The following is a 115,343-nucleotide window of genomic DNA, read 5'->3' as shown; positions in this document are numbered from 1 at the left end:
CTACTTTTCAATATTGAAAATAAAAAAGCCCAATTCTGAGATTGGGCTTTTTTAATGCTTAGGTGAGCATTTACATCTTAAACCGCTTCAGGCTCACCAAATAGATCACGGAAAGCGTGGTCTGGACGTGGCTGTTTCATGAAGCTTTCGCCGACCAAGAAGGCGTGAATATCATGTTCCTGCATCATGGCGACATCGGAAGGAGTTGCAATACCGCTTTCAGTCACCAGCAAGCGTGAAGGATCCAGTAATTTTTTCAAACGAATCGAGGTGTTCAAATCCACATCAAAGGTTTTTAAATTACGGTTATTCACGCCGAGCAAACAACGATCTGAAAGCTTTAAAGCACGGGATAGTTCTTCTTCATCGTGAACTTCAACCAGTACATCCAGATGATGTTCAAATGCAGTTTTAGACATTTCCTCTAACTGCTGATCAGACAGACAGGCCACGATCAGCAAAATACAGTCTGCATGCAAGGTACGTGCTTCAATCACGCCATAAGGATCGATCAGGAAATCTTTACGCAGCGCAGGCAAATCACAGTGTGAACGGGCAATCTGAATATATTCATCAGCACCCTGGAAAAAATCCACATCAGTTAGTACAGATAAGCAGGCAGCGCCGGCATCCTGATATTGCGCTGCAATTTCTGCAGGATTAAAGTTTTCACGAATCACGCCTTTAGATGGAGAAGCCTTTTTAATTTCAGCGATTACACCTGGGCGTTTAGACATTAAAGATTGGGCAAAGCCACGGACTGGTGTCGCAGCTTGTGCCAGTTCTTCGACATCCTTATAGCTTTTCTGCTTAAGACGGAGAGCGAACTCTTCTTTCTTACGATCAACAATTTTACCCAAAATTGTATTTGCAATATCAACCATGATTCAAATTCCTGACCGTATTAAGCTTCGTATTGTTTGATGGTTTTGGTGAATTCAGAGAGCACGCTCATTTTTTCCAGCGCCTGGCCACCATAAATAATGTCGTGTGCCAGTGCCACACCTTGTTTATAGCTTGAAGTCAGGCCTGATACATAAATACCAGCACCGGCATTTAGGGCAATCATATTGGCAGCCTTATGACCGATCTCAGATTTCTTCTTGCCTAAGGCATCTTTAATCAGAGCCAGACTTTCTGCTGAGCTTTCAATAATTAAACCAGTTAAGGTTTGCGATTCAATATCGACCTGTTCAGGGATAATTTCCCATTCAGTGATTTCACCATTTTTCAGCTCAGCCACATGGGTAGAAGAAGCCAGACTGATTTCATCCAGACCATCACGTGAATGTACGACCATGACATGTTCAGCACCGAGCTGTTTCATGACTTCTGCAATTGGACGGCAAAGTTCATTGGAAAATACCCCGATGACCAAACGTTTTACACCGGCCGGATTCGTAAGCGGGCCAAGTAAGTTGAAAATGCTGCGAATCCCTAATTCTTTGCGTGGGCCGATTGCATATTTCATGGCTTGATGATGATTGGGTGCAAACAGGAAACCGACACCAACGTCACGGATACAACGTTCAGTTTGCTGCATGTTCAGGTCAAGATTAATCCCGGCCTGTTCCAGTAAATCTGACGAACCTGATTTGGTCGAAACGCCGCGGTTACCATGTTTGGCAATGGTTGCGCCCGCTGCTGCAATTACAAATGCAGAAGCAGTAGAAACGTTAAACAGGTTTTGACCGTCACCGCCTGTGCCGACAATATCGACCAGATAAGGAATGTCACTGACATCAATTTTAGTGGCAAGTTCACGCATGACACGTGCAGCTGCGGTAATCTCATCAATGCTTTCACCTTTAAGGCGTAAGCCCATCAGCAGGGCACCAATCTGGGCATCGGTCGCTTCACCTGACATGATGGCATGCATCACGTCTTGCATTTGATCCTGAGTCAGGTGAATGTTTTTAGTAATATTGCTTAAAGCTTGTTGAATATTCATAAGGTGTTCTTAGGCATAAATTTCGAGAAAGTTTTTAAAGATTTGATGACCATGCTGGCTCAGAATCGATTCGGGATGGAACTGCACGCCTTCGACCGGCAATGTCTTATGTTTCACACCCATAATTTCTTCCATAGAGCCGTCAGCTTCATTGGTCCAGCAGGTCACTTCCAGACATTCGGGCAAGGTGGCTTGATCAATCACCAGTGAATGATAGCGCGTTGCAGGAAATGGAGAAGGAAGATTGCTGAAAATCCCGGTATCACTGTGGTACATATCAGACAGACGGCCATGCATGACACGTTTGGCACGCACGATATCACCGCCAAATGCCTGACCAATACTTTGATGACCAAGACAAACGCCCAGTAAAGGAATTTTGCCAGCAAAATGCTGAATGGCAGGAATAGAAATTCCTGCCTCACTTGGCGAGCACGGGCCGGGGCCAATCACTAAATACTTAGGTTGCCATCGCTCTATATCTTCCAATGTCACGGCATCATTACGGACTACTTTTACTTCTTGATTCAGTTCGCCAAAATATTGGACGATGTTATAAGTAAAGGAGTCATAGTTGTCGATCATTAAAAGCATGAGCTTAACCTATTGAAATTAATGCACTTAACTGTGCTAATGTTGTCCAGATCGTACTTTATTTATACGTGTTGCAAGCACTTGCTTGACACAACTAAATCATTGATTTCATTGTGTGAAAATAAAGCACGCTTCATCATAGCAAAAAATAGCCCCATTCGGCGCAACAATTTCGCTCAATTTATTGGCTTTAAAAACCTGTAGAAAATTAAATAAAATTTTATAATGATTTAAAGTAATAGGCTTACTCATAGAAAGATTTAAAAGGCTATTTTTTAGAGTAAAACTTAAAAATGAAAAAATTAAGGTCAAAGAGAGGTAAAATGCTTGATGAAAAAAACATCACTTGAATAATTAAGCTTTATATAAACTTTTCTATTGAAAGTAGATTTAAAGAAAATGCCTCATAATAGGCATACAATCCCAAATGAATCGCAAAATTTTCTTTACTGATATCTACTAAAAAAAGCTCAATTTTTAGCCAAAAACAAGTGAAAATATAACAAAAGTAAGAAAAAGCAGCATATTTGCTATAAAAAGCTATGTTTCTTATACATTTTTATAGATACATGCACTATTTAGGTGCGCTAAAAAATAAAGCTGAAATAAAATAAATGAAGAATGCTTGAATATAGTGCATTTAGTTTTGCAGCTAGTATAATAGCCGCAAAGTATTTTTGTCACTTCATGATTTCTTATAAAGATTTCAATATTTTATCTATACTTTTAAAAGTTGGTACGGTAATTGCTTAATAACTATCAACTGCTAACACGCACTTCACGGGTGCAACAAAAACATCGGAGCAAAATGAGCATGGCGAACAAGGTCCTTCAACTCATACAAGAAAGTGGCGCAAAATGGGTCGATTTTCGCTTTACTGATACCAAGGGTAAAGAGCAACACGTCACTTACCCAGCAGACAGTATTGATGAAGATACATTTGAAGACGGCAAAATGTTTGACGGTTCTTCAATTGCAGGTTGGAAAGGCATCGAAGCATCGGACATGATTTTACGTCCGGATGCGGCAACAGGTTTTATCGACCCGTTCTTTGCAGAGCCAACAGTTGTTGTAACTTGTGACGTAATCGAGCCATCAACTGGTCAAGGTTATGATCGTGACCCACGTTCGATTGCGCGCCGTGCAGAAGAATATTTGAAATCTACCGGTATCGGTGATACGGCATTCTTTGGTCCAGAACCAGAATTCTTCGTATTTGACGAAGTAAAATGGGAAATCGACATGTCTGGCGCGCGCCATACATTGATCGCTGAAGAAGCTGCTTGGTCAACCAACAAAGACTACGAAGGCGGTAACTCTGGTCACCGTCCACGTGTAAAAGGCGGTTACTTCCCAGTTCCTCCTGTAGATTCTTCACATGATATGCGTGCAGACATGTGTGCAAGAATTGAAGACATCATGGGTCCAGGTCGTGTAGAAGTACATCACCACGAAGTTGCTTCTTGCCAGTTGGAAATTGGTGTGAGCTTCAACACTATGGTGCGTAAAGCAGACGAAGTTCAACAGTTCAAATATGCGGTTTGGAACGTTGCGCATCAATATGCAAAAACTGCAACCTTTATGCCTAAACCAATGGTTGGTGATAACGGTTCTGGTATGCACGTGCATATGTCGATCTCTAAAGACGGCAAGAACCTGTTTGCTGGTGATGAATATGCCGGCCTTTCAGAAATGGCGTTGTACTTCATCGGTGGTGTAATTAAACATGCTCGTTCTTTGAATGCGATTACTAACCCTTCTACAAACTCGTACAAGCGTTTGGTTCCACATTTCGAAGCACCGATTATGCTTGCTTACTCAGCGCGTAACCGTTCTGCATCTATCCGTATTCCTTACGTGTCTAGCCCGAAAGGCAAGCGTATTGAAGCGCGTTTTCCAGATCCAATGATGAACCCGTACCTAGGTTTCGCGGCATTGTTGATGGCTGGTCTTGACGGTATTCAAAACAAGATCCACCCAGGTGAAGCTGCTGACAAGAACTTGTACGATCTTCCACCGGAAGAAGAAGCAAAAATCCCTACAGTGGCGCATAGCCTGGATATGGCGCTTGAAGCACTTCAAGCGGATCATGATTACCTGTTAAAAGGTGGCGTGTTCACGAAAGAAATGCTTGATGCTTATATCGAGCTTAAAACTGAAGAAGTTCGTCGTCTAAACACGACTACTCACCCAGTTGAATTTGATATGTACTACAGCTTGTAATTCATCACGAATTAAAGCGAAGAAAACCCGCGCATGTCGCGGGTTTTTTTGTATCATCTATTTATAATTTTAAATGATTGATGGGCTTAAATGGCACAACGTAAAAAGCACACCAGCTTTTATCCATGGATTGATCCACAAGATCATAACAAAGGTTTTAAGTTGAACTTCTCTGAAGTGACTTATCTTGAAGTGGGGCGGACTCCCGAGGGTTATAAGCAGGCTCAATTTGTGGCGCTGAAAAATCCTGAAATAGCGCTGGATTATGCTTATCCAGAATCATTTTATTTGAGTGCTGAAGGTTTTATTTTAATTAAAACCCCACAAGGCAAATATGAAATCATTGCAAAAACAGATAACTGTTAACAATGAATAGTCGTTCTAGAAATCAAAATCAGCGTGTGTTGCTGTCAACTCTGCCTGTTGAGTTAAAACCGTGGCTGTATGCATCGGGTTCACTCACGCAACAACTGACCGATTTGGCGCAAGGACAATTCCATGTCGAGCCAATTCAAGAGCATTTTCAGCGTTTAGGCTTTGCCAATGCCAAATGGATGCAGATGTCACATCAGCATACTTCCTGGGTGCGTGAAAGTTATCTCTACGGCTCGGAACAGTCTCCTTGGGTGAAAGCCAGAAGCATCTTTCCGATTTTAAGCCTGCAAAAAAAAGCCCGAATTTTTCAGCATATTGGCACCAAACCGATTGGCTGGTTTCTGTTTCAGCGCACTAATCCACTGTGCCAGCGCCGGGTGGTACTTTTAGATGAGGGCTGGACCCGTCAGAGCTGCTATACTTGGCACGGCTGTAAATTTATCGTACAAGAAACATTTTTACCGGCATTTGAACACTTTATACAAAATTCACGGGCTTGATTTTTATGGCAACCGCACAAGCAATCACCTGGCGTGAGCGTCTTAGCGCCTATTATTATCTTTGTCGTTTTGATAAACCGATTGGGACTGAACTGGTTTTTTGGCCTACCATGTGGGCGCTGTGGATTGCAGCTCAGGGAATGCCACGTATTGAAATTTTAATTCCCATGATTTTGGGTGTGATTTTTATGCGGGCGGCAGGCTGTGCCATTAATGATTTTGCTGACCGTAAAGTCGATGCACATGTGGAGCGTACTAAAAACCGTCCGCTAGCGACTGGGATTATCAGTGCCAAAGAAGCTGTGATGGTATTTCTGGTTTTGGTGTCTGCCAGTGCCTGCCTACTATTTTTTCTGCCAATCGAAACTTTTTACTGGTCATTTGGGGCTTTATTTTTAGCGTTTATTTATCCTTTTATGAAGCGCTATACCCATTTACCTCAAGTCTTTTTGGGTGCAGCATTTTCCTGGTCGATTCCGATGGCTTATACCGCAGTTGGACAAACGCCGGATTTAACCTGCTGGCTTCTATATTTTGGTAATCTGGCCTGGACCGTAGCCTATGATACCCAATATGCAATTGCAGATCGTGAATACGATTTAAAGATTGGGGTGAAATCAACCGCGATCTTATTTGGTCGGCATGATATTCAGATCATTAGCGCTTTGCAGGCTAGTAGTATTTTATTGATAGGTGCTGCATTGTGGCTAGAAAATTTATTGCTTCCATTTGGTCTGGCTGCACTCATTGTTGTGGCTATTGATTTTATTTACCAATGGTACAAAACACGTGATCGAGATCCTCAATGGTGTTTTTGGGCATTTCGTCACAATCGCTGGGTTGGCTTGTTAATTTTTTGCGGTATTTTTATGGCTTTGGTCGTTTAAAGATATTTATCTTAAAAGTTAAGTTGGCATAAAGCATCCTATTCGGGTGCTTTTTTTTATGCCTTAATGGAGCTTGCATGTAGTTTCATGCTTAAAAATAATGATTAAAAAGGATATCTTATGAAATTTACAAAAATAGCAGTTGCATTGGCAGTTTCTGTTTCCATGCTGTCGTTAACAGCTTGTAATGATGATAATGACTCATCTATTTTGACTCAGAAACCAACATTTATCTCAGAAGCTAATTATGCTTTGGATAGTGTCGATAGTAGCTCATCGATCAAGGTGATGACCTATAACATGACCAATGTACAGGGGAAAACAGCAGAAGCAACGGCTTTGGTATTGTTTCCTGATGCGCCGCAGCCTAAAGATGGCTATCGAATTGTAGTTTGGGAACATGGGACTGTGGGTGCTGGGGATGATTGTGCGCCGAGTAAGAATGTTATTCACCCTCGTTTTAAAATATTAGCCAATAGTTTATTAGCAGCAGGTTATGTCATTGTTGCACCTGACTACGAGGGGCTAGGTACAAAAGGTGTACATCCTTATCTAAATTTATCTAGTGCAGCACAATCAGCAATTTTTGCTGTTAAGGCAGCGAAAGCTCATTATGGTACAAAGCTGAATGGTGAATGGATGTCGATTGGTCAATCACAAGGTGGACATGCATCATTAGGCACTGCAGAATTTGCCAATACAGATACCAGTTATAAGGGAGCAGTTGCAGGTGCACCAGCCTCAAGTTTAGGTCAAATTATTCAAATTTATCTTGATCCGAATTTAAATGTTGATACGAATGGTCAGCCTAACGCGCAAGGACTGAATCGATTGGATGAGCAGTTGATGCAAGTGCGTTATGCAGTAAGTATGGGACAGCTAACGGGTGCGCAAGGGCAAATGCTTATCAGTCAAATTGCAGATGGATATGCAGAGCTTTTAGCTTATGCGGCATTAACCAGTTCAGGTATTAAGGCGTATGAACCCAATTATGATTTGAAAAATATCTTTACTGCAGATGCGGGCGTGATTGCAGAGCAAGCCTATGGTCGTACTGGTGATGAAGGGGCGTGTTTAAGTTATTCAGACCCGAACAGTGCGAATGGTCTACAAGAACAGTTTAAAGCTGGGATACTTGAATTCTTAAAAGATTCAAATCATATGATTTCTCAGTATGGAATTAATTTAAATAAAATCCAAACAGATCCAGTGGTTCAGAAATTCTTGCTTGATAATCAGCCTGCAACTAACGCAACTGCGGCTAAAGTGATTAAAACACCAGTTTATATTATTCAGGGTGCAGATGATCAGGCTGTATTGCCACCTGTTACTCAAGCATTGGTTGCTAATATGAAATTACAGGCAACCAAATATTTCCCACAAGCCGACTATTCAAGTAAATATGAGTTGGATGTTGTACCAAATGCGAGTCATACGCAAGCGATAGTGTGTAGAAATGAAAAAGCTGTCGATTTTATTCAAGCACACATGCCTGCAGGAACTGGCATCGTACTAACTAGTGCGCAGAAAGATGCAAGTACTAGTCCGCATTGTACAGGCACTGCAGCAACCAATTAATTTATGTTGATTCAAAAAAAGGAGCTAGTCTCCTTTTTTTATGTAAATTTTGGGCTTAACAAAAGCCTGTGAATACAAGACTTGAGCTATGACTTTATTTTGTTATATTGGGCAGTGTAATTAAATGAAGAAATGAAAGTAGGTTTTATGTCTGAGCAGCCACAGCCCCGCAACATCAAAAAGTTAGTGATCTTTGGTACGCTTGCACTTTGTATTCCGGTATTTTTAATTAGTATGGCATTTCTTGCAGTGAATAGTGATGCTAAAAATCAGGAAAAATACAAGCAGCAGCAGGCAGATATGATTGCACGTATTGAAGCGCGAGAAGCTGCGGAAAAGCTCAAAGCAGAGCAGGATGCTAAGGCAAATTCAACACAAGCTGCGTCTAAAAGTAGTGCAACAGCACCTTAATCTATCTAAAATCCCTTTGCACTTATCTAATACTGCAAATGTCTGTGTAGTAGATAGTTGCATCGTTTGTCGAAAACTATTTCACTTGATTGTAGATATTTGATATTTCGTAACTAAGCAATCCGAACTCTAAAACAGAAAAATATAGCCATCAATCATACGATCGGTGGCTATATTTAAATCATCTTAAAGCAATTCTTTGCGCAATTGCTCAGGAGATTTAATTGAAAGTAGGGCGGGTGCTACATCTAGGGCTGTTTTAGCACCATATTGCTGGGTTTGATTCAGACGGTAGCAGGCACGGGCATAAGCCACTAACACACTTGCGGTAAACTCAGGATTGCTATTCAGCTTTAAAGAAAACTCAATCACCTGTTTTTGTGCATCACTGGTATTACCACTACGGATGACAAAACCGCCATGTGGCATATCCTGATGATCTTTCAGTAAAGTTTCCTCACTGATAAAATTCACGGTCGTATTATAATCCGCAAAATAATCAGGCATGCTGATGATGGTTTGTTCAACTGTTGCCGCATCAGCCCCTTGTTCCAAGACCACATAACAGTCACGATGATGTTTATCTTTGGTGCTTAACTCAGGTCGTACGCCACTGCGAACTTGTTCAATGGCATCAGTGGATGGAATGGTGTATTGCACACCAGCTTTAACCCCTGCTACTCGGCGGATCGCATCCGAATGGCCTTGGCTTAAGCCTTTACCCCAAAAAGTATAAGTTTCGCCATCTGGTAATAACGCTTCACCAAATAAACGGTTAATCGAGAACATGCCAGGATCCCAGCCAATAGAAATCATGGCTGTTTTTTTGTTAGCAAAGGCAGGTGCATCGACTGCAGCATAGTATTCCGGAATACGTGCATGCGTATCAAAGCTATCTACAGTATTGAATTTACTTGCAAAGATAGGCGCCTGTTGTGGCAAGTCATCTTTAGAGCCGCCACAAAGAATCAGTACATCAATTTTGTCGCTAAAATCATTTAATAGTGCATCCATGCTATACACTTTAGTTTCTGCAAAGCAAGGAGAGATGCTGCTTGGTGAGCGGCGAGTAAAAATACCGACAAGCTGCATATCAGGATTTTTTTGGATGGCAGTTTCAACACCGCGGCCAAGATTACCGTAACCTGCGATACCAATACGAATAAAATTTTGCATAAATAAACGATCACTGAATAAAAAAACAACGCCAAAAATAAGCAAGGTGATGATGGCTAGAAATGAAATAAGCCAATCAGGTCATCTGACTTATATTTTATTTTCGAAAGGATTATAGAGCGATAACTTAAACTTTATCACCCTAATCCTGCAGAAAGGCAGGTTTAACTGAGAATGCTTGTGATGAGACGCTAAATTGGACGAGGATAGGTTAGTTTTGAAGCATGAAAAGCTGCCGAGAAATTAAAAGCGGAGCAGGAGGCTTTGATTAATCCAATTCAAGCTGCACTGGAAAGTGCCGAAATTGCACAGTTTAACTTATCTTAAATCCCTTTGCAGTTGTCTGATAGTTGGAATCTGGGTGTATCGAATCACGGTATAGCCTGCTGCAATCAGCATCGCATCACGTTCAGCATCTTCCTGCTCTTTGCCAATATGGCTCGGATCATCCAGTTCGACAATCGCCACTACATTATATTCACGATCAAGTACTACGAAGTCTGTAACTTTACGATTAAATTGATTACGCATTTTCATCTGATCGTGCGTGATCAAAGCGCTAAATGCGACTTGTGCCAGAATATGATGATGGGGAAAGGCATCTTTCAGACGTGTAAACATCCTGCTTTCAAAAGCAGTAATGACGCGCTTTGGATAGAATTTCTTTTGACGGGTGAAGAGATGCGGCAAGAGCAGGCAAACTAATGCAAAAGTTGCCAGGCAGCCAATCACAAAAAATATAAACTGACTCAAATTAAACACAGATCACAAAAGGGGAGAATAAAAAAACCCACTTCGCAATGAGTGGGTTTTTTAGAATCTTGGCTCTCCCACCTGGGCTCGAACCAGGGACCTGCGGATTAACAGTCCGTCGCTCTACCGACTGAGCTATGGGAGAATAGATTGGCTCTCCAACCTGGGCTCGAACCAGGGACCTGCGGATTAACAGTCCGTCGCTCTACCGACTGAGCTATTGGAGAATCTGACAGCGATTATAGAGAGATTTGAAAAGGGGTCAAGGCACTTTTGGAAAAAAGCTGCAGAAATTGAATCAAGTGTTTTAAAAATAGTCGAAAAGGTTTGTAGTTCAAACTGTTATGTTTATGTAAACTGGTCTTAACAGCAAAATCGCGATCAGCCTGAATTTTGATAAGTGATCTGGATCATAAGAAATGAGCGGTTGATCGCGCATATAAATCAATATGATCTCAATTTAAAAAATACAGCTATAAAAAAACCCACTTCGCAATGAGTGGGTTTCTTCAGAATCTTGGCTCTTCCACCTGGGCTCGAACCAGGGACCTGCGGATTAACAGTCCGTCGCTCTACCGACTGAGCTATGGAAGAATATATGGCTCTCCAACCTGGGCTCGAACCAGGGACCTGCGGATTAACAGTCCGTCGCTCTACCGACTGAGCTATTGGAGAATCTGATCGGCATTTTAGGGATGAATAACCAGGTCGTCAATCAATTAATGTAAAGAAATGAATTGTTTGCTTCATAAATATTCATTTAGAGCCTAAAAATAAAAAAATCACCCGAAATGGGTGATTTTTTTAGCAAAGAAATAAAAAATTATTTCTCAACACCTGCAGGTTGACCTGCATATTTCGCATTTGCATAATCCCAGTTTACTAGGCTTTCTAGGAAAGTAGAGATGTACTTAGGACGAGCATTACGGAAATCGATGTAGTAAGCGTGTTCCCAAACGTCAATCGTCAACACTGCAATTTTACCGTGCGCCATTGGCGTATCAGCATTTGAAGTTTTCATGATTGAAAGCTGACCGTTTACTTCGTCAGCCACTAACCAAGCCCAACCTGAACCAAATTGAGTAGTTGCAGCAGCAGCAAATTCTTCAGCAAATTTTTCATAAGAACCGAATGCTTCGTCAATTTTCGCAGCCAAAGTACCAGTTGCTTTACCGCCGCCGTTTTTAGCCATACAGTTCCAGTAGAACGTGTGGTTCCAAACTTGAGCCGCGTTATTGAAAACACCCGCTTTAGAAGCATCACCAGCAGTTGCTGTAATAATTTCTTCTAGAGTTTTGCCTTCAAGCTCAGTACCAGCGATCAGGTTATTCAGGTTAACCACATACGTATTGTGGTGTTTGTCGTGATGGTATTCTAAAGTTTCTTTGCTGATGTGTGGAGCAAGATCTTCGTAGCCATAAGGTAATGCTGGTAAAGTAATGGTTGTCATGTTTTCAATTCCTTGCATTTTGCTGGGTTTTAACAATAAGTGGCTTTATTGTAATAGATAATCGGGCAGAAATGGGCATCGTGTATAAATAACAATACAGAATAAAGCCTGAAAATATATGAATAAAGCCACTGATCATAAACGTCAGTCGAATTAAATCGGATTGTTTAATTCGAAATAATCATACTCAATATTAAACTGTTCTGAAATAGCCTTGGCCAGGCGTTGCACACCGTATTTTTCAGTCGCATGATGGCCACAGGCATAATAATGCACATTCAGTTCCTGAGCTTCATAAAAGGTCCGTTCAGACACTTCGCCCGAAATATAGGCATCACAGTTCTGTAGTGCCGCTTTTTGAATATAATCCTGCGCACCGCCGGTACAGAAACCGACTTTATGGATTTGAGTTTTGTCTGCAGGCAGATGAATCGCATCAAAGCCCAGCTTTTCTGAAACATAATTTTTAAAATCTTCCGGACTCATTGGCTGTTTTAAATAGCCAATATTGCCAATCGGACGTTTTTCACTCGGATCCAGCTGTTCGATATTTTCGAGTTCTAATAAATCCGCAATGGTAGCATTATTTCCCAGAGTTGGATGACTGTCTAAAGGTAGGTGATAGCCAACCAGTGAAATATCATTTTGAATCATGGTTTTAATGCGTTTACCACGCATTCCCGTAATTGGGTAGGCTTCTCCTTTCCAGAAATAGCCATGATGAACCAGCAATAAATCTGCGCCTTGCTCAATTGCAGCTTCAATGGCACTCTGGGAAGCAGTCACAGCACAGAGGATTTTATTCACCTCGGATTTGCCTTCAATCTGCAAGCCATTCGGTGCATAGTCCTTAAATTCATGTGCTGCCAAAGTTTGGTCACACCATTGAATAATATCGTTCAAATTCGCCATAAAATTCCTGTAAGTTTAAAAACTTGCCCATATTTATCTATAGGTCTAATTGTAACTAAAGCTGCACAAATCTCTGTGGAATTTTTTGTGTTTAGTTATGTATTTCGCATTACAATAGGACACAAATTACTTAGTCATCAACGAATTAAAATATTTTAGAGGATAGCAACGTGCGCCGCACCTTTACATGGTTACCCTGGGTGTTACTGATTTTAGTCATTATCGGTTTTTTGGGGTGGCAACAACTACAAAAACCAAAGGCACCAGTTGCGCCAGATGGTGTCAAAATGCCTGCTGAAAAAGTAGAGCCGTTGATTGATACGTCGCGCTCAGGAGGCGTGGTCTCCTATAGTGCTGCTGTAAAAGTGGCAGCACCCGCTGTCGTGAATATTTTTACTACCCAAAAAGTCAAGCAACAGGCGCATCCTTTACTGACCGATCCGGTATTTCGTGAATTCTTTGGCGATCAGTTGCCTGACCAGTATGGACAAAGCCCGAATGAAAACAGTTTAGGTTCGGGTGTAATTGTACGTCCAGACGGTTATATCCTGACCAATAACCACGTGATTGCGCAGGCCGATCAGATTGTAGTGGCTTTGCAGGATGGACGTCGTGCTGAAGCCAAGGTGGTCGGAACTGATCCGGATACCGATCTGGCCGTGATCAAGATTGAACTGACACAATTGCCAGTTCTGCCATTTAAACTCAGTGGCAATGAAGTCGGTGATGTGGTTCTGGCGATTGGTAATCCTTTTGGTGTTGGGCAAACCGTGACGCAGGGGATTATCTCGGCAACGGGCCGTTCAGACTTGGGTATTAATACCTATGAAGACTTTGTGCAGACTGATGCTGCAATTAACCCGGGTAACTCGGGTGGTGCGCTGATTGATGTCGCCGGTAATTTAATTGGTGTGAATACTGCAATCTTCTCGCAGTCTGGTGGTTCACTGGGGATTGGTTTTGCCATTCCGGCCAAAATCTGTCAGCAGGTGATGAATGCCATTTTGAAAGATGGCCGTGTGGTTCGTGGCTGGTTAGGGATCAGCTTATTACCTGCAGAGCGTGATGATGTCCTGCAACCCAAAGAAAAAGGTGTGACGGTCGCAGAAGTGCTACCGGATGGACCTGCTGCCAAGGCTGGAATCCAGCGTGGCGATAAGATTATGAAAGTAAATGAGGAAGAGATTAGTTCTGCCTCACATCTGATTAATTTTGTGGCCTTGCAAAAGCCAAACAGTACCATTCAGATTGAAATTGAGCGGGCAGGAAGAACCATGATCCTAGAGGTTGTGGTGACTGAACGTAAGGCACAAAACAGTGCTTCACAATATATTCCTCTGCCAGGCCAATAAGTTTGATTAAAAAAAATCCCTCATGATGAGGGATTTTTTTTATACTTTCTTTCAGCATGTTCTGATACAAAAGTGAAATATTAAGCGTTTTATAAATCATTTAGCTTAGTGAAATAACATTAAAAGAGAAAATAAAAATGAATTTTATGACGGCAGATCAGGCCAAAATTTTATCTAATGTTGCTAACCTGAATATTGAAATGTATAAGCCACGTCTGGCGCAACTGATTGAAGATAATGCCCGGCAAGGCAATACAGCGGTACTGACAGTTTTTCCCAAACATCTGCCTTTGGAAGATATCCGTGCCTTGTCTGCCGAGTTAACAGATCTGGGTTATAACGTACGTTTTGAAGTACAAGAATTTTATTACAGCTTTAATGTCTACTGGCTGTAATTTTAACAGTTGTTCAAAAAAGGTCCTGTTTAGGCATATATTTTGCTGCGTTCATCTCATATTTAAACTATGAGAAATTTATGTCTTTATTTATTAATCATGCAGCACAGGCAGATGCACCTTATGTGGTGCTTTCGTCCGGACTGGGCGGACATGCCAGTTTCTGGAATCCTCAAATTAGAGTTTTACAGCAGCATTTTCATGTGGTTACTTATGACCAGGAAGGCTGTCATTCAGATTCTGGACTCTTGCCCACGCCTTATTCGATCGACCATATGGCCGGCCAGATTCTGGATTTATTGATCAATGATGGCATTCGAGAGTTTCATTTTATCGGGCATGCGTTGGGCGGACATATCGGCATGCAACTGGCGACCTATCAGGCTGAAAGAAAGTTTAAGCTGCTCAGTTTGACCATGTTAAATGCTTGGGGAGAGCTGGATGCTCATACTCAGAAGTGTTTCGAAGCCCGGACTTCGTTATTGCTCAATAGCGGGGCAGAGGCATATGTGAGAGCACAGGCTTTATTTCTTTATCCGCCGCAGTGGATTTCAACCCATATTGATCAGTTAACCGAAGCAGAAAATAAGCAGCTCCTTGACTTTCCACCGATCAAAAATGTTCTGGCACGCCTACAAGCCGTGCAGACTTTTAAACTAAACACAGAACATCAACAGGCACTCAAAGATATTCCTATACATCTGCTTGCCAATCAGAATGATTTCCTGGTGCCATATCAACGTTCACAACAACTTCAGCAATTATTACCGCAGAGTCAGCTCAGTCTGTTTGCAACAGGAGCGCATGCTTCTACAGTGACTGAAACCGCCCAGATCAACCAAAGCATGCTGCAATTTTTAAAATCAGCCTGATATTCTCAGCAAGTAATTTTATTTGCTCAAGCCAGAACCTGTTTCTGGCTTTTTATTTTTTCTAATGAATCATTTTTATAGTTTTTACTCAAAATATGATTCTTCCTAAAAGCGATGATGATCAATTTTAATGCACCTGAATGAAACACGATGAGCAAAATTGATTCAGGGGTGGAAATCATTATTTTACTAAAAATTCAAAAATATAAATATTAAGTATTTGAAAATAAATAACTAAAAATAATTGGCACGCGGTTTGCAATATTTTAAACATAAATAAAAAACCTGAATTGGCAACAGGATTTTGAATATTGGTTAAAAATAATGAGGTGTGAAAATGAAAATAGGTGTCTTCTGTCCAATTGGAAACAACGGCTGGTTACTCTCTGAAAATGCACCACAGTACATGCCGACTTTTGAGTTAAATAAACAAATCGTACAGCGTGCTGAACACTATGGTTTCGATTTCGCACTCTCCATGATCAAGCTGCGTGGCTTTGGTGGCAAGACTGAATTCTGGGAGCATAACCTGGAAACTTTTACCCTGATGGCGGGTCTCGCAGCGGTGACCAGCAAAATTCAAATTTATGCAACGGCAGCCACTTTGGTCATGCCACCGGCAATTGTGGCACGTATGGCGTCTACCATTGATTCTATTTCTAATGGCCGTTTTGGTCTAAATGTGGTGACTGGCTGGCAGCCTCCTGAATATACCCAGATGGGCATGTGGCCAGGCAATGAATATTTTGGCAAGCGCTATGAATATCTGTCTGAATATGTACAAATTTTGCGTGAGCTTTGGGCAAATGGAAAATCCGACTTTAAAGGTGAGCATTTCCAGATGGAAGACTGTCGTGTCAGCCCTCGCCCGCAAGCAGACATGAAAATCATCTGTGCTGGTCAGTCTGATGCCGGTCTGGAGTTTTCTGCGCAATATGCTGACTACAACTTCGTGTTTGGTAAAGGGCTGAATACACCGACCGCTTATGCAGAAATTAATGATCGCCTAAAAGAAAAAACAGATGTGACGGGTCGTGATGTACAGACTTATGTGCTGTTTATGGTCATCGCGGCAGAAACTGATGAAGAAGCTCAAGTGAAATGGCAACACTATAACGATGGCGCAGATATGGAAGCGATTAACTGGTTGATGAATCAGGGCGGGAAAGACACGACTTCCGGTGCAGATACCAATATCCGTCAAATGGCGTCTAGCGTATCTCCAGTGAATATCAATATGGGAACCTTGGTAGGTTCTTATGAAAATGTGGCACGAATGTTGGATGAAATTGGCGAGATCAAGGGCACTGAAGGTGTGTTGCTGACCTTTGATGATTTCGTTCAGGGTGTAGAAGATTTCGGTCAGAAAATCCAGCCATTGATGAAATGCCGTGACCATATTGTGATTGAGGGTGAAGCACCTGTACTGGAGAAAAGCGCATGAGTGAATCAGTGGTAAGGGCCGGTTTCACAGAAAAAATCGGCACTGGAAAAACGCTTAAAGCTGAACCTGAAGCAATCTGCCTTGCACCAGAACAGACTGCCCTGATTGTGATTGACATGCAGAATGCCTATACCTCGCAGGGCGGCTATCTGGATCTGGCGGGTTTTGATGTCTCAAAGACCAAACCCGTAGTCGAAAACATTAAAAAGGCAGTCGATGCTGCGCATGCGGCCGGTATTCAGGTTATCTATTTTAAAAATGGCTGGGATGCGGAATATAAGGAAGCAGGTGGTACGGATTCTCCAAATTTCCATAAATCCAATGCCTTAAAGACCATGCGCAAACGTCCCGAATTACAGGGGCAATTACTGGCCAAAGGGGGCTGGGACTTTGAACTGATTGATGAGTTACAGCCACTGCCACAAGATCTGGTCATTGAAAAACCTCGCTATAGCGGTTTCTTTAATACCGCACTGGACAGCATGTTGAGTGTTCGTGGCATCCGTAACCTAATTTTTGTCGGAATTGCCACCAATGTCTGCGTGGAATCAACCCTGCGTGATGGTTTCTTTCTGGAATATTTCGGTGTGGCGCTAGCGGATGCTTGCCATCAGGCCGGTCCAGTCGAAGCCCACGAAGCCAGTCTGTACAACATCAAGACCTTCTTTGGCTGGGTGTCAGATACCGCAAATTTTGTCGAAACCTTTCAAAAAGAAAGTGAATCACTTAAAGAAACTAAATTGGCTGAAAGTGCCTAAAGAATTAAAGATCAGGATTAAGGAAAAAACAGTATGCCTAAAGAAGTCATTATTCCAGCAGGAACTTCAAAACCGTTAGCGCCATTTGTACCGGCAACCAAGGCAGACAATATTGTGTATGTATCCGGTACATTGGCCTTTGATGAAAATAATAATGTGGTGCATGTCGGTGATGCCGCAGCACAGACCCGTCATATTCTGGAAACCATCAAGCGTGTGATTGAAGAAGCAGGCGGCAGTATGGATGACGTGACCTTTAACCATGTCTTTGTCAAAGACTGGGCAGATTATGCTGCGATTAATGCAGTTTATGCAGAATATTTCCCGGGAGATAAACCGGCACGTTATTGCGTACAGACAGGTTTGGTCAAACCTGATGCGCTGGTCGAAATTGCTTCGATTGCCCATGTATAAGCCGATCCACCTGATTCAATCTCATCTATATCAGCCCTAAGTCTGTCACTAAAAACTGACTTGGGGCGGGGAGAACAGCATGAATGCCAAATTGTCTAAAATCATCACGGAAGCGGTTGCAGAGAATAATGCATCAAATAAGGTTTTAAAGACTGAAACCGCAGCTGAAGTATTGCCCCAGGTCGATCAGCAGATTTTCCGTCAGGGCATGTCCAATCTGGGGGCTGCAGTCAATGTCATTACCACGCAAGGTGAGGCAGGACAGGCAGGATTTACTGCCTCAGCTGTATGTAGCGTGACGGATACACCACCAACGTTGCTGGTGTGTCTGAACCGTTCTGCTTCAGTTTATGAAACCTTTAAAAAGAATCAGGTGTTGTGTGTGAATACCTTGGTATCACATCAACAACATCTATCCAATCTGTTTGGTGGAAAAACACCAATGGCAGAGCGTTTCAGTCAGGGGAACTGGAAAACTTTGGTGACCCAGTCACCTGTACTTGAGGATGCCTTGGTCAGTTTTGACTGCGAGGTGGTCCAATGTTTATCCGTAGGCAGTCATGACGTGCTGTTCTGTGAAGTGAAAGCCATGTGCCAGCGTCAAGGCAATGCGCTGATGTACTTCAACCGTTCTTACTGTGAGCCACACAAAATGTGCTAAATCAATTCAGTCCTAATCAAGGAGGGGAAGCCCATGCAAGAAAAAGAATCGTGGTTTCCAAAATTTAAGCCTTACCAAGGCAATATCGATACAACACCAGTTCAAACAGATGAATATCTGCCTGCTGGAAAAAGTATTATTCTCGGGTTGCAGCATGTGTTTGCCATGTTTGGCGCAACCGTGCTGGCACCCTTATTAATGGGGTTTGATCCCAATCTCACGATTTTCATTACTGGGATTGGGACCATTTTATTTTTCCTGATCACGGGCGGTCGATTGCCAAGTTATCTGGGATCCAGTTTTGCCTTCATTGGCGCCGTGGTGGCAGTGACCGGCTATTCAGGAGTAGGCGCGAATCCCAATATTGCGCTTGCACTTGGCGGAACCATTGCCTGCGGTATTGTTTATGCCTTGATTGGTTTGCTGGTCATGAAAACCGGTACCGCATGGATTGAAAAGCTGATGCCACCCGTGGTCACGGGCGTCATCGTGATGATTATCGGCCTAAATCTGGCACCTGTCGCGATCAAAAGTGTTTCAGCCAACCAGTTTGACTCTTGGATGGCGCTAGTCACCATTATCTGTATCAGTGTGATTGCTGTCTTTACCCGAGGAATGGTACGCCGTTTACTGCTGTTATTAGGCCTACTGTCTTCCTACCTGATTTATTTCCTCTTCACTAATGTGATGGGCTTCGGACCTGCGATTGATTTCAGCAAAGTCAGTGAAGCAGCATGGTTTGGTCTGCCAAATTTCCAGAGTCCAGTCTTTGAAATGAATGCGATGCTGATGATTGCACCAGTGGCCATTATTCTGGTTGCGGAAAATCTGGGACACTTTAAAGCGGTATCCGCGATGACTGGTAAAAATCTGTCGCCGTATATGGGACGCGGTTTCTTTGCAGATGGGGTTTGTACTTCATTATCCGCTTCTGTCGGCGGTACCGGGATGACGACTTATGCTGAAAATATCGGTGTGATGGCAGTCACCAAAGTGTATGCAACCACCGTGTTTATCTTTGCCGGGATCTTCGCTATTTTGCTGGGCCTTTCACCTAAATTTGGCGCGGTGATCAGTACCATTCCAGTAGCTTTATTGGGTGGCGCATCGATTGTGGTCTTCGGGTTGATTACCGTGGCGGGTGCCAAAATCTGGGTGGATAACCATGTTGATTTTACCAAGAACAGTACCCTGATTATTGGGGCGGTGTGTCTGATTATGGGGACAGGTAATTATAGCTTGCAGATTGGTGGTTTCGATTTGGGTGGTATCGGTACTGCGACTTTGGCTGCGATTTTGTTGAACCTGTTCCTAAATCGTGGTGAAGATAAAGAATTGCCTGAACCTGCATCGACCGCAACAGAAGTTGAGGTTAAGCCAGTCGCTTAATATAAGGAGTATTTTTTGAGTCATACAGTTGCATTTTTAGGACTTGGGGCAATGGGCTGGCATATGGCCTCCCATTTGCCAAAACTCGGACATCCGGTTTGGGTCTGGAACCGGACTGAACAGAAAGCGCTAGATCATGCTCAATCTTTCAGGACTCTGGCAGTGGGTATTGAACAGGCGGTTCAGGCAGATTTTATCTTTTCCTGTTTGCCGACCAGTCAGGATGTGGAAGCATTAATTGAGGCACATCCACCCAAGCAAGGTGCAATCTGGATTGACTGTACCAGCGGTGTGCCGGAATTGGCGCAAAAACTGGCAAACCTACTGGAGCAACAGGGAAGTTATTATCTGGATGCTCCGGTATCTGGTCAGACCATTGGTGCAGAAAAGGGTACTTTAACCGTGATGGTGGGAGGAAATGAATCCGCCTTTGAACAAGCCAAACCGATCATTGCTGCTTTTGCTGGGTTGATTGAGTATGTGGGGGAAAGTGGTTCCGGTTTTGCAGTGAAAGCCGTTAACAATACTTTGATGGCGACTCATTTATGGGCACTGGCTGAAGGCTTAACTGTACTGAAAGGGCAGGGAGTTGATTTAAGCAGTGCGTTGAACTGTATTAATCATTCCAGTGGTAAAAGCAGCATGTCGGAAAATATCATGGCGCAGCGTGTACTGAGCCGTGAGTTTCATAAAACTTTTGCGCTGGATTTATTGCAGAAAGATATTGGTATTGCTTTAGAACTGGTGCAACAGCAGCAACTGGATTTATCAGTGATGTCATTGGTGCAGCAACAGTTCCAGCAGATTGCCAAGCCACAGGCCAGCCAACTGGATTTCTCCGCTGCGGTGCAAGGCTTAGAACAACGTACGCAGATTGAATTAAGGGGATAAAGTTTTTATTAAAACTTGCTATTAAGAGAGATAATTAATTTTCACTTAAGTTCATCTCAGTAGATTTCTTTATCAAAAATATTAAAATCCGGGAATTTAAAAATTCCCGGATTTTTATTTCAATTACTCAAAATAGCCTAAGCTAATTTTAATATGACAAACTCAAACAATTTAAATAAATATCTTAATTTTGTTGATTCGTCTTATATTCCTGAATCACTTCAAGTGCAGCACGAAAGGCTTCCTGAGTCGCTGGTGCGCCGCAGTAAGGCAGGCTATGCAGCAGCACTTCCTGAATTTCCTCAACCGTTGCACCGTTATTTAGGGCACCTCGCACATGGCCTTTCAGTTCAGTGGGACTTTTTTGAGCAGTCAGAAATGCAATGGTAATTAAGGAGCGATATTTACGTGGTAATACACCTTCACGTTGCCAGGTCGAACCCCAGGCATGTTCATTAATCCAGTCCTGTAATGGTTGGCTAAAAGGCACGGTATTTTCCTGAGCACGTTTTACAAAGCTTTCACCCATCACTTCAGTACGGACTTTCAGGCCATTTTCATAATCTTGTTGTGACATTGTTTACCCTCAATTTTTTATAGAGTTAGATTAGTACTTTTAATCTGAAATACCATCGTGCAATAGTCGTAAAAAAAGTGGCTGAAAAGCCACTTTTAAAGCTTCCAGAGTAAAGTAATAAAATGACTTCACTCTGGAATTTTTATGACACCTTAAATTCAAGTTTTATTTAAGGTGATACTGAGTGTGAAGGATCAGTTTGCACTGAAGTATCCGTTCCTTTGGCATCTTCCTTGATGAGATACGGATTCTCAAGCTCTAATACCTCCTGCAAATGCAGATCAAATACATCGGTCAACATGCTGTCATAACGACGCGCATTGTAGTGCAGCAATTTTTCTGCTTCCTCATCATTAATAAAACCATGTAGCTGTGCATCTGCCACATGCTCTGCAAAGCTTAAACCCTTGAACTGGTCTTTATTTTCTGCTTTTTTAAAGCGATCCCACAGCTGTTCAATGTCCAGCAACATGATGAAAGTAGATTCCATACGGCCGGTGACATCATTTTCATGAGTATTGTAATAGACATGCTTTTTCAAGACCTGACGGAATGCATTGTCTTCCATCATGCTATTTGCAACCTGCTGTTTCAGCTGGTCTGATGGTTTCTGTACTGGACGGCCAAATGGGAAACATAACAGTTTGACCATGCTTGCTGCTGTACCTACCGGGAAGTTGGCAAACAGATCAAAAAATGCTTCTTGCGCCGTATACAGAGATTTTTCTACCGCAAGCTGTGCATGCAAACGCTCATCTTCAGTCTTTTTGCTATGCTCAAAATATTTCAGAATTGAGGAAGCAATAAACAGATGTGCATGAATATCGGCCAGACGACCCGAAAGCATTTCCTTACGTTTGATATCCCCTGCGAGTAATCCTAGACACATATCCGCAGTTAAAGCAAAGTTGGCACTCAGCCGGTTAATGATCTTGTAATAAGGACGGGTAAAGTCAACAGCACTTTGCGGCGCAGCATTGGAGCCACCTGTAAAGGCATAGGCAAAGGAGCGAGCAGTCCGGTTAAAGGTGTAACCCAAATGCTTAAACAGCAAGTTATCAAAAGGATTTAGAGCCGCTGCCGGATCTTCTGTTTGTAAGAGCTGTAATTCTTCATAAAGATAAGGATGGCAACGCATTGAACCCTGACCGAAAATCATCAGGGAACGACTAAGAATATTGGCGCCTTCAACCGTAATGGAGACTGGAATTGCCTGATAATAAGGCGCCAGAAAGTTACGCGGACCCATCTGAATGGCGCGGCCACCGACCACATCCATACCGTGATTGACCACTTTACGCATGCCTTCTGTCGCATAATATTTGGCAATCGCTGTCATTACGGCAGGCTTGCCACCCTGATTCAGACCACAGGTGACCAGATAACGCAAGGCTTCCAGCATATAGGTGTCACTGGCGATTTCACTGGTGGCTTCCTGAACACCCTCAAACTTACCAACTGAAATCTTGAATTGCTGACGAATACGAGAGAAAGCACCCACATTTAAATAAGTCATTTCTGAAGTAGAAGTAGACAGCGCTGGTAGGGAGATGCCACGACCGACTGCCAAACATTCCATCAGCATACGCCAGCCTTTGCCGGCATTTTTGACGCCACCAATAATCCAGTCCAGAGGAATAAACACATCTTTACCTTCAACCGTACCATTCATGAATGGTGGTCCGGGGTTATGCCGTGGTCCCACTATTACGCCTTCATGACTGGCAGGGAGCAGGGCACAGGTAATGCCGTATTCAGTCTGTTCACCCAGAAGATGATCAGGGTCATACATTTTAAAGGCCAGACCCACCACTGTCGCAATTGGTGCCAAAGTAATCCAGCGTTTGGAAAAATTCATTCTCAGGCCTAAGACTTCCTGACCTTCAAACTGGCCATAGCAGACCACGCCCGTATCAGGAATCGCACCGGCATCGGAGCCGGCTTCCGGACTGGTCAAACCGAAACAGGGAATTTCTTCGCCTCGCGCCAGACCCGGCAGATAACGGTCTTTCTGTTCTTCGGTACCATAATGCAGTAACAGCTCGCCTGGTCCGAGTGAGTTCGGTACCATACAACTCACGGCTGTGGTCAGAGATCGCGAAGCAATCTTGCTCATCACCCGACTTTGGGCAAAGGAGCTAAAGGCACGACCGCCGTATTCTTTGGGAATAATCAGGCCCAAGAAACCATGTTCCTTAATATATTGCCAGACATGATCAGGCAGCGCTTTTTGCTCATGAATTTCCCATTCATCCAGCATGCTGCACAAGGTTTCAACTTCATTGTCCAGAAAGGCCTGTTCTTCTAGCGACAGCTTTGGATAAGGATAACTGTTAAAGGTTTCCCAATTCGGTGCACCCATAAACAGCTCTTTTTCCCACCAGCTGGTTCCGGAATCCAGTGCTTCGCGTTCTGTCGGACTGATACTCGGCATGGCATTTGCCAGTGCTTTATAGGCCGGTTTGGAAATAAACGACATACGTAAAGGGTCGATCATCACTACAAGGCTAATTAGGATCAGCGGAATTCCTAGAATCAGCGACCATGGACTAATAAAAGCGCAGACAATTGACACGATGATCAGCGCAATTGCACCCGCGCTACGGGAGAGCTGAAAATAGAAAACGGCCCATAAACTGAGTAATAGCAGTAGTACAGCAAATATAAATAGCATTGTTATAGTTCTCCAGATTTATACAACGCTGCCTATACGGGGATCTCATAGAATTTTTGTCACAGTTCATTCATTTTTTTGTCGCTTGAGGATCGGACAGGTTCAGCATTGCACGTGTGAGAATGATCGTTTTCAAGTCTTACAACGATATTTTTAAATCTTTCATCTATTTCTGAGATTGTTTGAAAAATGCTCATTCTTCAAGTGAGAACGCGCAAAGAAATGTGAAGATAAGTAATGACTTAATCTTATCTAAAATAAAAAATAGGGTTTAACACTCAGTAAAGATTTAAATTGAAGAGATAAAAAAGCCCTCTACAAGAGAGGGCTTTTATTTCATTAGTTTAAACAGGATTAAGCTTCAATGGCCTGAACTGCAATTTTCTTGGCAGGATCCACTTTACGGCGCACTGCTGGTACAGGTTCGCCATTGTATTGGCGGTCGGCAAAGTAGCTTGAACGAACCATTGGTGCTGCCCAGATATTACGGAAGCCCAGTTTTTGGCCATGTTCGGTATAATGCTCGAATTCTTCAGGTGTTACGAAGCGGTCAATCGCTGCATGTTCTTTTGAAGGCTGCAAATACTGACCAATCGTCACATAATCCACGCCATGCGCATGTAAATCATCAAGCAGAGCAAGCACTTCTTCTTCAGTTTCACCAATACCGACCATGAGACCACATTTGGTTGGTACGTCCGGGCAGTATTCTTTAAACATTTTTAGCAGGTTTAAAGAGTGCTGATAGTCAGAACCTGGACGCATGGCTTTATATAAACGCGGTACAGTTTCGATATTGTGGTTAAACACATCCGGCGGACATTCAGTCATGATACGCAGCGCGATATCCATACGGCCACGGAAGTCCGGCACCAGAATTTCGAGTAAGGTATTTGGGCTTAGAGCACGTGCTTCTTTAATACAATCGACAAAATGCTGTGCACCGCCATCCAGTAAATCATCACGGTCTACCGAAGTGATTACCGCATATTTCAAACCCAGGTTGGCAATGGTCTCAGCCATATGACGCGGTTCATCTGCATCCAGTGCATTTGGACGGCCATGAGCCACATCACAGAATGGACAGCGACGGGTACAGATATCACCCATAATCATAAAGGTCGCAGTACCGCCACCAAAACATTCAGGCAGGTTTGGACAGGCGGCTTCTTCGCACACCGTATGTAATTTTTGCTGACGTAATGTGGTTTTAATACGTTGAACTTCTTCAGGTGCCGCCATTTTCACCCGGATCCAGTCCGGCTTGCGTGGCGTTTCAACCGTAGGAACAACTTTTACAGGAATGCGGGCAACTTTTTCCGCACCGCGAAGTTTGACGCCCTGTTCAGGTTTACGGTTTTCAGACATATTCAACTTTTCCACTGTTTTTGAAGGGGGAGATACTCAAAGATAGCGCAGTTATTATAACGGACTTCGTTCTAAATAGGGCAAAAAGGGGTATTCATTTAAAAAATGTTCTTATCAAGCAATATATGTGAGTTAAATACACCAAATCAACAGGATTTACGTCATAATAAGAGTGTAGATTAAAGTGAATTTTTTAATTTTGAGGAGCGTTGAATGCCACGTAAAAAAGAGGTCGTTAGTGGGACTTTCGTTAAATATGATGCGGTAGTTCTAGGTTCGGGCCCTGCGGGCGAAGGCGCGGCAATGAAACTTGCCAAATCTGGTAAGCGTGTTGCAATCGTTGAGATGCGTGAACAGCTGGGTGGTAACTGTACCCATGTCGGTACGATTCCAAGTAAAGCATTGCGTCAAACAGTATCCAGTATTATCCGTTATCAACGTGATCCACTGTTTCAAAAAGTTGGGGACTGGAAGCAGTTCACTATGAAGCAAGTGTTGCGTCATGCACATAAAGTTATTCAACAACAAGTAGATACACATTCACGTTTCTACGACCGCAATAAAATTGATATTTATCATGGTCGTGCCTACATTCAGGATCAAAATACCATTTTTGTATTTAACCCAGATGGCATTAAAGAAACGCTGATGTTTAAGCAACTGGTCATTGCCAGCGGCTCGCGTCCATATCGTCCAGACATTCTTGATTTTAATCATCCACGTGTATTTGATTCAGACAAAATTCTGGATCTGGACTATTCCATCCAGAAAATCATCATTTATGGCGCAGGTGTAATCGGTTGTGAATATGCCTCGATCTTTATTGGTTTGGGACATAAAGTTGACCTGATCAACACCCAACACAAACTTTTAAGCTATCTTGATGATGAAATCTCTGATGCGCTGTCTTATCACTTGCGTGAACAGGGTGTGCTGATTCGTCATAATGAACAGATCGACTTTTTAGAAACATTTGACGACCATGTGGTGATGCACACGCAAAGCGGCAAGAAAATTAAAGCCGACGCGATTTTGTGGTGTAATGGCCGTTCAGGCAATACCGATGGTCTAGGCCTTGAAAATGTCGGCCTGAAACCGAACAGCCGTGGTCAATTGACTGTGAATGATCAATATCAGACTGAAGTAGAAAATATCTACGCTGCCGGTGATGTAATCGGTTGGCCTTCACTAGCCTCTGCTGCCTATGACCAAGGTCGTTGCGCGGGTGCCAATATGAGCGGCGAGAAAGACGTTGCGCCGGTGACTGATATTCCAACCGGGATTTATACCATTCCTGAGATTTCTTCGATTGGTAAGACTGAACAGCAGCTGACTGAAGAAAAGATTCCGTATGAAGTCGGTCAGGCATCATTCCGTCATTTGGCACGTGCACAGATTACCGGAGATACTATGGGCGAATTAAAGATTCTGTTCCATCGTGAAACACTGGAAGTTTTGGGTGTACATTGCTTCGGTAATAATGCCTCTGAAATTATCCATATTGGTCAGGCAGTCATGAACAGCCCGAACAATACCATCAAGTACTTCGTAGAAACCACGTTTAACTATCCGACTATGGCTGAAGCGTATCGTGTAGCCACACTGAATGGTATGAACCGTTTATTCTAAGTGAGATATTTGACTTAGACAGAAAAACCGCAAGTCTTCACTTGCGGTTTTTTTATTGGAAGTGATTAAGTCAGTCAAGTTGATCAAATCGAATTTTTAAGCCGCCATTTTTCGGCATTCTTCAGCACAGCGGCGGCATGCTTCGGCACATTGCTGACAATGTTCATCTTCATGATGACCACATTCTTCTACACAGTAGTCACAGGCTTTCGCACAAAGTTCACATATTTCATGCATGAATGGAGATTGCTTTTGTTCCATACGGGCACACAACTGACAGATATCTGCACAGTCCAGACAGCGCTGGATACACTCCCGCATCATCTCCAGATCTTCTTCTTTAAGACAGGCACTGGCACAGTTGGCACAGGCCAGGGAACAGTTCATACAGGTTTGAACACAATCTGAAAATTGAAGCTGATTCATTGTCGTTTCCTCTTTCCATAGGTTTGTTGCTGATTTTCTAATAAGCTAAGCAGAAAAAGGAAAATACACTAGGCAGATTAGGTGAGGAAAAGTAAATAGGCGCTTTGTTTTGTTAAGGAGTTTACTATCTATACTTATATTCAGAGTTAGATAGTTTTATTATTCGAGAAAATAAAAAACCATTGGGCCGGTCAAAGTCTCAATGGTAGAGGATTTACATGTGAGTCATTATTATCGAAGGTTGTAATGACCTTTCTTGTTATTCTGATTTTCTCATTTCTAAAACGGACGGCTACCCGCCAGACTGATGCGTTTTAATAAACGGCGCTGATCAGCCGGGAATGGACGGCGGGAGTGCAAAGTCACCTGATTATCCCAGAACACGATATCGCCAATTTCCCAGTGATGTTCGTAAGCGAACTCAGGTTTTGAAATATGCTCACGTAATGTTGCGATCAGTTGGCTGCCAGCCTGATCATCATAATTGACCAGCTCGACTTCGGTATGCGTGTTTAGCCAAAGCGCTTTACGGCCAGATTCAGGATGGGTACGCACCAGTGGATGTGGATAGGCATGACTTAATATGGGCTGATCTTTAAAGCGGTACAGCGGACTATTACCGTAACCTTGATCAACAGCCTGATCTTTAGTTTTTTGACGGCGCACAAAAGGGTTGTAAGTAATCAGTTGCAGCTGATCGATCTCTACCTTGGTTGCTTCATCGAGTGCATCATAGGCTTTAATGGTGTTGATCCAGCTGGTCTGGCCGCCGTCCTGAGGTAGTTCAATCGCATAGAGTAAGGAACCAAAAGAGGGTAAAGGCGTCCATTGATGATCGGCATGTGGAGTGAGTTCACCATGACCAGTATAATCGCCTTGATCGACGGCATTGGAAACCGGCACGACATCGGGTGGAACACCGCTATCGGACTGCGCAGCCAGTACCGGTGTATCTGCACCTGGACGGAAAATGGAACCGAAATAAGTTGAAAACGCCAGATACTGTAAATCATCCAGACTTTGCTGTTTGAAGATCAAAATCAGATGCTCGGCCAGAGCCTGTTTTAATTTTAGAATGGTTTCGGATGACTGGGCTTTACGGGCATCCAGACCATAGACCACTGCGCCTAAGGCCTGATCAGCTTGCGGTACAATTTTTATTTCATCCGGATGTTGCAATTGATCTGGCTGATGCCAGCGTGGGGCATCATGAATGGCTTGTGAAAGTTGGGTTAAGCTGGTCATTATAAAGTCTCAGAATTTTCTTGTTGATGAGAATCTAAGAAAATTCCGGACTGAAATAAAATCAAAAGAAATGATAAGTTTATGAATAATCTAATATTTTTAATATTTAGTTGATTTTAAAACATTTAACTTATTCTGCGATGGATTGCGCATTTTCTGCTGAGGATATTTCAGCAGATTAGTGTGCGCAGAAAGCCTGATTAAAATATTCAAACAGCTGAGGGGTTTGTAACCACAGTCCAATCGACAAAGCCAGTAAAAGCAGGATTGCCACCACAATCGAGAGTTTGAGTTTCAGTAGAGAATCAGTCATGGACGATTTGCTCCTCATTGACCCAGAAATGCACCAGTACGCCAAAAATGCTGAGGACAATGGATAGCATCCACACCGCATTATAATTGCCGCTTAAATCATGGTTGACTCCACCGAGCCAGCCACCGAAAAACGAGCCAACCTGATGGGTAAAGAACACGATGCCACTGAGCATGGTCAGATATTTCACCCCGAACATATTCGCTACAATGCCATTGGTCAGCGGAACGGTCGATAACCAGAGTAATCCCATAATGACACCAAAGCTATAGACTGTCCATGTGCTGAGAGGCAGCATGAGAAAGGCAATAATCGCAATTCCACGCAGGGCATATAATCCCATTAGCAGATGCGGTTTGGAATATTTTCCACCGAGCCAGCCGGCCGTATAGGTGCCTACCACATTAAACAGACCCACTAAGGCTAAGAAAATCGTACCGGTTGTGGCATTAAAACCATGATCGATCAGATAGCCCGGCAGGTGGATGCCAATAAAAACGACCTGAAAACCACAAACAAAAAAGCCCATGGCCAGAAACCAGAAGGGTTTATGATTTTTCACCACCACCAGAATCTGTTTAAAACTGAGTGAGACTTTATTGGAGGTAGCGGCTGCGTTGGGATGAACATACATCGGTGCTTTCAGCATCCAAGCCAATGGCACAATCAATGCAATTAAAATGGAACTAACCACCAGCGCCGCTGACCAGCCAACATTCTGTAATAGCAACAGGGTCGAAGGCAGCATGATAAACTGACCAAAAGACCCGGCCGCACTGGCAATTCCCATCGCCAAACTGCGCTTTTCTGGTGGGGCAGCACGTCCAACTGCAGACAATAACACCGGAAATGACGTAGCTGACAGGGCGAGACCTAGAATTAACCCTACACTCAGATTAAGCAATAATCCAGTCGAGCTGACTGCCATCAAGAGTAGACCGATTGCGTATAAGGCTCCGCCTACAGCTACCACAATCTTGCTGCCATATTTATCGGCAAATGCCCCGGTAATTGGCTGAACTGCACCCCAGATCAGGTTTTGCATGGCAATGGCCAAGCTAAAAACATTATGACCCCAGCCAAACTCTTCGCTCATCGGTACCAGATACAGGCCAAAGGCATGACGTACACCCAATGACAGTGCTAAAATGATGGCGGAGCCAATCAGCATAAAAATAAGAGCTTTGGAAAATTGACTGTCAGCCATACGTCATTCATGCCTATAAAGTTGATATGTATAGTATTCGATTCAAGCAATAGAGGCGATTAAATAAATATTGATCAAAAGATAATTTTTTTTTATCAATATATTAAGCCTAAAAAAAACGGCCGAAGCCGTTTAATCAAATATCGGGTTTTAAACTTAGAAACGCATCCCGATCCCAGCATAGGCCAGAATCGGATTGACTTCAATATCGGCTTTAGAGCGAATCAGCTCACCTAGATTTGCATCTGTCACTGTAATTGTCGTGTCATTTTTCAGATGTGCATAAGAGACTGAACCGACTGCAAACCAGGTTTCATTAAAGTCATAGCTAAAGCCGACCGTGGCCACAGGCGCGAAAGCATCGGATGCTTCCAGATCAACTTTCGGGTTGGCTGAACTTGGCGTGCCATCCAGAGAAGCACCAGCTTTTCCTTCCTTGATATTGGCAATCATATGTCCGGCAGCAATCAGGTCTTGCTCGGTACGTGAGTTAATTTCCAGTTCATTGAAATAGGCATACATGACACCTAAGCCGACATAAGGCCGGAATTTATTGACCCCGGTTTTACCAAAGTGATACTGGAATTCAAAGGCAGGTGTCCATGCGCGGGCAGAAGCCGCCGGCCCATAAGCTTCCAGATCAGTAATCTCGATGTCTTTCTTCAGTATAATATCGATAGGAAGTTCAATATTGCCCAGAGTAGGGGTTGCTGTTCCCGAGAACGGTGCATAGATTTTACCTTTACCTTGCAGATCAACCTTGGGCGGAATGCCTGCTTTCATTTCAAATGAAATATTATCGGTAAAGTAGTAGTTGGTCATAATGCCTAAAGTCGTGACATCATCCGCTGTCAGACCGGTACCTGGATTATCCCATTCAGACAGACCATTGATTTGAGTGGTTCCACTGATATCCGCTGGTAATGTACCTCCAGTGAAGAAGCCAATCCCTTCTAATAATCCTTTCACTGTTCTCTGATCGACAGAAGGATCAAGATTATTGACGACCGTATCAACACTGATAGCACCGTTTCTATAACTTTTACCGTTTTCGACAGCAGTATTCACTTTAAATGGTTGGGCCTTACCTTGCGGCATCACATGCAATGCACCGACCGATACCGAAAAGCGCTTAAAGCCATCTCCATCTTGCAAGCTAAAATAAGGGGAATCTGCATGCGCGACCATAGGTAAAGTGGCTAGGCCTGCCATACATGCCAGCAATGTTTTCATTGATTTGGAACTCCATGTCCAGTTTGTTTATTCGTTTTTCTAGTTAACTAATTATGTGAATTACATTAAAAAATTCAGTTATAGAACAACAGGTCAAAAGTTAATCGATGGTTGAGATTGGTAACTTATGTATATTTCTTGTTTGTATCTCTTGATTTTTAAGAAGTGCATAGGATGTAAAAATAATTACTTTTGCCCTACTAGCTTAAGTATAAAAGTGAAGAAAATTTGCTCTTGAGAGCGTTAAAATTTCAATTGAATGAATTTTTATCATTGAAGATATAGAGGAGAGTTTAGGGGAATTTTAGGCTGCATTACTTCAAGCATTTACCATCATGGGATTGTTTTTTATTTTTCCAAAACAAGAGCATATGAATTTATCCAAGATCCTGCTACCCAGTCGACTGAGTTTTTTTGTACAATAGCTGCATATATTATTGAGTGAATCACATGAGCACCCAAACTCCTCCCAAAAAAAAGCCCCTGGTTAATTTACCTTTCCCGATCAAGCAAGCAGAGCAAAATGCTGCAGAAGAAGTTCTGGAAGATTTAAGACCAAGACCGCAGCGTTATGCTGATCGTACCTGGATGCCGCCACGTGGTACTCGCCGTTCAATGGGTAAACGCTAATTGATCAGACTCAAAAAGCTATGATAAATCATGGCTTTTTTTGTGGAAGTGTTTAGGGAGTTGGCGATCAATATTTCATTTTTGCAGCTTCCTGAGTAAGAAAAAGTAAAACCCCGAATGATCCAAATCTTTTTCAATTTTATTCTCGATAAAGCAAACGAAATATTTAAGCTTTCTAAATAACAATCAAAATAAAATCCAGACCTGATTGATTTCATATTCGACATTTTAGCCGCCCATAAAAAAAGCCAATTCAAACATTGGCTTTTTTGAAAGATATTTTGATAGCACTAACGAATGCTTTTACGCGCTTTATTTTCCGGTTTCGGTGGCGCAATTTCTCGCTCGCCTTGCCAGACATCGATAAAATCTTTCTCGTTAATATTATAAAGTTCTAGGAGTGCTAAAATCACGCCTCCAAACAACATGGCACCTTCTGAATGGCTCTGAAAATCAACCAGCTTGGTATTCAGGTTGTGCAGGATATCTTCAATTTCAAAGACACGTTCCCGCCCATTGCTGTCGGTCGGATAGATCTGGGTATTTAAAATAATTCTCGCCAAGCTTTTTTCATTTTCGGTCAAAGGCAGTTCTTCAATCAATTCATCGCTGGCTGGAGTTAAAATGACCGAATCGCGGAATATGGTATGTAAAAAATTTGCGCTTAATTTTGGCAGCGGCTTTTCGACAAAAGGACGGAAAGATTGCGGGAAAATCACATTACGTGAGATGCCTTTAAACATCGGTGCAATTTCCTCTACCTTATAACCTGCGATCCCACAACCCAAGGAAGTAATAAAATATTTATTTTTAGGATGGTTTTTGGTGTAAATCTTAAAGTCATCAATATAGTGCTGGATTTGTGAGAGTGGCATTTGTTGCAAATGCTCGTTCATTGTTGGAATAGCATAGCTCTGACCCGCCCAGCCACGACCCACGCCCATGACTGCACCAAAATGCTCAAGTGCCGTTCTGGCTGCTCCACCACCATGCTGTCCAGCCAAGTTGCTGCCAAAAACAAAAACCGTATTTTCCGGAAGGGATTTAACAATACTTTCATCGTGATAGTGGTAAGTCATAATTGTCTATTCTAGGCCATCCTGATCTTCATGTTGCCCGTGAAATGCATAGGGGTCAAGGCATTATTCTGCAGCGATATCCAAACAGAGAGAGTAATATTTCACCCATAAGGCAAAACATGATGCCGAGTATGCACAAATAAAGCTGCTGGCTGAAAATGCTTGGTTTTTTCTGTATTTATTCGCTTTGTAACTGTATATTTTATTGATGATTTTTCAAACTAGAGAATGAGTCAAGCGCTAACAAATAATGAATACTAATATTGTTTTATTTTACCAAACAGAAACCTAAGCAGGGATTGAGTAATTCCAATTTACCCTCATAATAAATCAAATCTATATCCGCAGCGAAGTCAGCGAAAGCTATGAGTGATAAAAAACCCTTTGAATTAGTGACCAGTTATCAACCAGCAGGCGATCAGCCACAGGCCATTGAAAAACTTGTCAAAGGCATTGAACAGGGTTTTCATGATCAGCTTTTACTGGGGGTTACTGGGTCTGGTAAAACCTATACTATGGCCAATGTCATTGCACAGACACAGCGTCCGACCATTGTCATGGCACATAACAAAACTTTGGCTGCGCAGCTCTACGGCGAATTTAAAGCATTTTTCCCCAATAATGCCGTCGAATATTTTGTCAGTTATTATGATTATTATCAGCCGGAAGCCTATGTGCCATCTTCAGATACTTTTATCGAGAAAGATGCTGCAATTAATGACCATATTGACCAGATGCGCCTTTCTGCAACCCGTTCACTCCTAGAGCGTCGTGATGCGATTATTGTCGCATCGGTATCTGCGATTTATGGTTTGGGTGATCCAAATGCCTATATGAGCATGTTGCTGCATGTGGTGGAAGGCGATCGCATTGGCCGTGATGACATTATTCGCCGTCTGGTCGAGATGCAGTATTCACGTAACGAACTGGAATTCCTGCGCGGTACTTATCGTATTCGCGGCGAAATTATTGATATTTTTCCGGCTGAATCCGATCAGGATGCGATCCGGATTGAACTGTTTGATGATGAAGTTGACTCCATTCGCTGGTTTGATCCGCTGACCGGGAAAATGGTTCGTAAAGTGCCTCGCGTCACTATTTATCCTAAAAGCCATTATGTTACGCCGAAAGACAATTTATCCCGTGCGATTGAAACCATCCGAGACGAACTCAAAGAGCGACTGGTGTTCTTCCGTGAAAATGACAAGCTGCTGGAAGCCCAGCGCATCGAGCAGCGCACACGCTATGATCTGGAAATGATGCAGCAGTTGGGTTATACCAACGGCATTGAAAACTATTCTCGACATTTATCTGGCCGTCCTGCGGGTGAAGCGCCGCCGACCTTGTTCGATTATATTCCGGATGATGCCTTGCTGATTATTGATGAATCGCATGTGACGGTGCCGCAGATTGGTGCCATGTATAAGGGCGACCGTTCGCGTAAAGAAAATCTGGTGAATTACGGATTCCGTTTGCCAAGCGCGCTGGATAACCGGCCGATGAAATTTGAGGAATGGGAACGTATTGTGCCGACGACCGTTTATGTCAGCGCAACGCCCGCACGTTACGAGCTGGAAAAGTCCCAGCAGATTGTCGAGCAGGTGGTACGTCCGACTGGTCTGATCGATCCGGAAATTGAAATTCGTCCAGTTCTGACGCAGGTCGATGATGTGCTTTCAGAAATTAATCTACGTAAAGACATTAATGAGCGGGTGCTGGTTACGACCTTGACTAAGCGTATGGCCGAAGATTTAACTTCTTATTTGAAAGAATACGGGATTAAGGTTGCTTATTTACATTCGGATATCGATACCGTCGAGCGGGTCAAAATCATTCATGAACTGCGTACCGGGGTGCATGATGTACTGGTCGGGATTAACCTGCTGCGTGAAGGGCTGGATATGCCGGAAGTGTCACTGGTTGCCATTCTGGATGCAGATAAAGAGGGATTTCTGCGTTCTGAGCGCTCTCTCATTCAGACCATTGGCCGTGCTGCACGTAACCTGAAAGGTAAGGCGATTCTGTATGCAGACCGAATCACTGATTCGATGCAGAAAGCCATTGATGAGACGGACCGTCGTCGTGCCAAGCAGATTCAGTTTAATGAAGAACATGGCATTACCCCGCGGAGTGCAGTGCGTCAGGTGATCAAGGAAATTGATACAGGTGAAGTATTGGATGATGATTCAATTGAATTGAAAGCCTCGGATCAGGCACGTGCGATCAGTGCAGATGAGCGGCATATCATGGCAGATCCAAAAATGTTTGCGAAACACATTAACAAGCTTGAAAAGGAAATGCTGAAAGCTTCCAAAGAGCTTCAGTTTGAGCAGGCTGCGCGTATGCGTGATGAAATTGTGCGTTTAAAAGCCCAGATGTTTGATTGATTGTTGTTGCATTAAATCTTATTTAAATGACGTAAAATCAATCACAAACCAAACATAATGTAACAAATTTAGGAATTGGATAAAGCTATTGTATGAACAGAAATTTTTAAATAAATATTTTGTGAACATGCAATAGGTATTTTTATGACAACTCAAAAATCTTCACGTACTGGATTAAAGCTGGCAAAAATTGCGGTGGGTAGTGCGGTTCTTCTCGGTTTGGGCGCCGCTACTATGGCTTATGCGAAAGACGAGCCATTACCGACCATTGAGAAAGTTGAACTGGACCGTTATCTGGGAACATGGTACGAAGTAGCGCGCAAACCTTTATATTTTCAAAACAAGTGTGACCGTGATGTCACAGCGACTTATACTTTAAATGAAAATGGCAATATCGTGGTGGATAACCGCTGCATTAAAAAAGATGGTGGACAAACCCAGTCATTGGGCGAGGCATTTGTGCAAAATCCACCGCAGAATACCAAGCTAAAAGTCAGTTTCTTACCAGACTTTATTCGCTGGATTCCGGTCGCTCGTGGCGATTATTGGGTCTTAAAACTGGATGAAAATTATCAAACTGTTCTGGTTGGTGAGCCTAAACGCAAATATATGTGGATACTCTCACGTGATCCTCAATTGGATAAAAATGTGGTAAATGAATATTTACAATATGCACAGTCTGTCGGTTATGACCTGAGTGATGTAATTCATACTAAACAAACTCAAAGATAAAAAGATCGTCTTAATGGGAACCATGCTATGGCATGGTTTTTTATTTTATGAGTCGAAAGACAATCTAAAATCGAGAGATAACTACATTTTAAATAGATGAAGCATCAAGCTTTCTATTGTACTAATCGTTATAATGCCGGCGAATGAAATTAGAGTTTAACTATGTATAAAGGCATCGCGTTATCTGTCTTGGCCTCTGTGGTTTTTGGAGTGCTGTATGTATTTACGCCTTTTTTACAGCCTTTAGATAGTGAACAGACCTTTGCATGGCGTATGCTGGCGACCTTGCCATTCCTCACAGCCTTCATGTGGTGGTCGGGTGATCTGAAACATATCAGCGGTATTTTTAAACGGGTGTTGCAACAGCCTTCATTCTTGATCTGGTTGATGATCAGTTCATTGTTGTGTACCACGCAATTGTGGTTATTTTTATGGGGTCCCATCAATGGTCGTGGCCTCGAAGTCTCGCTCGGTTATTTTCTCCTGCCTCTGGTGATGGTGCTGGTCGGTTGTGTGCTCTATAAAGAAAAATTGTCATCATTCCAGATGGTTGCCGTTGCTTTGGCAGTATTGGGGGTAGGGCATGAAATCTGGCGGATCGGTTCAATCGCATGGGAAACGGTTTATGTCGCTTTAGCTTATCCACTTTATTTCTTTATGCGGCGTAAATTTGCGACCGATCATCTTGGTGGATTCTGGTGGGATCTATTTCTGATTTTGCCTGTGGCATTTTATTTGGGCTTTATCTATAGCGATTCCATGCCGCTTATGTTGAATCATTCCCACTTGATCCTGGCAGTTCTTGGATTAGGCTTTTTAAGTGCGCTCGGTTTGGGTAGTTATATTTTGGCTAGCCGATATTTGCCCTTTGTCATCTTTGGACTGTTGAGTTATCTGGAGCCGGTACTGCTGGCTTTTGCCTCGATGGCATTGGGCGAGCGCGTGGAATCAGGTGAATGGTTGACCTATATTCCAATCTGGCTGGCTGTTTTACTGCTGGTTGTGGAAGGAATATTACATTTGCTGAAGCAGCGTAAACAGCAATTAGCCCTTAAGAAAAATCTGGAAAACTATCAGGACCGGCTCAACTCTTAAAATTAAAAAGAGATTGAATGAATAAACAACATTTAACAAATTTGTGCCAGGTACTGAAAAATAGTGGTCTTTAGCATTTTCGAATGCAAAATCATTCAGCTAATTACAACTATTTTTGAAATTTATAGTGAATATACGTTAAAAACTACCCGTCTCAACGAGCTTTTGATTCAAACTTGCGGCCAATTCCATTACAATTGTCGGGTTTAGAAATTTATGCTTAGATTTACAATTAATTAGAGGACGTATCTGTGAGCAAAGACACTATTGTTGCCCTCCATGCAGAACACCAAGGTCGCTGGAAAAACCGTGAAGAACTTGCGGAACGTATGATTGCCCTTGTTGGCCAGTTATATCGTGAAAAAAATATTGTAGCTACAGTTTATGGTCGCTCTTTAATTAACCGTTCTGTGATTCAGATTTTGAAAGCACACCGCCGTACTCGCGTACTGGACGTTGAACTTTCTGTAGTTGATACTTTCCCAATTCTTGAAGCATTGGTGAAAGTAGAAAACATCGGTTCTGCTGAAGTTGATCTGGGTAAACTTGCTGTTGAATTTAAAGCAAAAGGCGGCGACATCGATGCATTTGTTGCAGACGCTGTTAAATCGATCGAAGGCAATGCTGCTGCGGTAGAACATAAAGATGTCGTTCTTTATGGTTTTGGTCGTATTGGTCGTATCCTGGCACGTTTGATGATTGGTCAATCAGGTCTGGGTCGTGGTCTTAGCCTGAAAGCAATCGTTGTTCGTAAATCATCTGATGGTGATTTGGAAAAACGTGCTTCTTTACTGCGTCGTGACTCTATTCACGGTCCATTTGCAGGCACAATTTCTGTAGATGAAGAAAACGAAGCAATCATTGCCAACGGTAACTTCATCAAAGTGATTTATGCTTCTAATCCTTCTGAAGTAGATTACACTGCATACGGTATCAACAATGCACTTGTGATCGACAACACGGGTAAATGGCGTGACGCTGAAGGCCTTGCTCAACACCTTAAATGCCCGGGTGCTGCTCGTGTGATTCTGACTGCACCTGGTAAAGGTGACATGAAGAACGTGGTTTACGGTGTAAACCAAGCGGACATCCTTGATGAAGATACAATCATCTCTGCTGCAAGCTGTACGACTAACGCCATTACACCTACGTTGAAAGTATTGCATGACAAATACACAGTGTTGAATGGTCATGTTGAAACAGTTCACTCGTTCACGAACGACCAGAACTTGATCGATAACTACCATAAAGCAGACCGTCGTGGTCGTGCTGCAACATTGAACATGGTCATTACTGAAACTGGTGCAGCGAAAGCAGTAGCGAAAGCGCTTCCAGCTCTTCAAGGTAAATTGACAGGTAACTCTGTACGTGTACCTACACCAAACGTATCTCTTGCGATTCTTAACCTGACTTTAGGTCAAGACGTTGATCGTGATGAAGTGAATGAATACATTCGTCAGATTTCAATCGGTTCTAGCCTGCAAGGTCAAATCGGTTATACCAACTCGACTGAAGTGGTATCTTCTGACTTTATCGGTTCACGCACTGCAGGTGTATTTGATGCGCAAGCAACAATCACTTCAGGCAACCGTTTAACTGCTTATGTTTGGTACGATAACGAAGTGGGTTATAGCTGCCAGGTATTGCGTATTGCTGAACAAATGGGCGGCGTAAGCTATCCAAAAGTTCCTGCTGAAACTAATGCATAATTAGTATTTAGCAAAAAAAGAGTCTCATTTGAGGCTCTTTTTTTATTTTAAACTTTTTTTCTAATCCAATAAGAATTAAGAAATCTGCTTGCTGGTGAAATATTAATCTGATAACTTACAAAGAGTAAGTATATTAAAATGAGTAAGTAATAAAAATATGGTGAGAATGTTATGACAAATTATGCAATCAGCCCATTATTAGGTCAGGTTTTATCAACTGAATGTCCATCACGTGAAATATTGGAACACCTTGCCAATAAATGGTCGGTCTTGGTTTTGCGTTGCCTAAGTGAAGGGGTGCATCGTTTTAGTGAGCTGAAACAACGCATTGAAGGGGTAAGTGAAAAGATGTTGTCCCAGACTTTAAAAATGCTAGAACAAGATGGTTTTATTTTGAGAACGGTTTATCCGGTGGTGCCGCCAAAAGTGGAATATCAATTGACGATTACTGGCTCACAAGCGGCTGAAAAAATCATGTATTTAATTGGCTGGATTGAAAAAAGTCTGCCAGATATTTTAGAGCATAAACAAAGTATTATTAAATAGTTTTCATTAAGTGGCAGGAATGCAGTGTTTATGAAAATACAAAATTTGAACTTATCTTGGTGTATATAAAATACAGATTTTAAAAGGTATTCGCATCAGAATATTTTCTTGTGAATACGGTTTTTGAAAATTTATTCCTCTATAAATTATTTTAAAAATCATCAAGAAATTCACAAAAAGAATTTCCAGAATAGGGGATGGTACTAAGGTAAAAATACTTCATTTCCTGCCACTTCTTTTCAATCTTTTAAGTATTTTTTTTCTAAATCTATGCCTTGAATAGATCAAATAGGCTCGGTGAGAAAACGACTAACTAAGATTTATGGGATTGCTGCATAATTCTATTCGAGAAATTCTTTAAAATATGGCAGAATATGGGGTTTTAAAGTTTTTAGAGGATTGGCAATATGCGCTTTGTTGATGAAGCAGTCATTACCGTAGAGGCTGGCGACGGTGGCAATGGCGTAGCCAGTTTTCGCCGTGAAAAATTCGTGCCATTTGGTGGTCCAGATGGTGGTGATGGTGGTCGTGGCGGCAGCATTTATATTCAGGCTGACGACGACACCAGTACGCTAGTTGATTATCGTTATACACGTAAATATCGTGCAGAACGAGCAAAAAATGGCCGTGGGGCGAACTGTGCTGGTCGTGGCGGTGAAGATACCGTATTAAAAGTTCCGGTAGGAACAACAATTGTAGATGTAGAGTCTGGTGACATTATTGGCGACTTGATCGAAGACGGTCAACGCGTGAAAGTTGCAGCAGGCGGTGATGGTGGTTTAGGTAATACCCACTTTAAATCATCGACCAACCGTTCACCACGTAAGTGTACGCATGGTCAAAAAGGCGAATTCCGTGAAATCCGTCTAGAGCTTAAAGTTCTGGCAGATGTCGGCTTGCTGGGTATGCCAAATGCGGGTAAATCAACCTTTATTCGTGCTGTATCAGCGGCAAAACCAAAAGTTGCAGATTATCCATTTACCACCATGGTGCCAAACCTGGGTGTGGTCGATGCTGACAGTCACCGTTCATTCGTGATGGCGGATATTCCAGGCCTGATCGAAGGTGCATCTGAAGGTGCAGGTCTTGGGATTCGCTTCCTGAAGCACTTGGCGCGTACCCGTATCTTGTTGCACATCGTTGACGTACAACCGATTGATGGCTCAGACCCGGCACACAATGCCAAAGCAATTATGAAAGAGTTAGAAAACTTCTCCCCAACGCTTTCAAAACTGCCGATCGTATTGGTGCTGAACAAAGTCGATCAGTTGGCTGAAGAAACACGTGAAGAATGGTGCACCCATATTCTTGAAGAATTGCAGTGGGAAGGCCCGGTTTTTGAAACTTCTGGCTTAACTGCTGAAGGCACCAAAGACGTGGTTTACTACCTGATGGATCAGATCGAAGAGCAACGTGAACGCGAAGCTGAAGATCAAGAATATGCAGCAGAAATGAAAGCATTCCGTGATCAGCTTGAAGCTGAAACACGTGAACAAACCATCGCTGCAAAAGAAGCGTATCGTGAGATGCGTCGTCAGCAACGTCTTGCCGGTATTCTAGGCGATGACGAAGATGATGAAGATGGCGATGATGATAGTGATGTGGAAGTGTACTACGTACGCTAATCTCTGAGAGAAGAGTCTGAGGATAAGATGATAGAAGTGGTAGATGGGCAGCGTCAGCTCAAGGGTTGTAAACGAATCGTTGTTAAAATCGGATCATCTTTACTCACAGCAAACGGACAAGGTTTAGATTTAGATGCTATCTCGCATTGGGCGGGACAAATCGCAGATCTACACAATGCAGGACACGAGATTATTCTGGTGTCTTCCGGTGCTGTGGCTGAAGGTATGGTTCGAATGAAACTTGAGAATCGACCCACCGATCTACCCAGTCTTCAGGCTTGTGCTGCCATCGGTCAGATGGGCCTGATTCATACTTGGTCAAGCGTACTTGAGAAGCATCAGATTCGAACTGCGCAAGTATTGTTAACCCATGATGATCTGGCAGATCGTCGTCGCTACCTCAACTCATGTGATGCCTTGCAGAACCTGATTGATTGGCGCGTGATTCCGGTGATCAATGAAAATGACACGGTTTCGACTGACGAAATTCGCTTTGGTGACAACGACACGCTTGCGGCCATGGTCGCAGGTCAGGTTCATGCAGACCTTCTGATTATCTTAACGGATCAGGAAGGGATGTTTGACTCAGACCCACGGTCTAATCCAGATGCCAAACTGTTCCATACCGTACGTGCGATGGATGAAAGTCTGTTTGATATGGCCGGTGGAGGCGGTAAATTTGGTCGTGGTGGCATGCTGACCAAAGTTCGTGCTGCACGTCTGGCTGCAAAGTCGGGCTGTCCGACCTTAATTGCAAGTGGTGATAGTGATGGTGTTCTATCACGTCTAATGTCTGGCGAATTGTTAGGCACCTTATTTGTCACTGACAAAGACCGGATGACAGCGCATCAGCAATGGTTGGCGGCTCACTTGCAAACCGCAGGTCGTTTGGTGATTGATGATGGTGCAGTGAAAGCCATTAAAGACAATCATCGCAGCTTGTTGCCTGTAGGGGTGAAAGCGGTTGAGGGTCATTTCGAACGCGGTGATGTGGTGGAATGTGTCGATACACAAGGTCACCGTATTGCTGTAGGGCGTGTCAATTTCAGTTCGCGTTCAGCAGATATCGTTCGTGGTCTGGCATCAGATAAAGTGCATCAGGTGTTAGGTGAAGCGCGTTCGCTGGAAATGATTCATCGCAATCATATGGCAATATATTAGCAAAAACCTACCATAACCTAACATAACGTGAAGGCTTGATTCTGTAAGGGATTGAGCCTTTTTCTTGTGTGATGCAATAACATGCAATAGACTACGATGGGAGGTTAAACGGAGGTTAAATGGGAGGTTAAAAAAATTAATCGCCATAAATTCTAAAGCCTCTTAATTGTATGAATTATTGAGGAAATAATAATGCTGTCTAAATTGCAAATTGATGCTATTAAGCCAACCTCCAAGCTACAGAAAATCAATGATAGTGAGATGCTTTACTTGTTCGTATCTCCGACAGGTCGCAAAACTTGGAAGGTGCTTTATACGCTTGATGGGAAGAAGAACACAATCACACTGGGAGAGTATCCAAAGGTACTCAATGCTAAAGATGCACGTTTAAGACGTGACGAGATAAAAAAACAAATATCCGAGGGCATCCACCCGACAGAGCAAAAACGACAGGACAAGATAAAAGATTTATCAGAAATGAGTTTTGCCGACCTGATCCAGCTTTATGCTGAAAAAGTCACACCACATAAAAGGGGCGGACGTGTGGAAACCGTTATTTTGAGTAGCTATATAAAATCATTTCCCAGATTGATGAAAAAGCCAGTAAACCAACTGGGACAACTCGACATGATTCAGTTTAGGGATGAGCGATTAAAAAAGGTAAAGAGTGCGACAGTAGCTAGGGACTTGGGCTTATTAAGTGCTGTATTTAAATATGCACGACAAGAGCTAAGAATTATGACCAGCTCCCCATTGGATGATGTAGCCAAGCCGAAACAGTCAGTGAGTAGAAACAGACGTATTTCACAAGATGAGATAGAGAGAATCTTGGATGCTTTTAAATATGATGGACGTTCCCAGCCAATCACTAAGAAACAACAAACAGCATGGGCGTTTTTATTTGCTATTGAAACAGCAATGAGGGCAAGCGAGATAACAGGCTTAAAGTGGGCGGACGTTTACGACAAGCATGTCGAGCTGGAGCTTACAAAGAACGGCGCAGCTCGAAAAGTTCCCTTATCTAAGCGAGCTATTGAGCTTTTAAGCTACATGAGGGGAATAGATGATATAGACGTTTGTACGCTTAAAAATAAGGTGGCTGAGGGTGAAATAGGCGGAGGTGGATTATCTGCATACTTTACCCAGGTGGTGAAAGGTAAATTAAAAATTAATGACTTAACTTTCCATGACACAAGGCATGAAGCCATTTCACGAATGGTTAAAAATGCCAAGCTCCCAGTAGAGGTGCTGGCAAAAATTACAGGCCATAAAACCATAAGTATTTTAATTAATACCTATTACAACCCCGACATTGAAGAATTAGCCAACCATCTACATAAGGAAGATGACCCCGATATTATCTTGTTTAAAAAGTCTATTTGAGTACGACAAGCTAGGACGTTCAATAACTAGCAATTACTTAATTATTTGATATATTGATTCAGCTAGGTATAGGCAGGCCAGCCGACAAGCAAGTACCCAACTTGTTTACCTAGCTACCTTTGGGGTGCTGTGGGAGGCATTGATTTTGAATTTAGAATTTTTAAATAAACAGCAGGCCATATCTTATTTTAATAAACAAACTGATTTAAATATAGATAGAAGAACCTTTTTAATCTACTGTTTAGAAAATGAAATTCCTATTAAATATAAGGCAATTACTGACTTCAAAGCAATTGCAGGCTTTTTTATAAATGCTGATGAGTACACACAGCTAAAAGAACATCAAAGTATCGAGGTGGATTTTGAGGAAAGAGAAGATAATACTATTTATGCTCAAAAAAGTTTTGATGAGCAATTAAATTTACTAGCTTATAAGTTTTTTAAGAAAGTTTTTCCTAAAGAGTATGATAGCAAAGACCCAATGCTGAAATTAGATACACTCAGAAAGTGCTATGAGCTAGTCAAAGAAAAAGAAGAATACAAAGAATTATTAAGTAAAAAAGATTCTATAGATAGGTTAATTAAAATTAAGAAAGCCTCCTGCATACTATTGTTAGATGAAGATAATGTCGGATTAGTATTTCATGAAGAAAATATATTTTCCGTGAAAAGTGGTATTTATGATTTTTTAGATAGTTCGCTTAGTATCAAAGGGCTTATTCAAGCAGAAATAAAAAACTACCGAGATGGTTTTTACGATAGTTGTATACCAACTGAAAGCAGATTTTTTATTAGTGATAACTTGTTTTATTGGAAGGCTGATAAAAAAGAAAAAGACATATTTGGCAGTTTTTATACAGATGAAATTTTCCAGCAAGGGTTTTTGAAAGCTGATATTGATTTGCTAATCAAAAAGTTATTTCAAAAAGAAAAACCTGTAAAAGAGATTGATATTTTACACCCCAGAACGGCTAACAATGCTTCAAAAATAATTAGTGCCTTGTGTGAATTGAACGGATTGGATATTACTCAACCTTATGGAAATTCCAATAAGGAAATAATGGGTGTGCTTGACCGACTAGGAACACCATTGAGTAAGGATGTTGTAGGTGATTGGCTAAAGTTAGCTCATGAAAATACAAAATAAATTCTAACTAGGTAGTGGCAGAATCTAACTAGAACAAAGTAAAAAAAATCAATTTCATACTTGCACCCAAGCAATAACGCTTTATGAATTGCAAGGGTGCAATATGCTATACACAGAACAATATGCTCGTATTAAACAATTAGCGAGCGCACCATCTACCCCCGAAAAAATCTACACAGTAAAGACAGGCGAAAATGCAGGCATGAAACGCAAAGTTAATGCCAAGCCTGAGCGTGTCGGATTGCTCCCAGTCAGTGAAAAAACAATATGGACTTGGGTCAAGCAGGGGAAATTTCCACAGCCTTTGAAGATTAGTGGCAACGTCACTGTATGGCGTATGTCTGAGGTGCAGGCATGGATTGAAGAACAAGCCACCATTGCAACGATGGGAGCATAAGAACATGAATAGCACCCAATTAAAACAAGTCCTGACTTATCTCAAGCAAGGCAAAACCATTTCACAGGCTGAGGCTATCGACCTTTTCAACTGCTACCGATTGAGCGCAATCATTCAGCGTTTACGGTGTGCAGGTTATGACATTGTGACCCATCGTGAGCGCAATTATTCAGGCATCGGTTCACATGCTCGTTATGAACTAATTAAGCAGGTGGCAGCATGAACCCATCTATTTTTAATTTCAATGAACACGGCGTTCGTGTTGTCTTGAGCAATACCAACGAGCCTTTATTTTGTTTGACTGACGTATGTAGCGTCCTATCAGTGAGCAGAACATCACGCTTATTACGTGAATTAGATTCAAAGGGTATGGCAGATTGCCACATCCTGACAAATGGCGGTACTCAAAAGCTCAAGTTCATTAATGAGCCTAACCTTTATCGCATTATTTTTCGATCTAATAAAAAAGAAGCGTTGAATTTCCAAAACTGGGTATTTGCTGAGGTACTGCCAAGCATCCGCAAAACTGGGAGTTATGTAGCACGTCAGACCGCTTATGAAGAATTAAACCGCCTATGTATGCAGGAAAAAGTATCTAAGGATAAAGGTACATTTCATAGCCTGGGTATGCACCGCCGTAAACATGAAAAGCATTTAAACGCCGTCCGCATTGAAACATGCAAAGCTAATTTACAGCTAACTTTTGAGGGGGTAGGCCATGAATAAACATGTAAACCCTGAATTTTTCAAAGCCTTTGACCATTACAAAGCAATGCTTGAGCAGTATGGGGAACACCACCCCATCACTGAGCAGGCACTCATGCTAACAATGCACCACACGCCTGAGCATATCAAAGCAGAGATGCACCAAAAGGCGAAGGAATTAAACCTATTGCCACCGCCAAGCGGTTACACGGATGACGGCGAACCTATGTACCAGTTAGAGGACATTGCAAAGCATTTCGGCATTTCGTTTGAAGAAGCAGAACAGCGTTTATTGCAGATGATGGATAACCGCCAGCAAGTCGGATTATCAAATGACGGCGTTTTGATTAATTCAGATATTCATATCAATCGTGTGCAGTGAGGTGAAGGCATGAAAGATATTGTACTGGCTTCATATCGCACTAACACCGAGGCAGATATTGAGGCGGATTTAATCGTAAACAATGAGGCTTGTAGTTTTATCGAACTAATCACCATAGGCGGTGGAGTTCAGGCCATTGATGACGGTATGAAGCAACTTATGCAAAACCCTCAAGCCACTGGCGTTGTGGTGCTGCATGGGGAGAGCTTACAGCAGCTTATTGATGCTTACTTGAAAGGAGCAGAAGCATGAAAAACAAATTATTCGATATTGCTAACATGCCCAAGTATGGTTATATTAATCGGGCTTTGAGCAAAATCTCAAAGTTAGCTTTGGTCGGCTATATTCTACGAGGCGCACAGTCCGCAAGGACTTTTTTTGTGCGTAATATCTCTATGCGTTCGCATGTTATGGTGAAGCTGGAGAGGGACACTTTCGAGTGTGCAGGGAACCTTGTAGACCTGTCGACCAACCCTTTTCAGCTTTGCCACCCTCACTTGGTCGTGAATGGTAAAGCTCCAAAACTACAAGGAGCGCATTCTCATGCCTAATCAAATCAATTCTAAAAATACACCTAAAACTTATGATGCAGGCGATATGGCGGACGTGTATAGCGAAATGCTAGAGCGCAGTGAATCCATCGGCTATATGCTGCAAGTTCTGCAAAATGAAATAACCCTACTGCCAAAACTCACAGGACTGGAAGAAGTCTATTTTCAATCAATAACACGGTGCTTTGGTGTACTTGAGCAATTAAGCTACGACAACATACAGAAATTGGCACAAGGCGAGAAACGACTGAGTGCAGAATGGGAGAAAATGAAAGGGGGTAGCCACAATGCTTGATTATGACCACCCCAAAGAACTAATAACACCCAATGACATTTTAAACGAATGCACACAGCTTGTATCGTTTAATGATGCTTATTCATCACATCCAGTAATACAGCGTTTTGGCAGTCCTGAGCAGCCGATCTATGTCGATGATGGCAATGTGGATATAAACGGCGTTACCTATGCACAGCCTTTGATTCTGCCTGTCTATGATGGGCAAATGGAGCTTGTTCAATGTGCAGTCATGCAAGATGGGCAGCGTGTGGCTGTCATGCCTGATGGATTGGCTAGAGGCTTTGCAAGGTATGGCGATTTTGACCATGCCCAGCCTGTCATTATCACATACAGCCTAGAGGCTTTCTTTAAGGTCGCACAGACTGGCTACGCCGTTGCATTGGTGCTACTGCCTACCCTATGCAGCAGCCATAAAACAGAACTCAAACCGTATGATTTTGAGCAAATAAAGTTCGTTATTAATCAGCTATCACAGGCAGGCTATACAAAGTTATATCTACCTGTCCGAATTGAGCAAATGCACCTTGAGCCATTTAAAGAGCTGGAGCAGAACACGGCAGTTAGGCTGCTATGCCAGTATTTAAGAATCGGTGTAAATCAGTTCCAGATTGAATTAAGCCAGGATGAAAGTGTAAGTGAGGTGCTGGCGTTTATTGAGGAAGCTATAGAGGCTTTACCTGAAAAGACCAATCTACCCAAAGGACATTTAGCCAAGCCGTTTAAATATGGTGACGGTGTATTTCATCTCCTTGAAAATGGCTTGTATTACATTGAACAAACCAAAGAGGACGAATTGAGGCGTTATATCTCAAGTCCTATTAATGTGCTGGCACAAACAAGGGACATGACTAATAACGCATGGGGTCGCTTGTTAGAATGGTATGACGCTGATGGAGTTAAACATATTCAAGCGCTATCTATGGAGCTATTCCAGTCGGACGGTGTAGAGCTACGCAAAGCCTTAGCTTATCAAGGGGTGATTATTGCACCTGATGGCAGAGCAAGGAATTTACTGCAAAGCTATTTAATGAGTTACCCGACTGATGCTAGGGCGTTATGTGTTGACCGCGTGGGCTGGCACGACAATATATTCGTATTGCCCAACAAGCAGATCGGACAGCATGAAAATGATGAATTAATCGTTTATCAAGCTACCCAGGGGGTCGATAGTAATTATCAAAGCAACTGTACTTTGGAGCAGTGGCAAAATAACATTTCTATCCCTATTGCCACCCATAGCAAATTAGTAGTCGCGCTGAGTTCTGCATTTGCTGGTCAATTGCTTGCACCACTGGAGCAGCAAAACGGTGCTGGCGTTCACTTCAAAGGACAATCGTCAAAAGGTAAAACAACGGCTTTATATGTTGGATGCAGTGTATGGGGTAAACCTAGCAAGTATCACAAAACATGGAAATCAACAGGCAATGCTTTAGAGCATACAGCTTATATGCACAATGATGGTTTTTTAGCATTGGATGAGATAGGGGAAGTTACCAACCCTAAAGAGCTGGGCAATATCGTTTATATGCTGGCAAATGGTAAAGGCAAAGGACGCATGACAAAGCAGATAACTGCTAAACCGTCCTATGAATGGAAAGTTATTTTTCTGTCTACTGGTGAAAAAAGTTTAAAAGAAATCATGCAGGAAAGCGGACAAAAGACCAAGCTGGGGCAGGAAATCCGCCTGATTGATATTGATATAAGTCATTCCGAACATGGGCTATTTGATCAGGTCGACTTTGCCGAAAGTGCTGCAAAGCAATCTAGGTTATTAGTGGAGCGTTCTAATCAATCCTACGGTGTCGCAGGTATGGAGTGGCTTAAATACCTAACCAGTGACAAGGAACGCACCACAAATCAAGCCAAGCAACTATTAGAGCAATACAACCTTGAGTTGGTAGCAAGTCACAGTCAAGGCCATATTGTACGAGTGGCAAATGCCTTTGCCTTAATTGCAGCAGCAGGCGAGCTTGCCACTCAAGCAGGGATTACAGGATGGAAATCAGGTACGGCATTTAATGCAGTGAAGGCCGTTTTTAATGAATGGGTGAATGACTTTGAGTATGTTGGAGATTATGAAAATCGAGAATATATCTTGCAGGTTAAAGCCTTTTTTGAGGCGAATGAATCCAGCCGTTTTGAATCAATCACCCCAGACCCCGAACATATCGAAAAGATTATTAATCGAGTTGGGTACTGGAAGATAGAAAATGGCGAAAAGTTATTTCTTGTACTGCCTGAGCAATTCAAAAATGAAGTGTGCAAAAGTCTTGATAGCCGAAAAGTTGCAAAGGCTTTACTCATTCAAGAACTGCTAGAACATGATACAGGGAAGAATACAAAGACAGTTCGCCTACCCAGTCGAAGCAAAGCGATTCGAGTTTATGCAGTTAAAGAGGCTATTTTTAGCTGGGAATAGTAAAAACACAGGGCAACAAAGGCAACAAGGGCAACAACCTTATGAATAAAGGCTTTGAGCGTGTTGCCCATACAGAAACGCAAAAGGCAACAAAGGCAACAAATTAAGATTTCCCTCAAATGTTGCCCATGTTGCCCAAGTGAAAAAAAAGAGGCAACAGCCTGAAACGCTTTGATAGCAAGCATGTTGCCCATGTTGCCCATGTTGCCCATGTTGCCCATGTTGCCTATAGGAAATAGACATTCTGAGAAAATTAGAGAGATTTAAGACAATGGCAAATTTAAATAGAGTCACAGTTATGGGCGTTTTGGGTCGTGACCCTGAAACAAAGCAATTCTCCAACGGTGGCAGCGTTACCACATTCAGCGTTGCAACTTCCGAGCATTGGAAGGACAAGACCACTGGCGAACGTAAACAGGCTACAGAATGGCACAGAATCACCACTAACAACCGTTTAGCCGAGATTGCGAGTAAGTACCTCAAGAAAGGTGGGAAGGTGTATATCGAAGGCTCATTGCGTACAAGGAAGTGGAAAGACAGTAAAGGAGCGGATCGGGAAGTAACCGAGATTCGAGCTGATGAGCTGCAATTGCTTTAATCAAAGCTCCCTAAATATGGGGAGCTTTTTTATTGGCTGGATGGTCAAGATAACCATGCAGACCCATCCCTTTTTATGGACTCCGAAAATTCAAAACTAAGCCAATATGAACCGCTTAAAATTCTCTTTCATAGGGTTTGTTTCGCAAATCGCATAAATGAAATGATTACACCCCCTGTTTTGTCGTTCTACGTCGTACAAAATCCGTATCAGTACGTATCAGTAAATGGCCTTAAATCTTGCATGACAAGCCTTTTATATTTGTTTGACAAGGTACTGATAAAAGCACCTATAAAAATGCACTCAAAGCCAAGCTATGCAAAGGGTACGGCGGTTTAGTGTGGTTTTGGTTTTGTCATGCTACGTCAAGCAAGAAGTACCGTTTTGTCTAGGTACGTCTAGCTAAATCTTGACTGGATTCTAAATCTGACCAAGTATTTTCTTGTTTTACAGCACCACATGAAAAAAGACCATTAAAACTACACTCAAACATAGTCATATCAAGGTTTACGCCGTTTTTGAGGAATACCTATCTTGTATCACTACGTATCACAAATATCACGTTTTATAAGGTTCAATCAATCGAGTGGTGACGGCTAACCAGTGGGGGGACTTCATATCTTATGGATTGGCCCAAAACGGAGACCACTCCCAACCGCACCAGCAAAAAAAATCCTGTTTGAGTTAAAAGTTAAAATAAAGTTAAAGGTACTTACTATTGCTTACAGCTACGGCGTTCTAAATGTCAGGTTTTGTCAGGTTCTAACCTTCTCTAATCATGCCGTTATGATTTCAGGTTTTATCAGGTTTAAAGGTTAAGTTTAGATAAGTTTTGACCTTAGTATTTCTTAGCAATGACACGGTTTAAATGTCAGGTTTTGTGAGGTTTAGGCTAAGACTTGATGAAAGGTACATCATTTCCAAAACATGGCTATATCGAGCAATCAGGGCGGTTTTGTGCATATCCTGAATAACAAGTTTTGACAGGTTCAATCCTAAGTCCGAGCAGCAAGTGGAAAGTAGTATTTTGTAGTAGTCCAAACCATAACAATTGATAACAGGTGCAGCGTTTTGAATGTCAACAATTGTTAACAGGTACGCCGTTCTGAATCTCATGTTTTATCAGGTTTTGTATTTTTAAAACTGAAGTTTTCTGAAGTAGGACAGCGCAAAATTACGTTGTGTTTCGGAACAAAACGCGCGCGCGCGCGAGGGATGGGCGGAAATGTGGTTTTAAGGCTTAAAATCCCAATAGAATTACAGCGTGATTATTGGAGCGGTTCACTGCTACAAATGGCCTCAACATAGAATCACCCCCCACCATCTAAAATCCTCAACTTCGGCAATGCACACGCGACTGGATGCACGTATCTACAATCGAAAGTATTTTGTGATTTTTATAACTTGCTCACATTTGAAACGCGACCGAGCTACTTAATCAGCCACTTGGACGGCTAACTTAATTCAACATTTGAAATGCGGATTTAAAATCTAAAATTCTACTGACCAGCTCAAAGATGGTTAGTGAGTAACTGAGCTACTTAAAGTCACTCAGTCAATATGCTCAAAATATCGGGCTACCTGAGCCACTAAATAGAGGAGCAGCTTTAAATACTCTATTTCGCTCCATCAAAAAAGAGGAGGCGAACAAAATAATTTATTGTTCAAAATAGGGGGTACAGAACACGATTGGAGGTTAAATGGGAGGTTAAATATTTTTACCTTATAAAATATTATAATTAAAACAATAAGTTATTATCTTTATATATCGCAATCATATGGCGATTTACTAAATTATTCAGATTCAAGTTTAGAGATTCAAAAAGTCCCGCTTTCGAGCGGGATTTTTTATGACATTTTAATTATATTTATTTAATCCAGCCCATTCGAATTAAAGGCGAAAATAACCAATAATGAATACCCAAAATAAAGTTCATGATTTGATTCTCATATTTCCACCACAATGGTAATCCAGCTAAATTTACTGTTATTGCCATCAGAAACGCACCCAGCATATCAATCGGAAAATGCACACCGACATAAACACGCGACCACGCTACCAGCCAAGCTGTCCAGATTAGAATTCTTCCCAAGTCTCGCTGCGGTGAAAAATAATAGGCGAAGGCAATCCCACTAAAAATACTCATATGGTTGCTGGGAAAAGAACCAGTCGGTGCATGTTCAATCAGGGTGCGGCCAACATCTATCACAAACGGGCGTGGGGTATTAAGGATCGCAGACAATACTTCACTCATCAATAAGGTAATAGCTGTGAAGATGAAGGCTTTTATAATCCCTGTTTTTACTTGGTAACTACCACGGAACCAGGCAATAGAAAAAATCAGCAAAAAGAGATAAACCAGGTCATGCGCAATCAGGGAGGCATAGTTGATCATCCAGATTGAGGCTTGGTCGGGTACATTTAAGATATGAAACAGGTAAAGATTCAGTTGGTCAAGGGACATGAGCAGAGAGGACTGGAACAAATGTCCGTTACTCTAAACCGGTCAAACCTCAATTCCTACCTGAGTTTGTATGAATTTGTAGCCTCGCTTTTTAAAGAATATTCACATGATAAAAAACCACTCAAAAGAGTGGTTCTTAAAAGTGCGAATAATCTAATGAAGTCTTATTTAAACTGAATCGCCCCATTCGCGCTGACCGTCATTTGCGATTCACCCGCCGCAACTTCCTGCTCAGGAACCGCCATATCAGCCGATGCAGATTTCATCATGGCCATACGCGGTACTGGCTGTGGTGAATAATTGTTAGTATTCAGGTTTAAGTTCACCAGTTGATAACTCGGTTTGTTCCAGGTCTGGGTGAGTGCCTGTGCGCGTTGCTGGAAGTTTTTGGTGGCTTCAATCATCAGCTCGCTTTCAACTTTTTTACGCTTTTCATCTGATACTTTAAAGTTAATCGACTGGGTCTGGAAGTGCTGTTGTAATTCGGCAATCAGTTGAGACGTTGCTTTAAAATCTTTCGATTCCAGACGAATCTGGGCACGACCACGCCATTCTTTCAATTTACGGTTGTCATTGTCATAAATAGGATAAGTGCTTTGTGCGCCCGTCTCGATTTTCACAGTAGGATATTTGCGTGCTGTGGCGATCGCCTGATTCATCAACTGGTTAATTTGAGTGGCTAGTTCAGCCGGCTGTTTGTTGGATTTTTCAATATAAAGCACAGCATGCATTTCATCATTTGAGATTTCACGGCTAGCCTCTGCTGAAAGATTAACAACATTATAATTCAGAGATTCAGCAGGAGCTGCAAATGCGCCTGTGGCGAGGGTGCTGGCAAGGATCAAACTGGTAAGTGCTAAGAGACGCATGAAATTGTCCTGTTTTTCTTAAAATTGGCCATCTAAGCCGTTGTTAAAATATTAAATCTCAATTGTGATCTTTTTACGAAATATTTGTCGTAAGAGTGTTAAATTCTCTTTAATTTTATCTCATTATTTAATTTATATTTATTTTTAATAATTAAATACTTAATGAATAATTTTAAGATTGGTTACCTGAATGCCGCCTGCGCTACAAAAAACCATAAAAGAACACGCTTTTCTTTCTGCTATCACACTGTAAGATGATGATTTAGGGGATGGATTAGCATGATGTTTTTTTTCGATAAAGATTAGGACAAAATGTGACTGAAAGTTGTTTATTTTCCTGAAAAATTCGGTATCATCCGCCTCCTAGTTATTCGAATACAAAACTGCTAGCTAGAACCTTTATAAAGCGCCGAGTCAAAGGACCAAACGTCACCAGACTTATTTCTTTCACCCATATCAGAGATGGTAATTCGATATGAGCGTTACTTCTGTAAACCCTGCCACCAATTCCACAAACGAATACTACTTGACTCGCCAAAGTCAGATGGAATCGAATGTGCGTAGTTATCCACGTAAATTACCGTTAGCGATAGCGAAAGCACAAGGTTGCTGGGTTACCGATGTTGAAGGTACTGAGTACCTTGATTGTTTAGCTGGGGCAGGGACGTTGGCTTTAGGCCATAATCATCCTGCAGTCATTCAAAGTATCCAGGATACGATTGCAAGCGGTTTACCATTGCATACGCTGGATCTTACTACTCCTTTAAAAGATGCTTTTACTGAAGCACTTCTTTCTTATCTTCCAGGTGGCCAAGAAGAGTACTGCTTGCAGTTCTGTGGTCCATCCGGTGCAGATGCAACCGAAGCTGCGATTAAACTGGCGAAAACCTTTACCGGTCGTAGCTCAGTGATCAGCTTCTCTGGCGGCTACCACGGTATGACTCATGGTGCATTGGCAATGACAGGTAACCTGTCTGCGAAAAATGCAGTGAACGGCTTGATGCCGGGTGTACAGTTTATGCCGTATCCGCATGAATACCGTTGCCCATTGGGTCTTGGCGGTGAAGCGGGTGTTGATGCCCTGACTTACTACTTTGAAAACTTCATTGAAGATGTAGAAAGTGGTGTGACCAAACCTGCAGCTGTGATTCTTGAAGCGATTCAGGGTGAAGGTGGTGTGGTAACTGCACCAGTAAAATGGTTGCAAAAAATCCGTGAAGTGACTGAAAAACACAACATCGTGTTGATTCTTGATGAAGTTCAGGCTGGTTTCGCACGTTCAGGCAAAATGTTTGCATTCGAACACGCAGGTATCGAACCTGATGTTGTAGTGATGTCTAAAGCCGTAGGTGGTAGCTTGCCGCTTGCAGTCTTAGGTATTAAACGCAAGTTCGATGCATGGCAACCTGCTGGTCATACCGGTACTTTCCGTGGTAACCAATTGGCGATGGGTACAGGTCTTGCAACGATCAATACCATTAAAGAACAGAACCTGGCGCAAAATGCACAAGAGCGTGGTGATTTCCTGCAAGCTGAATTGAAAAAACTGGCTGCTGAATTCCCATGTATCGGTAACGTGCGTGGCCGTGGTCTGATGATCGGCGTTGAAATCGTAGATGAGCGCAAAGATGCGGATCATATGGGTTCTTTACCTGCTGATGGTCAATTGGCTGCAGCGATCCAAACTGCATGTTTCAACAATAAATTATTGCTTGAGAAAGGTGGTCGTAACGGTACAGTGATTCGTTTACTTTGCCCGTTGATCATTACTCAAGACGAATGTGTTGAAGTGATTGCTCGTTTCAAAAAATCGGTTGCTGAAGCACTAGTTGCAGTTCGAGGCGCATAATTCATGGTAGATTTCGCAGAACATCGTAAAGCGTTACTCTGCAATGATGCTGCATCCATTGCTGACTATCAGGCTGGCATGGACCAAGCGACCAAAGCGGTTGCGGCATGGTTGCAAAACGACAAAATGTACACGGGCGGCAGTATTAAAGAGCTGCGCAGTGCAATTGCATTTCATCCTTCAAAAGAAGGTTTGGGTGTAGAAAAATCTCTTGAGCGTATGGTTGAGCTATTCCTTAACAAGAGCTTAAAAGTGCATCATCCGCATTCACTTGCGCATCTTCACTGTCCAACGATGGTGACTAGCCAGATCGCGGAAGTGCTGATTAATGCAACCAACCAGTCAATGGACTCATGGGATCAAAGCCCGGCCGGTTCGTTGATGGAAGTTCAGCTGATTGACTGGTTACGTCAAAAAGTCGGCTATGGTGCGGGTCAGGCCGGTGTGTTCACTTCTGGTGGTACGCAGTCTAACTTGATGGGCGTATTGCTTGCGCGTGATGCTTGCATCGCGAAAAACTGGAAAGACGAAAATGGTAATCCGTGGTCGGTTCAGCGCGATGGTATTCCTGCGGATGCGATGCGTAATGTCAAAGTCATCTGTTCTGAAAATGCACATTTCTCTGTGCAAAAGAACATGGCGATGATGGGCATGGGCTTCCAGTCAGTGGTCACTGTTCCTGTGAATGAAAATGCACAGATGGACGTAGATGCACTGGAAAAAACCATGGCGCATCTTCAGTCTGAAGGCAAGATCGTGGCATGTGTGGTGGCAACAGCGGGTACAACGGATGCTGGTGCGATTGATCCATTGAAAGCAATTCGTGAAATCACCAATAAATATGGCGCGTGGATGCACATCGATGCGGCATGGGGTGGTGCACTGATTCTATCCAATGACTATCGTTCTATGCTGGACGGGATTGAGCTGTCGGATTCGATCACGCTTGATTTCCATAAGCATTATTTCCAGACCATTTCTTGTGGTGCGTTCTTGTTAAAAGATGAAGCGAACTACCGTTTCATGCATTATGAAGCTGAGTATCTGAACTCTGCCTATGATGAAGAACACGGCGTTCCGAATCTGGTGTCTAAGTCGCTACAAACCACGCGTCGTTTTGATGCTCTGAAATTGTGGATGACGGTGGAAGCACTGGGCGAAGAGCTTTATGGTTCGATGATCGATCATGGCGTGAAATTAACCCGTGATGTGGCAGACTACATTAAAGCGACTGATGGTCTGGAGCTTCTGCTTGAGCCTCAATTCGCATCTGTCTTGTTCCGTGTGGTTCCAGCGGGATATCCGGTTGAATTACTCGATACGCTCAATCAAAACGTAGCAGACGAACTGTTTGCGCGTGGTGAAGCGAACATTGGTGTGACGAAAGTCGGTCAGGTTCAGTCTCTGAAAATGACTACTTTAAGCCCGGTTGCAACGCTTGATAACGTGAAGAACTTGCTGGCATTAGTGCTTGCAGAAGCGGATCGTATCAAAGATTCAATCGCTGACGGTACTTATACGCCACCCATTGCATAAGTGATGGTGGTGTGAAAAAAAGGAGATCGAAATGATCTCCTTTTTTGTGCGCTTAAAAATAAAAAAAGGTCCTTTCCCAGATCGAAATTCCTCACAAAAACACGGAAGGTCTGAATCCCGTTTGGCCTGTTATTTATTTGTCATAGGCTTATGTAAAACTGGGGAGCAGGATTTATCCTGAGTTCAGGTTTATAAAAATTGTTACATGTCATTGGTCTAAAATTTTTTATTGAAGTGAATGACATAAAGAACTTAATCATTGAAATCCATAAAAATTTAATTAAGAAAAAGCCGCTAGATTAAAAATCACTAAATCGTAATAAAGCTGTAACTTATCTGTCATATTCTAAAATCAAAATGCAGGTATCGAAAGAAGTACAAAACTGAATAAAAAGTGGTGTACTCCAAATTTGCATAAATGAGAGAGATACTAGAATGCGCTTTACAAATATAGCTTTAGCTTTAGCATTAGCAGTAACCGGGGCAACTGCTGTAACGACTGCACACGCAGCACGTGACACCATTCAAATTGCAGGTTCTTCAACTGTACTTCCATATGCCAGTATCGTGGCAGAAGAATTCGGTAATACTTTTCCACAGTTTAAAACACCAGTTGTCGGTTCTGGCGGTTCTTCAGGTGGTTTAAAGCAGTTCTGTAATGGCGTGGGTGATAACACGATTGATATCGCAAACTCTTCTCGTCAAATCAAGAGTACAGAGCTGGCAGAATGTAAAAAGAATGGCGTTAACCAAGTCCTAGAAATCAAAATTGGTTATGACGGTATTGTGTTTGCATCGAATGCAAACAAAGCGGCTTATAAACTGCGTCCACAACATGTCTTCGCTGCACTTGCTGCACAACTTCCATCAAATGGAAAAATGGTCGCTAACCCGTACACGCGTTGGAACCAAATTGACAAAGCACTTCCGAATGAACCTATCACCCTGGTAATTCCTGCGTCGAATCATGGTACGCGCGAAGTCTTCCAGGAGAAAATGGTGGATGCAGGTTGTGAAACGTATGCTGCAATTAAGTCTCTAGACAAAGATGCTAAGAAAAAAGCTTGTACAACATTCCGTAAAGATGGCCGTGTGGTTGAGATTGCCGGTGACTATACCGAAACATTGGCACGTTTGAAGACTTCTCCAAGTGCTGTAGGTGTGTTTGGCCTAGGTTTCTATGACCAGAACCGTGACCGTCTACGTGTTGCTACGGTGAATAATGTAGCACCTTCTGAAAAGACCATCTTGAATGGTGCTTATCCGGTATCGCGCCCATTGTTCTTCTACGTAAAAGGTGAGCACTTGAAATCAATCAAGGGCTTACCGCAGTTCACAGAATATTTCCTGAACAAGAAAGTATCTGGCAAAGGCTCTAAGCTGGAAAAAGCAGGTCTGATTTCAATGTCTGATAAAGAACGTGCAGCAGTCCTGGCAAATTTCAAGGCTGGTAAAGCGGTTGTAGTGAAGTAATAAATGATTTTGAAAATGCTGGTGGTAGGGTCAACCTACCATCGGCTTTTTGCGATAAACAAGTTTTTTCAAACCATGAAAATTGAAAAAACAGTGGAGAATACATGAATCTGCTACTTATAGGTGTGTTATTGGCCATCATGGCCATAGCCTATCAAATCGGATTAAGTAAAAGCCGTAGCTTAGCAGGTAAGGGAAGCAATTCTGCAAACTTACACTCGCGTCCCGGATATTATGGTGCCCTGGTTGCACTATGGTGTGGTATCCCTGCGTTTTTAATTTTGATTGTTTGGAATATGGTGGAACCCACTTTTCTGGAGCAGGTGGTACTCAACCATTTACCAGAAAATGTTTCGGCCAGTCTGGATCCGGCAAGTTTGAGCGTTGTCATCGATCGCGTTCAGGCACTTGCCTCAGGTTTCGGGGTTAGTGATACACCTGCAGCCTATGAAGTTGCAGCCGCAGAGCAGTTGGCTAAATTCTCGACCATTGGTACGTTTGCCAAATTGGCAGTGGTGATTTCGGCTGCATTAGCCGGTCTGGTCTGGGCCAAGAAACATATTAGCCAGGAATTCCGTGCGCGTAACCAGGTCGAGAAAATGATGAATATCGGCCTGGCATTGTGTTCAGGTGTGGCGATTCTGACTACTCTCGGAATTGTGATGTCGATGTTTGGCGAGGCGATGCGTTTCTTCAGCTTCGTCAGTCCACTGGATTTCTTTTTTGGTACCGAATGGAACCCAGGGTTTAGCACCTCTGGCAGTGCTGAAGGCAGTTATGGTTTATTGCCACTGCTCTGGGGCACGCTCATGGTCAGCGGGATCGCACTTCTAGTTGCAGTTCCGGTTGGTCTGATGATTGCGATCTATCTGGCAGAATATGCTTCACCGCGATTCCGCTCTTGGGCAAAACCCACGATTGAAGTGCTGGCGGGTATTCCTACGATTGTCTATGGTGTTTTTGCCTTGATGATCATCGGTCCATTCCTTAAAAGCATGGGTGCTCTGGTCGGACTCGAAATTAATGCGACCAGTGCGCTAACTGCCGGTCTGGTCATGGGTATCATGATCATTCCATTTGTATCTTCTCTGTCAGACGACATCATCACTCAGGTGCCGCGTGCCTTACGTGATGGTTCTTTGGGCTTGGGCGCGACCAAATCTGAAACGATCCGTCAGGTGGTTTTACCCGCGGCTCTACCGGGTATTATCGGTGCGTTCCTGTTGGCGGCGTCACGTGCAATTGGTGAAACCATGATCGTGGTTCTTGCAGCCGGGAACAGCCCGCAGTTGCATGCCAATCCGCTTGAAGCAGTATCCACGGTCACGATTACCATCGTGAATCAGCTAACTGGCGATACTGATTTTGCTAGTCCACAAGCACTGGTGGCCTTTGCACTAGGACTGACGCTATTCGTCATTACCTTAGGTTTGAACATTGTTGCACTGATCATCGTGCGTAAATATCGTGAGCAATACGACTAATGAGTACTTCAAATACAACGCCTGTGGATCAGCGTATTGATCCATCCATCGCCGCCGAGCTGCGTGAAAAGCGTAAGAAGACCATTCAAAGCTCTTTGGCACGACGTCATCGTAAAGAAAAAACCTTTCGTTTATTTGGTTTCTCTGCAGTACTGGCAGGTCTATTCTTTGTGGTATTGCTGTTCGGGAGTATTTTATCCAAAGGTTTGCCTGCATTCTGGCAAAGCAGCATGAGTTTGCCGATTCATTTCGATCCAGCCATTGTGGATATTGGTCCAAAACCGAAGCCAGCTGCAGGAGAATCTCCAGCGCAGTTTGAAGATCGCTTTATCGCGTGGCAGACCGAAGTCGGAATGGTGGATTGGGATGCGCTGATTATCAATGGCATGATTGCCAAAGACAGCAAGCTGGAAAGCCAGCGTGATGAACTGGGTTCTTTATATACCAGTTCTGAGGCGTACCGCTTGCGAGACATGGTCATGAATGATCCAAGTCTGGTCGGTCAAAGCAAGGAAGTGAAAATTCTAGCGGATGCCAATGTCGATGTCTGGCTGGCAGGAAATATTGACCGTGATCTTCCAGATGAACAGCAGCAGCTCAGTCCTGAAGTACGTCAGGTGGCGGACGAGATGAAAGCCTCTGGTGTGATTGAAAATAGTTTCAATACCAATATTTTCACCAGTCCTGACTCACGCAGCTCACCGGCAACTTCAGGCTTGGCAGGTGCCTTCATGGGCTCACTGTTCATGATGATGATCGTGATCTTTATCTCGATTCCAATCGGGGTGGCCTCTGCGATCTATCTGGAAGAGTTTGCACCGAAAAACTGGATTACCGATGTGGTCGAAGTCAATATCAACAACCTGGCAGCCGTTCCCTCAATTGTCTTCGGTCTATTGGGTGCAGCGATCTTCATTGGCTGGATGCATTTGCCACTGTCAGCACCATTGGTGGGTGGTCTGGTGCTGAGTCTGATGACCTTACCGACTGTGATCATCACCACACGCGCATCACTTAAAGCGGTTCCACCTTCGATTCGTCAGGCAGCTTTAGGACTCGGTGCTTCCCGCATCCAGACAGTATTTCATCACGTCTTGCCTTTGGCTTTACCGGGTATTTTGACAGGCGCAATTATCGGGGTTGCACAAGCTTTGGGTGAAACCGCACCATTGTTATTAATCGGGATGAGTGCTTTTGTTGCCAGCGTTCCAGCCACTCCATTTGATCAGTCAACGGCTTTACCGGTGCAGATTTTCTTATGGCAAGGCAATGAATTGCGTAACTTCTTTGAAGGGCGTACTGCAGCAGCAATTATTGTACTTCTGGCCATGATGATCAGCTTAAACAGTCTGGCCATCTGGTTACGTAAGAAATTTGAAGTCCGTTGGTAATAGGGGCAGAATCATGAACACAACTGTTATTCAAAATTCCTTAAAAAAGGATCAAATCGTGAATCCACAACAGACACAATTCACCTCGGATGAGGCAACTCAAAAGCCAGCAACTCCGTTTGTTTCCCAGTTCGATACGCAAAGCAGCAAAAAAGATGCGAAGTCGACGAATGTGAAACTTAGTACTTCTGATGTGCATGTGTACTATGGTGAAGCGGAAGCGATTAAAGGCATTGACCTGAACATTTATGAAAATGAAGTGATTGCTTTTATTGGGCCATCAGGCTGTGGTAAATCGACTTTTCTGCGTACCTTAAACCGCATGAACGATACCATTGATAGCTGCCGTGTAACCGGTAAAGTGATGCTGGACAATCAGGATATTTATGATCCAAACCTGGATGTGGTCTTGCTACGTGCACAGGTTGGTATGGTTTTCCAGAAGCCAAACCCATTTCCGAAATCAATCTTCGATAATGTCTCCTATGGCCCAAAACTGCATGGTTTGGCGCGTGACAAGTACGATCTTGAAGAAATTGTCGAAGGCAGCTTGCGTAAAGCCGGTCTGTGGGAAGAAGTGAAAGATCGTTTGAATCAACCGGGAACAGGTTTGTCAGGTGGTCAGCAGCAACGTCTGTGTATCGCGCGTACGATCGCAGTCAGTCCAGAAGTAATTTTGATGGATGAACCGTGTTCGGCACTCGATCCCATTGCAACCGCCAAAGTGGAAGAGCTGATTTCTGAGCTATCTACGCAATATACCATCGCGATCGTAACTCACTCCATGCAACAGGCAGCACGTGTATCGGATCGTACTGCGTATTTCCATTTGGGTGATCTGATAGAAGTCAACTCGACTGAAAAAGTCTTTACCCAGCCGGATCATCAGTTGACTGAAGCCTATATTACAGGGCGTTTCGGTTAATCCGATCTCTAGAATAAGAGCCGTAAGGCTCTTTTTTTATAGGTGAAATAGATGGTGATAATCGTAATAATTCTCGAAATAAAGTTGAAAAAAACCGAAATTGACCTAATCTAAAGGAATAAATCCGAATTAAATAGAGAATAGATTTTTTATGTTATTTCATACTCCGAAACTGTCCGCTGAAATCCGTATTAGTCATCTCAATGCGCGTATCAATGAACAACGAAAAAAAATAGCGCAAACTACTGGCTCTAAACTGGAACTTTTACAGTTATCGCAACAACTGTCAAAAGAAGCGCGTGCACGTAAGAAAACCAATCAAAAAATCTATGTGCTCGATTTTAAAGGTGATATGGCTGCTTCTGCGGTAGAAGGCTTACGTGAAGAAATCACTCTGATTCTGGCCACAGCCAAAGCAGGTCGTGACCGCGTTGTAGTGCGTCTGGAAAGTCCGGGCGGCATGGTCCATGGTTATGGACTTGCAGCAGCTCAACTGGTACGTTTACGCGAGGCAGGTTTTCATCTGACCATCTGTGTCGATAAAGTAGCCGCTAGTGGCGGTTATATGATGGCGTGTATTGCCAATGAGATTATTTCTGCACCATTCGCGATTGTCGGTTCAATTGGTGTGGTTGCTCAAGTCCCCAACTTTAACCGCCTACTGAAAGACAATAAAATCGACTTTGAACTCTATACCGCTGGACAGTACAAACGTACCGTGACTATGTTTGGTGAAAATACCGAAGAGGGTAAGGCTAAGTTTGAAGAAGAACTACAGCAAACCCATGCTTTATTCAAACATTTCGTTGAGAAGTATCGCCCGCAGCTGAATATTGAAAAAGTGGCCACTGGTGAGCATTGGTATGGTCGGGATGCGCTGGATCTAAATCTGGTGGATAAACTGCAAACCTCAGATGAATACCTGCTCAACTTGTTGACCCAACATGATATCTATTCCATCCAGACCCGCAAGAAACCAACTTTGGGTGAAAAACTCGGCCTGCAAGCAGCGCAAATTGCTGATTCACTGATACCCACTGTCATGAATAACGTTATGGAAAGCTTAAGTAAAGCAAACGCAAATCTGGTGCAAATACGTGATCCAAAACTTTAATCCAATTGATCTTGAATGAATTTTAAAGCTCACTTCGGTGGGCTTTTTTATTTTTTGAAATCATATTGTTGTGATATAAGTGGAGTACTCTGATTGAGTCTAGGCTCATATGCTCACGTTTATTTTGTTGCTTGGGTTTTTTAGTATCGTATTTATTCCGATGTTATGTATGCTTTATTCTGAAGCAAAATTAACTCAGGATAATTCTAAGAAGGTTTTGTTTTGGCTGAGTTTTCTACCCGGCGTTTGTATCTTTCTGCTGTATAGCTTTCTAAAGCCCAATGATCCACCTGTTATTCCATCGAAGGAATGTGGTGTTGTGCAGTTTTATCAGATGCATAAAGTTCGAGGTGGTAATGAATTTGAACGTGTGAGTATTCGCTTTGATGGCGCTCAATATAGTCGGCATTTATTCTTCGATAAGCATCTGGATAAAATTCCTCAAGGCCAAAAGGCCTGCTTTGAATATCTAGATAAGTTCAAATATCCACATTTGTCAGAATCTAAGTTTGTTCAATGGATTGAACCGAATGAAATGTAAACCATCATTGAAACTAATCAGATAAAATAAAGCATATTTTATTGTTAGAGCAGAAACATGGCTATAGCTGAAGCATTTCTTGCGACGCAAAATTGTTATTTTAATTATGAATTTGAAGAACTCTATTTAGAGGATGATTTTCCTGAGGAGTTATCTGTGTCACTGCGTGGCATGATGTTCCGTCATGAGATTCAATATCCTGATGCAACCTATTTCATTTATTACAATGAGATGTTAGCGGGTAATGAACTGCAAAAAATGAAAGATGATTGGATGCGATATTGCCCACATTCATAATTGAAAAATATGAATGTAATTAAATGCGTGATCCAAAACTTTAATTCAGCTATTAGATTGTGATTTTAAAAGCTCACTTCGATGAGCTTTTTTGATTTTTCGGTATCAATTGCAGCCCGCCTGTTATCGCCGCGCCAATCGTAGCAAGCAAGATGTCTTTGTGTGCATCCCACATGTCACCTTGTTGTCCATTATAGTTTTCAGCTTCCTCGGGAGATAAACCAATGGCAATCAGCCATTCCAGCCACTCATAGATCATACTGCTGGCCACCACGAACTGAATCACCAGCAGGAAAATGACCACAGGTTTTTGCTGTGGCAACCAGACCTGAAACAGGCGATGGAAAATTGGATAAAGTAATAATCCGTAGGCCAGATGGACAAATCGGTCGAACATATTACGTGACCAGTGCATCGCTTCATTCAGATTAAAGCCAAAAATCTGTTCAATCCACTGGTTATAAGGCACATAAGAATATAGATAGTGTGCAGCAATCACATGAACAATCAGAAAAAGAATATATAAATTAAAACTTAAAAAATTCAGGCCGATTTTATACAGGCAGATGAGCAGCATGATGGTCATGAAAACTGTGCCTGCCTGATGCAAAAGATAAGCTTCCAGTTCTAAAGGACGAATACTGGCAAGCAAAATCGCCAGAATTAAAATGCTCAGGCTTGTGTAATGTTTGGCGGAAAGTCGATGATCAATCATGTCGTTATTATAAAATATCTTTTTTAGAATAAAACACATTATAAATAAAAAGGCGAAGCCTGAGCTTCGCCTTTTCGTCTTATTGCAAATTAGATTTTTGCAATCAGCGCAGCTACTTGTTTGGCCTGGTCAGCAGCATTACCTGTATATGATGCAGGTGTCATTTCCGCTAAACGCGCACGGTCAGCAGCAGGAACAGCTTCTAACTCGTTGCCGTTTACGAAATCAACCATCATGTCGCGAGTCATGGCTTGACCACGAGTCAGGGCTTTTAGTTTTTCGTATGGTTTTTCAACGTTGTAACGACGCATTACAGTTTGAATAGGCTCAGCCAATACTTCTTGCGCATTGTCTAAATCTTCATTGATACGCGCAGCATTCAACTCAAGTTTACCAATACCTTTAGAGCAAGCTTCAAAAGCAATTAAGCTTTGCGCAAAACCAACACCCATGTTACGAAGCACAGTAGAGTCAGTCAGGTCACGCTGCCAACGAGAAATTGGCAGTTTTTCACCAAGGTGTGCAAGTACAGCATTTGCAATACCCAAGTTGCCTTCAGAGTTTTCGAAGTCAATCGGGTTAACTTTGTGCGGCATGGTTGAAGAACCGACTTCGCCTTCTTTCAGTTTTTGCTTGAAGAAACCAAGAGAGATATAGCCCCAAACATCACGGTTAAAATCGATCAGAATAGTGTTGAAACGACGCAGCGCATCAAACAATTCAGCCATATAATCGTGTGGCTCGATTTGAGTGGTGTACGGGTTGAAGTCTAGACCCAGAGACTCTACAAATGCTCGTGAATGCGCAGGCCAGTTGATGTCTGGGTAAGCAGAGTAGTGCGCATTGTAGTTACCGACTGCACCATTGATTTTGCCTAGTAGCTCAACATTTTTGAACTGTTTGATTTGACGTGCAAGACGGTAAGCCACGTTCGCCATTTCTTTACCCAAAGTCGTCGGGCTTGCAGTTTGACCATGAGTACGAGACAACATTGGCTGGTCTGCATGCTTTTCAGAAAGCGCAACGATTGAATCAATGATTTGCTGCATAGATGCAACTAGTACATCACGACCGCTTTTCAGCATCAAGGCATGTGACAGATTGTTAATATCTTCAGACGTACATGCAAAGTGAATGAATTCACCGGCATTTTTAAGTTCTTCGATACCAGCGATTTTTTCTTTCAGGAAATACTCAACCGCTTTAACGTCGTGGTTAGTGGTGCGTTCGATCTCTTTGATGCGATTGGCATCATCTTCAGAAAAATCGCTCACAATCGCATCAAGCGCTGCATTAGTTTCGCCTGAAAACGCCGGTACTTCAGTAATTTCCGGGTGGTTTGCAAGCGCTTGTAACCAACGCACTTCAACAGTCACACGAGCATGGATTAAACCAAACTCAGAAAGAAAGGGACGTAGAGCATCACATTTGCTCGCGTAACGTCCATCTAATGGAGAAAGTGCAGTTAAAGCGTTCATATCGATTCCTTAGATTTTGGAATTAAACGTAAAACAAAACACGTGCAGCATCAGTTAAACCACCTGAAACTGTAAACGCGCTAGATTCTGAATATCTTGTAGCAACTTGCGTTTGCCAAATACCATACCCCAAGAGCTGCCACCGAGCTGACGCCACAGATGCGCCATTTGCAAACCGGTAAATAAGGACGCACGAATGCGGTTGGTGTGTCCGGCATCTTTAAAGGCTTCGGCATTGCCACGTACCATAATACGCGGATTAATCTGTCCGGCCGTATCGACATAGGTTTGAGCAAGGTTGGCAATGATGCTGGGGTGCAGGTAATTATTATCGAAGAAGGAGAGCTGTCTGAGAATTTTCTGTTGAGACTGTTCAATAATTTCAACAAATTTGGGGTTGCTATAGACCTTCTTTTCTAACTGAAGAAGTGCCATAGCATAGCTCATGGGAAGTTTAGTGCTGGAAAGTTTTGGAATTCTGGATTTGGGTGAAGTATTGAAGGGTTGAATAATGCTGCTTTCTAATGTTTTTAAACCTAAGGAAATATCGGCCAGTTGATTAAAAAAGTCGAGCGTCTGGGCATTCTGATTGCTGCCGGGACGGATATTAAGACTGGCTCTAATTAACTGTTCAAAATAAAAGTTACCACTTTCACCAATGCTTTGCTGCCCCGTCAATGCTGTCATATGGGTTAGCTGGGTGGCCTGAAACACACCCGCTAATGCCAAAGCACGATTTTGACGAGTATTCAACGTTGTGGCTGGTTGAAATGGTAACTCCGTCATGCCGAATTCATCCTTTTATAAAATCAGGTTTAGGTGCATTGGTATGATGAATCACACCACCTCCTAAACAAACTTCACCTGAATAGAACACCACGCTTTGACCTGGGGTCACTGCACGTTGAGGTTCATCAAACTCAACACGAACACCATTCGGTGATTCTGAATCCTGGTATACCGTACACGCTTGATCAGTCTGACGGTAACGGGTTTTGGCTGTACAGCGGAAACCTGTTTCAGGAATATCTTGCTCACCTGCCACCCAGTCAATCGCCTCACTCCAAAGTATGGTGCTTTGCATCAGTGGGTGTTCATGGCCTTGGCCGACCACCAGACGATTGCCTTCGATATCTTTATGCAATACGAACCAGGCGCCTTCAGCGACGCCTTTCATACCGCCAATACCAATACCACCGCGTTGACCGAGCGTATAGTACATTAAGCCGTGATGATCACCAACCTCTTTACCGTCTTCCAGTACGATTTTTCCGGGTTGAGCAGGTAAATATTGCTTCAAGAAGTCATTAAATCGACGTTCACCAATGAAACAGATGCCAGTCGAGTCTTTTTTCTTGGCCGTGACCAGATCTAATTCTTCTGCAATTTTACGGACTTGTGGCTTTTCAATTTCACCAACAGGGAACAGGGTCTTGTTAATTTCACGACCATGAACCGCATGCAGGAAATAGGTCTGGTCTTTGTTATTGTCTACACCACGCAGTAGCGGTGCATATTCTTCACCACGTGAATTGGTCATGGTTTCACCACGACGGCAATAATGACCTGTTGCAATAAAGTCTGCACCTAGGTTAATCGCGTGATCTAAGAAGGCACGGAATTTAATTTCTTTATTACATAAAATGTCTGGGTTTGGCGTACGGCCAGCCGCATATTCCGCCAGGAAATGCTCGAATACGCGATCCCAATATTCCATGGCAAAGTTCGCAGTATGCAGCTTAATCCCGATTTTGTCGCAAACGGCCTGAGCATCGGCAAGGTCATCCATCGCCGTGCAATATTCTGTGCCGTCATCTTCTTCCCAGTTTTTCATGAAAAGACCTTCAACCTGATAACCTTGTTGAAGTAAAAGGGCAGCAGAAACAGATGAATCTACACCACCTGACATACCGACGATGACACGTTGTTGCATAGGATTAGGCATCCAAATTTGAAATTAAGGGAGAATTTTGGTGCTCGTAAATGAGCGATAGAGGGTACTTTTGACCTGAAAGCGCATCTTGTACGGCTTTAATCACCAGTGGGCTACGCGCACGAGCAGATTCAAGCAATTCATCTAGCGTCATCCAGACTGCACCGATAATGTCAGCATCTAAAGCGGCATTTGGGTCGTAGTCAATGGATTTGGCTAAAAAGCAGAAACGAAAATAAGTACGATCCTGGAACATCGGTGGGGTATAGGTATAAATACCTAGCAGTGATTCAATACTCACTGTATGTCCGGTTTCTTCCATGGTTTCGCGAATGGCAGCTTCAATAATAGTTTCGCCACATTCGATATGACCCGCAGGCTGATTAAATACCGTGTGTGTCACACCTTCTGTATGTTCTTCTACAAACAGGAATTTTCCGTCTTTTTCAACGACAGTTGCGACAGTGACATGAGCAGTCCAAGCAGTCATAAAGCAGCACCATGGAAAAGGATGCACTATTGTATAAAATTTTAGGGTGTGTGGCTATGTTGAGAGCAGGTTTCTTTAAGCGACTTAATGCATTAATGAATAATCAACCAATGATAATCATGGTATTTGGGGTTAATGAATTACAGAGAAAATAAATGCTGAAGTGATCATTTTAGAACTGGGAAAACGCACATAAAAATAGTATAGCGGGGCTGTTAATATTTTTTCAGGACTTGTAGAGATGCTGATGGGGATCAGAAGCTTGATTTCCAAAACAATTATTTAAAGTAATGAGGACTATAACTGAAAGTTGATATATCAGATAGTTATACCCTTTATAGCACGACGAAAAAGCCTAAATTAGCTAGATAAGTGATGATGTTAGTCTTAAAAGTATTTTGAATGATGCCTACAAATATTTTTATAGAGTTATGTGTCTAGCCTATTGACTTCAAACAAGACAAGTTTGAAGATAAGAAGGTTGAGTAAATATCAATCAATTTTTAAAAAGAAGAAAAATAACCGAATATAATTAAAAAGTTAAGAGATATTATAAACCTTCTAGTATTGTCTAATTTTTTAACTGCATTCTGATTTAATGCAAATTTTTCTTCATCATGCATCAAAAAATAAACTTATAAACCCAACATTAAAAAAATATTTTGAGCAGGTTGACATGATGACACCGCCAAATTCAAATATTGGTTTTCGATTAGATATCAATGGACTGCGTGCCTATGCGGTATTAATGGTATTGTTTTTTCACTTCAAAGTTCCAGGGTTTAGTGCAGGCTTTTTGGGTGTAGATATATTTTTTGTCATTTCAGGATTCCTGATGACAGCAATCCTTTGCAGCAGTCTTGAAAAAAACAGCTTCAAATTATTTGATTTTTATATGGCACGGATAAGACGGATTTTTCCTGCCCTGATGATACTTATTATTATTTTGCTGGTTTTAGGGTGGTTTTGGTTACCCTTACCTGACTATATGTTTTTGGGTACGCAATCGAGTAGTGCTCTGTCTTTTAACTCTAATCTTTATTACTGGCGTACTTCTAATTACTTTGATGGCACTGCTCATGAAAAGTGGTTATTACATACATGGACATTGGGTATTGAGTTTCAATTTTATCTATTATTACCTATTTACTTGTTACTACTGACAAAAATTAAATCGGAACGCCGTACCTTATTATACGGATTATGTTTTGCATTTCTGGGATCTCTCCTTTTAAGCATCGCGATATCTCATTCAAAACCCGTAGCTTCCTTTTATTTACTGCCTGTTCGAGGCTGGGAGTTCGTTTCTGGTGGATTGGTTTATTTAGCTGCGAAAGAATTTCCACAATTACAAAGATTTGCCAAGATGTACTTTGTAGTGGGAGGTTTTTTATTGGTATTGGCCATGTTGGTCATTCATAAGGGGTTGGTTTGGCCTTCTGCTTGGGCGGCGTTACCAGTACTAGGTACAGCACTGGTTATATTGTCACAACAGAAAGACTCCATGTTAACCACACACCCTGTTGCACAATGGTTGGGAGATCGTTCATATTCGATTTACTTGTGGCATTGGCCGGTTGTGGTCAGCTTGTATTTTGGTAGTGTGCAAGATGATCTGAACTGGATACTATTTGGTTTGGTGCTTAGTCTGATACTGGGGCATCTTTCCTATTTATTGGTTGAAATACCCTCACGCCAATTTTTAACGAAATTCCGTCTTTCCAGACAAGCTATAGTCATCTTTGGTTTTGGTTTGCTTGCGAGTTTATCTGCAATCGCGATCAGTGCCAAACTACTTCCCTTTGAAGAAATTCGATTACCTAAAATTGTAGAGATTGCTGCTGCAGAAACATGGGATATAGATCCTAGACGTGAAGAGTGTAATGCCTCTCATGACAAAATAGGGTCGCCAAGTTGTGTGTATGGAAAAGAAAAAATTTTAGCAATTTTAATGGGCGATAGCCATGCATCAGCAGTAGCAAGTTCTTTGGGCACAGCAGCCTCTCACTTTAACTCAGGTGTGATTTCCTGGTTTATGGATAGCTGTCCTACACTGGATGGTATTCGATATATAGATCATAAAGAGTACAGTGCAGATTCATGTGATCTTTTAAATCAATGGGCAAATGACGAATTAAAAAAATATCCTAACATTCCGCTAGTTTTGGTCAGTCGTACTTCAGAATATGTCAAAGGTGTGAATGAGCCTGACCAATCGGAACGGTCTAAACTAGCACCAGTCTACTTCAGTAAAAAATATCTTTATAATGATGATAAGCAGTTTATAAAGGAATTTTCCCAAGTTTTAGTTGATACAGCATGTCGTTTGGCAAAAGACCGACCGGTTTATTTAATGCGACCAATACCAGAGTTCGGAATAGATATTCCCAAGACCATTTCGCATAAGCTGGTTATTCATGGTGCTGTGGAAGATATGAAGCTATCACTTTCTGAATATCATAAACGGCATAAAATTGTCTGGGATGCTCAGGATGAAGCAGCTCAGCGCTGTGGAGTAAAAATCTTGAATCCTCTGCCTTATTTATGTGATACAGAATATTGCTATGGTTCAAAAAATGCTCGTCCTTTGTATTATGATGATGACCATTTGAGTGAATATGGCAATAAATTTTTAGTCCCCATGTTTGAACAAGTATTTAAACATTAAGTTGAGTTGCTACAGGGTAGAGGATTTATTCAATGTTTGAATTTTCCCGGAATTTATCCTGTAAAAAGCATGAAAAGACGCTAATACTGGCCTTATATTAAAAGAGGCTGGTAAATTACTAGGGCGTGTCCTCATTTGAAGAATGTTTTAAATACTTAAAATCCTCCTTTGAGTTATTTTTATTTCTATATTTTCAATGGCACGTACTCTTCTTACCGATGATATCTGGCAGCAAATTCAAGATACTATGCGATTACATGGTTGCTACCGTTCAAAGAATAGTAGAAATATCATGGAAGCGATCTTATGGAAACTGCGTACAGGCGCCACATGGCGTGATATTCCTCAAGAATTTTGTCCTTGGCAAACTGCTTATAATCGTTTTAATCGTTGGGCAAGCAAGGGATTGTGGAATAAATTTTTTTTAGATTACGAGGCGTCTTGGATCAAGAATGGGTATTCATTGACGGAAGCTACATACGCGTGCATCAACATGCAAGTGGAGCTCGGAATGGTTTCGAAAGAGCAATTGGACAATCACGTGGTGGACGAACAACAAAAATACATCTTGCAACCGACGCGAATGGATTACCGATTGATTTTAAAATCACTGGGGGTGGCGTCCACGACAGTCAAGTTGCAAAACAACTGATTGATACTGTAGGCGAGGCAACTTATCTCATTGCTGATAAGGGGTATGATGCTGAGCACATTAGAATATATGCCCAGAACAAGGATATGATTCCCATCATTCCAATGAGATCAAATAGTAAAAGATCGAATAAGGAGTTTGATAAATATCTATATAAATTAAGACATTTAGTTGAAAATGTGTTTGCGAGATTGAAGCATTTCCGAGCGATTGCAACCCGATTTGATAAGCTTGCACGAAATTACCAGTCTATGATTTACATTGCTTGCATATTTATTTGGTGTAAAGCCAAATGAGGACACGCCCTAATTCTTTTAAATGTTTATATAAGTTAATTGTCATCACAGACATAAATGCAGGAACAAATAGCCTCAACATATTACGCATTGATCCATTTAATTTTTTTTAAATCCGTCATAGTAAATAATATAAGCAGCAAACACTTTAGAAATATTTTTTATCATGTTCATGTCTGATAAGTAGAATTGAAATATGCCAATCTTTAAAAATTATTCAAAAAGAAACGCTCTCGATTGTAAATAATCTGCTTCGACCTCTAATTCCAAAATAGTATCGCTTGAAATGACGGTCTCACGCATCACTTCACCGGGTTTTTTATGCTTTAAATATTCCTCTGAATTGAGACAGCTAAAGTCGGAATTTTCCCAATGTGTTCTGCTTGTCCATTGGGCATAACCAATATAATCACCGGTTTTTTCTTCTTTATGCAGGCGAGAACCGAGAGAACCTAAAACCAGATAAATGCTTTCAGTGCGCGTTTTCCATGCCTGAATGAAAGCTTCCTTTGTCGCCGGTTTAATTTTGAAACAGTAGACCGCAATAAACATTTTAATTCTCCGAGTTATGCTTGTTTTAAAGCAAGAATTAAAACAAAAGAATTAAAATAAAGGGATTTATTTATTCTGATTTACCTAAGATAATTTCGAGAGACTTTCACATAATTCTGCGCAGAATAAGACAAGAATGCCATTTCTTTTTCAGTGAGCGGACGTGCTTTTTTGGCAGGGCTGCCCACATAGAGCCAACCACTCTCTAAGACTTTGCCTGGTGGAACTAGCGTACCTGCACCAATCATCACATCATTCGGAATGATGACATCATCCAGAATAATGCTGTTAATCCCAATTAGTACACGATTACCAATCGTACAACCATGCAATGTCACATGATGGCCAATCGTGACATCTTCACCAATGATCAAAGGCGAACCATTCGGTTTATCGGCTTTTTTATGACTGACATGCAACATGGCATGATCCTGAACATTCGAATTTTTACCAATCCGGATTGAATTAACATCACCACGAATCACGGCAAAAGGCCAGACAGAAACATTTTCAGCCAAGACCACATCGCCGACCACGATTCCCATCGGATCGATATAACACGATTTATCAATTTCTGGAGTCGTGTCTAAATAAGAACGAATGTTTTGGCTCATGGTGATCTGCTCATTAAAAGTTTAAGGATCATGTGCATAGTATAAAATAAAAAGCACCCATCTGAATGAGTGCTTTGGTCTTAGTCCGGGACTAAAACAGTTTATTTAAACTTAGAACAAGTTTGAGAAGAACTGTTTAATGTGGTCGAGCATACGTGCGAAGAAACCAGCTTCTTCAACCGCGTTTAAAGCCACCAATGGTTTTTCTGAAATTACTTTACCATCCAGAGTCGCTACGTATTTACCTACGACCTGACCAGGCTGTAAAGGTGCAGTCAGTTTAGGTTGAACCACCAGCTGGGTTTTAATCGCATTAGCCTGACCTTTTGGCATGGTCACGTTAAAGTTTTCCGCAAGACCGATCTGAACTTCATCTTCCTTACCAAACCAGACTTTGGCTTTGGCAAGTACCTGTTTAGCCGGTTGAACATTTTTGGTTTCGAAGTTTGCATAACCCCAAGCCAGCAATTCACGTGTCTGTGTCGCACGTTCCTGCATGGTTGGTGCACCAAAAATCACTGAAATCAGACGTGTAGGACCACGTTTTGATGAAGTAGTCAAACAATAACCGGCTTCATCGGTATGGCCAGTTTTTAGACCATCTACACTTGGGTCGGTATATAGCAGGGCATTACGGTTACCTTGCTTGATGCCATTAAAGGTAAATTCTTTTTCCGCATAAATCGGATAATACTTAGAACTGTCTTTAATGATGTGTTGTGCCAGCGTTGCCATATCTTTGGCAGTTGAATAATGACCTTCAGCTGGCATACCGGTTGAATTGATAAAGCTGGTATTGGTCATGCCAATACGTTTAGCTTCCTGGTTCATCATATGTGCAAAGGTACCCTCGTTCCCTGCAATATGTTCAGCCATGGCTTTCGATGCATCATTCCCTGATTGAATAATAATCCCGCGAAGCATTTCAAGTGCAGTTGCCGTACCATTTAAAGGTACATACATACATGATTCCGCGCTACTGCCGCGACACCATGCTGACTCGTTCATGCGCACTTGTTCATCTTCAGTGAGTTCACCGCTCAATAGTTTTTGTTCGATGATGTAGCTGGTCATCATCTTGGTCATTGAAGCAGGGGCTAATTTTTCATTTTCATTTTTTGAAGCGAGAAGTTGCCCTGTCTCGTAGTCCATTAGCACGTAGGATTTATTATTCAATTCTGGTGGTGCAGATAGGACAGTTGCTGCAAAGCTAAAACTAGGAACTAATAATAATGCAGCAAGGGCAGTTTTTTGGGTCATTTCTAGTGGGTTCCTATATCTTGATGTAAGCACGAAGAGCCTAGCATTTTAGGACAAAGCTAGGCTGACTTCTATGGGAAACCCGGTCTTATTTCAAAAGTATTGTAAGTTATCGGCAGAAAAGCAGCTTAATTGTTATAGGTGGTTAATTCATTACAAATCACCTGATTTTTTTTCTTGCCGGCTTTCTTGGCATCCGATTGTGCTTCGGCCAGAATATTGCGGAAATCGTTCTGTTTAGCCATCTGGTTTAAGCTTTCAACCGGATTACGCTGGCCCGGCATATACTCAGTCACCAGCTTGGTATAACCCTGATTAAACTGTGACTTGTCTTTGACCATGCTTGGACAGATTTCTGAAAGAACATAAATGGCTGCCAGTTCCTGTTTGGTCACTTGCTGAGTTGGGGTAACATTAATGTTTTCATCGGCTGCAAATGCAGAAGTTCCCAAAAGAGTGGCGGCAGAAATTGCGCAGAATGTTAAAGCTTGGAATATTGGATTTTTCATTGAAAACTCAAAAAATGGATTTAGAACAATAATTTGCCTAGCTTAAACTTATTTTTGAAATTGAAAAGTGGGAAAATGTAGCGAAGCTGTAGAATTATGAATAAATCTGTAAGAGAAAATAAGACGATGTTTACACCGTCTTATTTGAAAATTTAGCTGGCTTAGCCTTGGTAGTTCAGCATTTCTTCACAGACAGTTTTCTGCTCGTCTGAGCTGGTTTGCTTTGCACCCTGACGTGCTTCTTCAAGTAAAGATTTATATTCACTGTCTGCCTGTAGCTTTTGATAGCTCATGCCTTTATCTGAGTAGTCTGCAAGATAAGACTGGATCAATTGTTCAACGGTGCTGTTAAATTTTGGATTTTGACCAATGATTGCCGGGCAAACTTCAGCCATAACCTGTGCTGATGCAATATCTTCTTTTACAATGGTATTGTTTTCTTCAACAGTCAGATCGTTTGCCATGACTGAAGGGGAAATAAATGCTGCCAAGCTTAAAGTGAGAGCGCTAAATAAAGAGAATTTTTTAATCATCTTGAGCCACATATTATAAAGATGGATGTCGAGCAATAAATATATATAATTCCTGCACTAATACAATGAAATGTCCTAGTCAGTCATTTTTTAGCGTAACGAGATTTTTTAGTGAATATTTTAGTTTCAAATGATGATGGGGTGTTTGCACCCGGTATTCAGGCTTTGGCGCAAGCGCTAAAGCCTTTGGGGCGAGTGGTGATTGTGGCACCGGAAAGTGAACGCAGTGGCTTTTCTAGTGCCTTAACTTTGGACCGCCCTTTACGCCCAATCCAGATTTCTCCTGATGTCTGGGCGGTTAATGGGACGCCGGCAGATTGCGTTTACTTGGCTATGAACGGGCTATTTGATTTTGAATTTGACCTGGTGGTTAGCGGGATAAATAGCGGCGCAAATCTGGGAGATGATGTCTTGTATTCCGGTACGGTCGGTGCAGCCTTTGAAGGTCGTTTAAGTAAACATCCTGCGATTGCCGTATCACTGAGTGGAACAAATGTACGCAGCTATCAACAGCCTCAGGATTATCAGCTGGCCGCCGAGTGGGTGCATGATTTTATTGCGCGTGGTTTGCCTGTTCTGCCTGAACGTCATATTTTTAATATCAATATTCCAGATGTAGCTGAATTACAGGGTGAAAAAGTGACATATCAAAGTCGCCGCCGTCAGTCTAAACCGGTGACGAGTCATGTAGACCCACGTGGTCGTCAGGTATTCTGGATTGGACTCTCAGGAGAAGCAGTCGCAGAACCTAAGCCAGGATTTAACGAAATTGATTCGGACTTCTCTGCGGTCGCCAATGGCTATGTCAGTATTACCCCGATTCAGATGGATGCTACCAATTATGAGAGTCTGCGGAATTTACAAACACAATTGGCAGAAAATGCGTCCTTAGTGTTATAACTTTGTGAAAAACTCGCGATTGCAAGTATATTGCCGTAAAACTTTGCTAATCTTAACGGAATTTTGCAACCGTATAGCATTAGAGAGGAAGATAATGTTCTTGGTGTTACCGAAATGTGTCGTAGCTTCGCCTGCAACCCTGATTAAAACCCTCGTTTTATCGACCGTTGTTATTTCTACAGGAGTAATTACCGGTTGTGCCACCAAACCCCAGGTGAATAATGCAACGCGTTATGCAACAGCTCCTGATTTCTATACGGTGCGTTCAGGAGATACATTGAGTGGGATTGCAGCACGTTATGGACTGAACTATATCAGTGTTGCCGAGATGAATGATATCAGTGCGCCGTACCGGATTTATGTCGGACAATCAATCCGCCTGAAAAGCAATACTGCGCGCCGTAGCACCAGTACTCAGGCTATGACTCAGGCAGCGCCAATCCAGCGTCAAACAATTGCAGTGCCTACACCGGCACCGGTGACACCAGCAACCACAGTACAAACCACACCACGCGTCAATACATCTGCACCGGTTACGCCAGTATCTACGGCTGCAGGTTTACGTTGGGTAAAACCATCGAATGGTGCGATTCTTCAGCAATACAATTTAGCTTCTAATATCAAGGGCACCCGCTATAGTGGCAATGTCGGCGATCCGGTATTTGCAGCAGCAGACGGGCAGGTGGTGTATGCCGCTGATGGCCTGAAAGAATATGGCAATCTGGTGTTGGTGAAGCATATCAATGGCTATATCACCGCTTATGCACATAACAGTAAATTGAATGTGAAAAGTGGCCAAAATGTAACGGCTGGTCAAAAAATTGCAGAAATGGGATCAACTGGTACAAACCGTACCATGCTGGAGTTTCAGGTGCGCTTAGACGGCAAACCTATTAATCCTACTGCAGTTTTACCAAACAATTAAATAAATAATGCAAAGTGTAAATTTCGCCGTATAATACAATAAGTTGCTTTTATCAAATGATGAAGCACCTCATAAGTTTAGAGGGAAATTTATGTTAGATCAACTTCGAGCAATGGGTGTCTTTGCTTGCGTTGTGGAGAAGAACTCGTTTAGCGGTGCTGCCCGTGAATTAGGGATTACGACCAGCGCCGTCAGTCAACAAATTCGCTCGTTAGAACACGATATGGAAGTCGTACTTCTAAATCGTTCGACGAGAAAATTAAGTCTGACCGAAGCGGGACAAGCTTTTTTCCATAGCTGTCAAGAAATGTTATCTGCTGCTGAGCGCGGTAAAGTCCGGATCAATGAGTTACGTGATGATCTCGTGGGTGAGCTGCGTATCGTTTCTTTGCCAGAATTATGCGCGAATCATGTGATTCCTGCACTTTCTCATTGGATAGCTGCACATCGCGGCTTGGCAGTACATTTAGAAACAAACAATCATGAGGTTGATTTGTTGGATGGGCGGGTTGATATCGCCCTAAGATTTGAACAGAAAAATGATGAGCATAATCTTCAGGTTGTGCCATTGATGCAGATTGAGCAAATTCTGGTGGCGACACCGAGTTATATTAATCAAAGCACCATTATTTCGAAACCTGATGATCTTAAAAATCATGAGGTCTTGCCTTTAACGCATCTTAAAAACCATCAGTATTATCATTTCCAACATGTGAATACTGCAGAAAAAGCCGAGTTTGAACTGAAATCCCGTTTCAGTACCAATAACGGTTTGGTTGCAAAATCGATGTGCTTGCAGGGTAATGGGATTGCCAAGGTTTTATATCTTGATGCTAAAAAGGATTTGCTTAACGGTACTTTAGTTGAAGTTCTGCCTGAATGGAGACTGCCATCGATTACACTGTATGCGGTTATTCCGAAACGTGAACAACAACCGACAAAAATTCTTCGTTGTCTTGATACCCTGAAACAATATTTTAGCCAGATCTCTGGCGGACGTATGTTACAAAACGCATCATAGAGTGCAGAATAATAAAAAAGCCGCTTTAGAGCGGCTTTTTTAATTTTTAGGCTAGGGCTTTATGCTAAATAAGATTTGATCATTTTTACCAGACGTTCGATCAACTGGTCTGCCTGCTCCTGGGTAATATTCAGGGTAGGCAACAGACGAACGACATTGCCTGCAGTGACATTGATAATCATCTTGTATTCATTGCGTGCAATCGCAACCAGATCACCACATTCTTTTGGTAATTCAATCCCGATCATCAGACCGAAACCACGTACGATGACATTTTGATCTGCCAGTTTGTTGCGTAGCTGGTCAACGATATAAGCACCTTTTTCAGCCGCATTCGCGACGATATTTTCTTTTCGCATAATATCGAGAATGGTATAGACCACACGCGAACCCAGTGCTGTACCGCTATAGGTAGAACCGTGATTTCCAGCAGTTAATACACCGACGCCACGACCTTGGGTCATGACTGCACCAATCGGGAAGCCATTTCCTAAGCCTTTGGCTGTGGTCAGTACATCCGGAATAATATTGGTGTGCTGATAAGCAAAGTATTTACCGGTACGGCCATTACCAGTTTGTACTTCGTCCAGCATCATCAGCCAGTTGTGCTGGTTACAGATATGACGGATTTCTTCTAAATAGCTGAAACCTTGAGGTGCGGTATTGACACCGCCTTCACCCTGAATAGGCTCAATCAAAATCGCTACGATATCCGGATGATTGATTGCAGCTTCTTCAATTGCTTCGATATCACCAAAAGGTACACGAATAAAACCTTCAACCAGCGGGCCAAAACCTTCTTGCACTTTTTTATTGCCTGTAGCAGACAGGGTGGCCATGGTACGACCATGGAAAGACTGGTCAGCAACAATAATTTTTGGTGAAGCAATGCCTTGCATATGACCGAATTTACGTGCAATTTTGATTGCACCTTCATTGGATTCTGCACCACTGTTTGAGAAGAATACTTCTTCCATGCCTGCAACTTCAGCCAGTTTCTGTGCGGCAGCGGTTTGCCAAGGCACTTCAAACAGGTTGCTGGTATGAATCAGGGTCGCTGCCTGTTCAGCAATCGCTTCGGCAATAACTGGATGCGCGTGTCCCAAACCACATACGGCAATGCCGGTTAATGCATCTAAATACTCTGTACCATCTTCGGTATAAAGATATGCACCTCGTCCTCGGACAAAGCTGATCGGTTGACGGCCAAAAACAGGCATCAAATGAGACGGTTGATCAGTTTGTACCGGTGCGAGGGTAATATTATTCATGACTAACTCTTAACTGTTAGGTGGAAAGAAAAACTTATATAAGCAAAAACCCGCTCAGATTTAAAGGGTAATTGTAAATAAAATTGGAATTATTGCTTTAGACATACTGTTTTGCCTGGATTTGGGTATAATGCGAGACAGATGAGTTGAGGATTTATCAATGACTGAACAAGCACGCGATACCGAAGCGTTAATTCGTGACCAAATTGCAAAACACGCAGTACTTCTTTACATGAAAGGCACACCGCAATTTCCACAATGTGGTTTTTCTGCACGTGCAGTAGAAGCACTCAGTCAAATTGGTCGTCCGTTTGCTTATGTAAACATTCTGGAAAACCAGGACATTCGCGCGATGTTACCACAAATCGCCAACTGGCCGACATTTCCACAGCTTTGGATCAATGGTGAGTTGATCGGCGGTAGTGATATCATGCTCGACATGTTCCAAAAAGGTGAATTAAAGCCTTTAGTTGAACAGTACAGCCCGGCAGTTGATGCTTAATTTTGTATTAAATTAAGTCCAGATGTGAAAAAGCGCTTCATTGAGAAGCGCTTTTTTTGTCTCTATTTTTGCTTAGGTCAAGGTCAGAGTTAATCCTCTGTCGCTGCATCCGGCTGTTCAACTGTCGAAACATCAGCTTCAACTTCAGTTTGTGGCTCGACGATTTGCTTCTTGTCTTTCTTCTTCTTTTTTTTCTTTTTCTTCGGTACTTCGACCAGTTCGGCACCATCTTCAATCGCTTGCCAATAATCCAGCTGTGCCATCACTGCGGCATAGATTGAATTTTTGCTATAGCGACCTTTTTTATCCAAGGTACCGACAGGACGCGCCATCAGGATTTCCAGCGCCTGATCAATGGTATCAATCGCGTGAATATGGAACTGACCTTCTTCCACAGCAATGGTGACATCTTTACGCAGCATCAGATGCTGCATATTTTGACGCGGGATAATCACACCTTGTTTTCCGGTCAGACCTTGTAACTTGCAAGCATCAAAGAAACCTTCAATTTTGGCATTCACACCACCTACCGGCTGTACTTGTCCCAGCTGGTTCATGGAACCGGTAATGGCCCAGGACTGATCAATCGGTAACTGACTGATGGCAGATAGCAAGGCAGAAAGTTCCGCGACTGTGGCGCTGTCACCATCGACCTGACCATAACTTTGTTCGAACGCTAGCGCAGCAGAGAAGTGCAAGGTCTGTTCACGGCCAAAATGTGCTTTCAGGAAAGACGACATCAGCAACACGCCCTTGGCATGTAAGGAGCCACCGAGTTCGACACTGCGTTCGATATCCAGAATATCACCGCCACCTTGGTAAACCGAAGCAGTCAGACGTGAAGGCAGACCAAACTCAACATCAGCATAGTGAATGACGGACAGGGCATTGATTTGGCCCAGACGATGACCACGGGTTTCGATCAGTTGGGTACCACGGGTCAGATCCTGCCAGTACAGTTCACGTAAATAGCCAAGACGATATTTACGGTGATCCAGTGCGGTGTTGATATGTTTTTCTGAAACCATCTTGTCACCGGCCTGGAAGGCATGATGATGTGCTTCACGGATCAGATCGCCCAGCGTCAGAGCATGTAATGACAATGAACTTTGATCTTCGGCTTGACGGCTGGAATCTGTGAGCAAGGCGGCTAAAGCAGAACGGTCAAAAGGCAATAATTTATCCGATTGCACATAGTCGGCAATCAGCTGCATATAAGCCTGCTCGTTATTGTCATTACGTTGTAATGTATCGGTGAAATCGGCACGGATTTTAAAGATGCTGCCTAGCTCTGGTTCAAGCTCTAAAATTTCATAATAGATTTCAGGCTCAGCCAGCAAGATGACCTTGATATTCAGGGGAATTGAGGCAGGTTCAATCGAAATACTGCCGGTCAGCGTGATCATATGCTCAAGTGAAGACAGTTTTAAATGCCCCGATTTAAGCGCGCGCTTCAAGCCTTGCCATGCATACGGCTGTTCCAGCAATTGTTCCGCTTCCAGCATCAGGAAGCCGCCATTAGCTTTATGCAAGGTACCTGGACGAATCAAAGTAAAGTCCGTGGTAATCGTACCATTTTGGGTCAGTTGTTCCACATGACCCAAAAGGTTGTAATGCGTTGGAAAATCTTCAAAGATCACCGGTGCGCCACTGTTCGGCTTGTGCGTAATAATCACATTCGCCTGATAACGTGCCGGAACGCGACTGAACAGTGCTGGAGTGAAATCATCTTCTTCCTGTTCCAGCACAATTTCGACATTGTTGATAATGTCTTCGGCATAGTATTTCAGGTAATGTTCCAGACCTTCCACATGTTTGAATTTTGCCAGAATCTGTTCGACTCGCGGTAAGACCACCTGCTTGGCGATATCGCGGTTCAGGATCTGTACGCGATCGCGTGCATCATCTTCCAGATCACCCAGATGTAGCCCTAGACGTTCCAGCTTTTTATCCATATAGCGCATATTGGACGCCAGTTCGGCACGATCTTTGTTACTCAAGGCATTCAGATCTTCCTGAGACATTTCCTGTAATTTGTCATCAATAAGATGTACAGGTACAAAACAGTGCTCATCATGTCGCGAGATTAGCTTCAGATCCAGTTCTGCGCCTTCTTTGGTCAGTTCGATCAGTGCCTGCTGCTGCTCATCCCCGGTTTCCTGGCGAATCATTTCAATGCGGTTGTGATAGGTCTCCGCAGTAAAACGGCGCTCAAGCTGCTTGAGGATCGTTTGCCAGCTTTGATTCAACATGGCTTGGAATTTTGGGCCCTGACCTGAGGGCAGTTCTAGCGCAATCGGTTGACGCTGGTTCTGAAAGTTATTGACGTACACCCAGTCATTCGGGGTTTCCATAGTTTTGGCGTGCTGTTGCAGCAAACGCTTCACCATGGTGCGTTTACCGAGACCTGCGGTACCGACAGCAAAAATGTTATAGCCGGAATAAGGCAGGGCAATCCCGGCCTCAACTGAGGCGCGTGCGCGATCTTGGCCCAAAAAGTTATTCAGGGGCTTGATCCGTTTGGTTGACGCAGGAATTTTTTCTAAGTTTGGAATGTGCGTCAGCTGGGTGGATGTTAACCGGGTATGGTCCAGAGTATTTTTAATTTCGCTTTGTTCAAATGCAGAGATAAGTAAATCTGAGCGGATTTTTTGTGGAGTTGTGCTGGTGTTGCTGGCAATAGAAGAATTAATTTGATCGAGTCTCTGGGTCACTGTTGAAAATCCAAAACGAAATATTACGTTGATGAGAGTTAAGGTATACAGATTTACTTGAAAAATTCAAGCCAACATGTCGCTTTTGCCAGAAAATAAAAAACCGGAAATGTGATAAATATATAAATCTTGTTGAAAGATACGCTATTACAGGATTGAATAGCAGCAATTGGTTTTTCTGCGGAAAATAATAAAGCAATGACAACACAAACGACGGGTTGGAAATCCGCATTTACAGCATTTTTAGATCGACGTGCATTGATCATGCTGTTCTTGGGATTTTCGGCTGGTGTGCCGATTCTTCTGATTTTTTCCAGTCTGTCTTTATGGTTAGGTGAGGCCGGAATCAGCAAAAGTGCAGTAACTTTCTTTAGCTGGGCCGCATTGGGCTATTCGTTTAAATTCGTCTGGGCACCGCTCATTGATGAACTTCCTGTCCCTTTTCTGACCAAGGCTCTGGGACGTCGTCGTGCATGGTTGCTGATTGCGCAGATTCTGATTGTCTGTGCCATTTCCATTATGGCCTTTTCTGATCCGGCTTTGGGTGCCACACATTTACAGCAAATGGCGCTCGGTGCTGTCCTGCTTGGTTTCTCCGCAGCAACGCAGGATATTGTGATTGATGCCTACCGGATTGAGCTGGCGGAAACCCAGATGCAGACCGTATTGGCTTCCACCTATAATGCAGGTTACCGGATCGGGATGATTGTGGCCGGTGCTGGTGCCTTGTTTCTGGCGGCCTATTTGGGAACTGCGAAAGGCAACTATATCTATGATGCCTGGAAATGGACCTATCTGGCGATGGCTGCTGTCATGCTGGTCGGTATTATCACCACACTGTCCATTCGGGAGCCGCAGGTTGACCGTGTGCGAAAACACTATGTGCGCAGTGATTATTTCCGTTTAGTCGCCGTATTTTTTGTGGCGGTGATCAGTTTTGTCTTGAGCTATATCTATTCGGGCAATCTGGTGGCCAGCATCACCGAACAATTCGCCATTCAAGATACCTTTGCCTTGTTCTGTTTTGAAGCTTTGCGCTTTGTTGGCTCGGGTGCAGTGGCCTTTGCGATTGGTGCAAGCTTGGTAAAAATGGGTGCGGTTAACAAGCAAATGGCCTATGAAACCTGGGTCAATCCGGTTGCAGATTTCTTTAAACGTTATGGCTTGAAACTGGCATTGGTGTTGTTATTGCTGGTCGGTTTTTATCGGGTTTCCGATATTATTGCCGGCGTCATTTCCAATGTGTTCTATCAGGACCTGAATTTCAGTAAAGAACAGATTGCCGAGGCCGTTAAAGTCTATGGGGTGATTTTCTCTTTAGTCGGTGGATTCCTTGGTGGTCTATTGGCCCAGAAAATGAACATCATGAAATTGATGTTTGTCGGTGCCGTGCTGGCTTGTTCCACCAACCTGATTTTTATCGGACTGGTCAAGTCTGGTGAAAAACTGGCAGCTGTCGAAGTTAAAGCCGGTAATCAGGTTTATCAGGCAGAGACCGATGAAGTGGGTTACTGGAAGCTGGATATATCGAGTGCTGTGCTGGCGCAGAGTAAACAGCTGCAAGTGTCAGCCGCTTATCTTAATACAGATAATACCAATCAAGCGCCTGTGCAGGTCAATATGCCATATTTGACTGCACAACAGGGCAGCACTCAGTTACAGATCCTGCCGATCACCAGTGACAATACTCTCACCGCAGCTGAGCAGGACAAGACCATTGTGGTGCGCGGCCAGTATGTCGGTGAAGCACTGCAAGAAAATCAAAAGATTGTTTTGCAAATCAATGATCAGAATATTGAGGCAAAACTGGAAAGTGAAGGCGTATTTACTGCCGCGATTCCTGCACAGCAACTGATTCAGTCACCTGCACATATTATCAGTGCAGTCTTGATGCAAGATGATCAGGCACTTCAGCAAACCACGCATGTTTATCAGGTCAATGATCAGTTGGCTAGTACCCAGAATCTGGATGTCGATATTCAGCCCTTGGCAGTGGTGGATGGCAACAGTTCAGATACAGTCGAAGTCAGTGGTAAGGTAATTAAACCTTATAGCGACAAGTGGCTTTATTTTGCTATTATTGTCGACAATCTGGCTGCTGGGCTGGCTGGTGCTGCGTTTATTGCATTCTTGTCGAGCTTGACCAGTGTGTCTTTTACCGCTGTTCAATATGCGATTTTTAGCTCACTCATGACTTTGACCCCTAAGATTTTAGGCGGATATTCGGGTACTATAGTCACCAATATCGGTTATCCGAATTTCTTCCTGATGACTACTCTAATCGGGATTCCGATCCTGATTCTGGTGGTTTGGGTCGCAAAACTGCTCGGTGAACACCAACAACAATCTGTACAGAAGGATGATTAATATGCGCATGCTGCATACCATGTTACGTGTAGGCAATTTAGAACAATCTCTCAAGTTCTATACTGAAGTACTTGGCATGACTTTGCTTCGTAAGCGTGATTACGAAGAAGGCCGTTTTACCCTGGCTTTTGTCGGTTATGGCGATGAAGAAAATCACACCGTACTGGAATTGACGCATAACTGGGATACAGACAGCTATGAACTGGGCAATGCTTATGGTCATATCGCGATTGCAGTTGATGATGCTTACAAGGCTTGCGAAGAGATTAAAGCGCGTGGCGGTAATGTGGTGCGTGAAGCTGGCCCAATGAAAGGTGGCGTGACTGTAATTGCATTTGTTGAAGATCCAGATGGCTACAAGATCGAGCTGATCCAGCAAGACAACAATGCACGTAATAACTAAGTGTGACGTAGCGAGATATATGAAATGCATTCATGTATAGATGAAAATATTACATCAATCTGAGTGCATAGCATCGGCCCGGCATCTGTTAAGATAGCCGGGCATTTTTATATCAAACAATAAAATCTGAGGGATTATAGGGATATGCTTAAGTTCTTGGCATTGGATCGGTTTACGATACTGTTGTTTGTGATGGTCTTGCTGGCCAGTGTGCTGCCAGTTTCGGGGCAGGCGGCTGAAGTCTTTGGCTGGGTGACGACAGGAGCGATTGCCATCCTGTTTTTCCTGCACGGCGCCAAACTGTCTCGTGAAGCTGTGCTGCAAGGCATTATGCACTGGAAATTGCATACTTTGGTTTTTGCGCTAACTTTTGCTTTGTTTCCAATTCTCGGACTTTTGGCCAAGCCGATTTTATTACCGATGCTCGGACAGGAACTATATTGGGGTTTCCTGTTTATGTGTTTCCTGCCATCCACTGTGCAGTCCTCGATCGCATTTACTTCGGTGGCTCATGGCAATGTCGCCGGGGCGGTATGTAGCGCCTCTTTTTCCAATTTGATCGGTATGTTTATTACCCCATTATTGGTGGCATTTTTTATTCTCGGTCAATCTGATCATGGTTTTGATCCGACTTCTTCGATTATCCAGATTACACTGCTGCTCTTGGTGCCGTTTATTTTAGCACAGATTCTGCGTCCATGGATCTATCCACAAATGATGAAAATGCCAAAAATCGTCAAGGTTTTCGATCAAGGTTCGATTTTACTGGTGGTGTATGGCGCTTTTAGTAGCGCCGTAGTGGCTGGTCTGTGGAATGAAGTGAGCTTGAGTACCTTGTTGTTGCTATTGCTGGCTTGCTCGGTGTTACTCACCATTGTGATGTTATTATCACTTTATATTCCACGCTGGCTGGGCTTTAGCCGCGCTGACCAAAAAACGGCATTCTTTTGTGGTTCCAAGAAAACCTTGGCCAGTGGAGTGCCGATGGCGCAAATTTTATTTATTGGCCAGCCGCTGGGCATGATTGTCCTGCCGATCATGATTTTTCATCAGATTCAGTTAATGGTCTGCGGGATTATTGCCAATCTGTGGGCCAAAGAGAGTGAATCAGAAGCTGAAGAATAATTAGCATATTGAATTCGTTTCACGTATAATAATGCCCACTTGTTGTGCTTAGCTCTGACGGTATCCGTCTCGGTGGGCCAAAAGAATGGTCTGTTGTGGTGTTGATCTGCATGAACGATGTTCCTGCTTCCTCATTTGAGAGTGATCAATAGCGATGACAGCTAAACCTTCTTGAATCTAATGGAGTAATCGACGATGCGCGCCGATATTCACCCAAAATATGAAACTTTAGTTGCTACTTGTTCATGTGGTAACGTAATCGAAACTCGTTCAGCTCTTGGTAAAGAAACTCTTTATCTAGACGTATGTTCAGCTTGCCACCCATTCTACACTGGTAAGCAAAAGAACGTTGACACTGGCGGTCGTATCGACAAGTTCAAACAACGTTTTGCTGGTATGTCACGTTCTGTTAAACGTTAATACCCAAAATGAAAAAACGGGCTTTAAGCCCGTTTTTTTTGTGCCTGCAATTTAGAAAATTATCATTCGATTTCCTAAATGCACAGGCTTGTACAAGATCTTAGTGATCTTGTACATCAATCAAATGATCAAGTTTTTTCTGGAAATAATTCCCCTGAATAAAGCGGGCATCCACGTTCCAGGCATTCGCGAACAGTGTCATATCATTTAATTCACGGATCAGAATATTGAGTGGCTTGATTTCATTGTAGCTGGTAATTTTTTCCTGTAGTTGCTCAATCTCGGTATCTTTATTGAGCATATTGGTTAAGCTCGAATGTAAGCTGACACCATCCAGTTCCAGTTCGCGCAGTAAATTTGGACTGTACATTGATTGACCAAAATCACGAAGTGCAATCAGCGCGCCATGTTCATGCAATACGCGTAGATATTTTTGTGCATCTTGCTGATTCAGTAAAATATCTTCTTCTGAGAATTGCAAGATTAGCGGGTGCTTCACTTTACTGCGAATAATCGTAATCAGCTTGGAAATAAATTCCGGGAAGGTGCGGTCTTTAAATAGCACGGCACGGTTCAAATTGACAATTAAGCTTGCATCAGGATACTGGGTAATAAAGTTGTGTAACTGTTTACTGGCCTCAACCAGAATCCAGCGATCCAGTTTAATGGACAGTTCATCATCTTCATGAAGTTCTAAAAGGCTAGAGATATCCTGCCATTTATTCTCAAAAATAAAGCCACTGGTCACTTCATAGGTATATAAACGCGTATCTTCTTTATCATAGAGTTGCTGATACTTTAAATGGATCTCGCCACGTTCTAGACATTCACTTAAGGCTTTCAAAATAGAAGGTGTAGCGTTAGGAATAGAGGTGACTGCTGGACTGACAGCTGCAACTGTTGAGCTGGTAACTGGTGTTTCAGCAACACTGAAGTCTATACTCGGCATATCTAAAGAGCTTGGACTGCTCAGTGAGGCTGGAATGTCGAGTTTAAATTCAGGTACAGCTTCTGCTTGAGGTAAAGATGTCGAGAATGCTTGTCCAATCAGCGTATTGCAGTGCATTTCATCCTGTAAACCCTGTTCAAGCATGACATAGCCCAAGCGCAAATTTAGAGGGAAGGTTTTTTGTCCCACTGTAATGAGTTGCGGTTTGCTTAAGGCATTTAAACTGATCAGTTTGGATTCAAGAATTGCTTTGGAATCTGCCTGTAACATACCTACAACAACATCATATTCCAGTTTAAACAGGGAAATATGGGTCTGTTCCATGAGGAACTCTTTGACTGCTTCAAAGTAGCCACTAAAAGTAGTCCAGTCAGACTGCAGAAGCTCAGGATCATAAGCGCTAAGAGAGAAAGTCACCAAGGCATTTACTGGTGCAGGCTGCTTATTGAGTTCACGCTTAAGTGAATGAAAAACGCTTGGTTTTCCAGGAGTCTTATTGGAGGAAACCGTTTGAGATTGGGTATCAATGCTAATTTGTACCGCATCTTCTTCAGCAGTTGAAGGCAAGAATTCCAGTTTTAATGGGTTAGATGCGGATACATGCGGATTCAGAGACTGAATCTCGACTCGACCTAAATCAAACTGACCCTGAGAAATCTTTTTGAAACGGGTTTTAAAATCATTCAAATCTGAAGGCTGGAGCAGATCCAGAAGCGGTAGGCCAATGATTTCGTCTTCATTTTGCAAGCCAAACAGTTTCAGGTAGTCCGCATTGGCCTGAATATGAATCCCTTCCTGAATGGTGGCAACAGCACGGTTGCTGTCGTCTACTAAAGATTGTGCCTGAATTTGTGCTGTTTCCAGCTCAGTCATTAAATGTTGCTGAGATTGTGACAAACGGCTAAATGACAATGCTCGGACCAGTCCCACATAAAAGCGTTCCAAGTAGTCGAAGTTGAGAATGTCATATACCCCTTTACGGATATATTGCGCATACTGTTCAGCCTGATAATCATCCGGTTTAAGCAAAATCATCGGAAGGTCAGGTTGCTGCGAAAGACGCACGATCCCTAAGGCCTGTTCGTATTTCAGATCGTAGGCACGCCCAAAAATAAGCAGATCCCATTTGAAATTCAGCTGTTTTTCAAAAGACTGCAGATCATCCAGCAGCACAGCATCGACCTGATAATCATGACTGGTCAGCAGATCACGGATTTGGTTATATCTAATTTGATTATCATCAATAATCAGTAAACGTGTTTCAGTACGTTTTAACTTTTTAGACAATAATGGATTTCTCACTTCAATGCTTCCCATAAATCATGATTTCTGCTTTCATTCATGTGCTGATCGATAAAGTTTTCGATCATATCTTCTTCCTGATCATTCAATAATTCATAATCAAAACGGATGAAACTCTGCGTAATCAGTTGTGCTTTGGTCAGATAGATTTTGAGTTCTTCCTGACCGAGACGTAAATGAATCGTTTGTTTTTCCCTAAACATCTGGGAGCCAGACACGATGAGACTGGTTGAAACCTGATCCAGTTGCGTCATTTTCACCAGGAGTGCGGGTTGATAATTGACATGATGACGTTCAGTGCGGGCGTAGGCCGCACAAGGAAAGAGTTCTTGTGCCAGAATTTCCAGTCCGATTTCCAGGCTCTTGTCAGTGGACTGCTTGATCCAGCGAATCACACCGCCACGCCACTGACTCTGGGTTTTTTCCTGAACCAGAATGAATTCACCGGTTTTCAGGTTAGCCGGGGTAATACCAGTCCATTTAATCCGGTAACCATTGACACTGATATCCAGAACTTCAGCGCTATGGATCTGTTTGGTTTCTCGATCGAGCGCCTTGATGCTGCTAAAACTACTTGGAATGGCGTTTTCCATTGAGCTGACAAAACTGCTTTCGCTCTGGAAATTATAATTGGCCTCGAGTTCCAGAGTTTCGTTGAAGTTTTTACCTTTAGACAGGTAAAAATGCGCCACGCTTAAGCCAAAGCAGATATTGATCTGTGCTGAATATTCATAACGTTCATGACGACGCTCGACATTGTTCGAGAGCAGATTGTAGATATGAAAATGCAGTGCAGGGGTCAGGAACAGTTTTTCATTCCGCGACAGATACTGGGCATTTTTACTTTGAGTGCCCGTTAAATGATCCATAAGGTTCTGGGTGGAAATATAGAAGCTCGGCTGAAACTGTGGCTCTTGATGGGAATTAAAGATCGGCGGATGATCTTTGCTGGCATCGACCACATAACGGGACAGCGTGGTTTCCTTCGGCAGGATCTGTACCAGTTTGGCCCAGTCAAAACTGCATAGATACAGGCCCTGAATTTCTGCAGGCCGGATCTGATGAGTATTGAAGATATCCAGTAAAATCAGCTGTGCATAGGCATGTGCAATATTCTGGATTTCATGCTGGGTGCCTAATACCTGATTGATATTGCTTTGATAGAAATTGTTGTCTATTGCACATTCAAGCAGTTGATGGGCAGCCAGCCATTGTCCCAGACCTGGCGTGCTATACAGCATATGCTGTTGATATAATAGAAGTGTGAGTTGTTGCAGGGCATAATAAATCGATACCATTCGGGCAGTTTGAATGCTCTTCTTTTTACCCAGAGAAAATAGCGAAAACTTCTGATGGGTCAACTGATGATTACAGCGCTTGACGATATCAATATAAATTTTGGCAAAATGACTGCGCAGCAGCATGGCCAGCTCAATAATCTGGTCATTTCGGTCGGAAGTGATCAGTCCCTGATTGACGAAATGCTTTTCCAGACTGGTCAAGACATTTTCAAGGGTGGGATGTAAGACCTGAATCAGGTCAAAGCGCAGGGTTTCTGTACATTTCAGCTCAGAAACTTCCAATAAGGCATTAAACAGGGATTTGGATGAATTCCCTAGTTGTAGAATCGAAATCCCCGCAACCCATTCCTGCAAAGCCTTGGCAGTGGTTGGACAAAAGCTCAACTGCTCTCGTTTAAGTTCCGTCGGTGTCTGAAAAATGTCTGAAGTATGCGTGCTCATCTTTATTATTTAACTCAAAAATGTTGAAACCCCAAAAAGCGGTGTCTTATTCTTCTCGCCCGCTATTTCTCGAACCAGTTTAGGAACCAAATACCCCGGCAGGTTCGCTAAAACTTCTGTATAAATCTCATTAATATGGTCAGGCGCTAAATCAAAATGATGCGCACCTTTTACTTTATCAAGTACATGTAAATAATAAGGCATGACCCCGGCATCAAACAAGCGATAGCTTAAATCTACTAAAACCTGAGCAGAATCATTCACCCCGTTTAATAAAACCGCCTGATTCAGAACGGTGATCTGCTGTTGAACCAGTTGGTTTAAACGCTTGCAAGTGAAGTCATCCAGCTCCGATGCATGGTTTGAGTGTACCACCAGAATAATACGTAGCCTACTGTTTTTTAACATGCTAAGTAGCTCTTCGTCGACTCGGTTGGGGATCACAATAGGAACTCGTGAATGTATTCTTAAGAATTTGAGATGTGGTACTGATTCTAATCGTTCAATCCAGGTTTTTAATTTCCGGTTCGATAAGGTTAGTGGATCACCGCCACTCAGAATCACTTCATTAATATCAGGCTGGCTTTCCAGATATTGCTTGATATTTATCCAGTCTTCATTTTTAGGCAGATTTTCCTGATAGGGGAAATGCCGGCGGAAACAATAACGGCAATGTACAGCACAGGCACCTGTCAGTGTCAGCAAGAAACGGGATTTATATTTGTGCAGTACGCCGGGTTGCTGATTGGCCTGTTCTTCGCCCAAGGGGTCAGTAACAAATCCTGGATGCTCTTCCAGTTCCAGATGATGGGGCAGCACTTGTAAAAGCAATGGGTCTAAAGGGTTTCCGGTCTGCATTTTTCCCAAAAAAGCGCGTGGCACGCGCAATTTAAACTGCTCAGATGCCAAGATGGCACCTGAGAGCAGTTGCTCTGGTGCAAGTTGCAGTACTTCAAGCAGTTCGCGGGGATCGGTGATCAGGTCGCTGAGCTGTGATTGCCAGTTTTGTTCTTGATATAAATAGTTCGTCATGCCGGAAGATTAACAATAATAAGTGAGAGGACAAAGCCTGATGGGCGCAGTTTAACAGTTTGTGCCGAAGCGCAATAATCCACTGCGCTGTAAAATAAAGAGCGATTCAGCTATGCTGATCTTGGTGCTCGCCTGATGGTATTTTAACGTTGAGCAAGACATGAATAAACAAAGGATTTTCATGTCTGATTGTAACTTAAACAGCCTGAGTGGGTGAAAGCGGATTTTTTCATTGCGGCAAAGTGTATTGCTCATTTAGAATACGCAACATCAAATGAATGTGCATGTGGCAACTCAATGTTCGTGTCAGACTTGCTAAATGACATCGCAACAGCCCATAGCATCAATAGATTAAAGTTAGTAAGTTTGGAGTGCGCCAGTCATGGCCTATTATTCTACGAATGATTTCAAGTCAGGCCTTAAGGTTATGCTTGATGGCAACCCATGTTCAATCATGGAAAACGAATACGTAAAACCAGGTAAAGGCCAAGCTTTTAACCGCGTAAAATTACGTAACCTTAAATCAGGTAAAGTTCTGGAAAAAACTTTCAAATCAGGCGAGAACCTAGAAGCGGCTGATATCGTTGAAGTAGAAATGGAATACTTGTACAACGATGGCGAAATGTGGAACTTCATGGATCCTGTTACCTTTGAACAGATCGCAGCTGATAAAACAGCAATGAGCGATGCTGCAAAATGGTTAAAAGACGATTCAAATGAAAAATGTACCATCATGTTGTTCAATGGCGTGCCTTTAAACGTGACTCCACCGAACTTCGTCGTACTTAAAATCGTTGAAACTGATCCAGGTGTTCGTGGTGATACTTCTGGCGGTGGCGGTAAGCCAGCGAAACTTGAAACAGGTGCTGTAGTACGTGTTCCATTATTCGTACAGCAAGAAGAAAGCGTTCGTGTAGATACCCGTACTGGTGACTATTTAGAACGTGCATAATGGTTTGAAAATAGACTATTATCGAGAGGGATGATTTAAATCATCCCTTTTTTTATGCCAAAGTCGTAGAGGAAAAGCAAAAGAACAGGCGTAAAGTCGCAAGGGAAAACAGCAGTACCTCGAACAACAACAATCACGCTGATTTGTATGCATCACAATATGAGGGATTGAATGGAAACTTTACAAAAGAAGTCGACGCTGACTTCGAAAATGATTTGGCTTTTGGTAGCCATTGTGGGTGCAGTCTCCTTTGGAGTCCTGGCACTGAGTCGGGGTGAGCATGTCAATGCAGTCTGGCTGGTACTTGCCGCCGCCTGCGTCTATAGCATTGCTTACCGTTTCTACAGTTTGTTTATCGCCACCAAAGTATTTGAGCTGAATGAACGCCGTTTAACGCCTGCGCATCGTCTGGCCGATGGTCTGGACTATGTGCCGACCAATAAAAGCGTTCTGTTTGGCCATCACTTTGCGGCGATTGCCGGTGCAGGTCCTTTAGTCGGTCCAATCCTTGCAGCGCAGATGGGTTATCTGCCGGGCACGATCTGGCTACTGGTCGGCGTGGTGCTTGCCGGTGCAGTCCAGGATTTTCTGGTGCTGTTTATTTCTACCCGTCGTGACGGTCGATCACTCGGTGAAATGGCCAAGCAGGAACTGGGTACTTTTGCCGGTATTATCGTGATGCTTGGTGCCTTGGGTGTGATGATTATCATTCTGGCGGTATTGGCACTGGTGGTGGTGAAAGCGCTAACCAACAGCCCATGGGGTGTGTTCAGTATTGCAGCCACCATTCCGATTGCGATCTTTATGGGCATCTACATGCGTTTTATCCGCCCGGGTAAAATTGCTGAAGTTTCGATTATTGGTTTCGTCTTGATGATGCTGGGCATTATCTACGGTGAAAACATCGCACAACATCCATATTGGGGGCCATTCTTTACACTTTCTGGCACTGAACTGACTTGGGCGCTGATCATTTATGGCTTCATTGCGTCGGTATTGCCAGTCTGGCTATTACTTGCCCCACGTGATTACCTGTCAACCTTCCTGAAAATTGGCGTGATTGCAGGTCTGGCCGTGGGTATCCTGTTTGCCATGCCTGAAATGAAACTGCCAGCAATTACCAAATTCGTTGATGGTACTGGTCCTGTATTCGCAGGTTCTATGTTCCCATTCCTGTTTATTACCATTGCCTGTGGTGCGATTTCCGGTTTCCATGCTTTGGTGTCTTCAGGAACGACACCGAAACTGGTCAACAATGAACGCGATATCCGCATGATCGGTTACGGCGGTATGTTGATGGAATCTTTTGTGGCGATCATGGCCTTGATCTGTGCTGCAATTCTGGATCCAGGAATTTACTTTGCCATTAACTCACCAGCCGCATTACTCGGTACTACAGCCGAAAGTGCAGCAGAAGCAGTACGAACCCTTGGTTTTGTGGTAACCCCTGAAGCCTTGACCTTACTGGCACAAGAAGTCGGTGAAAATTCGATTCTATCGCGTACTGGTGGTGCACCAACTTTTGCAATCGGTATGGCGCATATCATCACCGAAATTTTCAACAGTCGTGAAATGATGGCGTTCTGGTATCACTTTGCGATTTTGTTTGAAGCACTATTCATCCTGACTGCTGTTGATGCTGGTACGCGTGCCTGTCGTTTCATGGTGCAGGATACTGTCGGTATCGTAATTCCAGCGGTGAAACAGTCGCATAACTTCTTCGGAAACCTGTTGGGTACTGCGGTTGCAGTGGCAGGCTGGGGCTTCTTCGTCTATCAGGGCGTAGTCGATCCACTCGGCGGGATTAACAGTTTATGGCCGCTGTTTGGTATTGGTAACCAGATTTTGGCTGCGATGGCGCTCATTCTTGGTACTGTCATTCTGTTCAAGATGAAAAAACAGAAATATGTCTGGGTGACAATTATCCCGACAGTGTTCCTGTTCATTACTTCCATGACAGCAGGCTGGCAGAAGATTTTCCACGAAAATCCAAAGATTGGTTTCCTTGCGCAGGCTGATCGTTTCAACACGGCGATTGCCAATAATGAAATCCTGGCACCAGCGAAAACTGTGGCAGAAATGCAGACGGTAGCGATGTCGAACCAGATTAATGCTGCGCTCTGTGCTTTCTTTATGATTGTAGCCTTTGTCATGTTGTTTGCTGCAATTCGCGTGATTCGTCGTGCATTGGCAAATCCTGAGCCATCTGTACATGAAGCAGAAGCGATTTATCGCGATCCTGAAGAGATTCAGCCAGCGAAAGGTCATTAAGGGGAATATTATGAATCTGAAGTTTGCCAAAAGCGGGAAAACGATGATTTATAAAATCATCAAAATGACCGTGATGTCACAAAAGGATTTAATCCTGAATCCGAAAAACTGGTCACGGATTGCGACCTTGTGGCAACGTTTGCAGCAAAGTTTCCGCCTGATGGTTGGTGTCCCTGATTATCAGACCTATGTGGAGCATATGCGCAAGCATCATCCCGATCTGGAAGCTATGGACCCGAAAACATTTTATCGCCATTGTGTGGATTCCCGTTATCCATCTGCGGGTGGTGATATGAAGAAGTGTCCGTGTTAATTGTTAAGTCATAATAAGCGCCTTTCGGGGCGCTTTTTTATTGTTTAAAACTGCTAGGGAAATAGACGATTCGGTTAAATCTGATGTCATTGATTGAGCTAACCGAGAAAATTTTTATAAAAACCCAGTAAATCACTTAAGTCTCTATACCTTTTAAGTATGATTCTTTTCAAATAGAGGAATGAGCATATGTCGATATTTTGAAATTGGAGCGAAAAGAAAAATGATCGCTATTTGTGCTGATCATTTTATTTGTTGTCTGCGCTTCTTACTTCTTTTCAACCTGATCATTTTGACTCTTCTATTATTTGAATCCTCGTCATTTTCTAATAACTATTTTTCACTTAGTTACACAGACAGATGATTGATCTTTTGGGAAAATTTAAATTTCAGTGTATGTTAATCTTAGGCCATGTTTTATTAAGGAAATTATTGTGATCTGGGGCATGAAACAAAAGGAAAATAACGACATTGCACACATCAATACTGTGCTTGAACAAAAAATTGCAAGTTATGCACCCAAGATCCAGCGTTTTTTTGAAGAAGTTAATGCCATTGTGTTGGATAAGCAGGCCCAGACCACACTGGCACTCTGTTGTTTGATTGCAGGCGGACATGTCTTATTTGAAGATTTACCCGGATTGGGTAAAACTACATTAGCCAGCAGTCTGGCACATCTGGCTGGGTTAAAGTTCCAGCGGATCCAATTTACCAATGACATGCTGGCCAGTGATGTCATCGGTATTAACATGTTTAACCAGAAAGAACATCAGTTCGAGTTTAAACAAGGCCCGATTTTTACTCAGATTTTACTGGCAGATGAAATCAACCGTTGTAGTCCCAAAACCCAGAGCGCCTTACTCGAGGCCATGGAAGAGGGCTATGCCACCATTGATGGCGTACGCTATGCCTTACCGAAACCTTTCTGGGTGATTGCCACACAAAACCCGCTGTTTCAAAGTGGAACCTATGCTTTGCCGGAATCCCAACTGGACCGTTTCCTGATGCGTCTGTCTTTAGGTTATCCATCGCGCCATGCAGAAAAACTGTTATTACAGCAGGAATCTCGTTTTGCCCTGATTGCCAGTCTGGCGCATATTTTTACTGAAGATGAAATTCTGGATCTACAAAGTCTGGCGCATCAGGTGTTTATTAGTGAAGCGATTCAGGAATATCTGCTCGATCTGGCAGAAGAAACTCGTAAAAGCCGTCATGGACTTTCTACTCGTGGTTTACTGGCCTTGAAGCGTGCCGCACAGGCGCATGCCCTGATTCAGCAACGCGCTTTTGTCACGCCGGATGATGTGCAGGCTGTATTTGTCGCGGTGACCTCCCATCGTCTGGGTTTGAGTGAAGCTGAAACCTCTAATGTCATGCAACAGGTTGCGGTCAGCTAAAGGAGTCCTCTCTTGGATAAGACCTGGCAAAAATGGCTGGCCAAACGCTTTCAATTTTCCAAGCAGAAACAGCTCTCGCAGAAAGATGTCTTGGTATTTATTTATCAGCAGGGCTATCTGTATCTGGTGTTGATCTTCATCACCTTTGTGGCGGGAGTGAACTATGCCAATAACCTGATTTTAGGTTTCTGCTTTTTAATCAGCGCGGTGCTGTGTGTCAGTTTTTATCTGACGTTTAAACAGTTGCATGACCTGCAAATTGAATTGATCGCAGATGAGGTGGGGCAGGTCGGTCATAGCCTGAATCTACATCTTTATTTTCAACAACAGCAACTTCGCCCCCGCTATTTGTATATCAAAGCAGGGAATCAGCTAGCGAAAGTTTATCTGAATGCGCAAAAACAGCAATTTATTCTGCCATTTTATGCAGAGCAACGTGGCAAGTTTGATTACCCGGCGATTCAGATTTATTCGGTTTATCCCTTTGGTCTGGTGCGGGCTTGGACCTATCTTTATCATCAGCATTCGGCCTGGGTCGCGCCTAAAGCTGAAGTTTTTAGCACAGAAAATAAATATCATCTCAACCGTTTTGAACTGGATATGGATGAGTTTCGTGAATTGCGCAATTACCAGTCAGGCGATTCCTTGCAGGCGGTGTCCTGGAAGCAGTTTGCCCGTGGGCAAGGCCTGTATGTCAAAGTTTTTGAGCAATATCAGGATGAACACAGTATCGAGATTCATTATGCACATATGCCGAGCCAGTCACATGAAGAAAAACTTGAATTTGTGATGGGTCTGGTCGAGCAATGCGAGCAGCAGCAATGTGCGTACAGTCTGCATTTGCCACAGGCCGAATTGCCTCAGGGCGCAGGTGAAGAACAACTGCGGAAAGCCAAACAATTGTTGGCGCAGGCCTGAGGCGGGTAAATTCATGATCAATGCAAAAATCCGGACCTCGATTGTGCTGACTTTGGGACTGATTCTCATCGCCCAGATGGCATTTATTCCTGTACTACTCAGTATAATTTTTGCCATCAGTATTCTGTGTATCTGGCTTTTCCTGAAACGTCAGCAGCCATTTCCAAAAACGGGCACTTTCCTGCTGACGGCTTTGGCACTAGGCAGTATTTATTTGAGCCATCATAGTTTTATCGGTGTTGAGGCTGGGGTAGCAGTTTTATCTACTTTTTTATTTGCCAAATCACTGGAAAGTAAAAATAAACGTGACCTGATTATTCTGTTTAATTTTGCCCTGTTTGTTGCTGCCAGCTCATTCCTATATAGCCAATCTTTTGGGATGGCGATCGTGATTGTGCTGTGTTTAATCAGCTGTCTGATTGGTTTGTACCGGATTCAGACCAGCGAGTTTGAGCAGGAGCAGATCACTCAGCGCGCAGCATTGCAACAGGATGCAAAACATGTAGGCAAGTTTATCTTGTACGCCGTTCCATTTTTCATTTTACTATTTATTTTCTTTCCGCGCTTGCCGCCACTTTGGCATATTCCCATTCCTGAAAATAAGGGTATGACCGGCATGAGTGACAGTATGTCACCTGGGGATATTGCCGAATTATCCCAATCTAGTTCACTGGCTTTCCGGATTATTGGTGATGTCGGCAAGCTTCCGCCGCGCTCAGAACTCTATTGGCGAGCTTTAGTGCTAGATGAATATGATGGGCAACGCTGGACCAGCAGTTTCGTCAATCAGCAGCCTTTAATGCGACAACCGATGGATACTTCACCCGTACCTACAGGCTGGAACTACCAATATCTGGCTGCGGATCCTTCGGTGTTCTGGATCATGGGGTTGGAAAAATCGATACCTGTGGAACGCCGTTATTATAACCGTCAGGATTGGAGCATTGTGCCGAGACGGCTCACGCAACGTGTTGAACCGATTTCGTTACAATGGATCGGGACAGAATATGACCCTCAGACTTTGCCAACGCAATATATCGAGCGAACGAATACCCAAGTGCAGCGCCGGCTTGACCCGCGAGCGCAACAATTAGCACAACGTCTATATGCGCAAAGTGCGGAAGATCCCCGGAGTTATGTACAGAAAGTCTTGAATTGGTATCGACAGAATAACTTTGTTTATACCCTGAAGCCGGGCCAATTGGGGCAAAACCGGATTGATGAGTTCCTGTTTAATTCCCGGCAAGGGTTTTGTGAACACTATGCCTCGAGTTTCGTGATGCTGATGCGTTACGTTGGGATTCCTGCACGGGTGGTCACCGGCTATCAGGGTGGGGAGTTGGCACCAGATCGCATGAGCTGGGAAGTCCGGCAGCTCGATGCGCACGCCTGGACAGAAGTCTGGATTGACCAGAAATGGCAACGCTTTGATCCAACCGCAATGATCGCTCCACAGCGTATAGATGATGGTATGCAAAATCTGCTTTCTCAGGATGCATGGGTATCGGCAAATCAGTCGACCTGGAACTCGCAGCATAATCTATGGGTCACCAAACTACGCGTTTGGAGCGATTATGCCAGCTACCAATGGCAAAGTAAGGTGGTGGGTTATAATGCAGAATCACAACAAAACTGGTTATCAAAATTAGGCCTCGGTTCAGTTTATTCGAGTGTCATAATTTTACTGGGCAGTATTGCGCTATTGATTTTGGCCTATATCTTTAGAATTTATCTAAAAGCCCGACAGGCGCAATCTCCATTTGATCGTGCGATTCAACAGCTGAATCAATCTCTAACTGATCATCTCAAAAAACAGCCTGCAGAAACTTTTCATCACTGGATGCAGCGTTTATCTCAACAGGTTCAGATTGAAAACCAGACTGCCTTTATTCAAGCTATACAGGTTTTTGAAAAAAATCTTTATTCGGGAACCCCAATAACTGAACAAGAATTGAAAAAATTCAAGGATTTGCTTAAAACTTGCGCGGACGTTTTAAAAACTAAATGAAAAGGCTTGTTTTCGGTCGGAAAAATTTATAATATGCCAAGCATTCTAGGTGTATAGCTCAGTTGGTTAGAGCGCTACGTTGACATCGTAGAGGTCAGCAGTTCGAGTCTGCTTATACCTACCAAGATTCTAAAAGCTCATTCTAAGAATGGGCTTTTTTTATTACGCTATTGAAATGTAATTTTTTTTATTTCATAAGTATTTCAGCCTCCACTGAACTAAATATCAAATATAAAAATATCAGATCAAGCTCTTAAATATTCAAGCAGCATAGTCGGCATTTGCCAATACTTTTAAGAACAAGATAAGCGTCTTCATAAAAATTAAGCTCATGATTTCACTTAAACTTACAATACTGAACATTGATTTATTTAAATGATGATTCATTTTGTATTCAGATCTACATAAATTTAAAGCATACTCATAGAGATATATTCTGTTTTAGACTTAATTCAGGATGCATAAATGAAGTACTCATTTATACAGCAGGCTTTCACTGGCCCCGTGGATATCGTAGGGGATATTCATGGTGAGATTGCCGCGCTGGAACAACTGATCCAGGTATTAGGTTATGACCAGCATGGTCATCATCCAGAACAGCGTAAACTAATTTTTGTCGGTGATCTATGTGACCGGGGGCAAGACAGTGTTGCGGTGATCAAACGCGTCAAACAGCTGGTAGATGAAGGCTATGCACAATGTGTGATGGGTAATCATGAATTGAACCTGTTGACCGATACTTTGCGGGAAGGCAATGGCTGGTTTTTTGGTTCACCGCATCAGGATGATCTGAAGCCTTTTGATTCGATCCAAGCCTCAATCAAAGATCGACAATGGATTCTGGATTTTTTAAATAGCTTACCGTTGGTCTTGGAGTCGGAGCAGCTGCGTGTTGTGCATGCTTGTTGGCATCAAGGATCAATTGACCAATTACGCAATTCTGGCTTTTCTTCACTTGGAGAAGCCTATGCTGATTTCGTTCAACATACAGCGCTGGATCTGCAAGCCTTAGGTATTAATGAATTCATCCAGATAGAGCAGCAACAATACCAACACCAGTTCAAAGACCCAGCTGCAACTTTACCTTTATTGCAACATCTCGCAGAGAAAGAGCTGCATGAGCAAATGCACAATCCGATTCGGGTCATTACTTCTGGTGCGGAAAAAATCGCCTTAGAACCGATTTATGCCGGTGGAAGGTGGCGGATGATCGACCGCGTGCCATGGTGGGACAGCTATACCGACCAAATTCCAGTCATTACTGGACATTATTGGCGGAACTTTAAATCTACTGAAGAAAAAACCGGTTTACTCAAATCGATCGATGCACTGCAATGGTATGGACAGCAACAAAACGTATTTTGTGTGGATTATTCAGTGGGTAAACGCTATCTCGATCGTCAACAGGGTGTCGCGTTCAGACATCGACTCGGCGCCTTAAGATTTCCAGAAAATATCTTGAGCTTTGAAGATGGCAATCAGTATTCAGTTCAGCGGTTCTGAGAAAAGGCAATTTTCTGATACAAAAAAAGCAGCTTTTCCAGCCGCTTTTTTTACAGAATCTAGATTTTATTCTGCTTCGATTATTTCATAATCATGGGTGATTTCAACACCGCCATCAGACAGCATTTTGCTGGCAGAGCAATATTTTTCAGCAGAAAGTTCTACGGCTTTTGCGACCTGTTTCTCTTTAATCGCTTTGCCGGTCACTACAAAATGCAAGTGAATTTTCGTGAATACTGCCGGAATTGTATCTGCACGTTCAGCCTTTAATTCGCAGCGTACATCGGTAATATCCTGACGAGCCTTCTTTAAAATGGTAACAATATCAAAAGACGCACAACCGCCCAGACCCGTTAAAAGCAGTTCCATAGGACGGGGACCACGGTTTTCACCACCGTATTCAGCTGAACCATCCATGATAAGGCTATGACCACTTTGAGTTTTTGCTTCAAAAGCAACATTCTCTAACCAATGAACGCTTGTTTGCATTGCAACTACCTAAAAAAAGCTATAAATTTGTCAAGTAACTGTACACTAACATAAATTGGGTTGATACGGAATTTCAATCCCACTGTGTGACAAGTTCACATTAGGTCTTGTGCGATCTATAAATTATCCATAATCGGAACTGTTAGCATGACTTCAAACTTTTCACAATTAAGCACTGATGCGCTTTCTCCGGGGCAATTACCAGAATCCGTGAAAGCACTGTTAAAACGTGCATATATTAATCGTTATCCAAAACGTACCACGATCATTGATGCAGGATCAGAATCTAAATCTTTATATTTAATTCTGAAGGGGTCTGTATCTATCATTCTTCGTGAAGATGATGATCGTGAAATTGTCGTGGCTTATTTAAATGCGGGTGACTTCTTTGGGGAAATGGGTCTATTCGAGGTTAATCCACAACGTACTGCGGAAGTTCGTACGCGTGATGTGTGTGAAATTGCCGAAATTACCTATGAAAACTTTCACGAAATCAGCAAGCAATATCCTGATCTGAGCTATGCGGTATTTGCTCAATTAGTACGTCGTTTGAAAAATACCACACGTAAAGTCACTGATCTGGCATTTATTGATGTTTCAGGCCGGATTGCACGTTGCCTGATCGACCTGTCTTCACAGCCAGAAGCGATGATTTTGCCGAATGGCCGTCAGATTCGTATTACCCGTCAGGAAATTGGCCGTATTGTTGGCTGTTCCCGTGAAATGGTGGGTCGCGTACTGAAAACGCTAGAAGAGCAGGGCATGATCGAAACCGATGGTAAAGCCATCCTGATCTTTGATGCTTCACTAGAAGAAGCGTCTGAAGCAGTTGCAGATGGTGCCATAGACGAATAATCCAGATATTAAAAAGCAAATCTTCGGATTTGCTTTTTAATGCGTCATTACTTAATACATAAAAATTTAGAACAAGCTTCTCAGAAAAGATGATTTAAGCTCCCCTTATAATTCCGATAGGCTATAGCCCACTTGATCTCAATTCACTGAATAAAATTCACAGGATGTTTTTATGCAATTCAGACCGTTGGCGGATACCGGCATTCTTTTGCCAGAAATTTGTTTGGGCACCATGACCTTTGGTGAGCAGAACACGCAAGAACAGGCTTTTCAGCAACTGGATTATGCTTTAGATCAGGGACTGTATTTCTGGGATACTGCGGAAATGTACCCGGTACCGCCAAAACCTGAAACGCAAGGTGCTACCGAGCGTATTATCGGGAACTGGATCGCTGCACGTGGTGGCCGTGACAAACTCTTTTTAGCCTCAAAAATTGCCGGACCATCGCAAGGTGGTAGCCATATCCGGGATGGTCAAACCCGTTTCGTTGCCGATGAAATTTCAGCAGCCATTGACCAGTCATTGTCACGCCTACAAACGGATTATATTGATCTGTATCAGTTACACTGGCCGCAACGCCCAACCAATTTCTTTGGCAAGTTGGGTTATGGCAATGCTGAAGCGGCAGAAGACCGTGCCGTAACGGATCTGGAAGAAACCCTGACTGCCTTGCAGGATGAAATTAAAAAAGGCCGTATCCGTTATATTGGTCTTTCCAATGAAACCCCGTGGGGCACGATGAAATTTCTGCACCTCGCAGAGAAATTAGGTTTGTCGAAATTCGTCAGTGTACAAAATCCCTATAACCTGCTGAACCGTACTTATGAAATCGGTATGTCAGAAATTGCCCGATATGAAAACGTAGGCTTATTGGCGTATTCACCTTTGGCATTTGGTTATCTGACTGGTAAATTCCGGCATGGTGCACTTCCTGCCAATGCGCGTGTCACCTTGTTCTCCCGCTTTAGCCGTTATAGCAATCCGCAAAGTGAATGGGCAACCGAGCAATATGCCCAGCTGGCAGAACAGCATGGCTTAAGTCTCACCCAATTGGCTTTGGCCTTTATCAAGCAGCAGTTCTTTGTGACCAGTACGATTATTGGTGCCACCAATCTGGATCAGCTGAAAGAAAATATTCATGCATTTGAAATTGATCTGTCGGAAGAGATTCTTAAAGGTATTGAAGATATTCACCGTCAGCAGCCGAATCCGGCACCTTAACTTTGTGCTGATTGAAATGCACCCTCCTATGAGGGTGTTTTTATTTTTAGAAATTAACAAACTTGAGTTCACACAACATAAACATAGATGTCGGAAACTAAAAACGGCATAATCAAATGAACATAAGAAGATAGGCCTTAAAAAATGTATCAAGAAGCCATGACATTACCAACTACAGTATTAGTGAAAGCCACAAGTCGAATAGCCGAGCAATTACAGCTTACGCAATCGGAACTTGCTACCATTCTCGGCGTCCCGGAGCAAGAGGTATTATCACTTGTGCACATGGATGATTTAGATCCGCATACGAGTGAAGGAAAACAGGCACTCGCTTTAGTGCAGCTTTATCAGCAATTGTTTAAGCTTGCTGGTGGCGATTTTGAAGTAATGCGCCTTTTTATCAATTCACCAAATCGCTATCTAGATGATCAGTTACCACGTAGGCTGATCCAAACGCCGCAAGGATTCAGCAAAGTAATCGATCTTCTGGAACGGATGCGACACATTTAAGTCGTCTTCTATTAAATTTCCTGAAAAACCATTAATCTCGATCAGAAAGGAAATTCAATACAGATCATCTGAATAAGCAAATAAAAATTCTTTTTGGTGCTCTTGAAATCTGCTTTATATATACCAATATTATTACTGATATCTGTCTCCTAATATAAATTAAGTTTTTGAAAAATATATAAAAATGATTTGAAATTTTATCAAGCGCACCCATATATCCATCAAGTAGAAAATTTGTTGTGAGGAATAACAAGAATGCGTTTTGAAAAATTTACCAATCGCCTGCAGCAAACCCTTTCCGATGCGCAATCGCTGGCCATGAGTAAGGATCATACTTCGATTGATGGAATCCATATCTTAGCCACCTTGATGGATGAGGCATCCAATGTCAGCCTGCTACAACAAGCTGGTGCTAATCTGCGTGAGCTACAAACCAAGTTGCAAACAGCATTGAGCAATGCGGCAACCCTGACCAATCCATCAGCAGATATCAATCTCAGTCCTGAAGCGGCAAAAGTATTGCATTTGGCAGACAGCTTTGCGCAAAAAGCCGGAGATGAATTTTTATCTACGGATTGGGTGCTGTTGGCACTGGCAGAAACCGGAAATACCAAAACCTTATTAAATAGTGTTGGCGTAAAGGCAGAAACTTTAGGTCAAGTGATTAATCAATTTCGAGGCGATGAAAAAGTCATGAGCAACAATCATGAAGATCAGCGTGATTCACTGAATAAGTACACCATTGATTTAACTGAACGTGCATTGGCAGGCAAGCTTGATCCTGTGATTGGCCGTGATGATGAAATCCGCCGTACCATTCAGGTCTTATCACGCCGTACCAAAAATAACCCGGTACTCATCGGTGAGCCAGGGGTCGGTAAAACTGCAATCGTCGAAGGTCTGGCGCAGCGGATTATCAATGGTGAAGTGCCTGAAGGACTCAAAGGTAAACGTGTTTTATCACTTGATCTGGGTTCTTTGCTGGCCGGTGCCAAATACCGTGGTGAGTTTGAAGAACGCTTAAAAGCCGTTCTGAAAGATATTGCCAAACATGAAGGCGAAATCATCCTGTTTATCGACGAGTTGCATACCTTGGTGGGTGCCGGTAAAGGTGATGGCGCGATGGATGCCGGTAACATGCTGAAACCTGCGCTGGCCCGTGGCGAGCTGCGCTGCGTCGGTGCGACCACACTGGATGAATATCGTCAGTATATTGAAAAAGATGCAGCGCTGGAACGTCGTTTCCAGAAAGTGCTTGTCGATGAGCCAAGCGTAGAAGATACCATTGCGATTCTGCGTGGTTTGAAAGATCGCTATGCTACCCATCACGGGGTACAGATTCTGGATTCCGCGATTATTGCGGCGGCGAAAATGTCGCATCGTTATATTACCGATCGTCAGTTGCCGGATAAAGCCATTGACCTGATTGATGAAGCAGCATCGCGCATCAAAATGGAACTCGATTCTAAGCCAGAAGCTTTAGATAAACTGGAACGCCGTCTGATTCAGTTAAAAATGCAGCTGGAAGCGGTGAAAAAAGATGAAGACTCAGGTGCCAAAGCTGAGATTCAATACTTGTCCGATCAGATCGCCACAGTTGAAAAAGAGTATCATGACCTGGAAGAAGTCTGGCGTGCAGATAAAGCGCTGGTCGAAGGCAATAAAGACGTACAGATCAAACTGGATCAGGCACGTACAGCACTTGAAAAAGCGCAACGTGAAGGTGATCTGGGCGAGGCCGCGCGTTTGCAATATGGCGTGATACCAGAGTTGCAAAAGCAGCTTGAACTGGCTGAAAAAGCCGATGAAAGCGCAACGCCAAAATTGCTGCGTAACAAAGTCACCGACAATGAAATTGCTGAAGTAGTGAGTGCTGCGACCGGTATTCCGGTTGCGAAAATGCTGCAAGGCGAGCGTGACAAATTGCTACATATGGAAGAATTCCTGCATAACCGTGTAGTAGGGCAAGATGAAGCCGTGGTGGCGGTATCCAATGCAGTACGCCGTTCACGTGCCGGTCTGTCAGATCCGAACCGTCCAAGTGGGTCATTCCTGTTCCTGGGGCCAACGGGTGTCGGTAAAACAGAATTGACCAAAGCCTTGGCGAATTTCCTGTTTGACAGCGACGATGCCATGGTGCGTATCGATATGTCAGAATTTATGGAAAAACATTCGGTCAGCCGTTTGGTTGGTGCGCCTCCGGGCTATGTCGGTTATGAAGAAGGTGGGGTGCTTACTGAAGCCGTACGTCGTAAACCGTATAGTGTGATCTTGTTTGATGAAGTCGAAAAAGCGCATCCGGACGTATTTAACATCTTGCTACAGGTACTGGATGATGGCCGTTTAACTGACTCGCAAGGCCGGGTAGTGGACTTTAAAAACTCTGTGATCGTCATGACTTCGAACCTGGGTTCGCAGGATGTACGTGAATTGGGCGGTAATGCCACTAAAGAAGAAGTCCGTACGGTGGTGATGAATGCGGTATCGGAACATTTCCGTCCGGAATTTATCAACCGTATTGATGAACTGGTAGTGTTCCATGCGCTGGAAAAAGACCAGATTCGCGGTATTGCCGATATCCAGTTGGACCGTTTACGTCAACGTCTGGCAGAACGCGATATGCGCTTGTCGGTAGATGACAGCGCTTTCGATCAGCTGATCGAGGCCGGTTTTGATCCGCTGTATGGTGCACGTCCACTGAAACGTGCAATCCAGCAGCGGATTGAAAATGGTCTGGCGCAGAAAATCCTGGGCGGAGAATTCCAGCCGGGCGATACCATTCTGGTGAAAGCTGAAGCAGGTGAGTTAATCTTTGAAAAAATGAAACTTAACTAAACCGGCTCTCCTTGCAAAAAAAACCCAGCCTAGGCTGGGTTTTTTAATCTTATTTTTAACTTCGAGCATCACGACACTTTTGTATTCTTGTTGTGGCGAGCTTTAAAACATTGCTTAAAACTCAGCTCAGGGAAAATAAAGAAGATATCAATCGTGATAAAGACAGTTAATTCATCATCAAATTACACTTGCGGATGACGGATTTTCCAGGCACGGTGAATCTTTTGATTCCGCTTGAAGTCAGGTCCAATGGTTTCCTGGGTAATTTCTTCAACATCAAAGAAGGCCAGAATTTCTTCATCCATCTCAAAACCACGATAGTTATTTGAGAAATACAAGGTACCATCAGTGGTTAAGCGGTTCATCGCACGTTTTAACAGGGACAAATGGTCGCGCTGTACGTCAAAGGTCCCGTAGAATTTCTTCGAGTTTGAGAAGGTTGGTGGGTCGATAAAGATCAGCTCATATTGCTCATGACCTTCTTTTAGCCATTCGAAACAGTCAGAGGCAAAGAACTGATGCTGTTCATCCGCATGATCCACGGTCAAGCCGTTCAGAACAAAATTTTCTTTAGACCAGTTCAAATAAGTATTCGACAGATCGACGCTGGTTGTACTTGCAGCACCACCCAAAGCAGCATGTAAACTTGCCGTTGAGGTATAGCTGTACAGGTTCAGGAAGTGTTTGCCTTTTGCTTCACGTGCAATACGTAAACGCATTTGACGGTGATCCAGAAACAGACCGGTATCCAGGTAATCGGTCAGGTTGACCAGAATCTTGGCTTTGCCTTCCTGCACGATAAAACGTTTAGAAGCTGTACTTTGTTTGGTGTACTGGTTTTTACCTTCCTGACGTGCACGCGTTTTGATAAAGATCGCATCACGGCCCAAACCGGTCACGGCACGAATGGCCTGTAAGGCCAGGTTGAAACGTTTTTTGGCTTTTTCCGGATCAATAGTTTTAGGTGGCGCATATTCTTGTACATGCAAACGCTCGCCATACAGATCTACTGCGACGTTAAAATCAGGTAAATCTGCATCATAGAGACGTAAACAATGGATCTGTTCCTTGACTGCCCATTTTTTTAGAGCTTGCATATTTTTGGTCAGACGGTTGGCAAACTCCATCGCACCTTCAATCGGTTCAAACTGCTGAGGCTGCCAGCTTTCTAGGAATGGACGTACCACTGCGGCCGGTTTAACCGTACCGAAGCGGATATAGATCGGCAATTTACCATTCATCAAACGCAGGATTTGCGGATCATTGAACGCCAGCACATCGGCCTGTTCCACTTGGGAGGCAATCACAGCCGCTTTTTGATTCGGGAAATTCTTTTGCAATAAAGCCGATAAACCCAGGTATAAAGAACGGTTTTGCGCTTTATCGCCGAGACGTTCGCCATATGGCGGGTTGGTCACGAAGAATACTTTCTTGCCTTCTGCATGGAAATCAGGCCAGTCATTTAAAGTCCGTTCTTCGATCATGATATTGTCGAGAGCAGCTTCAAAACCCGCCGCGATAATATTTTGTCTGGTGGCTTTCACCGCTTCCCAGTCCGCATCGAAGGCATAGAATTGTGGTAATGGATTTTCCATTGCCGCTTGATGACGTTCAGCAGCTTCGGCCTTGATGCTCATCCACAGTTCATGGTCATGGCCATTCCAGCCATTAAAACCGAAACGACGGACCAGACCCGGTGCACGGTCGGTCAAAATCATTAGGGATTCAATAATAAAGGTACCTGAACCACACATTGGATCGACAATGATGTCTGGATTAATCTGTTTAAGCTGGCCTTTTTGTAGAATCGCAGCAGCAAGGTTTTCCTTGATCGGGGCGTCAGTCATAAAGCGGCGATAACCGCGTTTATGCAAAGAGTCGCCAGACAGGTCCAGGCAGTAAGTATGTTCTTTCTTGCCTGCCAGAATATACATGGTGATTTCTGGCTGTTTGGTATCAATGCTTGGACGTTTGCCTACGGCTTCCATAAAGGAATCTACGACACCATCTTTGGCACGTAAAGTCGCAAACTGGGTATTGACCTTGATATCACGTTCGACATGCAAACGAATCGCAAAGGTACTTTGTGGTGCAAAAATCAGCGACCAGTCAAAACTGAGAGCCCCTTCATATAATTCTTCTGCCACATCACGGGCATCATGAGAAAATTCAATTTCATGCGTGTGAATCGGCATCAAGACACGTGACGCCAGACGTGACCACATGCAGATACGATAAGCATTTTCTAGGGTGCCTTTAAAGGTTAGACGGCCTGGAAAACGCTCAATATTCTGAACACCTAAGCCTTGTATTTCTTCTTCTAATAAGGTTTCCAGACCATCGGCACAGGTGACCCAATAATTGCTTAAACGTGGAGAGGTATTCATATAATAGAGAGACCAAAAAAGATAAATAAAAAACTGCGCTAAGTTTACCGTATTTTTATATTGAAAGCTTTTGAAATTCTCTGAAAGGCCGTGGCATGTGATAGAGAAAAATAATATTCACACTATAAATTGAGGAACTGGTATGCATTTTGCTCTATACATGGCAAATCAGGCGGTCAGTCGATGGGGAGCGATGGCTGCCTGATTTTTCAATTTTATAATGGGGGTTAAGATGTTAGAGAATCAGTTACGCAACCATGACGCTTTTTCAGTGGCCACTTTAATCTATGCGCGTTTACGACGTGTTTCAGGTCGGGTGATTGATGCAATTTATCTGGTAGAGAACCTGGATTATGCCCGGCATGTGATTCAACTGGCAGAGCAGACCCAAGACCCAGATTTGAATCATCTGATCCAGCGCCTGAAAATGGTACTGGAGATTTCGGAAACAGCACAAGATTCACCAACAGAATCTGCACACCCAAGCCAGCAGGAAGGGCTGATCTCGGTCGAACCGGATGAAGACGATATCTATCGTGCACAGGTGTCACATCGTTATATTGGTGCACTGCGTTAAACTTGAGATGGGTGTGAATGCTCCAGACTGAAGCGCCCGTTGGTTTTGTACTTAAAATCAGCAAGATGCAAATCGGGTTAAATTATCTTATTGAAAAAATACAAAGGAATCTGATTTTTTATTTTTATTGTTCAGATGCTTTTTGTACAAGTAGCAGCGTGGCCAACTATAAAAATTCGCCAATCTCTGTATAATATGTTGACTTAACGCATAAGGAATCTCTCATGCACTTGGCGGCATTGCATACACCGAGCCAGATTCAACTCAATAAAGAAGGTAATCTAAAACACTTCTTGACCATCGAAGGTCTTTCTAAAGAAACCCTGACAAAAATATTGGACACTGCGCAGTCCTTTTTTAATGACCAAAATCAGCTGATCACCAATAATTTGCTCGAAGGTAAAACGGTGATGAACCTGTTCTTCGAAAATTCTACCCGTACCCGCACCACCTTTGAAGCCGCTGCCAAGCGCCTTTCTGCCAACGTTCTCAATATTGATATTGCCCGTTCGAGTACTTCTAAAGGTGAAACCCTGCGTGACACGTTATGGAATCTGGAAGCCATGGCGGCCGATATTTTTGTGGTACGTCATTCATCTTCAGGGGCAGCGCATTTTATTGCCAAAGATGTCTGCCCAACGGTGGCAATTATTAATGCCGGTGATGGCCGTCATGCGCATCCGACTCAAGCGATGCTGGACATGCTGACCATTCGCCGCGAAACCAATAAAAAATTCGAAGAAATGTCGATTGCCATTATTGGCGATATCAAGCATTCACGTGTCGCGCGTTCAGATGTAGCCGCCTTGCAAACTTTAGGCTGTCAGGATATCCGGGTGATTGCACCGAATACCTTGCTGCCATTAGGCTTTGAAGAATATGGCGATGGTGTTCGTCTATTTAACAATATGGAAGACGGCATCAAAGACTGCGACGTGATCATTACCTTACGTATTCAAAACGAGCGGATTGATTCTCCGGCACTGGCCTCGCAAGCTGAGTTCTACAAAATGTATGGCTTGAATAAAGAACGTCTTGCCATGGCCAAACCGGATTGTATCGTGATGCATCCGGGACCAATGAACCGCGGCGTTGAAATCGACTCAAGTATTGCGGATGGTCCGCAATCTGTGATTTTGAAGCAGGTGACCAATGGTATTGCCGTGCGTATGGCGGTGTTGGCTTTATCGATGCAAGGCCAGTTACAAGAACAAGGTTTGATTGAAGCGATTGCGGGTTAAGGAATAAGTCATGACTATTGTAAAAATTGAAAATGTCCGTGTTCTTGATCCAATCCAAAACACTAATTCTATCCAGACCGTGTATCTGGAAAATGGAAAATTCGTTGCAGAAACAGCAGACGTCTCTGAAACGATTGATGGTCAAGGCAAATGGTTAATGCCAACCATGGTCGATTTGTGTGCGCGTTTACGTGAACCGGGTCAACAGCAACACGGTACGCTTAAGTCTGAAGGAAAAGCGGCACGTGAAAATGGCATTTTGCACGTATTTACGCCACCCGATTCAAAGCCAATCGTACAAGATAATGGTGCGCTGATTCACGGTCTGGTCGAAAAAGCCATGCTGGATGGTGGTATCTATCTACAGGTGATTGGTGCGCAAACCCAAGGCTTAAATGGTCAACAACCGGCAAATATGGCGGGCTTGAAAAAGGGCGGTTGTACTGCGGTTTCCAATGCCAGTGCGCCGTTTGCCAATGATGATGTGGTACTGCGTACCCTTGAATATGCTGCAGGTTTAGACCTGACGGTGGTGTTCTATGCAGAAGAACCACAAATTGCCAAAGACGGCTGTGTGCATGAAGGGTTTATTGCATCACGTCAGGGCTTGCCGATGATTCCGGCACTGGCTGAAACCGTGGCGATTGCCAAATATCTGTTGATGATTGAATCAACCAAAGTACGAGCACACTTTGGTCTGTTGTCTTGTGGTGCTTCGGTGGAATTGATCCGTATTGCCAAGGAAAAAGGCTTACCAGTGACCTGTGATGTGGCCATGCATCAGTTACATCTGACCGATCATTTGATTGATGGATTTAACTCTCTTGCACATGTACGTCCGCCACTCCGTTCTGAACAGGACAAAGAATTACTGCGTCAGGGTGTAAAATCAGGTGTGATTGATGCGATTTGTACTCATCATGAACCGCTGAGCAGCTCTGCGAAAATGGCGCCGTTTGCTGAAACGCAGCCAGGATTCACTGCTTTTGATACCTATGTGCCTTTTGGTCTGCAACTGATTCGTGAGGGTTTGTTGACCCCACTGGAATGGGTGGAAAAAGTAACCTTAGCTCCGGCTCGTGTTGCACAAATGGCAGATCGATGGATAAATGAATCAGGCTGGGTGCTGCTAGATCCGGAACTGGAATGGACCCTGAATAAAGAAAGCATCGTGTCACAAGGTAAAAATACCCCGCTAATTAATCAAAAAGTATTAGGTAAAGTGGTTCAAACTTTTGCTGCTTAAGTGATACCAATTTAATAAAAGTCAGCTTCGGCTGGCTTTTTTTATTTTTTAAATTTTTTGTTGGTAAAATGAGTACTCAACAAAAACAGTGAAACTTTATGATATTCATACAATTATTTACATTTTAAAAAAATGGGGATCGTTACACTGATTAAATATTAAACATTAGAAAAATCAAAAGAATGGTGACGATTATGAATATAGACTTTATAGAACGCTTAAAAAGCGATGTTACGGCGATTGTGCTTCAAGGTGAAACCGAGCATTTATTTGCCAAAGATCAAGCCTTGGCTCAATTCTATCCCATATTTTTAAGTATATTGCGTTCACGTCCCGCCTGGATTGAGAATCTTGGTCAGCAACTCAATCCAAAAATCCATGAATTATTCAATGCAAACCCGGCACTTAAGCAGCAGTTTCTGGATCAACTTAATCAGAGCGCGCCGCAAGATGAAATAGAGCATACCTTGAACCGGTCAATTGTACCGACCATGAATTTTTTACAGACTGAAGCAGGTGCTTCGAGTCCGGAAGCGATTAGCCATTTGCTGGAAACCCACGCCGATTCGATTCAGCGCGCATTACCCCTTTGGGCTGGCCCTATTCTGGCAGCGCTTGGAGTTTCACCCTTGGCAGGGCAGAATTTAAATCAGGAACCTGTATTGGCGGAGCAGACCATCATTGTTCAGGAAGAAAGAAAAACCGGCTTTTTATGGCCGTTTATTATTTTTCTGATCCTGGCGGGTTTGATCCTGTTTTTGGTTCGTAGCTGCATGCAGGATGATGTTGAAGATTCAAATACCCAAGCGACCAGTGAAGTTGCTGCAGCTCAGCCTGCATCCTTGCGATTAAGTACAGGCAGTAATGGCGAAATTGTCAGTTGTCAATTACAGCTGAATAATCCGCAGTATATGGAAATTTTGCAAAACGAGATCAAACAGATCTTTAATTATAATATTGGTTGTGGGGCGCTGAGCAGTGAGGTTTATCATTCAGAATTTATTGATCAGGATACTATTCCGACTGTGTTGAGAACAATGCAGGGAATGCCAAATGTGTCACTCGACTGGATTGGCAATCAGGTTTCAGTGCGTGCAGCAACGAATGCAGAAGCCGAGCGTCTGGCAGCACAAATTCGTAGTCTGGCCAAGAATGTCACTGTGGTTACCCAACAGCCGCTCAATAGAAGTGACGTGATTAATACTGCCAATAGCGAAGCAGAACAAGCTTTGGCCAGTATCAAGACCGATAATGTTAAAGCACTGGATGTGGCGACTGCACTGAATTTACAGATCATTAATTTTGATACGGCATCGACTGAAGTTCCGGAAGTCAATAAATTGGTGCTGGATCAAGCTGCTGCATTATTACAACGTGCACCACAAGTTATCCTGAAAGTTAAAGGACATGCTGATGCTCAGGGCAGCGAAGCAGAAAATAAGGTGCTGTCCGTACAGCGCGCTCAGGCGATTACCAGTTATCTCGTTGGAAAAGGGGTCAATCCTGCACAATTACAGGCGGTTGGAATGGGAGAGGATCAGCCGGTTGAACCCAATGCGACACCTGCCGGACAGTTTCAGAATCGTCGCGTGACCTTTGAGGTCGTGAATACCGAAACGGGAATTGTACGTGAAGTAGATGATGAAGGTGTAGTTGAGAAGACAGGAAATTAAGAGAGCGGCCTAAATAAAAAAGGACGAATTTTCGTCCTTTTTTGTTATCTTAAATTAAGAAAATACCGGCGGGCTATAAGTCAATGTCCGACCAAGGAACCATAGCAGGAACAGTACCAAAGGCAG

General features: G+C 43.0%; 105 protein-coding genes and 5 tRNA genes (1 of these 110 only partly in view). 70 read left to right on the top strand and 40 right to left on the bottom strand.

What is annotated here, in order from left to right; genetic code table 11:
- Positions 1-77 precede the first annotated feature (77 nt).
- From trpC to J7649_RS05725, 3 genes are read right to left on the bottom strand one after another with little or no spacing between them, the layout of a single operon-like run.
- On the bottom strand, positions 78-884 hold the full coding sequence (gene trpC / locus J7649_RS05735; protein WP_219309778.1) for an indole-3-glycerol phosphate synthase TrpC: 807 nt from the start codon (positions 882-884) through the stop codon (positions 78-80).
- 20 nt (positions 885-904) lie between these two features.
- Positions 905-1,951: an anthranilate phosphoribosyltransferase gene (gene trpD / locus J7649_RS05730; RefSeq protein WP_219309775.1), complete on the bottom strand. Its 1,047-nt coding sequence runs from the start codon at positions 1,949-1,951 to the stop codon at positions 905-907.
- A gap of 9 nt (positions 1,952-1,960) precedes the next feature.
- Positions 1,961-2,545, bottom strand: a complete 585-nt coding sequence (locus J7649_RS05725; RefSeq protein ID WP_004646400.1) for an anthranilate synthase component II — start codon at positions 2,543-2,545, stop codon at positions 1,961-1,963.
- A gap of 808 nt (positions 2,546-3,353) precedes the next feature.
- On the opposite strand from J7649_RS05725, the gene glnA reads away from it, so the two are divergent.
- From glnA to J7649_RS05695, 6 genes are all read left to right on the top strand, one after another.
- Positions 3,354-4,769, top strand: a complete 1,416-nt coding sequence (gene glnA / locus J7649_RS05720; RefSeq protein WP_004279641.1) for a type I glutamate--ammonia ligase — start codon at positions 3,354-3,356, stop codon at positions 4,767-4,769.
- Positions 4,770-4,859: 90 nt separating this feature from the next.
- Positions 4,860-5,135 (top strand): hypothetical protein, encoded by a 276-nt coding sequence (locus J7649_RS05715; protein ID WP_219309772.1) that lies wholly within the window; start codon positions 4,860-4,862, stop codon positions 5,133-5,135.
- 2 nt (positions 5,136-5,137) lie between these two features.
- Positions 5,138-5,644, top strand: a complete 507-nt coding sequence (locus tag J7649_RS05710; RefSeq protein WP_219309770.1) for a chorismate--pyruvate lyase family protein — start codon at positions 5,138-5,140, stop codon at positions 5,642-5,644.
- Between the two features lie 5 nt (positions 5,645-5,649).
- Positions 5,650-6,531, top strand: coding sequence for a 4-hydroxybenzoate octaprenyltransferase (ubiA, locus tag J7649_RS05705; protein ID WP_219309768.1), 882 nt, complete (start codon positions 5,650-5,652; stop codon positions 6,529-6,531).
- 120 nt (positions 6,532-6,651) lie between these two features.
- Positions 6,652-8,109 (top strand): alpha/beta hydrolase, encoded by a 1,458-nt coding sequence (locus tag J7649_RS05700; protein WP_219309766.1) that lies wholly within the window; start codon positions 6,652-6,654, stop codon positions 8,107-8,109.
- 147 nt (positions 8,110-8,256) lie between these two features.
- On the top strand, positions 8,257-8,520 hold the full coding sequence (locus J7649_RS05695; protein WP_219309765.1) for a hypothetical protein: 264 nt from the start codon (positions 8,257-8,259) through the stop codon (positions 8,518-8,520).
- A 186-nt stretch (positions 8,521-8,706) separates the two neighbouring features.
- Here the strand turns inward: J7649_RS05695 and J7649_RS05690 are convergent, their stop codons facing one another.
- From J7649_RS05690 to J7649_RS05655, 8 genes are all read right to left on the bottom strand, one after another.
- Entirely contained in the window at positions 8,707-9,696 is a 990-nt protein-coding gene (locus tag J7649_RS05690) for a diaminopimelate dehydrogenase (RefSeq protein WP_219309764.1), read from the bottom strand.
- Positions 9,697-10,014: 318 nt separating this feature from the next.
- Positions 10,015-10,458 carry a DUF2726 domain-containing protein gene (locus tag J7649_RS05685; protein ID WP_184412565.1) on the bottom strand — a complete coding sequence of 148 codons (444 nt, stop codon included), beginning with the start codon at positions 10,456-10,458 and terminating at the stop codon, positions 10,015-10,017.
- A 60-nt stretch (positions 10,459-10,518) separates the two neighbouring features.
- Positions 10,519-10,594, bottom strand: a tRNA-Asn gene (locus tag J7649_RS05680).
- A 6-nt stretch (positions 10,595-10,600) separates the two neighbouring features.
- Positions 10,601-10,676, bottom strand: a tRNA-Asn gene (locus J7649_RS05675).
- Between the two features lie 291 nt (positions 10,677-10,967).
- Positions 10,968-11,043 (bottom strand) — tRNA-Asn (locus tag J7649_RS05670).
- A 5-nt stretch (positions 11,044-11,048) separates the two neighbouring features.
- A tRNA-Asn gene (locus tag J7649_RS05665) sits at positions 11,049-11,124 on the bottom strand.
- 148 nt (positions 11,125-11,272) lie between these two features.
- The gene (locus J7649_RS05660) at positions 11,273-11,899 is read right to left on the bottom strand and encodes a superoxide dismutase (RefSeq protein ID WP_004646486.1); all 627 of its coding nucleotides are present in this window, start codon (positions 11,897-11,899) and stop codon (positions 11,273-11,275) included.
- Between the two features lie 153 nt (positions 11,900-12,052).
- Positions 12,053-12,811, bottom strand: a complete 759-nt coding sequence (locus tag J7649_RS05655; RefSeq protein WP_219309763.1) for a Nif3-like dinuclear metal center hexameric protein — start codon at positions 12,809-12,811, stop codon at positions 12,053-12,055.
- 170 nt (positions 12,812-12,981) lie between these two features.
- Between J7649_RS05655 and J7649_RS05650 the strand changes: the two genes are divergently transcribed.
- The 9 genes from J7649_RS05650 (at position 12,982) to J7649_RS05610 (ending at position 20,987) form a co-directional block, all read left to right on the top strand.
- Positions 12,982-14,163 carry a S1C family serine protease gene (locus J7649_RS05650; protein WP_044112775.1) on the top strand — a complete coding sequence of 394 codons (1,182 nt, stop codon included), beginning with the start codon at positions 12,982-12,984 and terminating at the stop codon, positions 14,161-14,163.
- Between the two features lie 137 nt (positions 14,164-14,300).
- On the top strand, positions 14,301-14,558 hold the full coding sequence (locus J7649_RS05645; protein WP_004730148.1) for a hypothetical protein: 258 nt from the start codon (positions 14,301-14,303) through the stop codon (positions 14,556-14,558).
- An 80-nt stretch (positions 14,559-14,638) separates the two neighbouring features.
- Positions 14,639-15,430: a pyrimidine utilization protein D gene (gene rutD, locus J7649_RS05640; RefSeq protein WP_219309762.1), complete on the top strand. Its 792-nt coding sequence runs from the start codon at positions 14,639-14,641 to the stop codon at positions 15,428-15,430.
- A gap of 337 nt (positions 15,431-15,767) precedes the next feature.
- Positions 15,768-16,874, top strand: coding sequence for a pyrimidine utilization protein A (gene rutA, locus J7649_RS05635; RefSeq protein ID WP_219309761.1), 1,107 nt, complete (start codon positions 15,768-15,770; stop codon positions 16,872-16,874).
- Positions 16,871-17,632, top strand: coding sequence for a pyrimidine utilization protein B (gene rutB / locus J7649_RS05630; RefSeq protein ID WP_219309760.1), 762 nt, complete (start codon positions 16,871-16,873; stop codon positions 17,630-17,632). Before rutA ends, rutB begins: the two co-directional genes overlap by 4 nt.
- A gap of 33 nt (positions 17,633-17,665) precedes the next feature.
- A complete protein-coding gene (gene rutC, locus J7649_RS05625; protein WP_064095517.1) occupies positions 17,666-18,046 on the top strand; it encodes a pyrimidine utilization protein C in 381 nt (126 codons plus the stop codon).
- Between the two features lie 79 nt (positions 18,047-18,125).
- Positions 18,126-18,707 (top strand): NADH-dependent FMN reductase RutF, encoded by a 582-nt coding sequence (gene rutF / locus J7649_RS05620; protein ID WP_219309758.1) that lies wholly within the window; start codon positions 18,126-18,128, stop codon positions 18,705-18,707.
- A 33-nt stretch (positions 18,708-18,740) separates the two neighbouring features.
- On the top strand, positions 18,741-20,096 hold the full coding sequence (rutG, locus tag J7649_RS05615) for a pyrimidine utilization transport protein G (RefSeq protein WP_219309755.1): 1,356 nt from the start codon (positions 18,741-18,743) through the stop codon (positions 20,094-20,096).
- 51 nt (positions 20,097-20,147) lie between these two features.
- Positions 20,148-20,987: an NAD(P)-dependent oxidoreductase gene (locus tag J7649_RS05610; protein ID WP_267461085.1), complete on the top strand. Its 840-nt coding sequence runs from the start codon at positions 20,148-20,150 to the stop codon at positions 20,985-20,987.
- Between the two features lie 184 nt (positions 20,988-21,171).
- Here J7649_RS05610 and J7649_RS05605 read toward each other — a convergent pair whose 3' ends face one another.
- From J7649_RS05605 to lipA, 3 genes are all read right to left on the bottom strand, one after another.
- Entirely contained in the window at positions 21,172-21,564 is a 393-nt protein-coding gene (locus J7649_RS05605; RefSeq protein ID WP_219309751.1) for a carboxymuconolactone decarboxylase family protein, read from the bottom strand.
- Between the two features lie 169 nt (positions 21,565-21,733).
- Positions 21,734-24,238: an acyl-CoA dehydrogenase gene (locus J7649_RS05600; protein WP_219309750.1), complete on the bottom strand. Its 2,505-nt coding sequence runs from the start codon at positions 24,236-24,238 to the stop codon at positions 21,734-21,736.
- A gap of 354 nt (positions 24,239-24,592) precedes the next feature.
- The gene (gene lipA / locus J7649_RS05595; protein ID WP_219309749.1) at positions 24,593-25,606 is read right to left on the bottom strand and encodes a lipoyl synthase; all 1,014 of its coding nucleotides are present in this window, start codon (positions 25,604-25,606) and stop codon (positions 24,593-24,595) included.
- 213 nt (positions 25,607-25,819) lie between these two features.
- On the opposite strand from lipA, the gene sthA reads away from it, so the two are divergent.
- Positions 25,820-27,235, top strand: coding sequence for a Si-specific NAD(P)(+) transhydrogenase (sthA, locus tag J7649_RS05590; RefSeq protein ID WP_004646501.1), 1,416 nt, complete (start codon positions 25,820-25,822; stop codon positions 27,233-27,235).
- A 96-nt stretch (positions 27,236-27,331) separates the two neighbouring features.
- Here the strand turns inward: sthA and J7649_RS05585 are convergent, their stop codons facing one another.
- From J7649_RS05585 to J7649_RS05570, 5 genes are all read right to left on the bottom strand, one after another.
- Positions 27,332-27,661, bottom strand: a complete 330-nt coding sequence (locus tag J7649_RS05585; protein WP_004279668.1) for a four-helix bundle copper-binding protein — start codon at positions 27,659-27,661, stop codon at positions 27,332-27,334.
- Positions 27,662-27,940: 279 nt separating this feature from the next.
- Positions 27,941-28,906, bottom strand: coding sequence for a TauD/TfdA dioxygenase family protein (locus J7649_RS05580; RefSeq protein ID WP_219309748.1), 966 nt, complete (start codon positions 28,904-28,906; stop codon positions 27,941-27,943).
- 178 nt (positions 28,907-29,084) lie between these two features.
- Positions 29,085-29,219: a hypothetical protein gene (locus J7649_RS16905; RefSeq protein WP_004646503.1), complete on the bottom strand. Its 135-nt coding sequence runs from the start codon at positions 29,217-29,219 to the stop codon at positions 29,085-29,087.
- On the bottom strand, positions 29,212-30,426 hold the full coding sequence (locus tag J7649_RS05575; protein ID WP_219309747.1) for an MFS transporter: 1,215 nt from the start codon (positions 30,424-30,426) through the stop codon (positions 29,212-29,214). Before J7649_RS05575 ends, J7649_RS16905 begins: the two co-directional genes overlap by 8 nt.
- Positions 30,427-30,582: 156 nt before the next feature.
- Entirely contained in the window at positions 30,583-31,659 is a 1,077-nt protein-coding gene (locus tag J7649_RS05570) for an OmpW/AlkL family protein (RefSeq protein WP_219309746.1), read from the bottom strand.
- Between the two features lie 450 nt (positions 31,660-32,109).
- On the opposite strand from J7649_RS05570, the gene J7649_RS05565 reads away from it, so the two are divergent.
- Complete coding sequence (locus tag J7649_RS05565; RefSeq protein ID WP_004646507.1) at positions 32,110-32,289, top strand: hypothetical protein; 180 nt, start codon at positions 32,110-32,112, stop codon at positions 32,287-32,289.
- Positions 32,290-32,579: 290 nt separating this feature from the next.
- Here the strand turns inward: J7649_RS05565 and J7649_RS05560 are convergent, their stop codons facing one another.
- Positions 32,580-33,368 (bottom strand): A1S_2505 family phage non-structural protein, encoded by a 789-nt coding sequence (locus tag J7649_RS05560; RefSeq protein ID WP_004646509.1) that lies wholly within the window; start codon positions 33,366-33,368, stop codon positions 32,580-32,582.
- A gap of 365 nt (positions 33,369-33,733) precedes the next feature.
- Between J7649_RS05560 and uvrB the strand changes: the two genes are divergently transcribed.
- The 18 genes from uvrB (at position 33,734) to ssb (ending at position 50,503) form a co-directional block, all read left to right on the top strand.
- Complete coding sequence (uvrB, locus tag J7649_RS05555; protein WP_086043985.1) at positions 33,734-35,755, top strand: excinuclease ABC subunit UvrB; 2,022 nt, start codon at positions 33,734-33,736, stop codon at positions 35,753-35,755.
- Positions 35,756-35,899: 144 nt separating this feature from the next.
- Positions 35,900-36,487, top strand: a complete 588-nt coding sequence (locus J7649_RS05550; protein ID WP_044112882.1) for a lipocalin family protein — start codon at positions 35,900-35,902, stop codon at positions 36,485-36,487.
- A 162-nt stretch (positions 36,488-36,649) separates the two neighbouring features.
- Positions 36,650-37,582: an EamA family transporter RarD gene (gene rarD / locus J7649_RS05545; protein WP_219309745.1), complete on the top strand. Its 933-nt coding sequence runs from the start codon at positions 36,650-36,652 to the stop codon at positions 37,580-37,582.
- 251 nt (positions 37,583-37,833) lie between these two features.
- On the top strand, positions 37,834-39,291 hold the full coding sequence (locus tag J7649_RS05540; RefSeq protein WP_219309744.1) for a glyceraldehyde-3-phosphate dehydrogenase: 1,458 nt from the start codon (positions 37,834-37,836) through the stop codon (positions 39,289-39,291).
- A gap of 171 nt (positions 39,292-39,462) precedes the next feature.
- Positions 39,463-39,837 carry a winged helix-turn-helix transcriptional regulator gene (locus J7649_RS05535; protein WP_004730108.1) on the top strand — a complete coding sequence of 125 codons (375 nt, stop codon included), beginning with the start codon at positions 39,463-39,465 and terminating at the stop codon, positions 39,835-39,837.
- Positions 39,838-40,244: 407 nt separating this feature from the next.
- Positions 40,245-41,462 (top strand): Obg family GTPase CgtA, encoded by a 1,218-nt coding sequence (gene cgtA / locus J7649_RS05530; protein WP_004646519.1) that lies wholly within the window; start codon positions 40,245-40,247, stop codon positions 41,460-41,462.
- Positions 41,463-41,489: 27 nt separating this feature from the next.
- Entirely contained in the window at positions 41,490-42,623 is a 1,134-nt protein-coding gene (gene proB, locus J7649_RS05525) for a glutamate 5-kinase (protein WP_004279682.1), read from the top strand.
- A gap of 192 nt (positions 42,624-42,815) precedes the next feature.
- Positions 42,816-44,006 (top strand): tyrosine-type recombinase/integrase, encoded by a 1,191-nt coding sequence (locus J7649_RS05520; RefSeq protein ID WP_219309743.1) that lies wholly within the window; start codon positions 42,816-42,818, stop codon positions 44,004-44,006.
- A gap of 145 nt (positions 44,007-44,151) precedes the next feature.
- A complete protein-coding gene (locus tag J7649_RS05515; protein ID WP_219309742.1) occupies positions 44,152-45,153 on the top strand; it encodes a hypothetical protein in 1,002 nt (333 codons plus the stop codon).
- A 103-nt stretch (positions 45,154-45,256) separates the two neighbouring features.
- Entirely contained in the window at positions 45,257-45,550 is a 294-nt protein-coding gene (locus J7649_RS05510) for a helix-turn-helix transcriptional regulator (protein WP_219309740.1), read from the top strand.
- A gap of 4 nt (positions 45,551-45,554) precedes the next feature.
- A complete protein-coding gene (locus J7649_RS05505; RefSeq protein WP_219309738.1) occupies positions 45,555-45,773 on the top strand; it encodes a helix-turn-helix domain-containing protein in 219 nt (72 codons plus the stop codon).
- On the top strand, positions 45,770-46,276 hold the full coding sequence (locus tag J7649_RS05500; protein ID WP_219309736.1) for a BRO-N domain-containing protein: 507 nt from the start codon (positions 45,770-45,772) through the stop codon (positions 46,274-46,276). The genes J7649_RS05505 and J7649_RS05500 overlap by 4 nt, the downstream gene beginning before the upstream one ends.
- Entirely contained in the window at positions 46,269-46,637 is a 369-nt protein-coding gene (locus J7649_RS05495; RefSeq protein ID WP_219309734.1) for a hypothetical protein, read from the top strand. Before J7649_RS05500 ends, J7649_RS05495 begins: the two co-directional genes overlap by 8 nt.
- A 9-nt stretch (positions 46,638-46,646) precedes the next feature.
- Entirely contained in the window at positions 46,647-46,889 is a 243-nt protein-coding gene (locus J7649_RS05490) for a hypothetical protein (protein ID WP_219309732.1), read from the top strand.
- Positions 46,886-47,188, top strand: coding sequence for a hypothetical protein (locus J7649_RS05485; RefSeq protein WP_219309730.1), 303 nt, complete (start codon positions 46,886-46,888; stop codon positions 47,186-47,188). Before J7649_RS05490 ends, J7649_RS05485 begins: the two co-directional genes overlap by 4 nt.
- The gene (locus J7649_RS05480) at positions 47,181-47,483 is read left to right on the top strand and encodes a hypothetical protein (protein WP_198054629.1); all 303 of its coding nucleotides are present in this window, start codon (positions 47,181-47,183) and stop codon (positions 47,481-47,483) included. Before J7649_RS05485 ends, J7649_RS05480 begins: the two co-directional genes overlap by 8 nt.
- Positions 47,476-49,905 carry a DUF927 domain-containing protein gene (locus tag J7649_RS05475; protein WP_219309728.1) on the top strand — a complete coding sequence of 810 codons (2,430 nt, stop codon included), beginning with the start codon at positions 47,476-47,478 and terminating at the stop codon, positions 49,903-49,905. The genes J7649_RS05480 and J7649_RS05475 overlap by 8 nt, the downstream gene beginning before the upstream one ends.
- 271 nt (positions 49,906-50,176) lie before the next feature.
- Positions 50,177-50,503: a single-stranded DNA-binding protein gene (ssb, locus tag J7649_RS05470; RefSeq protein ID WP_219309727.1), complete on the top strand. Its 327-nt coding sequence runs from the start codon at positions 50,177-50,179 to the stop codon at positions 50,501-50,503.
- A 1,868-nt stretch (positions 50,504-52,371) separates the two neighbouring features.
- Here ssb and J7649_RS05465 read toward each other — a convergent pair.
- Positions 52,372-52,968, bottom strand: coding sequence for a phosphatase PAP2 family protein (locus J7649_RS05465; RefSeq protein ID WP_219309724.1), 597 nt, complete (start codon positions 52,966-52,968; stop codon positions 52,372-52,374).
- Between the two features lie 164 nt (positions 52,969-53,132).
- Entirely contained in the window at positions 53,133-53,837 is a 705-nt protein-coding gene (locus J7649_RS05460) for an SIMPL domain-containing protein (protein ID WP_004646521.1), read from the bottom strand.
- A gap of 475 nt (positions 53,838-54,312) precedes the next feature.
- On the opposite strand from J7649_RS05460, the gene J7649_RS05455 reads away from it, so the two are divergent.
- The 9 genes from J7649_RS05455 to J7649_RS05415 all read left to right on the top strand — a co-directional run bounded on the left by J7649_RS05455 (position 54,313) and on the right by J7649_RS05415 (position 64,447).
- Positions 54,313-55,686 carry a diaminobutyrate--2-oxoglutarate transaminase gene (locus tag J7649_RS05455; RefSeq protein WP_005246815.1) on the top strand — a complete coding sequence of 458 codons (1,374 nt, stop codon included), beginning with the start codon at positions 54,313-54,315 and terminating at the stop codon, positions 55,684-55,686.
- A gap of 3 nt (positions 55,687-55,689) precedes the next feature.
- Positions 55,690-57,222, top strand: coding sequence for a pyridoxal phosphate-dependent decarboxylase family protein (locus tag J7649_RS05450; RefSeq protein WP_005246814.1), 1,533 nt, complete (start codon positions 55,690-55,692; stop codon positions 57,220-57,222).
- Positions 57,223-57,657: 435 nt separating this feature from the next.
- Positions 57,658-58,695, top strand: coding sequence for a substrate-binding domain-containing protein (locus tag J7649_RS05445; protein ID WP_219309721.1), 1,038 nt, complete (start codon positions 57,658-57,660; stop codon positions 58,693-58,695).
- Between the two features lie 104 nt (positions 58,696-58,799).
- Positions 58,800-60,179 (top strand): phosphate ABC transporter permease subunit PstC, encoded by a 1,380-nt coding sequence (gene pstC / locus J7649_RS05440; RefSeq protein ID WP_219309720.1) that lies wholly within the window; start codon positions 58,800-58,802, stop codon positions 60,177-60,179.
- Positions 60,179-61,570 carry a phosphate ABC transporter permease PstA gene (gene pstA, locus J7649_RS05435; RefSeq protein WP_004279713.1) on the top strand — a complete coding sequence of 464 codons (1,392 nt, stop codon included), beginning with the start codon at positions 60,179-60,181 and terminating at the stop codon, positions 61,568-61,570. Before pstC ends, pstA begins: the two co-directional genes overlap by 1 nt.
- A gap of 13 nt (positions 61,571-61,583) precedes the next feature.
- Entirely contained in the window at positions 61,584-62,495 is a 912-nt protein-coding gene (gene pstB, locus J7649_RS05430; RefSeq protein ID WP_005246810.1) for a phosphate ABC transporter ATP-binding protein PstB, read from the top strand.
- A gap of 151 nt (positions 62,496-62,646) precedes the next feature.
- Positions 62,647-63,609 carry a protease SohB gene (gene sohB, locus J7649_RS05425; RefSeq protein ID WP_004279717.1) on the top strand — a complete coding sequence of 321 codons (963 nt, stop codon included), beginning with the start codon at positions 62,647-62,649 and terminating at the stop codon, positions 63,607-63,609.
- Between the two features lie 109 nt (positions 63,610-63,718).
- Positions 63,719-64,150, top strand: coding sequence for a hypothetical protein (locus tag J7649_RS05420; protein ID WP_004279718.1), 432 nt, complete (start codon positions 63,719-63,721; stop codon positions 64,148-64,150).
- 57 nt (positions 64,151-64,207) lie between these two features.
- Positions 64,208-64,447, top strand: coding sequence for a hypothetical protein (locus J7649_RS05415; RefSeq protein WP_114541507.1), 240 nt, complete (start codon positions 64,208-64,210; stop codon positions 64,445-64,447).
- 73 nt (positions 64,448-64,520) lie between these two features.
- Here the strand turns inward: J7649_RS05415 and J7649_RS05410 are convergent, their stop codons facing one another.
- The 5 genes from J7649_RS05410 to J7649_RS05390 all read right to left on the bottom strand — a co-directional run bounded on the left by J7649_RS05410 (position 64,521) and on the right by J7649_RS05390 (position 69,063).
- Entirely contained in the window at positions 64,521-65,162 is a 642-nt protein-coding gene (locus J7649_RS05410; RefSeq protein WP_219309719.1) for a DUF2238 domain-containing protein, read from the bottom strand.
- Positions 65,163-65,251: 89 nt separating this feature from the next.
- Complete coding sequence (gene purB / locus J7649_RS05405) at positions 65,252-66,640, bottom strand: adenylosuccinate lyase (RefSeq protein ID WP_219309718.1); 1,389 nt, start codon at positions 66,638-66,640, stop codon at positions 65,252-65,254.
- Positions 66,641-66,694: 54 nt separating this feature from the next.
- A complete protein-coding gene (hflD, locus tag J7649_RS05400) occupies positions 66,695-67,426 on the bottom strand; it encodes a high frequency lysogenization protein HflD (RefSeq protein WP_005107369.1) in 732 nt (243 codons plus the stop codon).
- Between the two features lie 7 nt (positions 67,427-67,433).
- Entirely contained in the window at positions 67,434-68,573 is a 1,140-nt protein-coding gene (gene mnmA, locus J7649_RS05395) for a tRNA 2-thiouridine(34) synthase MnmA (RefSeq protein ID WP_071851917.1), read from the bottom strand.
- 4 nt (positions 68,574-68,577) lie between these two features.
- Positions 68,578-69,063, bottom strand: a complete 486-nt coding sequence (locus tag J7649_RS05390; protein ID WP_219309717.1) for an NUDIX hydrolase — start codon at positions 69,061-69,063, stop codon at positions 68,578-68,580.
- Positions 69,064-69,661: 598 nt separating this feature from the next.
- Here J7649_RS05390 and J7649_RS05385 point away from each other — a divergent pair.
- Together J7649_RS05385 and J7649_RS05380 are read left to right on the top strand one after the other, a co-directional pair.
- Positions 69,662-71,731, top strand: coding sequence for an acyltransferase family protein (locus J7649_RS05385; RefSeq protein WP_228738665.1), 2,070 nt, complete (start codon positions 69,662-69,664; stop codon positions 71,729-71,731).
- A 196-nt stretch (positions 71,732-71,927) separates the two neighbouring features.
- Positions 71,928-72,679 (top strand): IS5 family transposase gene (locus J7649_RS05380; protein ID WP_228738633.1). Its coding sequence is split into 2 segments (ribosomal slippage): positions 71,928-72,162 and positions 72,162-72,679, totalling 753 coding nucleotides; the frame shifts between segments, so codons are not numbered across the junction.
- 213 nt (positions 72,680-72,892) lie between these two features.
- Here the strand turns inward: J7649_RS05380 and J7649_RS05375 are convergent.
- The 5 genes from J7649_RS05375 to J7649_RS05355 form a co-directional block, all read right to left on the bottom strand.
- Positions 72,893-73,231, bottom strand: a complete 339-nt coding sequence (locus J7649_RS05375) for an antibiotic biosynthesis monooxygenase family protein (RefSeq protein WP_219309715.1) — start codon at positions 73,229-73,231, stop codon at positions 72,893-72,895.
- An 80-nt stretch (positions 73,232-73,311) separates the two neighbouring features.
- Positions 73,312-73,845, bottom strand: coding sequence for a gamma carbonic anhydrase family protein (locus J7649_RS05370; RefSeq protein WP_219309714.1), 534 nt, complete (start codon positions 73,843-73,845; stop codon positions 73,312-73,314).
- A gap of 111 nt (positions 73,846-73,956) precedes the next feature.
- The gene (gene dacC, locus J7649_RS05365; protein ID WP_004646537.1) at positions 73,957-75,105 is read right to left on the bottom strand and encodes a D-alanyl-D-alanine carboxypeptidase PBP5/6; all 1,149 of its coding nucleotides are present in this window, start codon (positions 75,103-75,105) and stop codon (positions 73,957-73,959) included.
- Between the two features lie 128 nt (positions 75,106-75,233).
- Positions 75,234-75,614, bottom strand: coding sequence for an MCR_0457 family protein (locus J7649_RS05360; RefSeq protein WP_005104587.1), 381 nt, complete (start codon positions 75,612-75,614; stop codon positions 75,234-75,236).
- A 161-nt stretch (positions 75,615-75,775) separates the two neighbouring features.
- Complete coding sequence (locus J7649_RS05355; RefSeq protein ID WP_004279733.1) at positions 75,776-76,147, bottom strand: MCR_0457 family protein; 372 nt, start codon at positions 76,145-76,147, stop codon at positions 75,776-75,778.
- Positions 76,148-76,258: 111 nt separating this feature from the next.
- Between J7649_RS05355 and surE the strand changes: the two genes are divergently transcribed.
- The 3 genes from surE to J7649_RS05340 all read left to right on the top strand — a co-directional run bounded on the left by surE (position 76,259) and on the right by J7649_RS05340 (position 78,993).
- A complete protein-coding gene (surE, locus tag J7649_RS05350) occupies positions 76,259-77,047 on the top strand; it encodes a 5'/3'-nucleotidase SurE (RefSeq protein ID WP_219309713.1) in 789 nt (262 codons plus the stop codon).
- 94 nt (positions 77,048-77,141) lie between these two features.
- Positions 77,142-77,972 carry a peptidoglycan DD-metalloendopeptidase family protein gene (locus tag J7649_RS05345; RefSeq protein ID WP_005104583.1) on the top strand — a complete coding sequence of 277 codons (831 nt, stop codon included), beginning with the start codon at positions 77,142-77,144 and terminating at the stop codon, positions 77,970-77,972.
- Positions 77,973-78,063: 91 nt separating this feature from the next.
- Positions 78,064-78,993 carry a LysR family transcriptional regulator gene (locus J7649_RS05340; protein WP_004279736.1) on the top strand — a complete coding sequence of 310 codons (930 nt, stop codon included), beginning with the start codon at positions 78,064-78,066 and terminating at the stop codon, positions 78,991-78,993.
- Positions 78,994-79,052: 59 nt separating this feature from the next.
- Here the strand turns inward: J7649_RS05340 and J7649_RS05335 are convergent, their stop codons facing one another.
- Positions 79,053-80,264, bottom strand: a complete 1,212-nt coding sequence (locus J7649_RS05335; RefSeq protein WP_219309712.1) for an aspartate aminotransferase family protein — start codon at positions 80,262-80,264, stop codon at positions 79,053-79,055.
- A gap of 160 nt (positions 80,265-80,424) precedes the next feature.
- On the opposite strand from J7649_RS05335, the gene grxD reads away from it, so the two are divergent.
- Positions 80,425-80,766 (top strand): Grx4 family monothiol glutaredoxin, encoded by a 342-nt coding sequence (gene grxD / locus J7649_RS05330; protein ID WP_005104579.1) that lies wholly within the window; start codon positions 80,425-80,427, stop codon positions 80,764-80,766.
- A gap of 89 nt (positions 80,767-80,855) precedes the next feature.
- Here grxD and J7649_RS05325 read toward each other — a convergent pair whose 3' ends face one another.
- Entirely contained in the window at positions 80,856-83,480 is a 2,625-nt protein-coding gene (locus J7649_RS05325; protein ID WP_219309710.1) for a Lon protease family protein, read from the bottom strand.
- A gap of 198 nt (positions 83,481-83,678) precedes the next feature.
- On the opposite strand from J7649_RS05325, the gene J7649_RS05320 reads away from it, so the two are divergent.
- From J7649_RS05320 to rpmE, 4 genes are all read left to right on the top strand, one after another.
- Positions 83,679-85,847, top strand: coding sequence for an AmpG family muropeptide MFS transporter (locus J7649_RS05320; protein WP_219309707.1), 2,169 nt, complete (start codon positions 83,679-83,681; stop codon positions 85,845-85,847).
- 1 nt (position 85,848) lies between these two features.
- Positions 85,849-86,250 carry a lactoylglutathione lyase gene (gene gloA, locus J7649_RS05315; RefSeq protein ID WP_004279741.1) on the top strand — a complete coding sequence of 134 codons (402 nt, stop codon included), beginning with the start codon at positions 85,849-85,851 and terminating at the stop codon, positions 86,248-86,250.
- Positions 86,251-86,394: 144 nt separating this feature from the next.
- Positions 86,395-87,375 carry a bile acid:sodium symporter family protein gene (locus J7649_RS05310; RefSeq protein ID WP_219309704.1) on the top strand — a complete coding sequence of 327 codons (981 nt, stop codon included), beginning with the start codon at positions 86,395-86,397 and terminating at the stop codon, positions 87,373-87,375.
- Positions 87,376-87,570: 195 nt separating this feature from the next.
- A complete protein-coding gene (gene rpmE, locus J7649_RS05305; protein WP_004279743.1) occupies positions 87,571-87,795 on the top strand; it encodes a 50S ribosomal protein L31 in 225 nt (74 codons plus the stop codon).
- 100 nt (positions 87,796-87,895) lie between these two features.
- Here rpmE and J7649_RS05300 read toward each other — a convergent pair whose 3' ends face one another.
- The 3 genes from J7649_RS05300 to epmB are packed head-to-tail and all read right to left on the bottom strand — an operon-like array spanning position 87,896 to position 92,820.
- A complete protein-coding gene (locus J7649_RS05300; RefSeq protein WP_219309702.1) occupies positions 87,896-90,061 on the bottom strand; it encodes an EAL domain-containing protein in 2,166 nt (721 codons plus the stop codon).
- Positions 90,043-91,788, bottom strand: coding sequence for a GTPase (locus J7649_RS05295; RefSeq protein ID WP_219309700.1), 1,746 nt, complete (start codon positions 91,786-91,788; stop codon positions 90,043-90,045). The genes J7649_RS05300 and J7649_RS05295 overlap by 19 nt, the downstream gene beginning before the upstream one ends.
- Positions 91,789-91,797: 9 nt before the next feature.
- On the bottom strand, positions 91,798-92,820 hold the full coding sequence (epmB, locus tag J7649_RS05290; protein ID WP_219309698.1) for an EF-P beta-lysylation protein EpmB: 1,023 nt from the start codon (positions 92,818-92,820) through the stop codon (positions 91,798-91,800).
- A gap of 382 nt (positions 92,821-93,202) precedes the next feature.
- Here epmB and efp point away from each other — a divergent pair, with 382 nt between their 5' ends.
- The 8 genes from efp to J7649_RS05250 all read left to right on the top strand — a co-directional run bounded on the left by efp (position 93,203) and on the right by J7649_RS05250 (position 102,182).
- Positions 93,203-93,772, top strand: a complete 570-nt coding sequence (gene efp, locus J7649_RS05285) for an elongation factor P (protein WP_004279747.1) — start codon at positions 93,203-93,205, stop codon at positions 93,770-93,772.
- 171 nt (positions 93,773-93,943) lie between these two features.
- Positions 93,944-96,043 (top strand): carbon starvation CstA family protein, encoded by a 2,100-nt coding sequence (locus tag J7649_RS05280; protein WP_004730055.1) that lies wholly within the window; start codon positions 93,944-93,946, stop codon positions 96,041-96,043.
- A gap of 7 nt (positions 96,044-96,050) precedes the next feature.
- The gene (locus J7649_RS05275) at positions 96,051-96,356 is read left to right on the top strand and encodes a YbdD/YjiX family protein (protein ID WP_171054308.1); all 306 of its coding nucleotides are present in this window, start codon (positions 96,051-96,053) and stop codon (positions 96,354-96,356) included.
- A gap of 434 nt (positions 96,357-96,790) precedes the next feature.
- On the top strand, positions 96,791-97,753 hold the full coding sequence (locus J7649_RS05270; RefSeq protein WP_219309695.1) for an AAA family ATPase: 963 nt from the start codon (positions 96,791-96,793) through the stop codon (positions 97,751-97,753).
- 12 nt (positions 97,754-97,765) lie between these two features.
- The gene (locus J7649_RS05265) at positions 97,766-98,671 is read left to right on the top strand and encodes a DUF58 domain-containing protein (RefSeq protein ID WP_219309693.1); all 906 of its coding nucleotides are present in this window, start codon (positions 97,766-97,768) and stop codon (positions 98,669-98,671) included.
- Between the two features lie 13 nt (positions 98,672-98,684).
- A complete protein-coding gene (locus tag J7649_RS05260) occupies positions 98,685-100,679 on the top strand; it encodes a transglutaminase TgpA family protein (protein ID WP_219309691.1) in 1,995 nt (664 codons plus the stop codon).
- Between the two features lie 47 nt (positions 100,680-100,726).
- Positions 100,727-100,803: transfer RNA gene (locus J7649_RS05255), tRNA-Val, on the top strand.
- A 341-nt stretch (positions 100,804-101,144) separates the two neighbouring features.
- A complete protein-coding gene (locus J7649_RS05250; protein ID WP_219309689.1) occupies positions 101,145-102,182 on the top strand; it encodes a metallophosphoesterase in 1,038 nt (345 codons plus the stop codon).
- A gap of 66 nt (positions 102,183-102,248) precedes the next feature.
- Here the strand turns inward: J7649_RS05250 and J7649_RS05245 are convergent, their stop codons facing one another.
- Positions 102,249-102,671, bottom strand: a complete 423-nt coding sequence (locus J7649_RS05245; protein WP_004280142.1) for an OsmC family protein — start codon at positions 102,669-102,671, stop codon at positions 102,249-102,251.
- Positions 102,672-102,818: 147 nt separating this feature from the next.
- Here J7649_RS05245 and crp point away from each other — a divergent pair, with 147 nt between their 5' ends.
- The 4 genes from crp (at position 102,819) to clpB (ending at position 108,093) form a co-directional block, all read left to right on the top strand.
- On the top strand, positions 102,819-103,526 hold the full coding sequence (gene crp, locus J7649_RS05240) for a cAMP-activated global transcriptional regulator CRP (RefSeq protein ID WP_004280141.1): 708 nt from the start codon (positions 102,819-102,821) through the stop codon (positions 103,524-103,526).
- Positions 103,527-103,698: 172 nt separating this feature from the next.
- Positions 103,699-104,748 carry an NADP(H)-dependent aldo-keto reductase gene (locus tag J7649_RS05235; RefSeq protein WP_219309687.1) on the top strand — a complete coding sequence of 350 codons (1,050 nt, stop codon included), beginning with the start codon at positions 103,699-103,701 and terminating at the stop codon, positions 104,746-104,748.
- A gap of 144 nt (positions 104,749-104,892) precedes the next feature.
- Positions 104,893-105,258 carry an antitoxin Xre/MbcA/ParS toxin-binding domain-containing protein gene (locus tag J7649_RS05230; protein WP_219309685.1) on the top strand — a complete coding sequence of 122 codons (366 nt, stop codon included), beginning with the start codon at positions 104,893-104,895 and terminating at the stop codon, positions 105,256-105,258.
- A gap of 255 nt (positions 105,259-105,513) precedes the next feature.
- Entirely contained in the window at positions 105,514-108,093 is a 2,580-nt protein-coding gene (clpB, locus tag J7649_RS05225) for an ATP-dependent chaperone ClpB (protein WP_219309683.1), read from the top strand.
- Between the two features lie 182 nt (positions 108,094-108,275).
- Here the strand turns inward: clpB and rlmKL are convergent, their stop codons facing one another.
- Positions 108,276-110,480, bottom strand: a complete 2,205-nt coding sequence (gene rlmKL, locus J7649_RS05220; protein ID WP_219309681.1) for a bifunctional 23S rRNA (guanine(2069)-N(7))-methyltransferase RlmK/23S rRNA (guanine(2445)-N(2))-methyltransferase RlmL — start codon at positions 110,478-110,480, stop codon at positions 108,276-108,278.
- A gap of 232 nt (positions 110,481-110,712) precedes the next feature.
- Between rlmKL and J7649_RS05215 the strand changes: the two genes are divergently transcribed.
- From J7649_RS05215 to J7649_RS05200, 4 genes are all read left to right on the top strand, one after another.
- Positions 110,713-111,057, top strand: a complete 345-nt coding sequence (locus J7649_RS05215; RefSeq protein ID WP_219309680.1) for a hypothetical protein — start codon at positions 110,713-110,715, stop codon at positions 111,055-111,057.
- A 224-nt stretch (positions 111,058-111,281) separates the two neighbouring features.
- On the top strand, positions 111,282-112,298 hold the full coding sequence (locus J7649_RS05210; protein ID WP_004280134.1) for an aspartate carbamoyltransferase catalytic subunit: 1,017 nt from the start codon (positions 111,282-111,284) through the stop codon (positions 112,296-112,298).
- 10 nt (positions 112,299-112,308) lie between these two features.
- Positions 112,309-113,544 carry a dihydroorotase gene (locus J7649_RS05205; protein ID WP_004280133.1) on the top strand — a complete coding sequence of 412 codons (1,236 nt, stop codon included), beginning with the start codon at positions 112,309-112,311 and terminating at the stop codon, positions 113,542-113,544.
- 182 nt (positions 113,545-113,726) lie between these two features.
- A complete protein-coding gene (locus J7649_RS05200; protein WP_219309678.1) occupies positions 113,727-115,217 on the top strand; it encodes an OmpA family protein in 1,491 nt (496 codons plus the stop codon).
- A gap of 54 nt (positions 115,218-115,271) precedes the next feature.
- Here J7649_RS05200 and J7649_RS05195 read toward each other — a convergent pair whose 3' ends face one another.
- Positions 115,272-115,343, bottom strand: partial view of a short-chain fatty acid transporter gene (locus J7649_RS05195; RefSeq protein WP_219309677.1) — the 3' end only. It continues 1,341 nt past the right edge of the window; 72 of the gene's 1,413 nt are visible here — the last part of the coding sequence; its start codon lies off the right edge, out of view — the gene reads right to left on this strand; its stop codon occupies positions 115,272-115,274.

The organism is Acinetobacter lwoffii, from assembly GCF_019343495.1.
GTDB lineage: Bacteria > Pseudomonadota > Gammaproteobacteria > Pseudomonadales > Moraxellaceae > Acinetobacter > Acinetobacter lwoffii_P.
The sequence above is the reverse complement of the archived record's forward strand: the minus strand, read 5'-3'. Positions and strand labels throughout refer to the sequence as shown.

What these genes read in the sequence shown, in the direction of transcription:
- J7649_RS05360 (WP_005104587.1), bottom strand. Translation starts at nt 75,614, where the DNA reads ATGAAAAATCCAATATTCCAAGCTTTAACATTCTGCGCAATTTCTGCC.
- J7649_RS05245 (WP_004280142.1), bottom strand. Translation starts at nt 102,671, where the DNA reads ATGCAAACAAGCGTTCATTGGTTAGAGAATGTTGCTTTTGAAGCAAAA.
- rlmKL (WP_219309681.1), bottom strand. Translation starts at nt 110,480, where the DNA reads ATGAATACCTCTCCACGTTTAAGCAATTATTGGGTCACCTGTGCCGAT.
- J7649_RS05375 (WP_219309715.1), bottom strand. Translation starts at nt 73,231, where the DNA reads ATGTTTATTGCGGTCTACTGTTTCAAAATTAAACCGGCGACAAAGGAA.
- J7649_RS05495 (WP_219309734.1), top strand. Translation starts at nt 46,269, where the DNA reads ATGAATAAACATGTAAACCCTGAATTTTTCAAAGCCTTTGACCATTAC.
- J7649_RS05320 (WP_219309707.1), top strand. Translation starts at nt 83,679, where the DNA reads ATGACAACACAAACGACGGGTTGGAAATCCGCATTTACAGCATTTTTA.
- J7649_RS05570 (WP_219309746.1), bottom strand. Translation starts at nt 31,659, where the DNA reads ATGAAAACATTGCTGGCATGTATGGCAGGCCTAGCCACTTTACCTATG.
- J7649_RS05660 (WP_004646486.1), bottom strand. Translation starts at nt 11,899, where the DNA reads ATGACAACCATTACTTTACCAGCATTACCTTATGGCTACGAAGATCTT.
- J7649_RS05485 (WP_219309730.1), top strand. Translation starts at nt 46,886, where the DNA reads ATGAAAAACAAATTATTCGATATTGCTAACATGCCCAAGTATGGTTAT.
- pstB (WP_005246810.1), top strand. Translation starts at nt 61,584, where the DNA reads ATGAACACAACTGTTATTCAAAATTCCTTAAAAAAGGATCAAATCGTG.
- rutF (WP_219309758.1), top strand. Translation starts at nt 18,126, where the DNA reads ATGAATGCCAAATTGTCTAAAATCATCACGGAAGCGGTTGCAGAGAAT.
- J7649_RS05295 (WP_219309700.1), bottom strand. Translation starts at nt 91,788, where the DNA reads ATGAGCACGCATACTTCAGACATTTTTCAGACACCGACGGAACTTAAA.
- J7649_RS05455 (WP_005246815.1), top strand. Translation starts at nt 54,313, where the DNA reads ATGAGCGTTACTTCTGTAAACCCTGCCACCAATTCCACAAACGAATAC.
- J7649_RS05340 (WP_004279736.1), top strand. Translation starts at nt 78,064, where the DNA reads ATGTTAGATCAACTTCGAGCAATGGGTGTCTTTGCTTGCGTTGTGGAG.
- rpmE (WP_004279743.1), top strand. Translation starts at nt 87,571, where the DNA reads ATGCGCGCCGATATTCACCCAAAATATGAAACTTTAGTTGCTACTTGT.
- J7649_RS05445 (WP_219309721.1), top strand. Translation starts at nt 57,658, where the DNA reads ATGCGCTTTACAAATATAGCTTTAGCTTTAGCATTAGCAGTAACCGGG.
- J7649_RS05200 (WP_219309678.1), top strand. Translation starts at nt 113,727, where the DNA reads ATGGTGACGATTATGAATATAGACTTTATAGAACGCTTAAAAAGCGAT.
- J7649_RS05420 (WP_004279718.1), top strand. Translation starts at nt 63,719, where the DNA reads ATGCTCACGTTTATTTTGTTGCTTGGGTTTTTTAGTATCGTATTTATT.
- J7649_RS05235 (WP_219309687.1), top strand. Translation starts at nt 103,699, where the DNA reads ATGCAATTCAGACCGTTGGCGGATACCGGCATTCTTTTGCCAGAAATT.
- hflD (WP_005107369.1), bottom strand. Translation starts at nt 67,426, where the DNA reads ATGACGGAGTTACCATTTCAACCAGCCACAACGTTGAATACTCGTCAA.
- uvrB (WP_086043985.1), top strand. Translation starts at nt 33,734, where the DNA reads ATGAGTGATAAAAAACCCTTTGAATTAGTGACCAGTTATCAACCAGCA.
- J7649_RS05520 (WP_219309743.1), top strand. Translation starts at nt 42,816, where the DNA reads ATGCTGTCTAAATTGCAAATTGATGCTATTAAGCCAACCTCCAAGCTA.
- J7649_RS05605 (WP_219309751.1), bottom strand. Translation starts at nt 21,564, where the DNA reads ATGTCACAACAAGATTATGAAAATGGCCTGAAAGTCCGTACTGAAGTG.
- J7649_RS05505 (WP_219309738.1), top strand. Translation starts at nt 45,555, where the DNA reads ATGAATAGCACCCAATTAAAACAAGTCCTGACTTATCTCAAGCAAGGC.
- J7649_RS05370 (WP_219309714.1), bottom strand. Translation starts at nt 73,845, where the DNA reads ATGAGCCAAAACATTCGTTCTTATTTAGACACGACTCCAGAAATTGAT.
- efp (WP_004279747.1), top strand. Translation starts at nt 93,203, where the DNA reads ATGGCCTATTATTCTACGAATGATTTCAAGTCAGGCCTTAAGGTTATG.
- J7649_RS05550 (WP_044112882.1), top strand. Translation starts at nt 35,900, where the DNA reads ATGACAACTCAAAAATCTTCACGTACTGGATTAAAGCTGGCAAAAATT.
- sohB (WP_004279717.1), top strand. Translation starts at nt 62,647, where the DNA reads ATGTTATTTCATACTCCGAAACTGTCCGCTGAAATCCGTATTAGTCAT.
- J7649_RS05475 (WP_219309728.1), top strand. Translation starts at nt 47,476, where the DNA reads ATGCTTGATTATGACCACCCCAAAGAACTAATAACACCCAATGACATT.
- epmB (WP_219309698.1), bottom strand. Translation starts at nt 92,820, where the DNA reads ATGACGAACTATTTATATCAAGAACAAAACTGGCAATCACAGCTCAGC.
- rutA (WP_219309761.1), top strand. Translation starts at nt 15,768, where the DNA reads ATGAAAATAGGTGTCTTCTGTCCAATTGGAAACAACGGCTGGTTACTC.
- J7649_RS05725 (WP_004646400.1), bottom strand. Translation starts at nt 2,545, where the DNA reads ATGCTTTTAATGATCGACAACTATGACTCCTTTACTTATAACATCGTC.
- purB (WP_219309718.1), bottom strand. Translation starts at nt 66,640, where the DNA reads ATGAACGCTTTAACTGCACTTTCTCCATTAGATGGACGTTACGCGAGC.
- J7649_RS05215 (WP_219309680.1), top strand. Translation starts at nt 110,713, where the DNA reads ATGTTAGAGAATCAGTTACGCAACCATGACGCTTTTTCAGTGGCCACT.
- glnA (WP_004279641.1), top strand. Translation starts at nt 3,354, where the DNA reads ATGAGCATGGCGAACAAGGTCCTTCAACTCATACAAGAAAGTGGCGCA.
- ubiA (WP_219309768.1), top strand. Translation starts at nt 5,650, where the DNA reads ATGGCAACCGCACAAGCAATCACCTGGCGTGAGCGTCTTAGCGCCTAT.
- J7649_RS05355 (WP_004279733.1), bottom strand. Translation starts at nt 76,147, where the DNA reads ATGATTAAAAAATTCTCTTTATTTAGCGCTCTCACTTTAAGCTTGGCA.
- J7649_RS05335 (WP_219309712.1), bottom strand. Translation starts at nt 80,264, where the DNA reads ATGAATAATATTACCCTCGCACCGGTACAAACTGATCAACCGTCTCAT.
- J7649_RS05480 (WP_198054629.1), top strand. Translation starts at nt 47,181, where the DNA reads ATGCCTAATCAAATCAATTCTAAAAATACACCTAAAACTTATGATGCA.
- ssb (WP_219309727.1), top strand. Translation starts at nt 50,177, where the DNA reads ATGGCAAATTTAAATAGAGTCACAGTTATGGGCGTTTTGGGTCGTGAC.
- rutG (WP_219309755.1), top strand. Translation starts at nt 18,741, where the DNA reads ATGCAAGAAAAAGAATCGTGGTTTCCAAAATTTAAGCCTTACCAAGGC.
- J7649_RS05700 (WP_219309766.1), top strand. Translation starts at nt 6,652, where the DNA reads ATGAAATTTACAAAAATAGCAGTTGCATTGGCAGTTTCTGTTTCCATG.
- J7649_RS05535 (WP_004730108.1), top strand. Translation starts at nt 39,463, where the DNA reads ATGACAAATTATGCAATCAGCCCATTATTAGGTCAGGTTTTATCAACT.
- J7649_RS05300 (WP_219309702.1), bottom strand. Translation starts at nt 90,061, where the DNA reads ATGGGAAGCATTGAAGTGAGAAATCCATTATTGTCTAAAAAGTTAAAA.
- pstA (WP_004279713.1), top strand. Translation starts at nt 60,179, where the DNA reads ATGAGTACTTCAAATACAACGCCTGTGGATCAGCGTATTGATCCATCC.
- sthA (WP_004646501.1), top strand. Translation starts at nt 25,820, where the DNA reads ATGCCACGTAAAAAAGAGGTCGTTAGTGGGACTTTCGTTAAATATGAT.
- J7649_RS05695 (WP_219309765.1), top strand. Translation starts at nt 8,257, where the DNA reads ATGTCTGAGCAGCCACAGCCCCGCAACATCAAAAAGTTAGTGATCTTT.
- cgtA (WP_004646519.1), top strand. Translation starts at nt 40,245, where the DNA reads ATGCGCTTTGTTGATGAAGCAGTCATTACCGTAGAGGCTGGCGACGGT.
- J7649_RS05450 (WP_005246814.1), top strand. Translation starts at nt 55,690, where the DNA reads ATGGTAGATTTCGCAGAACATCGTAAAGCGTTACTCTGCAATGATGCT.
- gloA (WP_004279741.1), top strand. Translation starts at nt 85,849, where the DNA reads ATGCGCATGCTGCATACCATGTTACGTGTAGGCAATTTAGAACAATCT.
- proB (WP_004279682.1), top strand. Translation starts at nt 41,490, where the DNA reads ATGATAGAAGTGGTAGATGGGCAGCGTCAGCTCAAGGGTTGTAAACGA.
- rutB (WP_219309760.1), top strand. Translation starts at nt 16,871, where the DNA reads ATGAGTGAATCAGTGGTAAGGGCCGGTTTCACAGAAAAAATCGGCACT.
- rutD (WP_219309762.1), top strand. Translation starts at nt 14,639, where the DNA reads ATGTCTTTATTTATTAATCATGCAGCACAGGCAGATGCACCTTATGTG.
- J7649_RS05575 (WP_219309747.1), bottom strand. Translation starts at nt 30,426, where the DNA reads ATGGCTGACAGTCAATTTTCCAAAGCTCTTATTTTTATGCTGATTGGC.
- J7649_RS05250 (WP_219309689.1), top strand. Translation starts at nt 101,145, where the DNA reads ATGAAGTACTCATTTATACAGCAGGCTTTCACTGGCCCCGTGGATATC.
- rutC (WP_064095517.1), top strand. Translation starts at nt 17,666, where the DNA reads ATGCCTAAAGAAGTCATTATTCCAGCAGGAACTTCAAAACCGTTAGCG.
- J7649_RS05415 (WP_114541507.1), top strand. Translation starts at nt 64,208, where the DNA reads ATGGCTATAGCTGAAGCATTTCTTGCGACGCAAAATTGTTATTTTAAT.
- J7649_RS05645 (WP_004730148.1), top strand. Translation starts at nt 14,301, where the DNA reads ATGAATTTTATGACGGCAGATCAGGCCAAAATTTTATCTAATGTTGCT.
- J7649_RS05460 (WP_004646521.1), bottom strand. Translation starts at nt 53,837, where the DNA reads ATGCGTCTCTTAGCACTTACCAGTTTGATCCTTGCCAGCACCCTCGCC.
- J7649_RS05385 (WP_228738665.1), top strand. Translation starts at nt 69,662, where the DNA reads ATGCAAATTTTTCTTCATCATGCATCAAAAAATAAACTTATAAACCCA.
- J7649_RS05260 (WP_219309691.1), top strand. Translation starts at nt 98,685, where the DNA reads ATGATCAATGCAAAAATCCGGACCTCGATTGTGCTGACTTTGGGACTG.
- J7649_RS05510 (WP_219309740.1), top strand. Translation starts at nt 45,257, where the DNA reads ATGCTATACACAGAACAATATGCTCGTATTAAACAATTAGCGAGCGCA.
- J7649_RS05465 (WP_219309724.1), bottom strand. Translation starts at nt 52,968, where the DNA reads ATGTCCCTTGACCAACTGAATCTTTACCTGTTTCATATCTTAAATGTA.
- J7649_RS05610 (WP_267461085.1), top strand. Translation starts at nt 20,148, where the DNA reads ATGGGCTGGCATATGGCCTCCCATTTGCCAAAACTCGGACATCCGGTT.
- crp (WP_004280141.1), top strand. Translation starts at nt 102,819, where the DNA reads ATGACTTCAAACTTTTCACAATTAAGCACTGATGCGCTTTCTCCGGGG.
- J7649_RS05210 (WP_004280134.1), top strand. Translation starts at nt 111,282, where the DNA reads ATGCACTTGGCGGCATTGCATACACCGAGCCAGATTCAACTCAATAAA.
- J7649_RS05690 (WP_219309764.1), bottom strand. Translation starts at nt 9,696, where the DNA reads ATGCAAAATTTTATTCGTATTGGTATCGCAGGTTACGGTAATCTTGGC.
- trpC (WP_219309778.1), bottom strand. Translation starts at nt 884, where the DNA reads ATGGTTGATATTGCAAATACAATTTTGGGTAAAATTGTTGATCGTAAG.
- J7649_RS05715 (WP_219309772.1), top strand. Translation starts at nt 4,860, where the DNA reads ATGGCACAACGTAAAAAGCACACCAGCTTTTATCCATGGATTGATCCA.
- J7649_RS05390 (WP_219309717.1), bottom strand. Translation starts at nt 69,063, where the DNA reads ATGACTGCTTGGACTGCTCATGTCACTGTCGCAACTGTCGTTGAAAAA.
- mnmA (WP_071851917.1), bottom strand. Translation starts at nt 68,573, where the DNA reads ATGCAACAACGTGTCATCGTCGGTATGTCAGGTGGTGTAGATTCATCT.
- dacC (WP_004646537.1), bottom strand. Translation starts at nt 75,105, where the DNA reads ATGACCCAAAAAACTGCCCTTGCTGCATTATTATTAGTTCCTAGTTTT.
- J7649_RS05230 (WP_219309685.1), top strand. Translation starts at nt 104,893, where the DNA reads ATGTATCAAGAAGCCATGACATTACCAACTACAGTATTAGTGAAAGCC.
- J7649_RS05280 (WP_004730055.1), top strand. Translation starts at nt 93,944, where the DNA reads ATGGAAACTTTACAAAAGAAGTCGACGCTGACTTCGAAAATGATTTGG.
- rarD (WP_219309745.1), top strand. Translation starts at nt 36,650, where the DNA reads ATGTATAAAGGCATCGCGTTATCTGTCTTGGCCTCTGTGGTTTTTGGA.
- grxD (WP_005104579.1), top strand. Translation starts at nt 80,425, where the DNA reads ATGACTGAACAAGCACGCGATACCGAAGCGTTAATTCGTGACCAAATT.
- J7649_RS05500 (WP_219309736.1), top strand. Translation starts at nt 45,770, where the DNA reads ATGAACCCATCTATTTTTAATTTCAATGAACACGGCGTTCGTGTTGTC.
- J7649_RS05490 (WP_219309732.1), top strand. Translation starts at nt 46,647, where the DNA reads ATGAAAGATATTGTACTGGCTTCATATCGCACTAACACCGAGGCAGAT.
- J7649_RS16905 (WP_004646503.1), bottom strand. Translation starts at nt 29,219, where the DNA reads ATGACTGATTCTCTACTGAAACTCAAACTCTCGATTGTGGTGGCAATC.
- J7649_RS05410 (WP_219309719.1), bottom strand. Translation starts at nt 65,162, where the DNA reads ATGATTGATCATCGACTTTCCGCCAAACATTACACAAGCCTGAGCATT.
- J7649_RS05560 (WP_004646509.1), bottom strand. Translation starts at nt 33,368, where the DNA reads ATGACTTACCACTATCACGATGAAAGTATTGTTAAATCCCTTCCGGAA.
- J7649_RS05655 (WP_219309763.1), bottom strand. Translation starts at nt 12,811, where the DNA reads ATGGCGAATTTGAACGATATTATTCAATGGTGTGACCAAACTTTGGCA.
- J7649_RS05585 (WP_004279668.1), bottom strand. Translation starts at nt 27,661, where the DNA reads ATGAATCAGCTTCAATTTTCAGATTGTGTTCAAACCTGTATGAACTGT.
- J7649_RS05600 (WP_219309750.1), bottom strand. Translation starts at nt 24,238, where the DNA reads ATGCTATTTATATTTGCTGTACTACTGCTATTACTCAGTTTATGGGCC.
- J7649_RS05310 (WP_219309704.1), top strand. Translation starts at nt 86,395, where the DNA reads ATGCTTAAGTTCTTGGCATTGGATCGGTTTACGATACTGTTGTTTGTG.
- J7649_RS05205 (WP_004280133.1), top strand. Translation starts at nt 112,309, where the DNA reads ATGACTATTGTAAAAATTGAAAATGTCCGTGTTCTTGATCCAATCCAA.
- lipA (WP_219309749.1), bottom strand. Translation starts at nt 25,606, where the DNA reads ATGTCTGAAAACCGTAAACCTGAACAGGGCGTCAAACTTCGCGGTGCG.
- J7649_RS05345 (WP_005104583.1), top strand. Translation starts at nt 77,142, where the DNA reads ATGTTCTTGGTGTTACCGAAATGTGTCGTAGCTTCGCCTGCAACCCTG.
- clpB (WP_219309683.1), top strand. Translation starts at nt 105,514, where the DNA reads ATGCGTTTTGAAAAATTTACCAATCGCCTGCAGCAAACCCTTTCCGAT.
- J7649_RS05710 (WP_219309770.1), top strand. Translation starts at nt 5,138, where the DNA reads ATGAATAGTCGTTCTAGAAATCAAAATCAGCGTGTGTTGCTGTCAACT.
- pstC (WP_219309720.1), top strand. Translation starts at nt 58,800, where the DNA reads ATGAATCTGCTACTTATAGGTGTGTTATTGGCCATCATGGCCATAGCC.
- J7649_RS05565 (WP_004646507.1), top strand. Translation starts at nt 32,110, where the DNA reads ATGAGCACCCAAACTCCTCCCAAAAAAAAGCCCCTGGTTAATTTACCT.
- J7649_RS05580 (WP_219309748.1), bottom strand. Translation starts at nt 28,906, where the DNA reads ATGACCAGCTTAACCCAACTTTCACAAGCCATTCATGATGCCCCACGC.
- trpD (WP_219309775.1), bottom strand. Translation starts at nt 1,951, where the DNA reads ATGAATATTCAACAAGCTTTAAGCAATATTACTAAAAACATTCACCTG.